Origin of the sequence: Streptomyces coeruleofuscus (assembly GCF_039532725.1) — a bacterium.
In the GTDB taxonomy this organism is placed as follows: Bacteria; Actinomycetota; Actinomycetes; order Streptomycetales; family Streptomycetaceae; genus Streptomyces; species Streptomyces coeruleofuscus.
Map to the genome: position 1 here is coordinate 1 of NZ_BAAASE010000009.1, position 111821 is coordinate 111821.

Sequence of the window (111821 nt, forward strand, 5' to 3'; positions counted from 1 at the left end):
GTGAGCCAAGGAGTTGTGTACACACCTTGTCTTCCTAAGACCGCTTGGCCTCCGACTTCCCGCGGAGCGGGTACCACATCGCTGCGCGATGTGCAAGCGAACCCCCGTGCTGCGCACGGGGGTTGCGTTCGCGCTCCGCGCGAACGCTGACGCGAGGCTGCGCCTCACGCTCAATCTCGGTGCTGCGCACCGAGATTGACAGTCCGTTCGCTGCGCTCCCGGACTGGCGGGACTGCGTCCCGCTACCAGGCTTCCGCTTCGCTCCAGCCTGGCCGGCGGGTCCGCTGCGCTCCCCCGCCTGACGGTCCCTCCGGCTGCGCCTCCAGGACCTTTCGGCCCGCTGCCGCGGGCCAGCTGGCTACAAGCGAGGGTGGATCTTGCCTGGTGTTCTGCGCATCTGGTGACAGTCCGTCACCAGATGCGCAGAACAAGGGTCAACGTCTGCGGGCCCAACCGGTCCCGACCCCGGCCATATGCAGAGCCAGACACATCAGCCCCAGCAACATGACGTTCGTCGAAGAGAACACATCGTTGGTACTGATGTCCGCCGCGTTGATCAAAAACGCAACGAAGAACAACACCGCCGCGACTATGCCAACCATGAAACGAACTCCTCTCAAGGGGGTGAAGCCCGTATGCCCCGGCTTCGCCCCCGCAGACATGAGCGGAGGAGGTCCAAGTCGCGCTTCGCGCGGCCCGGGACTGGCAGCAAGAAGGGGACGGCGGGCACGGTACGCGTACCTCTGGTCTGGTCACCCTTGGTCTCGCGGCCCGGTCCGCCCCTCGAAATCGCGTCGCACTCCCGCACCTTGGTCTTCGACCAGACCTGCCTCGTCAGGAAGGTCCAGAACGGTGCCGCAGTGCTTGCACAGTCTCCCGTCTTCGGCCGGCGTGCCACACGCTTTGCAGAACCGGTTGCCCATCTCGTCCTCAGTCTTCTGTGTCATGGCGCTCCAAGGCAGGGCGGACAATGAGAGAAGGGGAGTACCCATCGGCTCGGTGCTGATTCGTCAGGGCTGATGTTGGTTCGGAAGAAGCATGCTTCGTTTTGAGTGTGCGATAGACTCTGGAATCAGGTGGCTCCGGGTCTGTGGGTATCAGGAGGCGCTCCCAGCGTGATCTTCGGTTCTGGATCAGGAAGGTGAGCCTGGTTTCTCGACGAAGGGGCGGCAGCCCATCTTGCGTTGTCTGGATGCGCGTTCTCGCGCCTCGCCATGTGCAGCCCTTCGCTCAGCTTGCAGGAGAAGACAGACCGAAATGGCGATGAAAAACCTCCGTCCCCACCAGCGGGAAGCCGTGGACGCGGTACTCCGGGCACTCGAATTGCCTGCACGAGCGACTGTGCCTCCGCGGGGGCTCCGCACTCAGGTGATCATGGCGACCGGAACTGGCAAGACTCTCGTGGCCGCCCGGAGCGCCGAGGAGCTCCGGGTGGGCCGAGTGCTGGTGCTCGTGCCCTCCCTCGACCTGCTCGCCCAGACCGAAGTCGCGTGGCGCGAGACAGGCCGCACCGGGCCGATGATCGGGGTGTCGTCCCTGCGAGGTGAGGAGGTGTCCTTCCCCAACACCACGGACGTGGACGAGCTGGTCGACTGGGTACGGCCGTTCGACAAGGTCACGGTGTTCGCCACGTACGCCTCCCTCGGACTGGGCACCCTGGAACGGGCCCACGCCGCCGGCCTTCCCGGCTGGGACCTCATCGTGATCGACGAGGCGCACCGGACCTCCGGGCGGATCGGGAAGCCCTGGGCAGTCGTACACGACAACACGCGCATCCCGTCCCTGCGCCGCCTCTACATGACCGCCACGCCCCGGCTGTGGCAGCTCGACGAAGACCAGGAGCAGCAGGGTGCGCCGGGCGAACTGGTCGCGAGCATGGAGGACGACCCGGCCGGGCCGTTCGGCAGCAGGGCGTTCACGTTGACGCTCTCGGATGCCATCGACAGGGGAATTTGTGCTCCCTACCAGGTGGTGTGTGTGGACATCACCGACACCCAGCTCCAGGCCGCCCAACTGCTGGGCGAAGACGCGCGCTCCGAGCAGGTGCGCGGGGCGCGGCTCGCCGCACTGCAGACCGCCCTGGTGAAGGCATCGGCCGAGGAAGGATTCCGCCGCACGCTCGTCTTCCACCATGTCGTCCGAGAGGCCGAGGCCTTCGCGGCCGGCCTTGTGGACGTCGCCGCACAACTGCACGCCGCCGACCCCGAGCTGTACCCCAGGACGATCTCGGCCAACTGGCTGTGCGGCGATCACAAGCCGGGTCACCGGCGCCGAGTGCTGACGGAGTTCGCCGACGGGATCGCCACGGACGGCAAGGTCGTCGAGAAGGGCTACCTGGGATCCGTGAAAGTCCTGGGCGAAGGCGTAGACACCCGCAACTGTGACTCCGTGTACTTCGCCGACGTACGCGGCTCCATGCCCGATCTCGTCCAGGCCGTCGGCCGGGCGCTACGGATGCAGCCCGGCGAGGGGAAGGTCGCCTCGCTCGTGGTGCCGGTCCTGCTCGGGTCAGGTGAGACGGCGGACAACCTGGTCACCTCACGGGCGTTCGGCGGTTTGGCGAAGCTGCTGGAGGCGCTCAGGGCGCACGACGCCCGGGTCGTGGAACAGCTCGCCGAGCAACAGGCACAAAGCCGTGTCAGGGGCGTACAGAGCCGCAGCGGGCCCCAGGAAGGTGACGAAGCCGCGAGCGACCGAAGTGACCGTGGTCTGTCAGTACCGGCCAGAGAGCTGCTGAAATTCAGCACCCCCCGCGACCCCGCCCAGCTGGCCGCCTTCATCAACCTGCGCGTCCTCAACCCCGAACACCAGCACTGGCGACGCGGCATTGAAGCCGCCACCATCTACCACCGGATCCACGGCAACCTGAAAGTCCCCTTCACCTACCGCGTGCCCGACCGCAGCGACCAGGAAGCGGAAGCCGAGGGATGGCCGGCCTCCCTCGCCTCCTTCCCGCTGGGGCAATGGATCGCCGACGCCAGGCGCTTCTACACCGGCGGGCACATGGACGCCGACCGTGTCGAGCAGCTGGAGAAGCTGGGCATGGTCTGGTCGCACTTCGACGTCGCCTGGGAGGAGGGCCTGGCCGCCGCCCGCGGGTGGGCCGCCGAGACGGGCCACCTCCTGGCGCCGCTGGACGCCACCTACCAGGGGTACCGGGTGGGCATCTGGCTGAAGAACGCGCGGGCCGCCGCCCGGAAGGCCGCCGACATCGAATCGCGGCGTGCCGAAGGGCTGCCCGTGAAGTCGGCGGCCGGGGCGCTGTCGGAGGAACGGCGTGAGCAGCTCGAGGACATCGACCCCTCCTGGTGCCCGGCCTGGCCCGTGGAATGGCAACGCGCCTTCCACCTCACCCGACAGCACCTCGAGGCCGGCGGCGACCTGCCGACGGAGCCCGGCGACGTCGTACACCAGGGCGAAGACCTCGGACGGTGGGTCCGGGCGCAGCGGCTCGGCTGGGTCAAACTCACCACCGTCCAGCAGTGGATGCTGGAGCACATCCTCGGCGTCCAACCCGCCACCGAGAACGAAAAACCCAAACCACGCACCTCGCAGGCCGACAAATGGGCCCTCAACTACACCGCCGCCCGCCAGTTCTACGAGCGTGAGGGGCACCTTCGCGTACCTCGCAAGCACATCGAGACGATCGTCGTCGCTGGCGGGAATGGGGAGGCGGACGGCCGCGAGGACAATGAGGGCCAGGAGGTACGACAGCTTCGGCTTGGGGCATGGATCAGCAACCAACGCTCACGCGCCGAGACCCTCTCCCCCGAGCGCATGGAACAGCTCTCCAACATCGGCATGCGCTGGACATAACCATGGGAGGGACACCACATGGTGTCCCTCACAGCGGGCGAGAAGCAGTAGCGTCGCCAGGAGAGTCTCTGGAGCCCTCGCGACCGCGGCGTCGGCCAGCGCCGACGTGTGCGGGAAACGGTCCAACAGCGCCAGAGCGTCGAACACCGCCCGCTCATGCCTTCCACCGAGGGGCGCACCGGCGCCGGCACTCCCGTCACCCTCTTCCGACTCGCTGGCACTTCGCCAAGCGCCATCCCGCGCCCTGAGCCGCCATCGCCTGCCCGGTGTAAGCCACCGCCTGCACCTACGACGTCCGCACCAGCCGCGTCCCTGCCTGGCAGCACCACGCCCGCCACTCCGCGCGCTCTTCCCCACCGGCAACCCGACGGCCGACGGCAAAGGGGGACGCGGCCGTCGGCACGCAGCAGTACCCGGCACGGCGCCCCCCTTACTGCGGCCAAGGGCGGACGTGTGCGCTGGCCGCACCGATCGCCGCTCTCGCCGCCCGTTCGACCAGCGAGATCCCGCGTTGCATCGACGCGTTGCCGCTGCTGAGGACCGAGACCAGGTACCGGTGTCCATGCACCGTGATCTGACCAACGCTGTTGATGACCCACAGATCGGTTGTGCTGCGTTGGAGCCAGCCGTTCTTGAGGGCCCATCGGGAGCCTCGGGAGCCGGCCGCGGACACTCCCCAGTCCTGGTCCCGCGCAATCTGGCCTATCAGGCCTTGGATGTAGGCACGGGACGCCTGGCTCAGCCCTTCGGGCGAGCGGTCGGAGGCCACCGGCCCCCGGGAGAAGACCGCGCGCAACAGTTTGACCTGGTCCGTCGCTGTGGTCTGGGTGAGCCCCCACCTCATGCCGGGACCGCCCTGTGTCGAGGAAAGCCCCAGCCGTTCGTTCGCCGTGTCGAGGCCTTCCGCCCCACCGATCGCCCGCCACAGCACGTTCGTCGCCTCATTGTCGCTCGTCCGGATCATCGCCTCGGCATTGCAGCGCTCTGCGGCTGTCAGCTCGCGGTCCTCGTCCTGCGCCTGGAGCAGCTGCGCCGCGAGGATGCCCACCTTGATGATGCTCGCCGTGTCGAACATCGCGTCCTGCCCGTACGACGCGATCTCCTGGTCGGCGCTGTCCATGTCGAGCACCGCTACCGCCAGCCGCGTGTCGCCGCCCGGCAGGATTGGCCTGAGCGCCCTCGCGAGACGCGCTCCGCGGTTCACGTGCGGCGGTGCCATCAGCCCGTGTGCCGGCGCCTCCGCGCGTGCCGTGCGCGCCTGCCCCTCGTAGGGTGTGCCGGCGGCGGAACAGGCGGCGAGCGACGCCAAGGCTGCTGTGGCGGCGCAGACCCTCAGCGTGTGCGCTCGGAGGTCGCGCGACCTGTGCGTCCGGGTCTGTCCGTCGGGCATGGCGGTGCAGGCCTCCGTGTTCCTTTGAAGAGAGACGGTGAGCAAACCAAGGGCAGGGCCACGCTCCTCATCCTTCAAGCCGCGCCCAGCCCCGGCCAGCCCAGCCAGCCACACCTTCCCCCATCCGGGGAACACCCCCCCACGCGGACGGGCGTCGATCGCTACCCACGCGGCGGCACACACCCCGCCCGGCTCAGCGAGCGAGAACACCCCGGCCTGACGCGCCGTTACTGACACCACTCCACTGACACCAAACCGGCACGTCGCAGCATGATCTGGTCGCTCGCGGATGAACGGTTCCAGGAGAACCTGGAAGCCGCCAAGGCGTACTACGAGGTGCACCGGACCCTGTGCGCGCCGAGGTCGGCGACGGCCTTGGACCGGCCTGTAGGGCAATGACTGTCCGACCTTCGCCGGCCCGGCGCCCTGGACGGCCACCCCAAGTGGAAAGCCGCACTGGAGGTGGTGGACTCGGTGTGCGACATCATGGAGCTGAACGACGAGGATTTGCGGATGGACCAGCGGATGCAGGGCTGGCCGAGCTTGATCGGGCGGGTGGTGGCCGTCTGGACGACGAAGTCCTCGTCGTCAGGGCTGAGCAGGCGGGGACGGCCTCCCGCCCACCGAGGGTCCAGACAGGCCAAGCCGATCTCATTGAACCGATGGATCACAGCCCGGACGGTGTCCTCATCGGCCTGCACCAGCTGCGCGATCACCGGCACCCGGTTGCCACCGGCCGAGGCAAGCAGCATCATCGCACGCCGGTAGCGCACCGAACTGGTGCTGCCCCGGCACACTGATGGCGCTGCCGGTGCTCTTCCCTCTGCTGTGGTCCGGCGCCCTGGTGACGGACGTGAGTACGCGGCTGCTGGGCTCCGACTCCGTGGTCCACACAGCAGCCAGGGGGCCGCGATGGGACGTCTGACTCGGCCGGAGGGCCTGGCTGTCGGGGAAGAGTCCGGCTGGCGGGCAAGGTCGGGCTGACCGGTATGGTCGACGTCGCTGCCACGGAGATATGGCGCTGCTTCCTCGACGACCACGAGACCTGGGTCCCCCTGACGACCATCACGGCGCTCTGCATCGAGTTCGCCCGAGGCGCACGGTGAGAGTCCGGTCGAGCGCTGGGTGACACCGGTGGTCAGGGGGCCGTGGTCAGAGATCTTTTCGCCTGGTAACTGAGGCGTAGTCATGTGACGCTTCTCAGTGGGCTTGCAGAAGCCGTTGCACTGCGCGTCGGGCGCGTCCAGGTGCTTGCTTGTCGTGATGGAGCTGCAGGGAGTGGTTGAGAGCCAGCATGATCCCGACCAGCTCATACACCAGTTGGTCGGGATCGGTATCCGCCGGTAGGTCGCCCACGGTGATGGCGCGACGGATGTGGATGCTCAGGTCGCGGCGCCAGAGTGAGTCCAGGCCGGCGATGGCATCACGCACCGGTCCGCCGCGGCCATCGAACTCCGCCGCCACGGCGGTGAAGAAGCAGCCGCCGGGCAGCAACTCCCGTTCCAGATACGACACCCATGCCTCACACAACGTGCTCAGGTGCGCCAGTCCCGGCGGCACGCCCCGGGCGCGCTGCGGCACCTCGCGGGCGAACATCTCCGCCGCGGCGTCGACGACGGCGAGTTGCAGGCCTTCCTTCGTGCCGAAGTGGCCGAGCACGCCGGCCTTGCTCATCGCCAGTTCGGTTGCCAGCCGGCCGATGGTCAGCCCCTCCAGGCCATCCACGGATGCGAGAGTCAGACCACGGTCAACGATGCGCTGACGGGTGCGGCTGGCCTCAAGGACGGAGTTGCGAGGACTCATGACAAGGCATGGTAGCCGCTCAACACCCCTTTAGCTTCCGACCGATCGGTTGCTATATTCCGGCGGGCACTGCCCGACCTGCCACGCAGTCCCACCGAGGAGAGCTCGATGCCGGGAACCCGTATCACCGCAATGGGCCACCATCAGCCGTCCCGCATGCTGAGCAATGCGGACCTGGAGCAGCTTGTGGACACCAGCGACGACTGGATCCGCCAGCGCACCGGGATCGCCACCCGCAGGGTCGCGGGCGAGGACGAGTCCGTCACCGACATGGCCGCAGCCGCCGCGGCGAAGGCCCTGGCCACCTCAGGCCTTGCACCGGCAGAGATCGGCTTGGTGACGGTCGCGACCTGCTCCGCCGTTGACCGCTGCCCCTCCATCGCGGCCCAGGTCGCCGCTCGCCTGGAAGTCCCGTCCGCCGTCTGCTTCGACCTGAACAACGGCTGCGCCGGCTTCACCACGGCCCTGGCCTGCGCGGATCACTCACTCAAGGCGGGAGCGGCCCGGCACGCCCTCGTCATCGGCGCCGAAAAGATGTCCGACGTCACCGACTGGAGTGACCGCAGCACCTGCGTTCTCCTGGGCGACGGCGCGGGCGCAGCCCTGATCAGTTCAAAGGAGGCGGGCCACGAGGGCATCGGCCCCGTCGTCTGGGGCTCCGACCCGACCCGCGGGAACGCAGTGCGGCTGCAGGACGCCTGGCAGCCGAAGTTCGCCCAAGAGGGCCAGACGGTCTTCCGCTGGGCCACCAGCGAGCTGCCCGCCATCGCCGAGGACACCTGTCACCGTGCCGGCATCGCCACCACCGACCTCGCCGCAGTCGTCACCCACCAGGCCAACCTGCGGATCATCGAGGCACTGACCCGACGCCTCGCACTGCGCGATGACGTCCTGATCGCCCGGGACGTCGTCGACTCGGGCAACACCTCCGCCGCCTCAGTCCCGCTCGCGCTGTCCAAGCTCGTCGAGCGCGGCGAGGTACCCGCCGGCGCCCCCGTGCTGCTGTTCAGCTTCGGCGGAGGCCTGTCCTGGGCCGGCCAGGTCATCACCTGCCCCTGAGAGGCCAACCGATGCTCTACTCCCTCGCCCGACTCTTACTCGCCCCGCTACTGCGACTGATCTACCGGCCCGTCATCCGCGGCCGCGGGAACGTCCCGCGGCGCGGCCCGGTCATACTCGCCAGCAACCACTTGTCGTTCATCGACAGCATCGTCATCGCGCTCCTGGCCCCGCGCCCGGTCCACTTCCTCGCCAAGGACGAATACTTCACCGGCACCGGAGTCAAAGGCGCTCTCACACGCCTCTTCTTCACCGCCTTCGGATGCATCCGCGTCGACCGCCGAGCACACCGCAGCGCTCAGGCATCGCTGGGCGCAGCCGAACAGGTCCTGACCAGCGGCCGCGCCTTCGGTATCTACCCCGAAGGAACCCGCTCCCTCGACGGCCGCCTCTACCGCGGACGAACCGGTGTCGCCTGGCTCGCCCTGGCGACCGGAGCCCCCGTCGTGCCTGTGGCCCTGACAGGCACCGACCGCCTCCAGCCCGTGGGCCAGCGCCTGCCCCGCTACCACCGCATCACCGTGGAGTTCGGCACGCCACTTCACTGCATCCCGTCCCAGCCCGAAATGCGCCCAGCTCAAGCCCGGCGGGCCGCTACAGACAAGATCGTCCAGGCGATCGGCGACCTGTCCGGACAGGAATACGCCCAGGTCTATGGGAGGACGCCGGAAGCGGGGCCCCGTCACACATGAACCACATCGAGCGGAGCGCCGTGGTCGGAGTCTGAGTGACCCAGGCCACTCACACTTCAATGGCACACACTCATCGGCCAATGACACAGGACAAGGGCACCGTCCACAGCCGCGGCCGACACTCTGCCCAGCGGCACAAAGGGTCGCGGCGGGCGTCGCCTGCATGTGGCTGTTGGGGGCCACCGCCATGGCCCGGCCCTGGCACCAACCCTTCGTGTGGGGTGCCGTCGCCGTAGGGTGCGCGGTGGTGCAGGCTGTGGCGCTGTGGGTGCTGCACGGCGAACCCAAGGACGACGGTGGGACTGTGACGACCTGCGCATCATCGACGCTGTCACCCACCACGGCCCCTACGGCGTCGCCGAATACCATGGCCGCCCGGCAGACCGTGCCTGGAAGGGGTCCGGCTGCGTCGCTCGCAAAGACAGTCTGGCCTCCAGGTTCCATGTGTCGAACTGGAGGAACTCGCATGAGAGCCGCTGTCCGACTTGCACGGCGTCGGAGGCTGCTCCGATGCGCCGCCAGGACAGTTCGGGGACCGTGATGAACCCGACGCCGGGGAAGACCGGATGGTCGGGGCCGTCGTCCAGAGCTACGAATACGCCGAACCGTTCGATCACTGTGACGGTGCCGGAAAGGAACTCACCACAGTGCAGTGATTCCAGGAACGTCCAGAGTTCTGGGTTCTCACACCGTCCGCCCATCATGCTCCCAGCCTTTCACGAGGAGCTGTGCTGGGCGGCAGGTGCGGTCACGCTGCGGCCTTGAAGAGAAGGTCAGTTCTGGGAACGCTGGACGGCCGCTTGCCCGCAGGAGCATCAGCGAGTTTCAGCAACACTCGAAGCCAGCGTCTGCAAGGAGGCTGGGCGGGTGGCCAGTCAATCCAGCAGCGGCGAGACCACGGCCCGCAGTTGCTCGATGTGCTGGTAGTGCACGCCGGTCGCGCCGGCTGCCTGGGCTGCGGTGACATGGCCAGCGGTGTCATCGACGAACAGACAACGCTTGAGATGGGCCCCGACCCGCTGGGCGGCTATGTCGAAGACCCGTCGGTCGGGCTTGGCCACCCCGATCCGGGCTGTGTTGATCACTGCGTCGAACGCCTCGTCCAGCCCGATCGCGGCAAGATATGCCTCCAGCCGGGTGGTTGCGTTGGAAACCAAGACCACCGGCACCCTCGTGCGAAGCGCGGCTAGCAGCTCCACAACGTCAGTGTCGACTCGGCCGGTGAGTCCGCTCCATGCCTTGACGAGCTCCCGGGCCTGCTCAGGTGATCCGCAGACCGGAGCCAGGACCTGGGCGACCTGGCGCCGCCACTGTTCGTCGCTCAGACGCCCCGTAACGGCTGCCTGGAGAAGATCACCATCGAACGCCGCTGCTGCCAGCGTGCCCTCGGTCAGGCCCCAGGCCCGGTCCAGCGAGTTGATCCCGTCGGGATCCCACAGGTGAACGACTCCATCGAAGTCGCACAGCACCGCGTCAAACGGCAGCGTGTCCATGAACGGCGATCATGCCATCTGCCAGATCAACCGCCAACGCCGTTCAGAACGGTGGTTCTGTGCGCAGCGGTAGGGATACGCGCGCGGTGCGCATCTTGCTGGATTCGCCGTATCCCCAGGGCGACACGACGCATCGTCACTGCGCACTGACCGCGCCGGTGGGCATCATTCGGGTGCGCCGGGGCCCTGGCCGGTGCGGGGCTGGTGCGGGCGGTGCGCACTCTGCTCGTCTGGCTGGTGCACGCGCGGCGTGCCACCCCGATCCTGGTGCGCAGGCTCCGGGGCCCGGTGCGCAGGCTTGCGCACCCGTCGGCGCGCCTCGTCTCCGACGGTGGCGAACGCCGCGCCTATCCGGCGGATCTGCTCGGGGGCCCGCTCCACTGCCTCCAGGTCGGTGCGCAGGGCCGCCAGGTCGACCGCCGGGCGGGCCGCCGTGGGCGGCTGCTCCTAGGGGAAAAGGAGCAGCTGCTTGTGCGGCGCGGTCGTCTGACTCACGGTCGGCTCGTGCAGAGGGCGGACGGTGCGGCCCGCGGTGCACAGCCGGGCGGTGAGGACGCGCGCGGCGATGACGGCGCGGTCGTGGCGCAGCGGCACGCGCGGGATGTCCCACTCCCCCGGCTGAAGCGGCAGGAAGGACCCGGCCGGGTCGGCGGCCGGCTTCCTCTCCCGGGCAGGTTCGGGCGGTCGGGATCCGGGCGCGCGGCGGGTCGGTGGGTGCCCAACGTGCTGTGTAGAGGCGGTAGCCGAGTGTCTCGCCGCGCTCGGTGCGGGCCTCGGTGATGTCGGTGCAGTGCGCGGCGAGGCGCAAGTGGGCGCCGCTGTTCGCCGACGCGCCGCTCAGCCTCGCGGCGTTCTTCGTCGGCGATCCATTTGCGGATGCAGGCCAGGTCGCGTTCCTGCACGCGCTCCAGGAAACGGAGCAGCGCGAGTCGCGACGCCACTCCTGAATCGTTCATAGGTTCCATTTTATGATCGTGGAGCCATACAGCCCACTCCCACCCCGCGGAGCAGGCATGAACCACGAGGAGACCGCCCGCAAGCTGGGCGTCGCCCCGGCCTCCCTCTCCCCTGTCCCACCCGCGCCCTGCTTCGCCCAGACCTGGGCGCGAATGCAGCAGGAGCCGCCCTGCTCCGCCTGCGGCCGGCCGTCCCGCACCAGCAGCCTGATCCACGACCGGGACCACGGGCCCCGCTGGTTCGACCGATGCCGCGAGCGCTTCCTCGCCACACCCCGACGCTGCGTGTGCCGCCGGCGCGGTTCCTCGAGGAGCTGCGCGCGTTCGCGGCCGACGCGCGGCTGCCGCTGCGCACCTACACCGACGAGGACGGGTGGGAAGGTGAGTGACGTGGACGACGAACGGTTCCACCTCGTCCTGACGGCGGGCGGTCGGCCCGTGATGCGCGGCTGGCGGGGCAAGCAGCCCACGGCCGAGCACCAGTACCTGTCATGTATCGGCTCGTGGGGCAGCATCGATGACGCCCGGGTCGTTCTGACCGAGCGCACCGACGATGGCGAGCGAGTGCTCGCGAGCTGGCCGGAGGGCTCGTAGGTCAGCCGCCGCAAGGTCCGGGTGGCGTGCGGCCTTCTTCACGTCCGCCTCAACCTGGCGGCGCGGCGTGCCCTGCTCCTCCGCATGATCCGTAATGGCGGCCTGGACGTCGCCGGCGAGGTCGCGCCAGGTCCGCCACGCGGTTTCCCACGAGGTCCGCTGCTCGCCGGTTCACACGGTCTGGGTAGGTGGACCGTGCTGGTCCTAAAGCTGTTCGACGACGGTGTGTGCCTCATCGGCGGCGCGCTGCATCTGCACAAGCTCTTCGAAGGTTTGCGTCCGCGCGCCCGTGGGTCAGCTCGTGCCAGGACAGGGCCCTCCACGACGACATGAGAGCCGTTTTCCAGGGCATAGCGGCCCAGATCGCCGACCAGTCACAACGCGGGCGGCATCGGACTCGGCGGGCGGTGACGATGGCCGCGCGGTTGGTGTTGAGGCAGTCGGCCAGTTCGGGCTGGGCCTCGCGGGCGGCGGCACCGAACGGCGTCAGGGCCCTGCACGAAGGCCAGGGGGTACCCGGCCTTTAGTGCAGGGCGGATCAACGGGGAGGAGCGTATCCAGGCGTAGTCATGTGCGGCCGCCGACGTCAGGCACGACCGTGTGGCCCGCCACCAGTGACAAGGGCCCGTGCGGGCTTTGCGCCGGAAGGCAGGTCCTGTTCTCACCGTCGCGCAGACGCGGACGCTGGGGGGTTGAGGCTGGTCGGTCGGGTCCGGAGCACGACCTCGACCGATGACAGCGCGAAACGCACGGCGCCGGTGAGGACGGCGTCGTCGCCCAGGGCGGAAAGGTGCCAGCGCGGCGGGTCGACGAGCAGGCCGTCGGCGTGGTGTTGGGCCGCGGTCAGCAGGGTTTTCGCCGCGGGAAGCAGGGCGGGGTCGGGGAAGAGCCCGGTGCCGAGGACGACCAGGGCCGGGTCGAGGGCGAGAAGGACCGGGGCCAGGCCCTCGGCCAGCCGTCGCCCGTACGCCTCGACGGTGGCGACCGCGTCGGGGTCGGATGCGGCCGCGTCACGGATGGTGCCGGCGGGCAGTGGATCGAGGCCGGGGCGGTCGGCCGGGCCGCCGCCGGAGAAGCGGATGAAGCCGATTTCGCCGGCCGCGCCGTGGTGGCCGCGCAGCAGGCGGCCGCCGGTGATGACGCCGGAGCCGAGGCGTTCGCCGAGCAGGACGAAGACCATCTCCCCGGTCGGGGGGTCGGGCGCCGTCCTGTGGGCCGTTGCCTCGGCCGTTGCCCCGACCCCGCGCCACTGTTCGCCGAGCGCGGCCAGGTTGGCGTCGTTCTCGACGGCCACCGGACAGCCGAGAAGGTCGCGGAGGACGCCCGCGATGTCCACCTCGGTCCATGTGTGAAGGTTGTCCGCCTGGCGGACGCGGGTGTTGTTCCGGTCGACCAGACCGGGGGTGCCGAGCGTGGCCGCCCACACCCGGGCAACGGGCACGTCCGCCCGGTCCAGGGCGGCCCGGATCGCCGAGGTCGCCACCCGCGCGCGGGCCGGGCCCGGGAGGTCGGCGCGGACCGCGCGGCGCTCGACGGCGACCGGTTCGCCGTCGAGGTCGGCCAGGCAGGCGGTGACGGACCGCGGCCGCACGTCGACGCCTACGACGAACCCCGCATGGGGCTGGAAGCGGAAACGGCGGGCCGGGCGGCCGGGGGAGCGCTGGCCCCGGGCGGACGGAGCGGAGGCGACATCGATCAGGCCGCGGGCGACGAGTTCCTCCACGATCGCCTCGACGGTCGGGCGGGACAGGCTGGTTGCTCCGGCCAGCTCGGACAGCCGGGGGTGCGGGTCGGCGGAGCGGACGACGGCGAGCACGGCCGCCGCGTTCGTGGCACGCAGGTCGGCCACACCCACGACCGAGGGGACCGCCGTCGGCGGGCCCGGCTCCGTGGCACCGCTGAGCGGCCAGAGGGCGTCCGGCTCCGATGTGGTCAAGGGTCGACCTCCTGCTGTCGGCAACAGCCTTCACTCTGCTCTTGACGCGCCGTGGCCTGAACTCGATTATGAAACGCAACTGCTTTATTAAACCACTCGGCGCCCGCACCTGGCCACACCTGCCCGCGCCGCCCGCACCTCCATGGCACTCGCCCGCGCAGCACCCCCTCTCCCGCCGTTCCAGGAGCCCGCCATGAGTCACGTTCCCGCTCCGCCGTCCAGACGCTCGTTCCTCGCTGCCGCCGCAGGCTCCTCCCTGCTCGTCGCGTGCGGCAGCTCCCTCACCCCCGGCGCCAAGTCCACCGACGCGGCCGGCGCGTCTGCCGTCTCCACGGCCGTACCCACCGGCAAGATCACTCTGGTGGTCGCCGACGCGGACGACACCACCATGACCCCCGGCCTGCTCGCGGCGTTCCGGGAGAAGTACCCCAACGTCACCTTCAAGCGCCAGTACACCGGTTGGGACGACTACCTCAAGAGCATCAACACCACGATGTCGGCCGACTCCGCCCCCGACATAGCCCAGTTCGTCTCCGGCATGAACAACCTGGTCAAGGGACGCCTGCTGCTCGACGTCGGCGGCTACGGCAAGGCCTACGGCTGGTCGCGCAGGTTCCCGGGCCTGGACCAGATCACCTTCAGCGCCGACGGCGCGACGGCCGGCACCGGTGCCCTGTACGGCGTGCCCGGCGGGCTGTCGTTCGAGGGCGTCTACTGCAACAAGGCCAAGGTGCGGAAACTGGGCCTGACCGTGCCGCCGGCCACGCTGGCCGAGTTGGAGGCCCTGTTCGCCAGGGCCAAGGCCGCCGGGGAGACCGCGCTCGTCGCGGGCAACCTCGACGGCGGCCTCAACCATCCGTTCAACGTGCTGCTGTCGGTCCATCTGAAGCCGGAGGACCGCGAGGCGTGGGCGTTCGGCCGCAAGGGCGCCAAGATCACCGGGCCCGAGGCGGTGACGGCCGCGACGACCCTCAGACGCTGGGTCGACCAGGGCTACGTCACCCCCAAGGTCAACGGCACCAGCGACAACGACGCCACCGCCGCGTTCGCCAGGGGCGAGGGCGTCTTCCGGATCAGCGGCAACTGGGCCGCCGCCGCGGTCGGCAAGGGCCTCGGTGAGGACGCCGCTCTGTTCAACATGCCGCCGATCACCCAGGGCGGCCCCCTGCGCACCACCGGAGCCGGTGTCTACTACTGCGTCTCCAGCAAGTCGAAGAACCCGGCCGCCGCAGCAGCCTTCCTCGACTTCTGCGCCACCCGACAGGCCTCCGCCGTCACCGCCGAGGCCGGCTTCATGGCACCCGACGCCGGCGCGATGCCGCAGCCAAGCGGCCTGCTCGGGGACGTACGGACCGGCTGGCAGGCCATCGTGAAGGACTCCGGGCTCCAGCCGTTCATCCAGAACGCCTCCACCCCCACGATGCCCGACACCCTCACCACACAGCTCCAGCTGCTCGCCGGCGGCAAGATCGGCGCCGAGCAGTTCCTCGCCGCCCTCCAGGCCGACTTCGACCAGTTCCACTCCTGACCGGCCCGGCCCGCGACATGACGACAACCACCACGCCCCGACGCACAGCGCGCCCCGTCCGCAAGGACACCGGCCCGCCGCCCCGCTCGCCGAGCACGACCCGCAGGCGCCGCCGCGCCGTGGCGCTGGGGTACGTCCTGCCGGCGCTGCTGCCGTACACCCTGTTCGCGGTCCTGCCGGCCCTGCACACCGCCTACCTGTCGCTGTTCGACTGGGACGGGGTGACCCTGCCGTCCTTCACCGGCCTCGACAACTACCGCCGTGTGGCCACCGATCCGCAACTGCGGGCGGCGGCCTGGCACGCCGGGGCGCTCATCGTCTTCTTCTCCGTCCTGCCCATCACCCTCGGCCTGGTGTCGGCGGCCCTGGTCGCCCGCCGGCCGGACCGCCGCGGCACCTTTGTGATCCGTACGCTGCTCTTCCTTCCGCAGGTCGTCCCCCTGGTCGCGGTCGCCGTCATATGGCGCTGGGTGTACGCCGAGAACGGCACCCTCAACCAGGCCCTGCGCGCGGTCGGCCTCGGCCGGCTGACCGACTCGTGGCTGGGCAGCTTCACCTGGGCGCTGCCGGCCGTCGGGCTCGTGGGGACCTGGGTGGTGGCCGGGCTGTGCATGGTGCTGTTCCTGTCCGGGACACAGCGCATCGACCAGGAGATCTACGAGGCCGCACGCATGGACGGGGCCGGCCCGGTCCGCGAGTTCTGGTCGATCACCGTCCCCCTGCTGCGGCCGGAGATGGCGGTCGCCCTGTCGATCACCGTGATCGCCGCCCTGTCCAGCTTCGACCTGATCTACATCACCACCGGTGGCGGCCCCGGAAACAGCACCGTGGTGCCCGGCATCCTCATCTACCGGCTGGCCTTCGGCGGCGGTGCCGTGGGCCTGGCCAGCGCGCTGGCGGTGGTCCTGACACTGGTCATCTCGGTGGCCGTCGTCGTCATCAACCGTCTGGCCAGGGAGCGTTCATGACAGCATCGCCTCCTCCTGGTAGCCGTCCACGGCGTGCACGTCAGCGACGTGACGTCGCCGCGCCCGCCGTACTGACACTCTTCGTGGCCGCCGTACTCGTCCCGTTCCTGTCCCTGCTCCTGGCATCCCTGCAGCCCGCGGGGACGCCGCTGACCGGGCTGGCCTGGCCGCACGGCATCCACCTGGAGAACTTCGTCCACGCCTGGTCCGCCGCGGGGTTCGGCCCGCTGCTGCGCTCCAGCGCCGTGATCGCGCTCGCCGTCGTCCCCGCGGCCGTGGTGTGCGCCACCCTGGCCGGGTACGCGCTGGCCACCATGGACGTCCCCGGCGGCGGCAAACTCTACGGCTACCTCCTGCTGGGGCTGTCCATCCCGACCGAGGTCACCGTCATCCCGCTCTACTACGACCTGCGAGCCCTCGGCCTCACCAACACGGTGCCGGGACTGGCCCTCGCCGAGATCGCCGCCTTCATGCCGTTCGGCGTGTTCTGGATGCGGGCCCACTTCGCCACCGTGCCCCGCAGCCTCATCGAAGCCGCCCGGCTGGACGGGGCCTCCTCCTGGACGACGCTGTGGCGCGTGCTCATGCCCAGCTCCCGCCCGGCCGTGACCACCCTCGGCGTCCTGTACTTCGTGTGGAGCTGGAACCAGTTCCTGCTCCCGCTGATCCTGATCCAGGACCCGGCCAAACGCACCGCCCCGGCCGGACTGGGCTTCTTCACCGGCCAGTACAACGTCGACGTCCCCCTGCTCGCCGCGGCCACGCTGATCGTGATCGCCCCGGTCGTCCTCGTCTACCTGTTCTTCCAGCGGCACTTCATCAACGGCGTGCTCAGCGGCGCCCTCAAGGGCTAGGAGACCCCCACCCGATGGCACAACTCGACGTCGCGCTGATCGGCGCCGGCGGCATAGCGCGGGCCCACCTGCCGGCCTGGACCACGCTCGGCGCCCGCGTACGCGTCTACGCCCCCGACGGGCAGGCCCCCACCCTCGCAAGCGAATTCGGCCAGGCCGCGGTCGCCTCCCGCGAGGAGGCGATCGACGGAGCGGACGTCGTCGACGTCTGCACCCCCACCGACACCCACCACGAGATCACCCTGGCCGCCGTCGCCGCCGGGGCACACGTCCTGTGCGAGAAGCCGCTGGCACTGAGCGCCGCCCACGCCGAGGAGATGGCCGCCGCGGCAGCCGCCGCCGGGGTCCGGCTCTACCCGGGGCACGTCGTGCGCTTCTTCCCCGCCTACGCCCGGCTGCACCCCCTGATCACCGGCGGCGGACTCGGCCGCATCGCGGTGGCCCGGTTCACCCGCACCGGCCGCTACCCGACCTGGAGCGGCTGGTTCGCCGACCCCACGCGCTCCGGCGGGATCCTGGTCGACCAGATGATCCACGACATGGACATCGCCCGCTGGCTGTTCGGTGAGGTCGTACGCGTCCACGCCCACCACAGCGGCCACCTCACCGCCCCGGCGCCCCAGGGCGCGGTCGCCACCGGGACCGCGGTGCTCACCCACGCCACGGGCGTCATCACCCAGATCGTCGGGGTGTGGGCACCGCCGGCCACACCCTTCCGCACGACCTTCCACATCACCGGCACCGGCGGAACGGTACGGCACGACTCGCTCGCCTCCCCCGGCCTCAGAATCGTCGGCACGGTCGGCACGAAAGCAGCGCAGGGCATCCCGGCGGGCGACTTCGGCGAGTCGCCGTACACCACCCAGATACGGGAACTCGCCGACGCATTCACCGGCGGGCCCGAGCCACGGGTCGGCGCCGTCGACGGTGTCGCGGCCGTCCGTATCGCCGCGGCCGCCGCCCAATCGGCCAGGACCGGGCGAGCAGTCGAGCTCCTCCCGCCACTCACACCCCAAGGAACAACCGCATGAAGATCGCCCTACTGTCCTTCGCCCACGTCCACGCCCAGACCTACGTCGAACTGCTGCACGGCCGCGACGACGTGGAACTGCTCACCGCCGACCCCGACGCCCCGCCGGACGACCCGCACCGGGGAGCGGCGCTGGCCCAGCGGCTGGGCGTACCGTATCTCGCCGGCTGGGACGAGGTGTTCGCGCTGCGGCCCGACGCGGTCATCGTGACCAGTGAGAACTCCCGGCACCGGCACCTGGTCGAGCGGTCCGCGGCAGCCGGCGCGCACGTGCTGTGCGAGAAGCCCCTGGCCACCACGGAGACGGACGCCCGGGCGATGATCGACGCGTGCGCCCGCGCCGGAGTCGGCCTCATGACCGCCTACCCCGTCCGGTTCGGCGCGGCCTTCACCGCCCTGCACCGCGCGGTGCAGGACGGCTCCCTCGGCCCACTCGTCAGTGTCCACGGCTCCAACAACGGCCGGAACCCCGCCGCCTCCCGGCCGTGGTTCGGTGACCGGGAGCTGGCGGGCGGCGGCGCGGTCATGGACCACACCGTGCACATCGCCGACCTGATGGACGTACTGCTCGGCGGACAACAGGCCGTGGAAGTCTACGCCCAGGCCAACGACGTCCTGGGCCCGGACATCGGTGCCGGCGTCGAGACGGCAGGGCTCGTCACCGTCCGCTACCCCGGCGGTGCCGTCGCCGCCATCGACTGCAGCTGGAGCCAGCCCAAGAACCACCCGACCTGGGGCGGCCTGACCCTGACCTGCGTGGCCGAGAAAGGGATCGTCGAGTTCGACGCCTTCCCCCGCCTGCTCGGCGGCTTCGACTCCACCACCGCCCGCCCCCGCTGGGAACCAGGCGGCGACGACCTCGACGCAGCCATGCTGGAGGAGTTCCTCGACGCCGCCCGCACCGGCCGCCGCCCCCGGCCGGACGGCGAGGCCGCACTGCGAAGCCTGCGGATCGTCCTGGCCGCCTACACATCACTGCGCACCGGCCAGCCTGTTCCCCTGCCCGACAGCAGGGAAGACAACCCCCGACAGAACCACCCGCCCGAGTGACTCGGCACTCACGGCAAGACGGGGACACAGCCCGGACCAAGGCGTTCCTCACCAGCAGCCCGACCCCAAGGGACCGCAGGACGCTCCCCACGGTACGGGCCGCCCATCGCGGCGAGACCGCTATGCGCGCATCTCCGTGCCGGAAACGAACAGAGCGCGAGGACCCCCGCGGTCTTCCCCCCAATGAGGAACCGCAACTCGCAGCACCGGCTGACCACCGACGAGGCTTACGAGACCGGCGAGCCCGGGCACGGCTTCACCGGCGAGTCCTGGCACCGGTCCACTCCCCTGTGAGCACGCACGCAAGGTCACTGTTCATCCCTCCGGCCTTCGCCGCCGCCGTCCGCGCCCGGGACGCTTCTCCAGGCACATCAGTGCTGGGAGAAGAAGAGCCTGCCGCTGCCGAGGGCCAAGGCGACCGAGATCGAAGCGTTCGTCCCGCTGGAGTGTGGACCCGATCCGCATCTGCGAGGGCTACTACCTCCAGCCGTCCGGGCAGGTCGCGGCCAAGCCGTACGAGCTGCAACGATCCCGACCTCCGCGACACCTACAGGATTGTCAAGTCTTCATAACAGCTCAACATGGATTACTGCTGGCACGTGAGACAAGTAGTCGGCGGCACGTGAGACGCAAGGCTTCCGGGTGGTACTGATGAGCTCGCCTCATTCGAGAGGGCGTCGTCGCACGTCAGCCGAAGCCGCGGAGCGAGGTGGCGACGTACCCCACCAGGACGAGGCAGAAGCTACCGACGACGACGAGCACCTGCGGAAGGCCCGGCTGGTTCCCCAGCATCAGGGGACTCCAGCCCCAGAACACCAGCACGGTCAGCGCCGTGCGCACGGTCTGGAACGGCGCCGACCAGGCCACCTCCTGAAGGTCGCCGGCGTTGGGCACGAAGGCGAACACCGGGGTCAGGATCACGCCGATGAGCGCGACGACGATGAAGGCGATCAGCGAGCCCATGCCCAACTCGTCGTCCTGGAATGCCTTCCAGCGGTTGTCGGCGAGCGTGGACAGGTCCTTGCTCTCATTGACGTAACCGCCGAGACCGGGCTCCGACCGGGCCCACAGGACGTCGACCTCGGTTCCTTTGCCCGGCTTGTCGTGCGTGAAAGCACCGCGCACCGTGAGCCGTTCGGCACCGCCAGGCACCGAGACCACGAGCCCGGACACGTATCCCTTCACGACGCCGTCGCTCAACTCCTGTCGTGTCGACTGCCGTTCCACGACCGCCGCGGCGCTCACCTCCGCGCCCGCCTCTCGCAGGGCGTCGAGCTTGTCGCCCGCGTTGGACGAGGTGAGGAGAGCGGCAGCGAACACGGCGGAGGCGAACGCGACGAGGACCCAGAGGACACCGGTGCGAACCTGGACCCAGAACTCGTCCGTGAACCCGTCGTCCTCGGGCTCCCCGCGCAACACCCACAGCGCCACAACCCGCACCACCGCACACCCCACGGCGACGGCACCCCACAGGAAGGGTTCGTGCCAGGGCCGGGCCATGGCGGTGGCCCCCAACAGCCACATGCAGGCGACGCCCGCCGCGACCCACGCCACGAGCGAGCACAACCGTACGAGCCATACCAGCACCGAACCCACAGACCCTCCCGACGAACATGTGAAACAGCCTCACCCCAGCGCGCCCATCAACCTGCCGACGTACACGGCCGGGACGAGCAGGAAACCACCCCCGGCGAACGCCAACTCCGACGGGGACGGTTCCCTGCCCCAACAGCAACCTCGGGTAACACTCGCTGCACAACCGGCTACAGCAGCGCCGCACCGGGGCGGCCCAGGCGGCTGAAGAGTGGCCGACTCACCTCATCGCGTTCGAACTGCTGCGGTAGTCCGGGACCGACACGACCAGGTAGTCGTATCGACGCCGCAGAGCCGCGCTCAAGTCAGTGCTCGCCGCCCGCCGACTGTCCGCTCCACGAGTGCCGCGCCCGTCGACCACCCATCCGGACACCCAGCATGAGTAGCTGACATGGGCGCCGGCCGGGACGGAAGGCATGCTCTTCAAACAGCTGGACACCCATGACAAGCCGTCCACGCACGGATCGCGGAAATACAAGGTGCGATCTTCGAACGCGGCCAGCGTGACGACGATCGCGGCCGCGACGACCGCCGCCAGGTAGGCCGGGGCCGCCGGCGTGACCGCGCATCCAACGATCAGAGCGGACAGCGCGATCAGCCGCGCCGTGGGCAGGTCGTCGAACAGGGTCCTGCCGTGCCACGTCTGCGCGCCGATGTAGAGGGCCGGCCCGCCGAACAGCAGCAGGGTGGTGGTGATGCCAGCGTGGTGGGCCGGGTGTGCGATGACGCGTTCGTCGCCCGCGGCGGCGGCGATCATTCCGGCGACGGAGGCCATGAGGCTGTAGACGCCGCTGCGCCCCGCCCGTATGGGGCCTCGGTCCGCTCGTAGTGGCGCACGATGTGCTCGGAGCGGCTGAAGAACAGCCAGAACAACGCGACCGTGCCGGTGAGCGCCACGCCGGCGGTCAGCAGGGTCATCGGCTCGTACGGCGCCGCGGTGAGTGCCGCGCCGGTGGTGAGGACCGCCTCACCGAACGCGATGATCATGAAGAGGCGGCCGCGTTCCAGCAGGTGACCGCCGGCGAAGGTGACCTGTCGGGAGTCCAGCCTGCGGCCGGGCAGCGGATGCGCCGACAAGGTGCCCGCCAACTCGACCAGGACCGCCGCGGCCCACCACACCAGCCGCGCGCCGCCGTCGGCCGCCGCGCCGGTCAGCCAGAAGGGGGCGGCCACGAAAAACCAGACCAGGACGCGGCGCCAATGCTCCTGCTCACGCCGGTCGAGGCCCACCCTGAGCAGCCACACCGTCCGGCCGAGGTGAATCAGCAGGAAGGTGACGACGAAGACCCACCCTGCGTCGCCGAAGGCGCGCGGGATCGCGGCGTTCATGAACAGCCCGACGAGCATGACCGCCAGCAGCATCCGCCGGGTCCGCGGATCCTCGGCCGGGACGAGGGTGACCGCCCAGGTGGTGTACGCCCACACCGCGTAGACGGCGAGGTAGAGCACGAGCGTCTGCACGGCGCCGGTCCACGTCGGGTGTGCCAGGAGCTGATGCGACAGCTGGCCGATGGCGAAGACGTAGACCAGGTCGAAGAACAACTCCAGCGGCGTGACCTCCCGGCGCGCCGGGACGCTGGTCGACTGCACGATGCATCTCCTGGTTCGACGGTTTCACGGCGTTGCTCAGTCGGCGAGGAAGGCCGTCACCTGGGCGGCGAAGTCCTTGGCGTGCTGGAAGAGGAAGGCGTGACCGGCGTCGCTGTAGGCGACGAGGGTGGCGTCGGTGAGGTGCTGGACGGCGGTGTACGAGGCCAGGGCGGGGATCATCGCGTCCTGCATGCCGGTCGCGTACAGGACGGGCTGCTTGATGCTCTCCAGGTCCGCTCGCACCTGCTCGAAGGGAATCGCCGCGTCCTTGCCGATCGCGGCGATCTGGCCCAGGGCCGCCGCCTCGGACACGTCGGGGATGCCGGTGGCCAGCCGTGTGGCCACCCTGGCGAGGTGTGCGTACCCGGCGGCGCGTCCCGTCTCGGTCTCTGGGAAGAACAGGAACACCAGGTCGTCCCCGGTGACCTCGGGCTTGGTCATGGTGGCCCGCACCTTCGGGTCCGGGTCGGGCGCGCCGGGCACTGTCCCGCCGGGGTTGGCGGCCGCCACGACCAGCTTGCGGACCAGGTTGGGTCGGGTGCGGGCGATGTGCTGGGCGACGGTGCCGCCCAGCGTCCAGCCCAGCAGATCGACCTGCGTGAGGCCGAGAGCCTCGATGAACTCGACGGTGCCGTCGGCGAGTCCCTCGACGGAGTCGGGCGGGGTGCCGGTGGTGTGGCCGGTGCCGACGTTGTCGAACACGATCACGTCGTGGCCGGCGGCGAGGTGGTCCAGGAACTCCGGGTCCCACCAGTCGAGGGTTCCCCGGACCCGGTTCAGCAGGACCAGCGGGACGCCGCCCCGGGGGCCGATGCGCCGGTAGGTGAACGTCGCGGAGGGGCCTTCCGCGGTGAGGTCCTCGGCCGCGTCTGACAGATAGGTGCTCATGGCGGGCTTCGCTTCCTGTCGCTGTGTCTCGTTGGCGTCTTCCGGAGAGTGGTCAGGCGGGCAGGCGGTTGAGCTTGCGCAGCTGCTGGTCGAACATGCGGGAAGGGACGATGCGGCGCATGGTGCGGACGCGTCCGGTCATCGCGCCGGCGGTGTAGCGCAGCTTCGGCTTGGCGTCGGTCGCCGCGGCGACGATCTCCTTGGCGACGACGGCGGGGTCGTCGCCGTCCTTGACCGCGCCGGCCATGTACTCCTCGAAGACGTGGCGCTGCTTGGCGTAGACGTCCAGGGGCCTGTCCGGCCGCACGCTGGCCGCATCGAACGCGGTGTTGGTCCACGCGGGTTCGACGAGCAGGGACCGCACGCCGTACTCGCGGACCTCGTGGTCGACCGACTCCGAGTAGCCCTCGACGGCGTGCTTGGAGGCGGCGTAGACCGCCATGTAGGGCTGCGGCATGAAGCCGACGATGGACGAGATGTTGACGATCCGTCCGCTGCGCTGCGCGCGCATGTGCGGCAGGACGGCGTTCGTCATGCGGATGACGCCGAAGACGTTGATGTCGAAGAGGCCCTGCGCCTGGGCGGCGGAGCTCTCCTCGGCGGCGCCCGCCGAGCCGATGCCGGCATTGTTGACCAGGACGTCGATCCGTCCGAACCGGTCGATCACCTCGCCGACCGCGGCGGTCACCGACGCGTCGCTGGTCACGTCGAGGTCGAGGAAGGTCACGCCCTTCAACGGGGTGACGTGCGCGGTGTCGCGGCTGGTGCCGACCACCTCGTAGCCCGCCGCGGCCAGCGCGAGCGCGGCCGCCTTGCCGATGCCGGAGGACGCACCCGTTACGAGGGCTACCGGACGTGTTGTCGCCATTGTGGGCTCCTGACTCATGGACTGCTTCGTCTTGCGGGGGGTGTGGGGGTTGCGGTGCCGGACGCGGATGACGGTCGTACCGAGGTCCGTCGCCGTCGCTGCAGCCCCCTCGATCCGATTCATCAATGTATCAGTTTTCGAGTTAGAGGCAACACGAGGGAATCAGTTAGGGAGGCATCCGTATCGTTCACGTATCCTCTACTTGGGACCAGGAACCGAACAGGACAGGAGACAGACATGGGCCGAGCACTGCGGGCAGACGCCGAGCGCAGTGTGCGCGCGATTCTGGAGGCGGCCGAGCGGGTCCTCGCGCAGGACGCCGGCGCCTCCATGGAACAGATCGCCGAGGCGGCGGGCCTGACCCGGATCACGGTGCACCGGCGGTTCGCCAACCGGCAGGCGCTGCTGGAGGCGCTCGCCGTGTCGGCGAAGCAGCAGCTCGTCGACGCGATCGAGGAGGCGCGGCCGGACGCCGCTCCCGCGCTCGTCGCGCTGTACCGGGTGACCGCGAACGTCCTTCGGGTCAAGGAAACTTGGCGCTTCACCCTCAGCCATGCCACGGCCCACACGGAGGCCGCCACCGCGCTCTGGGCGGAGATCGACGCCCACACCGTCGATCTCCTGACGCGAGCGCAGCGCGAGGGTCTGCTCGCTGCCGACGCGGACCTGGACTGGACGCGGCAGGTGTACTACGCGCTCCTGAGCGAAGCCCTCAATAGGCCGGGTGCGGATCAGGATCCAGCCGCACAGGACCCGGAGGTGTTGGCCACACTCGTCATCGACACGCTTCTGCACGGCGCAGGGCCGCACGGCTGATGACACCTTTACGGGGGCCCGGACTCGGCACCCCGTCGAAGAGCAACCGGTCGAGCAACGCCCCGAACCGCGTACAGCGAGCAGATCCTCCGCGCGTCTGAGCGCCGCGTGCCGACGCTCCCACTCCGCTTGGCGGGCTGCCTAGCTGACATCGGCGCCAGCGTGGTCGCGTCGACGGACGTCCTCAGATGCGGTGACGGTCACCGGATCGGCCTCGGGTCGTGCCAAGCGGCATCGTGGCCGGACCAGGCCCAAGGCCCCACTGGAGCGGCAAGGAAGTCCCGGATCCACGGTCTGCGCCTTTTCGGGGCGCCTCCAGCAGTCCCATAACCGACGGCATCCAGAACCGCACCTGAGCCGATCATTCGGTCGTGTTGCGGCCGGATGCGTTCAGACAGTGCCTCGCTGCCGCGACGAGTGTGAGGGCTGCGGCACTCGCTCCGCCGACGGGCGGGCTGACATTGGTCGTGAAGGCCATGCCGACGGAGAACCGAGGATCGGCCAGCGCGAGCGAGCCGGCGTGTCCGTCATGCCCGTACGACGCCGGTCCGAGGAGGGGAAGACGAGCCGTGGGTCTTTGGACTCCGGAACCGAAGTGGGACGGCTCGCCGAGGACCTCGTCGGGCCCGATGGAGCGGGTGCGGGCGAGCGCGGCACTGCTCTCGGTGTCCAGCAGGCGCACGCCGTCCACCGGTCCGACGGTCGCGGCATACAGCCGTGCCAGGTCGCGGGCACCGGCGACCAGGTTGGTCGCGGGCCAAGGCGCTGCGAGAACGTCCGGCTGATTGAAGACCGAGGGGTCTGCGAGCAGTCCGAGGCCGACGGCATCGAAGAGCAGCCCGGGGCGGGCCGACTGCAGCGGGGTGCGCATCGGGGGGCGTGTCCGCAGCGGCAGTACGTCGTGGTTGTCGGAAGGGGGAACGCCGAGAGCGAGGTCGAGACCGAGCGGTTGCCGGATGTGTGCGTGAATGTAGTCGGCGACGCTGGTGCCCAGGGCCCGCTGGAAGACGCCGTCGAGCAGGGCTCCGTAGGTGATGGCGTGGTAGCCGTGCTTCGTCCCCGGTTCCCAGGAGGGTTCCTGCCGCTCCAGGGCGGTTTCTAGCTTGTCGGCCACGTGGTCTTCCACGGTGAGCTCCTGGTCGACCAGGGGCAGCCCCGCTTGATGGCTGAGGACGTGGCGGGTGGTGATGCGGCGGGTCGCTGTCCGCCGCATGGCGGGCCAGACATCGCAGATCGGGGCATCGAGGTCGAGCTGTCCGGCAGCGTATGCGTGCTGGGCGGCGATCGCCGAGACGCCTTTGGAGACGGAGAACAACAGGTACCGGGCGTCGCTGGGACCTCCGTGCGACAGATCTACGACTGGATGCCCGTCCAGGTAGATCGCCAGGGCGGCGGCACCGTCTCCCTGTTCCGCTACGACCCGCGCGAACACATCGGCGAGGGCTTCGAACGGGGCCCGGGCCCAGCCTTCCACCCGCACGGCACCGGCTCCGGCCGTGCCCGTGGCTCTCCCGATCGTCCGGCGCGCCAGCTCTCGGGTGACCGAGGTGGCCGAGTCGTCCGCGTCGGCGGAACCGGTGGGGTCGTGGACCGGCGGTGCGGTCATCACCGGCGCCGACCGCCGGTCCAAGCTCATCAACGGGTGCCCCTCGCGGCGAACTGGGCGATCTGGTCGACGTTGGACTTGTCGACGAAGGCCGGGCCGGTCAGGATCGCCTGTTCACCACCGCCCATGTAGTTGCCGTTGTTCTTGTACAGCCACAGCGAATCGATCGCCAGGTAGCCCTGGAGGTAGGGCTGCTGGTCGACCGCGAACTGGATCGTGCCCTTGCTGATGGCGCCGGTGAGATCCTTGTTCAGGTCAAAGGTGGCGATCTTCGCCTTGCTGCCCGCCTCGGACACGGACTGCACGGCGGTCAGCGCGTACGAGGCACCGAGGCTGACGATGTAGTCGATGGAGCTGTCCTGCTTCAGCTTGGCGGTGATCGTCGACTTCACGGACGGCATGTCGGTGCCGTTGACGTAGAGGTTCTCCGTCTTGCCCTGGAAGGTCTTCTTCACGCCGTCGCAGCGCTGGGTGAGGCCGATGTTGCCCTGCTCGGTGATGACGCAGACGGCCTTCTTGGCGCCGACCTCGTTCAGCTTCTTGCCGAACGCCTCGCCGGCCACGCTCTCGTCCTGGCCGAAGAACTCCGTCAGGCCGAGCTTCTTCCACTCGCTCACACCGGAGTTGAGGCCGACGACGGGTACACCCGCTCCCGTGGCCTTGCGCACGACGTCCTTCATGGCCTCGGGCTTGGCGAGCGTGATCGCGATGCCGTCGACCTTCTGATCGATGGCGTTCTGGACCAGGTTGGCCTGGTTGCCCGCGCTCGGGTCGTTGGAGTAGACGAGCCGGATGTTGTCCTTCGCGGCGGCCGCCTCGGCGCCCTTGCGGACGATGTCCCAGAAGGTGTCGCCGGGCCCTTGGTGGGTGATCATCGCAAGCGTCAGACGGGGAGTGTTCGCCTTGCCCGCGGACACGCCGTCGGCCCCCTCCTCGGTCTTCTTGCCGCCCGAACTGCTGGTGCAGCCGGCGACGGTCAGTGCGGTGGCCGTGGCCACGGCCACGAGGGAGGCGGATCTGCGCGGATGAGAAGAGCGGTGCATCTGTCCTGGACCTTACTGTGCGACAGGGAGAGAAAGAGGGGACCGCGCGAGTTCAGAACCTGAGGCCCTGGGGATCGCGTGGCTCGAGCGGCGTCGCGGCGCCGGACAACGGCATTCTGTTGGAGCGCTCCAATGGCCTACACTTTGGAGCGCTCCAACGAGTACGTCAATAGGTCCGGGAGGCTGCGTGTCGGTAACGCTGGAGGACGTCGCGGCCCGAGCCGGCGTATCGCGGTCCCTCGCCAGCCTGGTGATGCGGAACGATCCCCGCGTCTCCGCACGGCGCCGGGAGGCAGTACTGAAGGCGGCGGCCGAGCTGGGCTACCGCCCCAACGCCCATGCCGCCCAGCTCGCCAGCCGGCGCACCATGACGGTGGGGGTCGTCCTGGCGGAGCTGCGCAATCCCGTCTACACGGAGATCTTCACCGGCGTCCAGGAACAGGCCGAGCAGGCCGGCTACGGAGTGCTCCTCACCGGCGGAGAGCTTCTGACCCCGGACACCGAGCGACGGGCCATCGACGGTCTGCTCGAGCACCGGGTGGACGGCATTGTCCTCGTCGGTCCCCGTCTGGCCTCGAAGGACCTGCGCGAACTGGCCGACCGCGTGGCCCTGGTCGTCGTGGGCCGCCATGTACAGGGCGTCGACTCGGTCGCGGTCGACACCCGGCACGGCACCCGCCTCGCCGTCGAACACCTCGTCGGACTCGGCCATGAGGACATCGCCCACATCGACGGCGGCAAGGGTCCCGGGGCCGAGAGTCACCGCCGGGCTTACCTCGACACCATGGAGCAGCATGGACTGTCCGCATACAGCCGCATCGTCCGTGGCGACTACACCGAGCACGGCGGGAGGCGAGCAGCGGAGATCCTGCTGTCGAGTTCCCGCCCTCCCACCGCTGTTTGCGCGGCCAACGACCTGTCCGCTCTCGGTGTCCTCGCGGCCCTCAAGCATCGAGGGATGAGCGCGCCGGAAGACCTGTCGCTGATCGGCTTCGACAACACGGTTTTCGCCCAGTTCGGCTACATCGACCTGACCACCATCGACACCCCCCGCCAAGACATGGGAGCGACCGCGGTGACCATACTGACCGCCCGGATCAAGGACACCGGCCGCCCGACCCGCCCCGTGCAACTCGCTCCACGGCTCATCGTGCGCTCCACCACCGTCCCGCACCCCGGGGTGTAGCCCGCACGGTACACAGGGCGACCAGGCTGCGGCAGGGACCTGTGCGCCCACACTCCGCTACCACGGCGGCCGCTTCGGGCTGATCGCCACGAACGCGAGCGGTGACGGCAGCCTGCTGTTCACGGCGCCCGTCGTCTGTCGCGTTGAGCGCCCGCGCCGAGCGCGTAGCTCAGTCGCCGTACAGCCAGCTGTCGTACGCGGCGCCGTCCACCAGGTGGTGCAGGCCGAAGGCGCCGGGGCACAGCACCAGGGCCAGCACCCCGGTCCGTAGCAGGACCGGGGCCGCGACGGTCACGGGTCCGGCCTGGCCCCTGACGGTTCGCCAGTCGCGGCAGCGCCGGATGTCTCCCCCGCAGGCCGACCAGAAGAGGAGCCCGATGAGGATCCCGACCACGGCCATGGCGGCGGCGAAAAATCCGACGACGCCGAGGAACGTCGTCCGGTCGTAGTGGTCGCCGAAAAACAGGGAGACCACCCCGAGCAGGGGCACGGCGGCCAACCCGTACAGGGCCCCGCGCGCGGCCACGTTCCGGATCCTGAGCAGGGGTCGGATGATCGCGTCCTCGGTGCGCATACGCGGCACCGTAGCCCAGCCCCGCCGCCGGGATCACACCGCCTCCGGGCCGCCCCCGGCTTGACCTTCGAGTTGGGCGCGACCCGACGATGACGGGCCCGTACTGGCAGGGTCGTTCCGGACCTCGATCTGCGCCGGTACTTAGACATCGTTTCATTTGGCGCTGGCGATCGTTGAACGGTTCATGACGGATCTGGTTGAGCGGCTGGTGCCAGACGAGTTATGGGTGCTGTTCCGTCGGGTGGTGCCTCCGACGGTGGTCAAGCGCCCGCAGGGCGGCGGCCGGCGCCGGGCGGATGACCGCGAGGCCCTGGCGGCGATCATCTTCGTGGCCACCTCGGGCTGCACTTGGCGGCAGCTCCCGCCGGTCTTCCGCCCGTGCTGGCAGACGGTCTACCGGCGATTTGCCCGGTGGAGCCGGGACCGGGTGTGGGCCCGGCTCCACCGTGTCATGCAACCCGCAGCAGTGGCTCGTCACCATCGCCTCTCGCAACGGCGGCTGGTGGCATTACGAGCATGGCGCCGTCCAGTTCCTCGCCGAACTCTGCGACGGCACGTTGGAACCCTGGGCGCTGCCCCCAGTCGACCCTGAAGTCACCCCCTGCTGAGCGATTTGCAGGCCGTCATCAGCCATAAGAAACGACGTCTAAGACGTCGTTTCAGATGGTGCTGTGGCCGAGGCGAGAACGCACGAAGGGGCCGGTACAGAGCACGAGAAGGGTGAAGGCGGTGAGCCGCTGAAGACCCGGCTGGGCGAACAGGTTGCTGTGCTGGATGGAGTAGACCGCATACCAATTGGCAGCCAGGTCGGTTGCCATGATGCCGCAGGTCAGATCCACCCCGGCTCGCTTGCCGCACACCAGAAGCAGGGCTGCCAGCGAGTCGAAGATGGCGAGAGATGACCAGAACAGGTTCAGCCACTCTGGAGCCCAGCGGTAGGGGTGCAGGCCACTGTGGACGAGGTCGGTGATGTGTGAGGCCGCACCGATGAAGACCAGGACGACGACGTATACGACGATCAGTGCGACCGCCGAGCGCGGTGTGCGGCGTATCCATCCGATCATGCCGTCGAGCATGCCAGGACCGCTGGGCGAGGTGCAGGTCATGCGGTGAGTCGGCGGTAGCCGATGAGTGCTGCGGCGAGGCCGACGAAGCCGAGGAAGTGCTCGGCTTTGCGCTCGTAGCGGCGGTGCAGGCGACGGCAGCCGGCCAGCCACGACGCGGTGCGTTCTACCGCCCACCGGTGTCGGCCCAGGCGCTCGGAGGACGCGATGCCTTTGCGGGCGATGCGGGGTGTGATGCCGCGCTGACGAAGCCATCGTCGCAGGTGGTGGTAGTCGTATCCCTTGTCGGCGTGCAGCTTGCCGGGCTTGCGGCGACGCGGGCCGCGTCGGGAGCGGATTGGCGGTATGCCCTGCACCAGAGGGATCAGGGCCTGGCTGTCGTGGGTGTTGGCCGCGGAGATACCGAGGGAGATCGGCAGGCCGTTGCGGTCAGTGATGAGGTGGATTTTCGATCCGTTTTAGACTCGGTCGGTCCGATTCGGTCATCCCGTCAGAAGCCCCCTTTTGCCGCCCGCAGGCTGACGGAGTCGATCGCGCACCGCGACCAGTCCAGGTCACCATGCTGGCCGAGCCGATCGAGGATCACCCCGTGGAGCCTTGCCCAGACTCTCGCCTGGCTCCACTGTGCGAACCGCCTGTAGACGGTGGCCAGCAGGGGCCGAAGGCCGGCGGCAACTGCCGCCAAGTGCACGACGTCTAAGACCCCGACCAGTTCCATGGTTCCAACCATCGACCGAATCATCCGTGGTTGAATCGATTGTCCGATGAGCGCCATGCGGTGGCCTAGCGTGCGGCCGTTGACCTCACCCAGGAGCTGACAACTAGGGAGCAGGGGTGCGTTGGGATGTCTTCGTCAGCCATGCCTCGGAAGACAAGGAGAGCGTGGCCATACCTTTGGCAAAGGCGTTGACCGCACGTGGCCTTCGGGTGTGGCTCGACCGGCACGAGCTCAAGATCGGAGATAGCCTCCGGCAGAGTGTCGACGAGGGCTTGGCAAAGAGCCGATTCGGGGTCGTCGTGCTAAGCGAGGCCTTCCTCAGTAAGCGTTGGCCATTGTGGGAACTCAACGGCCTGGTCGCGGTGGAGAGGCTCGGCGTGAAGGCAATCCTGCCGGTGTGGCACGGCATCGACCACGCAACCCTGGCAAAGCATTCACCGATGCTCGCCGACCGCGTCGCGGGGAATACTGCGAATGGGATCGATCCCCTCGCCACGGCGATCAGCACCCTGGTCCTCGCCGAACCGGGCGGAACGCCGGCCGTGGACACCCCGTCTGTCGGCGGGCGCCTGCTGGACCTGGTGCGTCGTGACGACCGGGCCGCACTGGAAGAGTTCCTCGCCGTACACCCCGCCGTCCTACGTAGCGCGCTCGGCCGGTCCTGGAAGGAAATACGCCGTGGGGTAAGGATCGAGGACACCAGGATCGAGCTGTGCGTAGGCTCCTTCCAGCTAACCCCGAGCACCTGGCGGTGGCGCGGCGTCGTACTCGGCTCTCCCTCCGACCCGCCCGTCGATCAGCACGGTGCCGTCTCCGAGAAGCTGCACGGCCTAGCCGCCCTCGCGGCAAGGATGAGATCAGCGCCGAGCCGGCGCAATCCACTGCGCCTCCGTGATACATCGCCTGACCTCCGACCAAATTTGCCTGACTTCAAGCCAGCCGACTTCGAGCTGATTGCGGTCACCGGTCGGCGCAACACACTCGGCACGGAGCAGTTGGCGGCGTTGGCCGAGTTCAATGACCTTCACCACGGCTTCCGTGTCCGCACCTACGACTGGCTCATTGACGCGGCGACGGACCCGACGTGATCGACGAGGAGTGGCTCGCGGCGCAGCGATTCACCACGTTCGACGGCCACAGGGTCGTCGGTCTGCTCGGCATCGGAAGCGAGCACGTAACATTCGAGGTGCAGACGCTGGATGGCAAGGGCATGGCACGCCAAACACGCCTTGAGCACCTCGGTTACCACATCCGAGAGCTACCGCTGTTCCTGACCGGCAAGCCTGCGTACGATCTTGACCGGCTCGCGCGGAAGCTGGCCGGACTTCGCGGCGCTCCGGAGCTAGACGCGATGACCAAGCAGTACAACCGCCTGCACAGTGCGATCATCAAGATCTTGCATCAGCACGGGCTTACGGGTGTCCTGGCCGCCGCATACAAAATGGTCACCTTGGACTTCGTCGTCTTCCTGCTGAAATCACCCGGCGTGCGGCGAAGACTGGCTGAGTTCGCCGAGCTCGCGGACCGAGTGGAGCACCGCGGGTTCGTGCTGACCGATGTCAAGGTCAACGAACCCTTTCCGATCTCTGCCGAGCGAGTCGATCTGAAGCGGTGGGCAGCCTCAATGTTGGACCACATCGACGAACTCAGCATGGAGAGCGACCACCTGCATCCGGACATGCTTCCTGACAACCCGCTGTATGTGTGGGGCGCGGCCGTCACTGACGGGTTCGTCACCGACGCGGAGATGGAAAGTGCTGCCGCGTTCGTCGACAGGCCCTTTACCGGCCCCAACCAGCCCAATGTGACCCTGCGGTACCAAGAACAGGCGCTCGCAATTGCCCACCTCCTCGACCACTTCCTCACGGATACGCACGTTGAGCGTTTCGTGCAGTTTTGCTGGCTCGCTGGCTACCAGTTCCCACTCAACCGTTAGAGGGAGCTGAGCCGGGGCCGTTCAAAGGTCGTTTCTCCCGATGTTTCATCCTGGAATGAGTGAGTCTTTTCACTTAGCGTTTGGTCCGGTGATCGTGTTTGGTCCCGGGTCAGGTTCCGCGCCAGTTCAGGGTGGCTTCGCCGTGAGTCTGCGGGCCATGGTCGATCATCGCGAGGTGGATCATGGCTTCGGAGCGGTGCGGGTGTCTCTCGTAGTCGCGGGCCAGGCAGGTGATGCGCCCGCCTTCGAGACGGCTATGTCCCGCATCCGTGTGCCCCGACGAGGGCCGGGCAGCCCCCGGACCCGGCCCCGGGCCGTGCTGGCCGTGCTGGCCGTGCTGGCCGTGCTGGCCGACCGCGCATACTCCTCCCGCGCTATCCGCAGCCACCTGCGGCGCCGGGGCATTCATGCGGTCATTCCGCAGACGTCCGACCAAGTCGGCCACCGCCTGCGGCGAGGCCAGCGCGGTGGCCGTCCGCCCGGCTTCAACAGGGAGGCCTACAAGCAGCGGAACACCGTCGAGCGGTGCATCAACCGCCTCAAGCAGTGGCGCGGCCTGGCCACACGAACCGACAAACTCGCCATCGCCTACCAGGCCGCGCTCCACCTCGCCGGGATCCTCATCTGGACCCGACGCTGACCAAGAGACAGAACCTAGCCCGCACGGTACGCACAGGGCGACCAGGCTGCGGCAGTGACCTGTGCGCCCGCGCTCCGCTGCCACCTGTTGCGTTGCCTGACTGCCGAGCTTGCAGAACGTCACCCAGCGGACGTAACGCGACTACGCCGAAGCCTTGGGTCTACGGGCACAGGCCGTGACCGTAACTGAACCACACGACGTCGATGCTGTCGTTCATCCGCGGCCTGCCGGGGATTTTCAGTAGGGCACCTTATCTCCTCCCCAATGGTGATGCCCTTGCGGATATGCGTTCCGTCCAAGGTGTCCGTCAGGGACACGCGAAGACCGCCCGTCTGGCGTGACATGTACGCAGAGCTCGCCTTATCACGCATGTTGGCGGGCACCGACACTTGCCCCTTCGAGCACTTATTCGAGAAGGAAACGCGCGTCCCCTTGTAGTTGGCGTGCTCCAACAGGCCCGCGTAGAACGCCGGGCAGCTATGAAAGTCACTGGTGGGGGCCGCAGACGAGGCGGACGCTGCGGCGGTAGCCAGGAAGGTGATAGCGGCCGCAGCGGCGGCCAGGAGTTGACGCCTCAAGTGAGAGGGCCGGGCTGCCCCCGTAACAATGAGCAATCCGCGTGTTGAGTGCCTACCACCCATATAGGGGACGCAAGCGAAACACCGAGGGGGTGGGTCCGGCTAATGGACTTGGCGGCCCCCGCCCTCGCGCTCCTCAATCCTGCTCAAGGCGATGCCGAGACGGGCATGGACGCGCCTACCCCGCAGCAGGAAGCGGTGGGCTGGTTCCCATGGCAGCGAGATGCGGGGATGCTCACCTCACCGCGAGAGGTCTCTCCGTCGACGGGGTATGGATTGGCTCCAGTGAAGACAGCGAGAGGGAACCTGTGACTGGTGAGGGCCCGATGCCGCAGTGGCACTTTCCGGAGGGTGATGGCTTTCCGGCGCGTCAGCTTGTAGAGGGGACCTTGGCCCCCATCGTCGTTCTCGACGCGCAGCTGCGTCATTTGTACGTCAACCCGGCATGGGTCAAAGCCAGTGGCGTGCCTGCCACCGCGTTCCTGGGGCGAACGCTCGGGGAAGTACTGCCGGACCTCCAGAGTCCGGACGACGTCCTGTTCGAGGTCCTCGCGGACGGGCGACCTCGGGAGGCAACCGTCTCAGGAACGACAGGAGTCTCCTCGCCGCTGGGTCAAAGGCTCTGGCGAGCGGTCTATCACCGCATGGATCTGCCGGAAGAGGATGCGTGTCTGTGCGGGATCGGCGTGGAGATCAGTAGCCTGCGCCGCTATCTGGACGACCTGGAGACCGCGCATCAGCGGCTTGCACTGCTGGATGCCGCGGCCACGCGCGTCGGCACTACCCTCGACATCGAAACCACATGCCAGGAGCTGGTCGACCTCCTGGCGCCCTCGCTGGCCGACATGGCCGCGGTGGGAATCGTCGAGGACGACTTCACCGGCGCTCCCCCGCCTCCGCCCGGCCTCCTGCGGCTGCGCAAGGTGAGAGGTTCAGCGCCCCCTGGGATGGAATGGCTGCTGCACCAGATGGGCGGACCAGGACCGTACGTCGACGTTCCCCGGGGCGTCGCCACCCGGCATTGCCTGGACAGCGGGCGGCCGTGGCTGGGCAACCTGGCCTCGGACGAGCTGTTCCAGAAGGTGACCGTAGACCCCGAACGAACCAAGCTCTTCCGCGCGGCCGGCATCCACTCGCTTCTGATCGCCCCCCTGATCGCGACAGGCCGCCCGGTCGGCGTCATCCTTCTGGGGCGGGCCGGAGCATCGCAGCCCTTCAACGACGACGACCTCATCACCATCCAGGCGCTGGCCGACCGGGCCGCCCTCTCCATCGACAGCGCGTGCCGCTACAGCTACGAACACACCATGGCGCTGGAACTCCAGCGGGCCCTGCTGTCCGAACCCAGCACCCCCCACCCCGCCGTAGAAGTGGCCGCGCGCTACCTCCCAGCCGGCCGCAGCGTCCTGGTCGGTGGGGACTGGTACGACTCGATCCCCCTGACGGAATCGCGCACCTTGCTGGTCATGGGCGATGTGATGGGCCACGGCTTCCAGGCCGCTGTCGCCATGAGCCAGTACCGCTCCCTGCTACGCACCCTTGCCGCGTCCGGCGCGAGCGTCGACAAGATCCTCGGCGAGTTCGACCGCCAGGTCACGCAGCTCGGCCTTGACCGCCTCGCCACCTGTCTTCTCGCGGTCATCGATCCCCGGACGGGCACCTGCACAGCGGCCAGCGCCGGGCACCTGCCACCGGCCGTCCTGCGACCAGACGGAAGCATCGAGGTCCTGTGGCCCCCGGCCGGCCCGCCCATCGGCACCGGCCTCGGCGGCTACGAATCGTTCACCGTACAAATGGACTCCGGCACCACGCTGCTGCTCTACACCGACGGACTGGTGGAACGCCGCGGCACCGACATCGACGTCTCAGTGCAAGCGCTCCAGACGCTGAGCCTGTCAGCGGACGGCCCTCTGGACGACATGCTCGACACACTCCTGACCCGCCTCGCGAACGGTGCCTACGAAGACGACGTCGCGATCCTCGCCGCCCGCCAGCGCGCCGACAATGGGTAGTCGAGGGGCCGGCGTGCTGCATCCGGCTCGTCGGCTCATCGACCGTCCAGGTGAGTAAGGCCCTGCTGGAGACGTCCATACAGCAGAAGTACGACCCCGAGCAGGACGCCCAGGGGACAATCTGGGCACAGGAGCGCTAGGCGAGGCGGCGGGTCGCTGAGGACCGGCACGCCGCATGGGTCAAGGAGCGCCAGGAAGCGAAGGACGAACTGCTTGCACAGGTCTGGCTGCCCGCCGATGTCAGCCGCCGCCTGCGTGCCATCGCCACCCGGGCCAGCCTGTCTGCGGAGCAGGTACTCACCCAACTCGCCCACCACGCCCAGATACACGACGACGCCGCACTGTCGGTCGCACGTTTCACGCCGCTGAGTGGAGTGCGGGTCAGACACCGGCCGTGTGTCGGGCTGCGGCGCGGCGGTATTCGGCGTTGAGGCGCCGGGCTTCCTCGAGCTGGTCTTCGAGGATGATGATGCGGCAGGCGGCCTCGATGGGGGTGCCCTGGTCGACGAGTTCGCGGGCGCGGGCGGCGATGCGTAGCTGGTAGCGGGAGTAGCGGCGGTGTCCCCCTGCGGAGCGCAGCGGCGTGATGAGGCGGGCGTCGCCGATGGCACGGAGGAAGCCCTGGGTGGTACCGAGTATTTCGGCGGCCCGTCCCATGGTGTAGGCGGGGTAGTCGTCGTCGTCGAGACGCCCGAAGGAATCGTCTGCTGCCATCTGACCTCTCTGTGGAACGCGTGGAGGGCCCTGGCGCCGTACGGCGCCAGGGCCCGAAGGAACTGCTACACCATCTGCCGGCCCTACTACTGCGCCGGCCTTCTGTCATCGCACACCCGACCGGAATGCTGCCGGGGATGCTGGGATCGCGGTTGCTCGACCGGAGACCACCTCACTATCGATGTCCTGCGGTACCCGGACTCGAAAAGCCGCCCGGGCGATCCTGATGGCGTTCACTTCCTCCGATCATTCCCTCATTGCTGGTACTGCTCTATTGCGTACTGCTGGTGATGCGAACTACTGATGGCCTGTTACAGCGCCACTCTTCGGCAGCCAGCCCCGTCGCCCGTCCTGCGTCTGCTCTGGCTTGGAACCCCACTGCCGAACCTCCCGGTGCGCGCGCCCGCAGCCGGCGCCTTCACCGAGGTACTGCTCACTGACTCCACTGCTGGGTACTGCTCACGGTGGCCCCTGAACACTGCGGGCCGCCCGGTCCGGTCGTCAGTCCCGTCGCCGTCCTGCAACAGCCCTGGCTTCGGAGCTCCACCACCGCACCGTCCTGCGCACTGCAATTGCGGTACTTCTCCCCGGCAGTTCGTGTCTGCCGGGCCCTGCGGTCTCTCTGGGTTACGAGAGAAACCATAACCACGCCACTAGCCAATGTCTACTCTGCCCAAGATAGATTTTCGTGTGTGGGTGGTGAGGTTTGGTCTCGAGCGGCGATGGAGGGGCCGCGTGAGCGCAGCCTCAACTCGGTTCCCCTGTTGCTCGTCCTGCTTCTGGCTCTGATCCTCTTCTCCGCGGGATTCGCACTGAAGGCACTGTGGTGGATCGCCGTCATCGTGCCGGTCGTCTGGCTGCTGGGCTTCGTGGTGCGCAGTGCGGACACAGGCGGCCGCAAGGGCCGCTGGTATCGCTGGTAACCCACCACACAGCCACCAACCGGTGGGCCCCGGGAACACCCGGGGCCCACCGGCATGTCCCGCCTCAGGACATCGCCCCAGGCAAACGGCGTAACCATCACCATCCCGGACACCAGGCCCCATAGCTGGGGCTCGGTGAAGCAGCGGAAGGCAGCGGTGGATCCGTCGCCATCGCCGACCGGCGCCTTGTCCGGGCGCGAGGTATCACCCCGGTGATCGCTGAACGAGGCCAGGAACACGGCTCTGGCCTGGGCGTCTTCCGTTGGGTGGTCGAGCGCACCATCGCCAAGCCCGAGCCGCGCTCGCGGCCGCCGACGCCCTCATGAACCGGCTCCCCCAGCGCGAACGGTCGGGCACCTGGCTGACCTACTCCGAGCAGAAGCACCACGTGCACCTCAGCCACGCCTACACCACGCTCGAAGATACGGCCCGTACCAACGAGAGCCAGTAGCGCGCCCTGGAGCTGTCCGCGCCGACCAGCACCATGACGCGAACACTCCTGCACATCGACGCATCCGCCAGCTCCCACCACGACGGCGACAGCCAGGAAGCGTGCCGCCGTACCGTCGCCACCCTGACCGCACTGCCCGCGGGCTACCGCACCGGCCTGGTCCGCCGCCGCGCACAGGACCTGTACGAGGCGATCCCCGCACATCACCACCACGAGCGCGCCGTACGCGAACTCCGGGATGTCCTCGCCGCCTGACCCAGCGGTCAGGTGCGCCCTTCAGGGTGACGGGGACCTCCAACGGCACGGTCCACTGCCTCGGGTGTAGGTGAGAAGCAACTCCGCCCCTCACCGGGTCACCAGGCGGGGACCGCGAAGGCCGAGCAGACCGCCGCCGTCATCCCCTCCGACGCCGCGCCGCGGGGATGACGGTAACCGCGCCCGCCAGCGTAGATTCGCCACCCGCTCGGGCTCGATTTCGCCTACGGGGCAGGCCGATCCCTTCACCTCGCATCCGGGTGAACGGCTCCGCAGCTCTCGCATCGATCCGGTCCGGTCTGGTGGTCGGCAGTCGACCACCAGACCGTCGGCGTGGTTGAAGGTGACCTTGGCGTCGGCCTTGTCGGTGAACAGGGCTCCCTTGCGCAGGCCGTACTCGATGCGGGTCAGGTAGCCGCCGCGCGTGTAGGAGGTGTTCGCCGTCTCGGCTTTGTTCTTCTTGTAGTGGTTCGATTCCTTGGTGTACCAGTACGTGGACGCGTTGCCGTGGGTGTCCTCGACGTAGTCGAGGTTCCACCGCCATGCCTGCGTCAGTGCCCGGTCGGCGAAGGAGTCGCCACTGGAGTAGCCGGGCTCGCCGGAGTCGTCACCGAACACCGGCACAGTCCATGTGGAGTTGGTTCGCTCGGTGCCGGCACCGTCCAGCTTGTTCAGTCCGAAGACGTACTTGGTGCCATCTCCTGTGGTGACGGTCCAGTGCTCACCATTGTCGTCGCCGTTGTCCGCGCCGGTGGACCGGATGACCTTGGAGGCGTCGTCAGCCTCCAGTCGCCACTGCCCGTCGGTCTTGTCCTTGATGAGGCGGGTGGATTTGCCGTTCAGCACCAAGCGGGCGTTGTCGTACTTCCAGCACTGGTCGAAGACGTCAGCGTGCCCGTCGCCGTCGCAGGACCCCTAGGAGCGCTCGATGTAGGACTCGGTCAGCGTGAATCCTTCGCCGACCGCCGTGCCCTGGTTGTTCGTCGTTGCGGTCCGGCCGTCGACGCTGCCCGAGTCGTACGACAGCGACAGCGGCGGTTTGGGGCCGGCCGCCGCGGGCGAGAGGGAGAAGTCGTAGGACCAGGTGAAGGAACCCGAGCTGCCGCCCGCCTCCCATGCGGAGGACGCCGACAGCGGCGTCGCGGAGTAGTCTCCCGCGCCTGTCGGTGACTGGCCGCAACCAGCGGAGGTCGCGGTGACCGCGAATACGGTCGCTCCAGATGCCGCAGTGCCCGCGGCCTTCACCATCTGAGTGGACGCCCCGGACGGCTCCGCTGCGCCCAGGCGCACTCTGGCCGAGATGTTCTGCTCGTTGAGATTGTTCTCCGATGCCAGCGGCTTCTGTGTGCGGCATTGCTCTTTCTGCGGAGTCGTCAGCGCACAGGCCGGCAACTGGACCAGGTGCAGCCGCTGGGACCAGTCCCCGCCGACGGCGGAGGCGAAGGAGTGGTAGTCGACGCTCAGCTCGGCGGTGCCTGCCTTGTCCGCCTCGGCGGTCAGCAGGACACCCGTGATACCCGTCTTGCGGGCCGCTTTCTGGTTCAGCACGGTGACCCGTGCCTCGCCTGTGGCGGCTTTGGCGGCTGAGCCCTGTGCAGGCTTGATTGTGACGGGGATGTCGCCGAGGGTGGTCTTCGCGGTCTTTCCTCGGTCAAGCCCGAGGGTGGCCTCCGCAGACTTGGGCCAGCCGGCTCTTCGCTCCTGGGCGGCTCGCTTGGCCTGGGCGGTGTTGGCCTTGCGTTCCTTCGCCACCTCCGCTCGGGCCTTGCGTGCTCCGGGCCCGTCAAACGCCTGAACCTTGCTCACCCGGGGCTTCGGCACATCCGGCCGTCCCAGCCCGCCCGGCTGCGGCGCTGCCTGGGCCACCTGCGCCTAGCCCAGTGGCACCACCAATGCCAGAGCCAACGACTGCACCAGCAATCGACTGCCGCGCCGCCGCGTGATCCCGCCACCCCGCCTGCTTGAGGTGTCTATGCCAAAGGCCATGGTTCCGCCTGCCCAAGTCCCGACGGAATAGTTCGTAAGTCGCCGCAGACTGCGTCTGCCTTGTGTCCGGGGAAGGGGCGGCTGCTGGCTGGCAGCCGTCCCCGCCAGCCGGTGATCAGTCGCCCACGGCCTGCTCGATCTGCTCCCAGCCAGCCATCGCGCCAGCACACACTCGTACCTCGGCGATACGTTGGGGCAGGTAGTGCTGCCACACGCCGCCCGTGAATCCCCTGCCGACGGCGAACTCGCCGGTGCCCAGCTTTGCGGTGAACGAGCGCGGTTCGTCGTTGCGTGCGCCACCGAGGTAGAGGCTGATGGTGCCGTCCTGGGCGTCGAAGACGCCGGTCAGTCGAACCCTGCCGTCCATCAGCGCGCTCTCGTCGGACGACACGGCGCTGAACGTGCCGTCGGCGTTGAGTCGCCCGAACCGCCAGAAGCCGACGGGTACGGTCTTCTCCGTGAAGGTCTCCGGGTCAAGGACGGTCTGCTTGCCCGTCAGCTCGTACCACAGTCCCCAGGCGGATCCGTCCGCCGTGCGCTGCCCGACGACCTGGCCCTTGTAGCCAATGTTCTTGCCGGCGAGCTTGTCCCCGTCGAGGGTGGCCAGCACCGTGACCGTGAACGATCCCGTGTCATCCACCAACGGGCCGGCCGCCGACGCCGAGTCGTCCACTCCGTCCAGAGTGATCTCCTCGCCGTTCAGTGCTGCTCCCCCGTTGAGGGTCATCTTGCGGCCGTATCCGGACAGGGTGTCGGGGATCGAGGTGCCGGTGCCCTGATCGGGGCGCCAGCCGCCCACCAGTTCCACGCCGGCAAAGTGCTCGGACGTCAGCAACCGGGCCTCGTCCCTGACCTCTTGGTCGGTCAGCGTGCGCTGCCACACCGCCACCTCGTCGATGACACCCTTGAAGTGGTCCACGTAGCTGTCGCCGAACAGCACCCGGCCGATCTCCAGGTTTCCCCCGGCCGACCAGGGCGTGCCGGCGTCCGCCGAGGCCTCACGCTTGTGGGGCTATAGCTGGGCCGGGGATCCGGTCAGCTTCGCAGTCGCCTGGATCAGATGACATCGCACTTCTCAAGCGGAGTCGTCCTCGCCTGCGGTACGCCCTCGGCCCCCGTCTGGAGCACGATGGAGTAGCAGCGGTAGGCCCGGGAGTACGACACGCCGAACATGCTGGTGTCCTCGTACTCTCCGAAGAAGCGCACGGTGGTAGTCAGCGAACCTTCCGACCGCGCGTATGAGATGAGCCTGCCGTCGTGCCGCTCAGCGATGCCGCGCACGGCTTCCCGGCCGGGAAAGCCGTCCGGTGCCGCCGCCACGTCACGCGCGTATGACCGGGCCAGGGCGGCTGTCCTGTCCAGGGCTTCTGCCTCGTTCTGGGCGTTCGCACGTTCCTGGCGGTAGTGCATGACCATGAGAACCGACGCCACGACCAGCACCGCGACGATGGGCACCATGATGACGGCGAGACACCCTGGAGACGGCACCGTGACGCGGTCGTGCCGCGCCACGGTGCCGTGATCAGACATACTCGTACTCACCGCTCCTGTCGTGTGGCGGCTGACAGCGGGCCGGCGGTCATGAACGCCTGTGCGTAGGCGCTGGTCCCGGTCTGGTTCGGGTGGTAGCTCTCACGGCTGGGGCAGGTTTCTCCCGTGAACCACCAGCAGAGCTGCGTGTTCTTGTCGCCGTGGTGGAAGTCGCCGTCGCCTTTAGGCCCTGCCACAACCCCGTTGATTCCTCCCGGCGAATCACAGATGCGCTTGCCCTCGAACGCCGACTGCGGAGACCGGTACCGGACGTTGGACGCACTCATGGAGAGCGCCAGCTCGCGCTGCTTACTCTCGAAGTACTCGGCCATGTCGTTCAGAATGACACGCTGGGATGCGCTCACCAAGGTCGAGCACGCCTGAGTACGGCTGAAGAGCAAGGGGTAGCCCATCAGCGAGATCGTCGCGTTCGGCGCATGGGCATGGATCTGTTCCAGCACCGTCCGAGTCCCGGCTACAGCGTTGTCGATGTCCGCCTTCATCGAGGCCTCCGACGGGCACCCCTCACCCCTCCATGACACACTTCTGGATCTTGTTGTCGAAGCGCGCGTCATTTCCACCGATGGTCAGCATGACCAAAGTGGTATCCGCACTGAGGGCCCCTGAGTCGATCTGGGTCTTCTCGTGGAAGTTTCCGTCGATCCCCCAGCCGTTGGGGGGATCTCCCTCGGTCATCTGGCCCGTCTTGGCTCCGGAGCATGCGGTGAACTGGAAGCCCAGCGCCGGGTCGAAGCTGTCCTCGAGCGAACCGACGCTCTTCGTCTGGCCCGGGAGAGTCACCTTGCGGGGCCATGCATTCGGGCTGCGCCGGCAGGCGTTCCAGGTGCTCTTCCCGTGGCCCCGGTCGGACTCGGGTGAATAAGCCCCGGCGCCTTCGCCGGAGGTATAGGAGTCACCCATGGCGACGACCATGTGCTTCGGCTTGCCCGACTGCGGCTGGAAGGCGACGGCGTCCCAGGCGACATCCTCGTCCGCGGTTCCGTCGTCCGTGGTGTTCGTCAGCTCCACACGTGGTGTGCCGGTGAAGCGGTAGACGCCGAGTTCGACCCCGTTACGACAATCTCAAGGCGACGGTCGCCCGGGGGCTGGGATCGCGGGCCCGGGCGGAGAATGAGCGGTGGACCGCGTTCCGCTCGCATTACGGCCCGGGGGAAGCGTCGATCTTGGTCGTATCGGTGGTGTCGCTCCTCCTCCAGTAGCAGGGGCAGTCGGCACGGACCCTCTGGGCAGTGCGGGCACCTGGCCGGATCGGGCCGCAACCGGCAACGGTGCCGGGCTGTCCTGTTGATCGTGAGACTCTCCATCCCCACCGACGCCTGGGCACTCGGCGTCCCTCCTTCCGCCTGAGGAACTTTCCCATGTCTGCGCCTGCTCAAGGGCGGCCCTCGTACGCCGCCGTACTGCGCCTTCCGTACGCCCGACGCACCTTCGGTGCCACCCTGCTCGGGCGGCTCTCGTACGGGATGCTCACCCTCTCCGTGATGCTGGCGGTGACCCGGGCCACCGGCTCGTATGCCGCCGCAGGCACGATCATGGCGCTGTTCGGCGCCACCAGTGTCTTCCTGTCCCCGGTACGGGCTGCCCTCGTCGACCGCCACGGCCCGCGCCTCGCGCTCCTTCCGATGGCCCTGCTCTATGCGAGTCTCCTGGGCGCCCTCGCGGTGACCTCCTGGCGGCCCGGCGCCCCCGCCTTTCTGCTGGGCGCCATCGCCGCAGCCGCGGGCGCCGCGGCGCCTCCGCTCGGCCCCTCGATGCGGGCCATCTGGCGTGAACTCACCGACGAACAGCCGCTGTTGCAGCGCGCGTACAGCCTGGACGGCGTCGCGGAGGAGATGCTCCTCATCTCCGGTCCGCTGCTGGTCGGCGCGCTGGTGCAGATCGCGCCCCCGGCGGCCGGGGTCGTAGTGAGCGCGCTGCTCGTGGGGGTCGGGACATTCGCATTCGTCATGTCGCCAGCCGTGCGGGACGTACGGCCGACTGCCGTTGCCAAGGCGGCGGCACACTCCGAGGCGCGGCTGCAGGGGGCGCGGGCGCTGCTGACGCCGGTCGTGGTGGCGGCCGGGGTCGGGCTGTCCCTGGGCGCCATGGATCTGCTGGTCCTCGCGTTCGCGACGGAGCGGCATCATGGTGACGACGTGGTCGCCTGGGTGCTCGCGGCCCTCTCGGCGGGCAGCGCGGTCGGCGGGCTCTTGAACGGTGCCGTCAACTGGCGCATCGGGGCCCGGGTACGACTGCCGCTGCTGGCTGTCGGCCTCGGTCTCGCCCTGGCCGCAGCGGGGCTCGCGCCGGGCGTGGGGGCGCTGACCGTGGCGGTGGCGTGTGCGGGATTCTTTGTGGCTCCGGCGCTCACCACGGCATACCTGCTGGCCGACGAGGTGGCAGCGCCGGAGCGCCGCACCCAGGCGGGCGCCTGGGTCAACACGGCGGTGAACGCAGGGATTTCGGGCGGCACGGCGGTGGCCGGTCTGCTGGCGGCACGGCTGCCTCTCGAGGTGTGCTTCGCGCTCGCGGGCAGCGTGACTCTGCTCGCAGCCCTGGCCTGCTCCGGGAGGAAGCCGAAGACAGCCGGCCTGCCCCTGGGTGAAGGGTCTCCCACCAGCCGAGAGCCTGCCGTCAGTAAGAATTCTCCGGCACCCTCCGCAGCGCCGCCCGGCTCACCGAGTACCAAACTGAAGTCCCCGGCTGCTCACGCTCCAGAATCCCCGCCTCAGCCATGAACTTCAGATGGTGGTCGGCTGTCGGCTGCCGGAAGCCCGGCCATTCGGCAAGTTCCCCCACGCATGCCTCGCCACCCGGGCCGGCGTGGCGGCGGTTCGCGTGAACCGAGTCATCGAGCAACTGGCTGACGAGGCACTCACCTCCTGCGGGATTCGGCCGTCAGAACTTCGAGGAAGTGTGCCGCACCCCGTTGGCGAACAGCTCAGACACCACCAGCAGCACCGCCTCCGGCCCGCTCCCGCCCTCAGGACATGTGTGGCTGCGGTGGCGCTCGAGGCTGCCCTGCACACGAACCAGGCGGCGTACTCCGACGCGCTGTCGGAGTACGCCGCCTGGGTGCCCGGAGCTGCGGGGGCGGCCCTCGCGCTCATGGCGGCTACTTCTGGGTCGCGGTGGTACTTCGACGTCGACCTGCCGCAGCGTGTGGTCCGGGTGGATCTGGTCGTCCATGCCGACGGGCGTCGGCCAGGGTGAGCGAGTTGACTTGACCCGTGCGGGTCCATGCCGCTCGGCCCTGTCTACCGAGCCGGTTCGGCCGCGTCAGCCGACCCGGCGTGCCCGCCGCCGAACACCTCCTTGACGAGTTTTTGCGTCGCCTTCTGGAACGCCTCTGCCATGGACAGTGCGGCGTCGTCGACATAGTTCAGCGCGGCGGTCAGGGTCTTGCTGCCGTCGGGCGTGCTGTACATCAGCGCCGCGTGGCCCGCCATGCCGCCGTTGTGGGTGATGACGGTGCCGCCGTTCTCGCCCGCGTCCTGCACGAACACCCCCAGGCCGTAACCCGCCTTGGGATGCGGCGTGCACATCTCGGCGAGCAGCGGAGCCGGCAGGAGCTTGCCGCGCATGAGTGCGGAGATGAACGTGTGGAGGTCCTGGGTGGTCGAGATCATGTCTCCGCCGGTCGAGATCCAGGAGGGGTTCTGGCGGGTGACGTCGACCGTCTCCTGCCGGCCGTCCTCATCCTCGTACCGGTAGTAGGCATGGGCATGCGGCTCCGGGACCTCCTGCCGGGTGTACGGCGCCACCGTGCCCGACAGCCCGAGCGGGTCCAGGATCAGCCGCTGCATCTCCTCGGCCAGTGAGCGGCCGGTGACCTTCTCGATCAGCAGCCTGGCCAGCACGTAGTTGGTGTTGGAGTAACTCCAGTCCGTCCCCGGCTCGAACCGCGCCGGCTTGGACAACGCCAGCCGTACCAGCTCTTCCGGCCGGTAGGTCTTGAACCGGTTGTCCACCCACTCCTGGCCCGCGGTCGTGGCGGGGATCCCCGGCGCGAACGTCCCGTCGTCGTAGTACTCACCAGTGAAGTTGAACACCCCGCTGGTGTGCTGCAGCAGCATCCGCACCGTGATCTTCGTGTCCAGCCCGAACTCGGGAAGGTAGTCGGCCACCGGGGCGTCCAGCCCTAACGTGCCCTCGTCCACTAGTTGCAGCACCACGGTCGCGGTGAAGGTCTTGGTGTTGCTGCCGATCCGGACGTGTCCGTTCGTCGGCGGCTTCGCGGTCTCGCCCAGCTTGCGCACTCCGGCGCTGCCGACCCACTCGCCCCGCTCGTCGTGCACGCGCATCGTCACCCCGGTGAACCCGGACTCGACCATCTCCTCGATGGCCTTCTGCAGCTCCGGGCGGTCCTGGTCGGTAAGAGTGTTGGACATGGTGGTGTGCTCCTTGAGAACTGTTGTGGGATTCAACTGCACGGACGGAGTCGCCGCGGGGTGCCGCTGTTAGAGGCTGCGGGCGCTGATGTCGCCGTAGGCGGTGGTCGCGTGGATGTTCAGGACGGCGTCGGCGCCGTCGGTGTTCTTGAGCGCGTTGTGGATCCGGCCGTAGGAGGTGCTGGCGTCCAGGGAGGCGGAGACTCCGCGGGCGGCGCCGACCGAGATCTCGCCGTGCTCGGTGCGCAGTGTGACCGTGCCGCGCACGGCCTCGGTGACGCGGAGGTCGCCCTTTTGGGTGCTGATCTGTGCGGGGCCGCCCAGGCGGCCGACCGAGAGGTCGCCGGACTGCAGGGTCAGGTGGGCGCTTGCGGCCTCGTCGAGCTTGACCGCGCCCTGCGCGCTCTCGAAGGAGACGTCGCCGAGCTGTCCGACGCCCCGGAACTCGGCGAGGGCCGCCTTCACCTCGACGCGGGAGCCGGCGGGCAGTTGGACCGTCACCTCGATGGATTCGGAAGGGCCGAGGATCTGGTTCTTCGCCTCCGGGGCCTTGATCCGCAGGACGCCGTCGCCGTATACGACCTCGGTCTGCTCCGCAGCCTTCACGTCGCGGCTCTTGGAAGCGTTCGAGGGGAGGACCTCGACTGTGGTGTCGGCTCGGTCGGCGGCGATGCAACGGATGCGGCCGACGGGTATGTCGAGGACAGCGGTCATCGGGATGGGGGTGTCGAACTTCTGCATCATGCTCTCCTTCGGCTCGTTGTTTCTGGCGATGGAAAAGCTACGTTGCATTTCTGGATGCGGCAATCGTTTCGTTGCGCACGATCTGCATGATTGCAGGTAGATGGGGCAATTTCGTTGCAATGGCTTTGGAATTCAACGCAACAAGCCTCGCCTCGTTCGTTGCAATGAATCGAGGGTGAACGCTATCCTGCAGACACCACAGACCACGAAGGAGACCTCGATGCCGGGAGGCAGACTCACCCAGCAGGAACGCCAGCAGATCGCGCTGGGACTGGCCGACAGCCTCCCCTACGCGGAGATCGCCAGACGCCTCGACCGCCCGACCTCGACCATCACACGCGAGGTCATGCGCAACGGCGGCCCCACCGCCTACCGCGCCGACCTCGCCCACCGCGCCACCGAACACCGCGCCCACCGCCGCAGAAAGGCCGCCCCCCGCGACCCCAACACGCCCCCACAAGCCCACGGACGCGATGCCGAAGCCGTACGCGAGTACGAGGAGACGTTCACCACCGTCTTCATGCAATCGGGCCTGCCCAAGATGACGGCCCGGGTCCTGGCCAGCCTCTACACCACCGACGCCGGCAGCCTCACCGCCTCCGAACTCGCCGGGCGCCTCCAGATCAGCCCGGCATCCGTCTCGAAAGCAGTCACCTTCCTCGAAAGCCAGGGCCTCATCCGCCGGGAACGCGACGAACGCCGCCGCGAACGCTACGTCGTCGACGACGACGTCATGTACCAATCCACGATGGCCAGCGCCCGATCCACCGCCCACCTCGGCGAAGTCGCCCGGCAGGGCGTCAGCATCCTCGGCCCCAACACCCCGGCCGCCGCACGCCTGGAGAACATCGCCCGCTTCGTCGACTTCATCTCCGAGAACATCGCCCGCGCCGCGGACCAGGCCCGCGAGGTCCTCCACACGAAACCCGAAGGGACCTCGGACAGCGCTACCTGAGCCACAGGCGCGATATTCGAGTGAAGGTCAACACGCTCGGTGGCAGCGGAAGGCCTCACACGCCCTGCGTACCACGTGCGCCTGGTCCCACTCCGCTCCGCACTCCCCCTCTGGCGTGCACCAGTGACGCACGAGCGCCCCGGCCCCATCGGCGACGTCGCCCGGGGTAGCGAAGACGCGGTGGAGCGGGGTGACAGGGGCTTCGGGGAGCACGTCGTAGATGCCGGGGCCGAGCTTGGCGTAGGACCAGCCGGTCCCCTCCTCCCAGCTGAGCCGGACCCCGCCTCTTGCGCCGGTTGGCTATGCAGGCGTCATGACGGGCGCTTGGGGAGCGGCGCTCGACCTCCCCAGGCATTGCGCCGCTCCCGACCAGCTCACGTCAGTTACCCGCGAACTTCCGTTCCACGCTCACCCAGCCGGCGAGCACGCCACTGCGCCTGTCCCAGCTCTCCGCCAGGGGCACCATGTGGTCGATGTCCAGGCCTGAGGCTGTCGTCACCCACACCTGGTCGTAGTACGACCACCGGCTCCCGCCCGTCAGACGGGAGTTGGGGCCGACCGCAGGGGGTTCGACGGCCTCGGAGATCAGGACTTCGGCGCGCGTGTTACAGCCGTCGGACGGGTTGGCGCCGGCGTTCCAGTGGCGTTAGGCGTCCCGGTCACCCTGGTCTCAGCTGGCTCATACCGCTCTTCCCGGGCCGCATGAGCCAGCTGATGGCATCGAGAACGAGGCACTACTCGTCAGCTGACCCGAAGACCGACCGCCAGCGTCAGTTCGAGGACCCGGTGTGGCGATGCGAGATCCGGAAACAGCTCCCGCAGCTGCGACATCCGGTACCGGACTGTCTGGGGATGGACGAACAACGCCGCCGCCACCTCGTCCCGCCTGCCCTGGTGCAGCAGCCACTCCCGCAACGTCTCCTCCAGCCGCCGTGCGGTCGCGACAGGCAAGGTCCGCAACGGTGCGAGGGCTCGGGCACGCAGGTCTGCGAGCGCGTCCGCGTCGGCGCTCAGCACCAGCTCGGGCAGGTGGTTCTCGGTGTCGCGAATATCAGAGGAGAGGGAGCGCGCGCGTACGGCTCGTGCGTACGAGGCGGACGCGCGAGTCCATGGCCGGGCCGGGCCGACCACGGCGGTGCGGTCGGTCAGCTGCCGCAAGAGATGTGATCGGTCCGCATCGGGGACGAGCAGCACACCGGTGGCGTCCGGCAGATCGTCGAGGACGAGGGTGCTCGGGTCGAGCGCGCGGTAGGCAGGCCGGGCCTGGGCGGCGGGCAGCAGGACCGCGGTCAGTGAAACCGGAGGCTGCCACCCGGCCCGTTGAGCAGAGGCCAGCAGCACGTCCGGGCTCGCGCCGGCGAGGAGGTCGCGGGCCAGGTGTTCCAGGTGGCGCTCGTGGGCCCTGCCCTGGGCGGCCAGTTCGTCGGCGTGGCCCGCGGCGCTCGCGGCGGAGAGCTCGTCGATGTAGGCGAAGGTCAGCTCGGCGAACTTGGCGACCTCGGCGGCGGGTAGACCTGCGGGTACGGCACCCGCTGCAAGGCATCGCCAGGCCACGCGGGCGCCGACGCGGTAGGCGCTGAGCAGGGCGTCCATCGAACGGCCGTCGCGCACCTCGCCGCGGCCCAGCTCGTAGGCTGCGTCACCGGCGTCGCCGCCTGTGGCGTTCCCGCTCGCGAGGTCCAGGTAGTGCCCCAGGGCGGTGCGGACGGCTCGGCGGATGGTGCCGCCCATGCTGCCCGAAAGGGCGTTGGCGTAGGAAGGGACCTCGTCGATGATCGCCTGGACGACCTCGTCGGCGGTGGTCTTCAGCGCGGCCCGAAGTGCGGTGACCGTCGTCTCATCCAGGGCCAGTTCGCTGGCCCTCCGGATTGCATGGCTCATGTTTTGTTCCCTGCGAACAATTCAGCCGACCAAATTTACGTCCTGCGGTCAGGACTTTACGCCTTGAGGCGCAGCAAGCTGGACTGATGACGAGTGCAGCCCTCCGCAGCAGGGCGTGGAAACTGCTCGAGATGGTCACGACGCCCCTGCTGCCGTCGGACTACCTCGACCTGGTCAGCCCGCTGCGTGCGGGCGCTGACCTACGTGGGCGCATCGAGGCCGTGCACCCCGAGACGAATGACGCCGCGACCATCGTGATCAGGCCGGGACGGGGCTGGCGCGGCCACACAGCCGGTCAGTACGTGCGGATCGGGGTCGACGTCGACGGGGTGCGCCTGTGGCGTGCCTACTCCATCACCTCGCCGACGAACCGCCAGGACGGCCGCGTCACGATCACCGTGAAGGCGATCCCGGACGGCAAGGTCAGCAACCACCTGGTCCGCAGGGCGAAACCGGGCACGCTGCTCCAGCTCGACCAGCCGACCGGTGACTTCGTGCTGCCGCAGGCCAAGCCCGCCAAGGTGCTCTACCTGACGGCCGGCAGCGGCATCACGCCCGTGATGGGCATGCTGCGCGACATCGAGTTCGACGACGTCGTCATGGTCCACTGCGCGCCACAGCCGCAAGACGTGATCTTCCGCAACGAACTGCACGACCTGGTCGCCAAGAAGCTGCGGCTCACCGAGGTGCACACCGACACAGACGGCATGCTCGACATCACCCGTCTCGACGAACTCGTGCCCGACTGGGCCGAGCGCGAGACCTGGGCCTGCGGGCCCGCGGGCCTGCTCGACGCCGCCGAAGAGCACTGGACCGAGCACGGCCTCCGAGAGCGCCTGCACACCGAACGCTTCCGGCCCAGCATCGTCGTCGCCGGCGAGGGCGGCGAGGTCACGTTCAGCGCCACCGGCAAGACCGTCGACGCGAACGGCGCCACGCCGTTGCTGGACGTCGGCGAGGAGGCCGGCGTGCTCATGCCCTCCGGGTGCCGCATGGGCATCTGCTTCGGCTGCGTCACGCCGCTCAAGGCGGGCGCCGTCCGCGACCTGCGCACCGGCGAGATCACCGAGGCCGAGCCGGGCGTCCTCATCCAGACCTGCGTGTCCGCCGCGGCGGGCCCCTGCGACATCGAACGGTAGGAGCACCTTGACCGCCATCGACCCCACCGCCCACCTGACCGCGGAGCAGATCGAGGAGCTGGGCCGCGAGCTGGACGCGATCCGCGACGAGGTGATCGCCGACCGCGGCGAGAAAGACGCCGCCTACATCCGTAAGGTCATCTCGGCGCAGCGCAAGCTCGAGCTGGTCAGCAGGGGCGTGCTGCTGTTCTCGATCTTCCCGCCCGCGTGGCTGCTCGGCACCGCCGGGCTGTCCGTGGCGAAGATCATGGACAACATGGAGATCGGCCACAACGTCCTGCACGGCCAGTGGGACTGGATGCGAGACCCGAAGATCCACTCCACCACCTGGGAGTGGGATCACGTCTCGCCGTCCGAGCAGTGGAAGCACTCGCACAACGAGCTGCACCACACTTACACCAACGTGATCGGCAAGGACAACGACCTCGGCTACGGCATCATGCGCGTCGACGAGGACCAGAAGTGGCACCCGATCCACCTCGGCCAGCCGCTGTGGAACTTCATCAACGCCTGCTTCTTCGAGTACGGCATCGCAGCGTACGACCTGGAGCTCGGCAAGAACCTGCACAAGCGCCGCCGCAAGAACCCGGAGTTCCGCGCGCGGGCCAAGGCCGTGGGCCGCAAGATCCGCAAGCAGGTGCTCAAGGACTACGTGATCCACCCGCTGCTGTCGGGCCCGTCGTTCCTCCCCACGCTCGCCGCCACGTTCACCGCGAACCTGGTCCGCAACATCTGGTCACACTCGGTGATCATGTGCGGGCACTTCCCCGAGGGCGTGCAGGTCTTCGAGCGCCGGTCGATCAAGGGCGAGACGCGCGGCCAGTGGTACCTGCGCCAGATGATGGGCTCGGCGAACATCAGCGGCAGCAAGGCCATGCACTTCATGACCGGCAACCTCTCGCACCAGATCGAGCACCACCTGTTCCCGGACCTGCCGAGCAACCGGTACGCCGAGGTCGCGGTGAAGGTGCGCGCGCTGTTCGAGAAATACGAGCTGGAGTACGTCACCGGGCCGCTGCCCAAGCAGGTGTTCTCCGCGTGGCGCAAGGTCTTCCGGCTCTCGCTGCCGAACAAGAAGCCCAAGGTCAACACGCCGGACCGCGAGCAGGAGCTCGTCGCCGCCTGATTCCCGGTATTGGTTCAGATCTATCGGCCGTACCGCGGCACCGCCGGGTTCGTGAGATCCGTTGCGGACGGTGGGCGACCGCGACGTCGGACCGTACGACACGGGATCCGGGGCAGCTCAGTGTCCGGCTGAGCTGCCTGGACGTGCGCCTGGAGCTCAGCACACAGCCCTCGGCGAGGTGTTGTAGTGCGCTGACCTGGCATGGTCGGGCCGGTAGTCGGGGCGTACAGGCACTCGGTTTGCCGACGGGCGGGCTGAGTGGAAGGCATGGGCTGTGACGCGGACACTGCCGGAGCCGATGCTCGCCGCCCCTGTGCCCGCCCCTGCGCTGCTGCCGGGGTGGGCGGGTGAGCCGAAATCGAAATGGGATGGCTACCGTGCTCAGCTCGCCGTGTACGCGGACGGGCGGGTGTTGCTGCGCTCACGGCGCGGCACGGACATGACAGCGGCGTTCCCCGAGATCCGGGCGGCGGCTCTGGCGCAGCTGCCGGCGGACACCGGGATCGATGGCGAGTTGGTGGTGTGGGAGCGGGACAGGCTGGCCTTCGAGCGGCTGCAGGAGCGGCGCGCCCGGCGCGGGGCAGCTGCCGCAACGCGGCGCGGGAATGGCCGGCGCACTTCGTGGCCTTTGACCTGGTCCAGCGAGGCGGCGACCTGATTGTCTGGCCGTACGCGCGACGCCGTGCGGCGTTGGAGACGCTGTTCGCCGAACGCGGCCTGTCGGCGCCGTGGGTGCTGTGCCCGTCGACGACCGACCCGGCCGTGGCGCGGGAGTGGCTGGAGTGGAGGCGGCCGGGGTGGAGGGACTGTGCTTCAAGCGGCTGGAGGAGTCCTATCGCGGGGGTGTGCGGTCGTGGCGGAAGTACAAGGTGCGGGTCACCAATGAGGCCGTGATCGGCGCGCTCACCGGATCGTTTGCCGCGCCCCGTACGCCACAAATACGGCCGCGGGGGCTGCCCGCTGTGTCAGTGTGCATGGCGCCGGCCATGGAGAAGTGAGGCCCGGGCGTGCGGTACATCAACACACGCTCCTGACAAGCCCCAAGGCCTCCCCCGACGAGGCCTTCTCTTTCGGATCTCTCTCGCGGGCTTGCGATAAGTTGCCCGCCATGACCGGATTAGGACCCGTCGCCTGGCCACCTGCCCCGATAAGAACCGAACGGCTCGTGCTCCGCGAGTCCGAGGCCCGGGACCGTGCGGCGTTCATCGAGCTGTTCGCCTCGCCGGAGGTGCGCACCTACCTCGGTGGCCCTCGACCGCGTGATGAGCTCGAACGCGCGGTGCCCGAGGTGCCCGGGCGGCGCCCTGGCCTGTTCGTGATCGATCTCAATGGAGCGATGATCGGCCGGCTTGCCCAGCCACCGTCCGATCTCCCGGAGGAAGCCGCAGAACACATCAAGTCGTGCCTGGCCCTGCAACTGCCGCAGGTCGACGTCGAAGTCGACTTCATCGTCGGCATCGGTGACCGCGTGAACCTCCAGCACCTGCTCGACGCCCTCGGTATCCAGGAGGACGCCGCCCGCGCCCTAACCGACGGTCTCCGCGGACAGATCACCGAACTGCAGGCTCGGCTGCGGGAGGCCGAGACCCACCTCGAACACCTCGCGATCACCCGGAAGACTGTCACCGGCCTCGCTGACCGACTCCTGGCCGCCCCGCCGGACCTGCCCGAGCACCCGGACTACCCCGCATCGTCGCTGTCTTCAACGAGGTCACCGTCCCGCTGAGGGCCCGTGATGTCTGCGAAGCCCTCGACCACGAACTGGTGCCGAAGAACATCGAAGGCACCCGCGCCAAGCTGGAACGCCTCGTCAAACTCGGAATCCTCACCGAGGTCGACGTCGGCAGCTTCACCAGGAAGCAGTAGCCTCCCGAAGCCCCGCGACCAGCAGACCTGCCCAACCCTCACCCAGAAGCGGACATCAGTTCGCGGGTCCCTCTGAGGGGGATATTCACCCTCTGGTCAGGCACCTAAAGTCGGTTGAAGCCGGCGAGGCGGGGCGAGATGACGAAGGGGAAGGATTCACCGTCGGGGGTCTTGAGGGCCGCCACGATGTCGTGGTCCGGTTCACCGAATATCTCGAAGTGCTGCACGGTGCAGTGCTCCATCACCTCGCGGATGTACGGGTCCGACAGCCGCCAGTGGGCGCGGATTGCGTCGGAGTCGCGGTAGAGCTGAAAGCTATGCGCCAGCATCCGCTCCTCATCGATGAAGACCTCCACCATGATCTGGGGGCCGTACTCTTGAGTGAATGCCACCGCCCGCGCGATGGCATGTCGGAAGCCGTCGAGGTGGCCGTCGGTGATGCGCATGGTGTTGCGAAAGAGAATGGTGCTGCTGTTCGCGATCTTCATGCGTCAAGTGTCGTATCTAAACCTAAGTTGAGGTCAAGGGCGCAGCTCGGCCGAGAGTGTCGGCGACGGTGTTGGCGCCACGTTGACGCGGCAACATCCTCACCCGCGAAGCCTTCGCCCCACTGTGGTCCGGCAGCCTCTCCCCTGCATCCGTCCAGATCCTGCTCCCCGACCCGGACACACCGCAGGACTCCTGGCTGGACCGCCGCTCCCACGACGTCGCCCGCTTCGACCCTTGCTTCACTCCTGACCTGCTCAGAGACCAAGTCCGAGCCAACATCAACTACCTCACCCAGGCCGCTCGCGCGCAACGCAACATTCAGCTGCACAGCTACAATCTGCCCCACACATGCCGTGTCATAGCCACCGACAAAGTCGCCTACCTGACCTTCTACAGCGACAACGCGCACGGCAGGAACTCGCCCTGCCTGTACGCACGAGCCCCCGGTCTCCTCTACACCATAGCCCTCCAACAATTCGACACAGCGTGGGCGAACAGCGCTCAGACCCTCACCACACCGCATAACTGACTGCCCCACCCTCGAGACGGTCCCGTGCCTGCATGGTCTATCGAGGAACGTCAAGGGTCATGTCACGCGGTGCAGCCATCGCTGCCTTGAACCGTGCAAAGGTTCGCAATGATCTCGCCGCCGAAGATCGACGATGATGAAGCCTCCATCGCACGAGACGACAACAAGGGGTGGATTGCGTGGCCAGCCTGATCAGGCGCCAGGAGTATCCGGTGAATGTGGACTACAACGGGTGGGCGCTGCAGGACTTCGACGACTCGCAGGTTCCTGTGCTGTTCCCTGAGGGTTTCGAGAGCGGCACATTCCTTACCTCTCACCCTGGCCGTCTTGATTTCTACAGCGCCGGGCACACCCACACCGCGTCCCTAACGGTGGAGATCTGGGGCGGAGAGCCTGCTGTACCGGCCGGAGAGTGGGAGGAGGCCGCCCTGGCCAGTATCGTTTGTACTTCGGGCAAGTTGCGTGCCAGAGGGATGGCGGCAGGACCGATGCCAGAAGCGATCGAGTTGTCGGACGGACCGGGCGTCTGGACGGTGCGAGTGGTGTGCACCGGCCGTGAGGCGGCAGCTACGCAGACGACCCAGTACGGTGTGGTGCACGGAGTCGAGCGCTACATCGCACAGTTCTGGCCGAACGCCTGAGATCCGTCTGGGGTTCGTAAGAGGACTGATGTGCAGCAGCTCTTGCTCCCCCACACGAGTGGGAATCTGTCCCCCACCCACGCCGGTCGCCAGCTCATCCGGCAGTCCCCCACGCGCATGGGGTCAGTCCTCGCAGAAGATCGCTTCCAAGTCTCGGACCGCGTGCGCTCCTCAGCCTCCACGGAGGCGGCCATTGACGATTTCGCGGCTCCACCTGCCGCCTGGGCGTGCGCCTGCGGCCAGGCGGGCGGTGGCGCGTTGATGCTCCTCCAGGCCTCTCCGACGTGTGCGACCTCGTGGTACGCCCCAACCCGGTGTTGCCCCGCGCGAGGTGTACGAGGCCAGGGCGGCCCATTCCCCGCAACAGCTGGCGAGGACGCTTTTGAGGAGGCGGTCGAACTCGCTGCGGCGGCGGGGTGCTTCGCCAGGCAGGTCGAGCGCGGCGAACAGTTCGTAGCGCCGCCCGTGGCCGTCGACGCCGCAGTTGGTGGAGACGGCCTTCAGGCCGGTGGCGCCCTGGGCGTGCAGGGTGTCGATGAGGGGGGGCCGGTATGCCGGAGAGGCCGAAGCCGCCGACTGCCAGCGACGCCCCGGGGATGTCGGCGACCGCCGCGACGGCGCTCGCGCTGACCTTGTTCACGTCTGGGTTTACGTATGGGTCCTTTCAGTCGGAGATCAGTCGGAAGCCGACCGGAGGGCGTCGGAGATGGACTTGGCGCCGCCGTGTGCGGTGAAGCCGCCGTCGACGGGGATCTCGGCGCCGGTGATGAAGGAGGCGGCGTCGGAGAGGAGGAAGACCACCAGCGGGGTGATCTCGTCCACGGTGCCGGTGCGGGCCAGCGGCGTCTCGCGGATGTTCGCCTCGCGGAAGGCGGGCGCGGCCGAGGCGGTCATCTCGGTCTCGATGAAGCCCGGGTGGACGGTGTTCACGCGGATGCCCCGCGGGCCCAGCTCCACGCAGGCCGCCTTCGACAGGCCGCGCAGCGCCCACTTGCTGGCCGTGTACGCGACTGGGTAGTGCCCGGTGAGCCCGGCGGAGGAGCCGACGTTGACGATCGACGAACCCGGCGGCATCAACGGCGTCAGGTGCTGGATGGCAAGGAGCGGGCCGGTGACGTTGACCGCTTGGACGCGGGCGAAGTCCTCGGGAGTGACCTCGTGGAGGCGCGCGCGCCAGGTGATGCCGGCGTTGTTGACCAGGCCGTGGACCTCTCCGTACTGGCAGCGCAGCTCTTCGGCGAGCGCCGCCCACTCCTTCGCGTCGGTGACGTCCAGGCGCAGACAGCCCGGAGCCTGAGTCACATCGGTGGCGACGACCACCGCCCCCGCGCGGGTCAGCGCCTCGGCCTCGGCCGCGCCCTGTCCGCGCGCGGCTCCGGTGACGATCACGACCTTGCCGTCCAGCCTGTTCACGGCCACGCCGTTCACGGGCGCAGCCGCGGGCGCTTGCGGGCCCGGGGAACCGGTACCCCGGTCCAGCGCCGGGCACGACGGTGTTGGAGACGGTGCCGATTCCCTCGACGGTGAGGGTGACGGTGTCGCCGGGCTTCAGCGGTGGCGGATCCTGGCGGCCGCGTACGCCCCACAGCTCGGCCAGGCAGCCGCCGTTGCCGCAGGTGCCGGAGCCGAGCACATCGCCGGGACGGACGTATGTGCCGCGCGAGGCGTAGGCGGCCATCTCCTCGAAGGTCCAGCTCATGTTGGACAGCAGGTCCTCGCCGACCACCTCGCCGTTCACCGAGGCGGTCAGCGCCAGTTGCAGGAAACCGTCCGTGTCCCGGTACGGCTCCAGCTCGTCGGCGGTGACCAGGTACGGGCCGAGGGTGGCGGCGGTGTCCTTGCCCTTGCAGGGGCCCAACCCCACCTTCATCTCCGCGGATTGCAGGTCGCGGGCGGACCAGTCGTTGAAGATCGTGTAGCCGATGATGTGGTCGCGGGCCCGCTCGGGTGTCAGGTCGCGGCCCTCGCGGCCGATGACGGCGGCGACTTCGAGTTCGAAGTCCAGGACCGAGGAGCCGGGCGGCACGGGCACGTCGTCGTGCGCGCCGATGACGGCGTACGGATTGGTGAAGTAGAAGGTCGGCGCGTCGTACCAGGCATCGGGGACCCCGGCCGTGTTGTCGATGCTGCGTCGTACGCCCTCGACGTGTTCCTCGAAGGTGACGAAGTCCCGTACGGACGGCGGCTGGAGAGGCGGCAGCAGCCGCACCTGAGAGACATGCGGGCCGCCCGGCGCGTCCGGTGTGGCGTTGCCCGCCTCGCGCAGGGCTGCGGGGCCCGCCCGGAGCAGGTCTAGCAGCGAGGCGCTGCCGGCGAAGGGGTGGAGGGTGCCGTCGTTTTCGACGGTGGCGACGCTGCGGCGGCCGTGGTGTTCGTACGTGGCGAAGCGCATGGCATTCCTGAGGTGCGGGGGCCTGGTGTGGGAGTGGACGGGGGCGCGGTTGGAGTCAGGGCAGGGATCGTTCCGCGCCCCCGGAGCCGAAGGGGATCAGACCGGCGGGGCGACGAAGACACCGCGGTCGACGTCGTTGAAGGACTCCTTGGCGACCAGTTCGTTCATCGGGTTCGCCGTGCCCCACTGGTCGGTGACCTCCGGCCGGGAGAAGTCGTAGACGTGCGGATGCCAGGTGTCCTCGTCGAGCTCCTCCAACTCCGTTGTGTACTCGACGGTGTTGCCGTGCGGGTCGAGGAAGTACGTGAAGGTGTTGTCGCCCGCCATGTGCCGGCCCGGGCCCCAGATCTTGCGGGCACCGGAGCGCATCACGCGCCCCGAGCCGCGCATGTACTCGTCCAGGCCGCGCATCTCGAACGAGACGTGGTGCAGGGAGGTGTGCGGGCCCTTGGCGAGGGCCATCGAGTGGTGCTGGTTGCTGATCCGCATGAAGTGCATGACCTCGCCCATGTGCGGGGAGCTGAGCGTGTCGGACAGCCGGAAGCCGAGGTGGCGCTCGTACCAGGCGCGGGTGGCGTCCAGATCGGGGGAATTGAGGACGACGTGCGAGAGGCGGACCGGGATGGCCTCCTTCTCCTCGATACGCCGGTGCCGCCGGGCCTCGACCTCCGCCGAGACCTCGATGGTGCGGCCGTCGACGTCGAAGAAGCGGAAGCCGTAGCCCCCGCCGGGGGTGTCGACCTTGCCCGGCTGCGAGATCAACCGCACGCCGTCCGCGAGGAGTTGCTCGGCGAGCGTGTCCACGTCGGTGGCCGACGCGGCGCCGTAGGACACGAGGTCGAGCCGCTTCTCCTCGGCCTTGCGGAGCCGTACGACGTACTGCTCGGGGCTGCCCTCGGCGGCCAGGAAGGAGATGCCCGAGTCCTCGGCGACCTTGGTCAGGCCCCAGACTCCGGCGTAGAAGTCGAGCTGCTTGTCGTAGTCGGGCACGGCGAGGTCGACGTGCCGCAGGTGGGTGAGCAGGCGGTTGGGCAGGTCGTTGGTCATGTCGGGGCTCCTCAGGAGAGGCGCAGCAGCGCTGCCGCGTTGCCGCCGCGTACGGCGTGGAAGTGGGGGTCGGGCAGGTCCGTGGCGGCGCGCAGCGCGCCGACCGGGTCCTCGGTGCCCATGTCGAAGGGGAAGTCCGAGCCGAGCAGGACCCGGTCGGGGCCGGCCACCCGGATCAGTTCGCGCAGGACGTGCGGGTCGTGGACGAGCGAGTCGAAGTACAGCCGCTTGAGGTAGCTGCTCGGCTCGCACGCGCAGCCCCGCGTGTCCGGTCTGGTCCGCCAGGCGTGGTCGGAGCGGCCGATGTGGGTGGGCAGGTAGCCGCCGCCGTGCGCGGCGATCACCTTCAGGCCGGGGTGGCGGTCCAGCACGCCGGAGAAGATGAGGTGGGAGAGCGCGACGGCGTTCTCGGTGGGCTGGCCGACCGTGTTGGACAGGTACCAGCGGTCCAGGCGCTCGTCGAGCGTGCAGCCGAAGGGGTGCAGGAAGAGCACCGCCCCGGTTTCCTCGGCGCGCGTCCAGAAGGGTGCGTACGCCGGGTCCGACAACTCCAGGCCGGGCGCGTGCGAGGAGATCTCCACGCCCCGCAGCCCCTGCGCGAGGGCGTGATCCAGCGCCTCCACGGCCAGCGCCGGATGCTGGAGCGGCACCAGACCGAAGCCGAGAAGCCGTTCGGGGGCCTGGGCGACGTGCGCGGCGGTGCCGGAGTTGGCCAGCTCCCATACCGTGCGGGCCAGGTCCTCGTCGGCCCAGTAGTGGTAGTGCGACGGGGACGGCGAGACCAGTTGGACGTCGACGCCGGAGGCGTCCATCGCGGTGAGCCGGGCCTTGACGTCGGTCAGTCGAGGGATGCGGTCGCGGACCATCGGGCCGCTGACGGCGAGCGCCTCGGGGCCGTTGCGGCGGGCGTCGAGACTGCGGGCGGCGGCCAGCCCGGGGTGTCCGGCGACGGCCTCCTCGACCTGCGGAAGCAGGACGTGCGCGTGGACGTCGATGGTGGGGGTTGCCGGGGCGCCCAGGGTGGCCAGGTCGTCCTGGATATCTGGGGTGTCCGGGGTGTCCGGGGTCGTCACGGGGTCTCCTTCAGGGCGGACATCGTGCGGCCGATCAGGCCGGGCACGTCGGCGTCACGGGCGCCGTCCAGCTGCCACTGGCCGAGCTGCACCGAGGCCTCGACGACCATGCGGACACGGTCGATGCGGCGCTCGTGGTAGCGGGTCAGCAGGTCGTCGAGGGAGTCGGGGGAATCCCACGACTCCTCCGCGCTCAGCAGTTCGGCCAGTACGGAGGCGTCCTCCAGCGACATGGCCGCGCCCTGCGCGAGGGTGGGCGGGCAGGCATGGGCGGCGTCGCCGACCAGCACGACCCGGCCACGGTGCCAGGAACCCTCGACGAGCAGCCGGTCGAACCAGGTGTAGTTGACCTTGGCCGGGTCGGTGATGCTCGCGGCGATCTCGGGCCAGGCGCCGCCGTACGGGGCTGCCAGCCTCCGCATCTCGTCCGCGTACGAGGCCGGGTCGATGGAGGCGCGGTCGCGGTTGGCCTCGACGAGATAGGCGTAGAGGGTGTTCGCGCTGGTGGGGCAGTAGCCGGCGATGTAGCAGGGCCCGCCGAAGGCCAGGTCCGTGCGCTCCACGTCCGCCGGGCGGGGTGCCGCGACGCGCCAGATGGCCATGCCGGTCGGCTCGGGCTTCTCACTGATGCCGATCATCGCGCGGGTCAGGGAGTTGAGGCCGTCGGCGGCGATGACGAGGTCGTAGCGGCCCTCGGTGCCGTCGCTGAAGCGGGCGGTGACGCCGGCCCCGTCCTGGATCAGCTCGTCGGCGGTGGTGCTGAGGCGGACCGTCGCACCGCTCGCCCTTACCGCCTCGCATAGGATCTCCTGGAGCCGTGGCCGTTGCATGCCGATGGTCGCGGGCAGGTCCTCGCCGCCGGTACGGATGTCCTGCTGGACGTGGAACACGTGGCCGTCGGGCGTGGCCAGGCCCACGGAGTCGAAGGCATAGCCGCTCTCCTGGACCTTGTCCCACACGCCCAGCTCGCGCAGCACGCGCAGCGCGTTGCCCTGGAGGGTGATGCCGGAGCCGAGGACGTTCCAGTCGGGCTTGGCCTCGATCAGGTCCACGGTGATGCCCGCTCGCCGCAGCAGCACGGTCACGGCGTTGCCGGAGGCGCCGCCGCCGATGACGAGGACGGTGCGGGGTCGGGGGTCGGTCATCGGGTCTCCCTGCGGTGGGGCCGCGCGACTTCGAGCGGCAGGAGTGGTGGTGCGAGCCGGATGGGTGTGGCTTCGGGGCGGCCCACTCGGCCGGTCCGGGGCGTTACTTGACGGCGATCGGGTTCACGGGGGAGCCGACGGCTCCGGTGATGGGCAGCGGAGCGGCGGTGAGCCAGAACTCGTACCGCCCGTCGGCCGCGCAGTGCTCGGCCAAGGCGTCGAGGTCCCACATCTCGCCTATGAGCAGGCCCATGTTGGGGATGGCGACCTGGTGCAGCGGCTGGAAGGCGTAGTCGAACTCGTTGGGCCGGACCTCGAAACCCCAGGTGTCGGTGGCGATCCCGGCGATCTCGCTGCCGTGCAGCCAGCCGACGGTGGTGAAACTCAGCCCGGGCGAGGGACCGCCCGCGTAGTCGCCCCAGCCGTCGCGCTTGGCGCGGGCCAGCCGTCCGGTGCGGACTAGGACGAGGTCGCCGCGGCCGACGGTGACGCCGTGGGCCTCGGCGCTGGCGGTCAGGTGCTCCTCGGTGATGGCGAAGCCGTCGGGCAGTTCGCCGTTGTGGCCGACGACCAGGCCGACATCGAGGAGGACGCCCCGCCCGGCCACGTACGGCGCCATGTGCTCGATGCCGGTGACGAGGTCACCGTCGGAGGTGACGACCTTCTCGGCGGCCCGCCCGTTCCATGCCTTGCCATGGTCGAAGATGTGGCCGAGGCCGTCCCACTGGGTGGAGCACTGCAGCGGCATCGCGATCACGTCGTCGGCACCGCCGAGGCCGTGCGGGAAGCCCTGGTTGCCCAGGGCGGCGTCGGTGCCGGTGTCGAGCATGGTGTGCACCGGATTCGTACGCCGCCGCCAGCCCTTCTGCGGGCCGTTCATGTCGAAACGCTGGGAGAGCGAGAAGCTGACGCCGTCGCGGACGAGGGCCGCGCCCTCGCGGCGCTTCTCGGCGTCCAGGAAGTTGAGCGTGCCGAGGACGTCGTCCTCGCCCCAACGGCCCCAGTTCGAGTACCTCTTGGCGGCCTCGGCGATCGCGCCCTCGGCGTCTTTCGCGTCAGGCACCGTGGTGCGGTCGATCACGACGCCTCCTGAGCGACGCAGCGGGTGCGCTGGGCACCGAGCCCCGTGACGGATCCGTCCATCACGTCGCCGTCGCGCAGCAGCCGACCCCAGTGCATGCCGTTCCCGGCCGGGCTGCCGGTCAACACCAGGTCGCCGGGGAGGAGTTGGGCGGTCTGGGAAATGTACGAGACCATCCGGGCCACACCGAAGATCATGTCCTTGGTGGACTCGTCCTGCATCGTCTCTCCGTTGAGCTTCAGGGTGACCCGCAGGTCGGACGGGTCGGCGACGGACCCGGCCGGGACGATCCAGGGGCCGAGCGGGGTGAAGCCGGGAGCGTTCTTGCAGCGCAGCCAGTCGGTGCCGATGGCGGGCATGTCCCGGCGGAAGACGGTGGCCCGGTCGGTGAGGTCGTTGGCGATGGTGTAGCCCGCGACGTACTCCAGGGCCTCTTCCACCGCGACCCGGTGGGCGGGGCGGGAGATCACCGCGGCCAGCTCCAGCTCCCAGTCGGGCTTCTTGGCCCAGGAGGGCAGTACGACGTCGTCGTAGGGGCCGGTGATCGTGGTCGGCAGGCCGATGAAGACGTACGGGAGGTCCTCGGCGGCCCGCCTGTCCATGATCGCCGCGATCTCGGCACGGGCCTCCTCGACGGTGCGCGGGTCGTCGGGGGCGCGGTGCGCGACCTCCAGGTCGATCACGTGCTGCCGGTAGTTGGCGCCGGACTGGAAGATCTGGCGGGGCTCGACGGGCGCGTGCACGAACAGGTCGTCCAGCGGCAGCCAGTCACCGGCCGGCTCATCCGCGAGGCCGCGCAGGCGAGGCAGTTCCTCGTCCCAGCGCTCCAGGAGAGCGAGGGCGGTCAGCGCGGGTTCGTCCAGTGCCGTACGCAGGTTGAGCACGCGGCCGTCCGGCACCACGAGGCCGGGGAACGCGGCCCCGCCCGGAGCGGAGAGAGTGCCGATGGCCAAGGGGCCTGCGAAGAGGGGCGTCGACGTGGCTGCGGATTTCACGGAGATGTCCTCCCGATTGCGGTGCCACCAATCTGGCCCGTACTCTGCGATCAGGGAAATCGATTCTCTGGATGCCAGGCATCCACGCAGCGAATAGTCAGGACTGTCTTCTACTCCGTACAGGGATTTCGCGTGAACCTGGCCAGCCTGGATCTCAACCTCGTCGTCGCCCTGCGTGCCCTCCTGGAGGAGCGCAACGTCACCAAGGCCGGCCGGCGCATCGGGCTCAGCCAGCCCGCCATGAGCGCCGCCCTGGCCCGGCTGCGCCGCCACTTCGACGACGACCTGCTCTCCAGGGTCGGCGGACGCTACGAACTGACCGCCCTCGGCCTGGCCCTCCTCGACCGCACCGTCACCGCCTGCGACCTGCTGGAACGCGTCTTCACCAGCCAGGCGGTGTTCGACCCCGCCCATGAGGAGCACGAGTTCACCCTGCTCGCCTCCGACTACGCGGTGGCCGTCTTCGGTGCCGAACTCGCCCGTATCGTCCACACCGAGGCGCCGGGGATCAGACTGCGCTTCAAGCAGCCCCCCACGGACATCACCGAGAACACCGGGGCGCTGCTCAGCACCGCCGACGGGCTGCTGCTGCCGCACGGCATCATCGGCGACTTTCCCGCCGTGGAGCTCTACCGGGACCGCTGGGTCTATCTCGTCGCCGACGACAACACAGAGGTCGGCGAGCAGCTCACCCTCGACGACCTGGCCCGGCTGCCGTGGGTGACGTACCAGCGCACATACGATGCACCCGCCGCCCGTCAGATCGCCATGCTCGGCATCGAGCCGCGCGTCGAAGTCTCCGTCGACAGCTTCCAGTTGATGCCCCTCCTGGTCGCGGGCACCCGCCGGGTCGCCCTGATCCAGGGGCGTCTCGCCGACCGGCTGGACGGACTCGTCCCCGTACGGGTCGTGGACCCGCCCTACGACGCCGTGCCGCTCCGGGAAGCCCTGTGGTGGCACCCGGTGCACACGCACGATGCGGCACACATCTGGCTGCGGGAGACAGCGGCCCGTGTCGCCGAGACCATCCACGGCAAGGATGATCGCAATCCGGGAGATCGATCGGACAGAGGCTAGGCAGGGCTGGGCCGCTCACTCATAGTGAGCGCCAGATCCTCCGCACGCTCCTCTCCTCGGGGTCTCTGTCTCCCGATGGCGTGTCGTCCCTCCCCCTCGCCACATGGAGTTCCCGCATGCCCGCTTCCGTGCCTCCGCCCCCGCCCGCTTACGCGGAACCAGTGCCGCCGTCCGGTGCGATCCTTCCGACGTCCGGTGCCGCGCACCGGCTGCGCGTCGCTCTCCTCATGGCAGGCAGCTGTCTGCCGATCCTCGGGGCCGTCCTGATCGCCCCCGTGCTGCCCAAGATGCAGGACCACTTCGCCGACGTGCCCGGCGCAGCCGCCCTGGTCCCGATGACCCTCACCGTCCCGGCACTGGCGCTGGGCCTGCTGGCACCCTTCGCGGGCGTCATCGTCGACCGGCTCGGCCGCAAGCGCCTGCTGATCGCCGCGACCGTGCTGTACGCGATCTTCGGCACCGCCCCGCTGTGGCTGGAGTCGCTGGGCGCCATCGTGGCCAGCCGTGCCCTGGTCGGTGTCGCCGAGGCCGCCATCATGACCTGCTGCACCACGCTGATCGGCGACTACTACAGCGGTCGGGTACGGGACCGCTACCTCGCCCTCCAGACCATGTGCGCCTCCGCCTCCGCGACCGCGTTCTTCGTCATCGGCGGTGCCGCGGGCTCGGCCGGCTGGCGGACCCCGTTCTGGATCTACGCCGTCAGCCTGCTCATCGCCCCGCTCATGGCCATCGGGCTGCCGAAGCCGACAGCGGCCACCGGTGCCGCCGCCGAGGACGGGGAGAGCACGGACACCGCGGGCGCCCCGAAGCGCTCGTTCCCCTTCCGGCAGTTGGCCGGGATCTGCGGACTCACCGTGTTCGGGGCCCTCGTGTTCTACACCGTCCCGGTGGAGATGTCCTACCTGCTGGACGACCTCGGCGTGACGGCGACCAGCGTGATCGGGCCGGCCACAGCCATCGCCAGCGCTGCCACCGTGGCCGGCGCGATCGCCTTCGCCAAGCTGCGCGGGGCACCGGGTCCCCGGCTGCCACTCGTCTTCGCCCTGTGCGCGGCCGGGTTCGCGGTGATGTGGCTCGCGGACAGCGCGCCGCTGCTGATCGTCGGCGCCGTACTCAACTGCCTCGGCACCGGTCTCCTGCTGCCTTCCCTGCTCACCATCGCCATGTCCAGGCTGGACTTCGCCGACCGCGGCCGTGGCACCGGCCTGTGGACCGCGTCCTTCTTCATCGGCCAGTTCATCTGCCCCCTGGTGCTGATCGCGGCCGAGTCCGCCCTCGGCACCCTGGCCGCCGCCGTCGGCCTGCTCGGCCTGGCCTCGGCCGTCGTCGCGGCAGGCCTCTTCCTGACCGCCCGGCGCAGGGTCGCGGCAGTCGCACCGTTGCCCCAGTAGCAGGAAGCCGCCGCGACCCAGCCGGCGCGGTGCCCGGCATCGAGAAATCGGCCGTCATGAGGGCGGCCGGCTCCGGCTTGGCCGCGAAGACGGTGTCCTCGTCCAGAAGACGGTGTCCTCGTCCAGGCCCGCGGCTCGGCAGCGTTCGGGTCGCACGTCCAGGAGTGCGGTATGTACAGCTCCCGGTCCACCGCCGCGTGCCCGCGCAGTCCCGCGTAGACGAGGTAGACAGCGGCTTGCGCGTTTTCGATCCTCCCGGCGGTGCCCGGTGTACTGACGCTGGGCGCCGACGGTGTGCGTGCCCTGCTTGATGTCCCCGGTCTCGTCGTCCACCAGCAGTGCACCGTCGTCATGCAGATGCTCCAGGACGTGCTCGCGCACGTCGTCGCGCACGGCGTCGGCATCCCATCGGGCCCGGCCGAGCAGTTGCTGCACGCCGCAGATCAGATCCCGTACCCAACACCGGGAGGTCGTGCGGCGTACGCCAATGGCGCACGGGGGGGCGTACGGGGTTGTGATCAATGGCCACCGCGGCTTCCGGGGCGGGTGCCCCGTCGGGGTACGGGGCCCGGCGGTCTGCGGCTGTGCCGTGTGGGCGCGAGTGACCGGAAGCAATGCCGGAGGCAGGCAGCGCGGGTCCGGGGACCCCGGCTGCGTCCCGCTGGGGCAGGGTCAGACCATGGCAAGCCGGTCCACCAGCAGCTCTACCCTGCGCTCGGTGTGCTCCGGCGGGAGCCGTCGCGCCCGGGTCAGGGTGGCCAGCCCGTGCAGGGCCGCCCAGAACACCTCGGTGAACAGTCCCGGGTGGACACCGTCCCCGGCGACCTTGCCGAGAGTCTCCAGCAGGGCGGCGAAGGCGTCCTTCAGCGGCTCGGGGGTGTCCTCGTGTGCGAACGCCAGGCCGCCGTCGAGCTGGAACATGGCGTCGTAGACGGCGGGGTTGCGTTCGGCGAAGTCGAGGTAGGCGCGGGCCAGGGCGGTGACACGGGTGCGGGGGCCGTCTGCGGCGGAGGTCGCGGCCCGCAGCGCCGCGGCCATCTCGGCGGCACCCTCCAGGGCGACGGCGCCGATGATCTCGCGCTTGCCGCGGAAGTGGCTGTAGAGGACGGGCTGGCTGTATTCGATGCGCTCGGCGAGCCGGCGGGTGGTGACGGCGTCCCAGCCCTGCTGCTCGGCGAGCTCACGGGCCGTCGCCACGATGAGGCGCTCGCGGCCCGCCCGTTCGCGCTGCTTGCGTTCATGTACCGACATGATTCGATCCTAGCACTGCTAGACAATCGAGCGGCAGTAGTACTAGCGTTGCCTCATCAGCTAGCAGCGCTAGATCCTGGAGGGTTCAGCATGCTCAACGCACTCGAGGTGTCCACCACCGTGGTCGTCGGCCTGATGGTGGGGGTGGAGTTCTCCGTCGCCTTCGTCATCAACCCGATCCTCAACGCCCTCCCCGAGGACAGTGGCCAACTCGGCCGCGCCCACGGGGGCCGGATGCTCGGCGCCGTGATGCCGGTCTGGTACATCGGCTCGCTCGTCCTCGTCGCGGTCTGGGCCATCGCCGGATGGCACCACGACGGCGCCGGCCTCGTCGTCACCGCCGGTGCGCTGCTGATCCTCAGCGTGATCATGTCGCTTCTGCTGCTCGTCCCGATCAACAACCGGGGCAAGACATGGACCCCCGAGAACCGGCCCGCCGACTGGAAGCAGCAGATGAACCGCTGGGACCGCTTCCACTACGTCCGCGTCGCCGTCATCATCGCCGCCTTCACCCTGCTCGTCGCCGCCCTCGCCTGAGCCCGCAGGCCGACACGCGATCAGCGCAAGGGGAGAACCCGCTCATTGACCACAACCCGATACGCGCTCCAGGGGCCTGTCGCGAAAGCCGGGAACACCTGGACTCGACTGCCCAGGCAACACCGTCTGGGAGAAGCTGACGATCGGGGTCGGCGCGCTGTCACTCCCAGCTCGCGGGCGGCCGGGGTGTTCGAGAGCCATCCACACCCCCGCCCGGGACGCGGCACCAGTCGGCCGCGCCAAAGTCCGCGCGTCGATGGCCGGCAACGACGTCGAGTTGACTTTCCTGCCCGCCTACGGCTCCTGACTGGACTGGATCGAATCGGAGCTCGCAGGCCTGCGCCACTTCGCCCTCAACGGCACCGATCACCGCAGCCACGACGAGCAGAACGCTGCCATCGCCTCGTACGTCCGCTGGCGCAACGCCCGAGCCAAGCCGAAGACGAACGAAGGCGTCGAACACAGCCAGGCTCCGAGTTCTTGGTACTCGCTCAGCGTCTCACTGCACAAGGAACTCCACCGGGACGGACTCGGGCAGGGCGCGGAGGACGACGGGGCGCGGGTCGACGCCGCGGCCCGGTCGGCGGCCAGGCGGCCCGCGCGGCCGCCCAGCAGGCGGTGGCGGCCGGGACGACGGCGAGCAGGGCGACGCTGTGGATGCCGGACTCCCGCAAGGTGTCGGCCTGGCGGGGCCCGATACCGCGCAGGACGTCGACCGGCAGCGGAGCGAGCCATGCGTCGACCTGGCCGGGGTCGACGGCGAGGACGCCGCCGGGTGGATCGATCTGGGCGGAGGCGGTGGCCGCGACCGGGATGGTGGGGCCGATGCGGACGTCGACGCCGAGGCGGGAGAGTGTCCGCACGAGCAGGGCCTCCCCCAGGTGGCGGGCGTCGCTGCCGTGGTAGCGCAGCGCGCCCTTCGGCTCCACCAGAGCCGTGGACGGAGGCAGCGCCTGCACCAGCGGCGAGAGCTCCGCGAGTTGATCCAGGACCAGCCGGTAGACCTCCTCTGGCAGCCGGTCCGGGCAGCGCACATGCATCCACGGCGCACCCACCTCCTCCCCGACCACGGTATCGAACTAGAATTCGATTATGCGAGAGGGCGGCCCTCGCGGTGAAAGACCCGGGACGGAACGTGTTCGACGACCTGCCACCTGACCTGGAGCGACTGCTCACCCTGAGGGTGTGGCACGCGATGTGGCTGGCGCGCATCGACAACAAGATCGCCGATCTCCAGCGGCGGGAAGCCGAGCGGGAACACGGCCTGCGCGTCCGTCCCGCCAGGCCGGAGTGGATCGTCCAGCTCGGCATCGGAACCGGACGCCCGCCCGTCCAAGTCCACGCCGGCAACTGCTACGCCGCAGGCAACCGCCGTCGTGCCGTGGACCGGGACGAAGCCCGCCGGCTCCTGGCCTCCGGACTACCCGCCTGCCCTCACTGCCAGCCCGACATCGAACTGCGCATCCTCGACTGACCGCCCGGCCGGGGACGTATGAAGGAAGGCCCCTCACCGGACACGCGCCAAGACATACGTGCGCAGCACACCCCCCGGGCCCCGCAGCGAGGGCACCGCGAGATCGAACAGCTTTTCATTCGGGTCATATCCTGCGGTTGAGGCGACCGGTGCTGGTCGCCCAGAACTCGACACTCCACGCAAGACCCACGCATACGGCCGCGGCCGCTGCTCTCCGTGCCAGCGGCGCATGGGACCGGCCATGGCGAAGTGGGGCTCGGGCGTGCGGTACGTCGACACACGCTCCTGACCAGCCCCCGAGGCTCGGTCCTGTTCAGCCCTGACGCATGACGCCCGTAGGGCACGGCACGATGGCTGTCACTGTCTTGCCCGCCGGGTGGACCTGGACCCGCACGTCCGCCGACAGGTCCTGCACAAGATGCCAGCCGAACCCGCCCGGCTTTGCCGCGTCCATCGGCAGAGACTGCGGCCGGAGGGAGCTGGCATCATCCACCGCCACCGTCACTGTTCCCGGCCCGGCTTCCAGCCGGAACCCGGTCACCCCGCCGGCATGCAGCAGCGCATTGGTGAACAGCTCCGACACCACCAGCAGCACCGCGTCCCCGGCGCTGCCGCCCTCCGGCGCGGCCAGCAGCAAGAACCCGCGGGTCACATCCCTGGCCTGCTCAGCCGTCCGCATGCCGCCGTCATCGACGGGCTCGTTGTCTTCCCCAGGCGGCTGCACCATCGCGATCTCCAGCAGTTCGGTACTCAGACCTCCTAGCGACTGCCCCGGATCAACCGCATCATCCGGAACCAATCCCTCCGCCAGCTCCCATCGGCCTCGCCTGCCAGTGGGAGGCATCCATGCCACCCCTTGAGACCAATGCAGACATATCACCTGAATACTGGCAGGCTCGGAGACTCACTCACCACGCTGAGGACACCACCGCATGGCTCACAAAACTCCGGCCATCCCGCCGGCCCCATCACCCCGCCCCGACCTCACCCTGGCCCAGGACTGCAAGCTCTGCCATGAATGGGGCACCGTCGTCACCCTCGACCGCCACCATGAGCTGTGCCCGGCCTGCCAGCACCCCACCAGCGAAGACATCGACCCACAGTCGCCAGAGGATTCGGTCGACCCGCGCGTTCAGCTGACCGTGACGCTCAAGAATCCCTGACCTGCTCAGGAACAGCTACTCAGCGCTCCGTTCGGATGCCTCCAAGCCCGGACCGAGCCCACGACGCCCTGGGCGGCCTTCGTCCCGGGCCGCGCGCTACGGGCGCCGACGCCGCGTTGTCCCGCCCGGGCGCCTGGCCGTCCACCGCAATGCCCAGGCGCCGGCGCACCGCGATGGTGGCGGCCGCTCGATGGTGCGGCCGCGCCACCGCCACGAGGGCCTGTGCGAGTTCCGCCTCAGCGCGGCCAAAAGCCTTGGTGAGGGGGTCGATCGCATCGAGGACGTCTTCGGAGGTCACCGTGCTCCAGCCGTCCGGGTTCACTAGGTCCGCGAGGTGACACGCGCTCTCGACGGCCTCTTCGGCTGCCTTCTCCACTCCCGGCCCGGCCTGCGCCGACAACTCCATACCCCCTCGACGACCGCCCGATCAGAAGGGACCGACGAGCAGGGTCACACGGAAAGATCGGTGATCCGTCTCTTCATGGCCGGGGGCGCAGGTCAGGGCTGGTGGGGGGTTGCCCGGTGAGATTGGTGATCAGTTCCGTGCACAGGTCGCGGAGTTTGATGTTGCGGTGCTGGGAGGCGGAGCGCAGGATGCCGAAGGCCTCGTCGGCGGTGCAGCGGCGTTGGCCCATGACCACCCCGAGGGCCTGGTCGATGACGCCACGGGACTGCATCGCCGTCTGCATCTGTTCGGCGAACTCCTGCGCGTCGGCGATGCGCTGGGCCAGAGCGATGGCGCCGGTGGCCTGCGCGGCCAGTGAGCGCAGCGCGCTGAGATCGGCGTCCTTGAACGCGTGCGGCGGGCCCGCGTAGAGGTTCAGGGCGCCGGTGGTGTGGGTCCGGGCGGAGATCGGCAGGGAGAGCGAGGAGCGGATCCCGCAGGCCGCGGCGTAGGCCGGGTAATCGCCCCAGCGGGTCTCCCTGAGCATGTCCTCGACGGCGACCTCTTCGCCGGTGCGGGCGGAATGAAGGCACGGGCCGTCGTCCTGGCCGTACTGTTTCTCATCCAGCTTCAGCGCCGGCGGGCCCGCGCTGGCCACGGTCAGAGGCCGGTGATCGCGTTCGATCGTCACCCCCGCGCCCTCAGTACGGGTCAGTTCCAGGGCCGCGTCGGCCAGAGACTGCAGGAAGTCCTCCAGCGACTCCGTGTCCAGCAGCCACTGCATGACGGAAGCACTGTCGTAGGTGTTGTCGGAACTCACCGGTAATCCTTCGTGAGGCCGTCGGCCCCGTTATTAGGCGTCGTGTCATGCCACCGGGGCGACGGAGCCCAGTCTCCGAAGGAACATCTCCAGCGCGGCCACCGTCTCACCACCGGCACATCAGCCGGCGCGGCAGGGCCTCCTCCCAACCCACCCTACAGACCAGCGGACTGTTCGATCCGGACATGCGGCATCCCCTTGGTGTACGAGGTGCGGGTCTTTGACCTGCGGTGTCTCATGAAGGGACAGCGGTGGGTCGTCGGCCGTGAGGTCAGCACGCGGCTCGTGAGCCCATCGGTGCGCCGGCAGAGCAGGTATGGGAGTGGGTGGTCATGGCACGGGCGATCTGGACCGGTGTGGTGTCGTTCGGGCTGGTCACCGTGCCCGTCGGCCTCTACGCGGCGACCGAGGACCACACGGTCCACTTCCACCAGCTACAGCGGGGCACCTCCGACCGGATCCGGAACCGGCGGGTGAACGAGCGCACCGGCAAGGCAGTCGACGGCGAGGACATCGTCAAGGGATTCGCGGTGGGCGAGGGCGAGTACGTCATCGTGGAGCCCGACGAGCTGGACCAGATCGCGCCCGGCCGCTCCCAGACCATCGAGATCTCCGACTTCGTCGCCCTGGAGGAGATCGAGCCGGTCTACTTTGACCGCACCTACTACCTCGCCCCGCGCGGCGCGGAGTACACCAGGGTCTACGAGCTGCTGCGGGCGGCACTGGCCCAGGCGAACATGGTCGGCATCGCCACCTTCGTGATGCGCGGCAAGCAGTACCTGACCGCACTGCGCGCGGAGGACAACGTCCTGGTACTCCAGACCCTCCACTGGGCTGACGAGGTCCGTGACCCGGGCCAGGAACTGCCCGAGCTTCCTGCGGGCCGGGCGGGCAAGGGCAAGGAGCTGGACATGGCGCTCCAGCTGATCGACTCCCTCAGTGGCCCATGGGAGCCGTCCCGCTACCACGACACCTATCAGGAGAACGTGCGCGAGCTGGTGAAGGCGAAGGCCGAGGGCCAGGAGATCGCGGCGGCCGAAGAGCCCCCTGAGGCGACCAACGTGGTCGACCTGATGCAGGTGTTGCAGGGCAGCATCGACGCCGCCCGCGGCCGCCACGCGGGCGGCCAGCCACGGCAGCAGAAGACGGCCCCGGCCCGCAAGGCCGCCCGGAAACCGGCCGCGAAGGGTGCGAAGAAGACCGCCGCCCAGAAGGCGCCGCCGAAGACGGCCCGCGCCTCGTCCGCTTCCGGCAGCCGGCGCGGCCCGGGCAAGACCGAGCTGCGGCAGCTGAGCAAGGCCGAGCTGTACGAACGTGCCACCGAGCAGGACCTCCCCGGCCGGTCGAAGATGAGCCGGGAAGAACTGATCGACGCCCTCGCCCGAGCCGGGCGCCGCCGGAAGAAGAGCGCCGCCTGATCTGCACGTGGGTCGCACGCCATGTCGTGGACGCTGCCGGAGCCGATGCTCAGCTCCCCCGTGCCGGATCCCGATCTGCGGCCGGGCTGGGCCGCGGAACCGAAATGGGACGGGTTCCGGGCACTCGTCTCCGTCGATGCGAGGCAGGTGGTGCTGCGCTCCAGGCGCGGCGCCGAGCTGGCCACCGCGTTCCCGGAGGTTGTGGCCGTCGCAGCGCAACTGCCGGACGCGACCGCGCTGGACGGCGAGCTGGTCGTATGGGACGCCGCGGGCCGCCTGGCGTTCGAGCGGTTGCAGGACCGGTTGCAGCGGCGTGGGGCGGGGGCGGCCCGTGCGGCTGCCGAGTGGCCGGCCCACTTCGTCGCCTTCGATCTGCTCCGCTTGTCCGGGACGGACACGACCCTCTGGCCGTACCGGCGGCGCCGGGCCGCACTGGAGTCGCTGTTCGCCGGGCGGCGGCTGTCGGCGCCGTGGACGCTGTGCCCGTCGACCACCGACCCGGACACCGTGCGCGAGTGGCTGACATGGGCGGCGGTCGGCATGGAAGGCGTGGTCCACAAGCGGCTGGACAGTACGTATCAGCCGTCAGTGAGGGGCTGGCGTAAGTACAAGGTTCGGGAGACGACCGAGGCGATCGTCGGCGCGGTCACGGGCGCCCTGGCCTCTCCGCGCAGTCTGCTCCTCGGCAGGTACGACGCCCGAGGGCGCCTTCAGTACACCGGCCACACCACCACCCTCGCCGAGAAGACCAGCGGCACACTCGCCGGCCTTCTCGCTCCGGCCCGGCCCGGACACCCGTGGACGGGCTGGTCGTTCGCCGCCGGATGGGGCACCAGACAGACGTTGGACGTCACGCTCGTACGTCCCGAGCTCGTGGTGGAGGTCGACGTCGACGTCGCCCGCGACACCGCCGGCCGGTGGCGCCACCCCGCACGCCTGCACCGCCCCCGAACCGACCTCTCCCCCACCGACGTCCCCCCGACGTCGCCGCCGTGACAGGTCGTCGCAGGCCATGGCACCCGGGCACCACTCCATGATCAAACAGGCGTGTCATTCGCGTCGTGTCGTGCGTGCGCACGTGCCAGTGCAAGACGCAGAGGTACGGCCGCGGCGGCTCCCCCTGTTGCCAGCGGCCATGAAACCGGTCACTAAATAAGTGGGGCCCTGGCGCGTGCGGTATGTCAGCACACGTGCCCAGCCGCGTCCGGTCGGGTGAAGACGCCGGGGGGCACCTCTGTGGGCACGCCAGCCTAGACCCGCGGCGTCAGCCAAACCTTCCGCTCCCCGCGCTGAACATCCCCCTAGACGACGTTGCGCTGCTGTCGGCCTGCCAGCGCGCGCAGTTCGGGTGTGTTCGAGGGCACCCCCATGGCCCGAGTGCGGGAAGTCTTCGAAACCAACACGTTCGGCGTGAGGTCAACGTGACCTCCAGCGTGGTGCTGGGCCACATGCCGCTCTCGGCCGTCTACATGGCGAGCAAGATGGCCATCGAGGGGTTCACCGCATCCCTCGCGCTCGAGCTCGCGCCCTTCGGTGTGCAGGCCAAGACGGTCCCGCCGGGCGCCTGCCTGACGACGAACTTCGCGGCCGACGCGACGAACGGCGCCTCGCTGGACGAGCCGGTCCCGGCGCCTTGCGCACCATGGGCGAAGAAGGCCATGGGCGACTTCACGGGCCAGGACCTGTTCACCACGGAGAGCGACGTCGCCGAGGCGGTGTGGCGAGCCGTGCACGACACGACTGGCCAGCTGCGATTCCCGGCCGGTCCCGACGCGGTCTGGCTCGCCCAGGCGAGGTGATCAGCTCGCAGGCAAGGTGACGCCTCACTGATGCCCGCGGCGACGCGGCATCCGCCCAGTCGTCGCCGAACGAGGCGCTGAACATGGCTCCGGCCTGGGCGTAGGCCGTCAGCTCACCACACCGCTTCTCACCCCCACCTGGTCATCCGGTTCGCGCTCGAAGACGTGGCAACCAGCATGCTGCGCGGCGACGTTCCGGAGAGCGATCAGCTGCACTGGCTTGATCGAATCACTCGCCCGCTATCGGCGTCTCCTCACAGACAACCCACAGACACTCCTCCCCCGTCCTAGGTGACGCGAGAGGCGCCCGGGACAGACGGGACGTCTGCGCACGGGGTTTGAGGAGAGGATCATTGATCCGTGCCCGGCGAATATGTGTGACCGCCGTGGCGGTGCTGGCGGCCCTGGCGGGCTCGCCCGGACTGGCACAAGCTGAACAGTCCCGAGAACCGGGGCTGTTGAGCACGACGGACGACAACCCCCTCCCGCCGGGGTGGCGGATCGGCGGGGAGGGCGGGGCGCGCGAGCTGGTCTGGCGTGCGCCGAAGGCCGTGCCCATGGGGGATGCGCGAGTTGAGTTCCGTACCGGGGACCGGCTGCTCGGGATGCCGAAACCGGCGAGGGACGGGCGGACCTTCCGGCTCGCCCTCGGCGAGACGCGGCCCGAGCAGCTGACGGACCTTCAAGTGACGGCCGCGGGGCGCCGACTGGACGCGTCGGCCGATGACAGGCACAGGTCCGGCTCGCGCGTGGCACGAATGCCCGCGCAGGCGCCCGCGAACGGCGTCGATCCGGGCAGACCCGGCTCGTACCGCACGGTCACCGGGAAGTACGACCTCGCCCCGGTGCGCCTGCCCGGGTTCGACACCCCGGTGGAGATGACCGCCAAGGTGGTGGCGCCGAAGGGTGCCACCGGCAGCCGGCCGCTCGCGCTGTTCCTGCACGGCCGCCACGGCACCTGCTACAAGCCGGGCTCCGAGGACGACGTGACCGGCGACTGGCCCTGTGCGGACGGCTACAAGCCGATCCCGAGCTACCTGGGTTATCTGCGCGACCAGCAACTGCTCGCTTCCCAGGGCTATGTGACGGTGTCGATCTCGGCGAACGGCATCAATGCCCAGGACAACGAGGCCGAGGACGCCGGCGCGCAGGCGCGTTCCTCGCTGGTACGGCAGCACCTCGCCCGCTGGGCCGACTGGACCGCCCATCGCTCCTCCGCCCCGGCCGTCATACGCCAGGCGGCGAAGGCGGACCTCTCCCGCGTCCTGCTCGTCGGCCACTCGCGCGGTGGCGAGGGCGTCAACCGGGCCGCTATGGACAGCCTCTACCGGCCGCCGGCCGCCGAGGACGGCTATCGAGGCCCGGTGCGCTGGAAGGTGCGCGGGACTGTGCTCATCGGACCGACGATCTTCGGCCAGAATCCAGTCGCCGACGTGCCGTCCGTGACCCTGCTGCCGGGCTGCGACGGCGACGTGTCGGACCTGCAGGGCCAGGACTTCGTCGACGGGACGCGCGGGATCAGCCGGGGCACGGCACTGCACAGCGCGGTCTACATGGTCGGCGCCAACCACAACTACTTCAACAGCGAGTGGACCCCGGGCGAGGCCGTCGCACCGGCCATGGACGACTTCGGGACCGACCCGGAGCAGCCGGACCCGGTGTGCACACCGGGTGCCGCGACCCGGCTGACCGCCGCCCAGCAGCACAAGGCGGGCGCCACGTACATCGCCGCGGCGGCCCGGCTCTTCCTCGCCGGGGACGATCGGGTGCGTCCGCTGCTCGACGGTTCCGGAAAGCGGGCCCCGTCCGCGGGCCCGGCCCGGGTGCTGACCCACGCGGTCGGCGGCCGCCGCAGCGGTGGTTTCCTGCCGGACGGCGGGGCGAAGGTGACCGGCGCCCGGCTGTGTTCGGCGATCGACCCCGACCCGGCCGTGGCCTGTCTGGACCCGGAGACCGTCGGATCGTCACCGCACTTCGCGTCGTGGGAGACGGAACAGGAGACCGGGCGCAGTGCGGTGGACCTGAAGTGGTCCGCGCCGGGCCGGGCCGCGCGTATCACTCCGGCCAAGCCGCTCTCCCTCCGCGGCTCCCAGAAGCTGGCACTGCGGGTCTTCGTACCGCCGAACACGACCGGCACGAAGTTCGACGTGTCCGTCACCGACTCCTCCAACCGTCGGGTGACGCTGGGCTCGGTCCGGGTGGACGGGCTCCCGGGCTCCGCGAACACCGCCTCCCACTGGGCTCAGGAGCTGCGCGTCCCGTTGTCGGCCGCGACCCGGGCCGGGCTCGATCTCAGGCATGTCAAGTCCCTTGAGCTGACGCCCCGTTCGCGGTCCGGGCGGGCCTGGCTGATGGACGCCTGGGGCTGGACGCCCGGCACTTCGGCGGTGAAGGCGGCCGCACTGGCGCGTGTCGACGTGGGCCGCACGATCGTCAAAGAGGGCGACTCGGGGACCCGCACGTACCGGATCCCGGTCGAGATCTCCGGGCACGGCAGCGGGCAGGTCCGCGTGTACGTCCTCGACCCGGACAGCGGCCGGTCCGAGAACCGCCTCGTGACCGTACGGCCCGGCAGTGACGCGATCGACGTGCCGGTCGAGGTGAAGGGCGACACGGTCTACGGCGACGACGTGGAGCACGACATCGCCGTCAAGGCCGTCCGCAACGCCGTCGTCGGCAAGTACCGGGGCGGGATCATCGTCGAGAACGACGACCCGGAGCCTGTGATCACCCTGTCGCCGGTCGCGGACCGGGTGACCGAGGGAGAGACGCTGACCTGGCGGCTGTCCGTGGACGCGCCTGCTGCGGTGGACCTCTGGGAGCCGGTGCGGGTGCTTCCGGTCACCGAGGGCGCCGAGCTGTCCACCAAGGACGTGGACCCGCAGTGGCTCGAGGACTCGTCCGGTGACGTGCCCGACCCCGAGCGTCCGCTGTCCGACGCGAGCCTGTGGGTGTGGGTGAACATCCCGCCCGGGAGCAGCAGCGTGGACTTCGCCGTGCCGATCGTGCGGGATCAGGTGGCCGAGCCGACCGAGTCGATGCGACTCGCACTGACCGACAGGAACGCCGAGCCGCTGCCCGACAGGCCGGTGCTGACGGGGACGGTGCTCGACAAGCCGTAAGCACGATGTACGAGGGATCGTGAGCACCCTCTTGCGCGGGGTTCGGTCTGTCCGGGCCCCGCGCTTCACCAGGTCACGCGGATCCCGACCGTCCCGTCCAGCCCCCGGCGCAGCCTGCTGCCGAAGAGCGTGAGCCGGACGAGGGCGCCGTGCCTGCGGGCCAGGAGCTGCCGGTAGCGGGCGGTGGCCGACGGCGCCATCGTGATCGGGAGGTACTGGCTGCGAAGACCTGCATGACAGCAAGGCACTGATCCCCCTGGTCATGGGCATACCACCGATCCGTTCCCGTGGGCGACGGCGACTGCGACCGGGAAAACTCCACGCCGACAAGGGCTACGGCTACTCCCACCCGCGGCGATGGTTACGCGAGCGTGGCATCACCCGCCGCATCGCCCGCAAGGAACATCGAGACCTCCGCGCGACTGGGCCGGCACCGCTGGACCGTCGAACGCACCATGGCCTGGCTCGCTGGCTGCCGACGTCTCCACCGGCGCTACGAGCGCAAAGCGGAACGCTTTCTCGCCTTCATGAGCATCGCCTGCACCCTGATCACTACCGCAGGCTCCTAGTCAACCGGCGCAGCAAGACTCAGGCGTTGCTTCCCATAACGCACCCAACGTCTCCGGATCTTTCTCAGGTCTTTCTCGGATCGCCGGGCGTGACCACTTGCCATCGACCCGACGACCACCTTATGGTCGTACGAACGTAAGACTTACGGTCGTAATTCAAACAAGGGAGCTCGTGATGGCGGCTACTCGGCCGGTGGCACTCGTGACAGGTGCCTCATCGGGGATCGGCAAGGAGACGGCTCGCGCCTTCGCCGCGGCGGGCTTCGAGGTGATCGGAACCGCTCGCAACACCGCGCGAGTCACCGCGCCAGCCGGGGTGACCTACCTCGACCTCGACGTGACCAGCGACGAATCGGTCGCCTCCGTGGTCAAGCAGGTGATCGACCGGTTCGGGCGCATCGACGTCCTGGTCAACAATGCCGGCGTCGGCGCCAACGGCGCCGCCGAGGAGTTCTCCGTCGCCCGGACGCGGGAGGTCTTCGACGTCAACGTCTACGGCATCATGCGGATGACCAAGGCGGTTCTGCCGCACATGCGCACTCAACGGCGCGGACGCGTCATCAACGTCTCCTCCCTCAGCGGGTTCGTCCCCAGCCCGTTCATGGCCATCTACACCTCGACCAAGCACGCGGCCGAGGGCTACTCCGGGTCGCTGGACCACGAGGTCCGCGAGCACGGCGTCCGGATCCTGCTCGTCGAGCCCGGCCCGATCAACACCCCGTTCGGGGACCACAGCGTGCAGGGCGACACCCCATTGCCGCTCTACGCGTCGGGACGGCGCACCTTCGACGAGGTGCTGGCGAAAAACACCAGCGGGGGCGACGATCCCGCCGTCGTGGCCAAGGTGATCGTCGCGGCGGCCACCGACCGGAACCCGAAACTGCGGCGCACCGCCGGCTCGACGGCCGCAAGCATCAGCGTGCTCCACCGCGTCCTTCCGGCCCGGATCTTCGACCGCATCGTCCGCAGATTCAACCGGATGCCGAAGTGACGCTCTCCTTTCGCGTGCCCGAACCCGTCCGGGTCCCACATACACCCGGCATCGCTGATGCCGCCGAAGGTCCATTGATCAGTCACTCGTTGGTTTACCGAGGAGAGTCATGCACCAGCAACCCCAGCAAACGGCCCGGCGCAGTGCATCGAGCGCACGGCGTTTCCTGAAGACGAACGCCGGAATCGCCGTGGCGATCACCGCGACGGCGACCGTCCTGGGGTCGGCGCCGTCCGCGTCGGCAGGGACGGAAGACTCGTACAGCAGATCCGTTGTCACCGACGTAACGACCGCGGCGACGTTCGACTACGCGGCGGGCGAGATCCCCGAGAACATCACCGTCAACCCCGACGGCTCAGTGATCCTGTCGATGCTCGGCAGTTGCGCGGTGTGCGAGCGCACCCATGGACCGCAGCTGATGCGCATCTCCCCGTCCGGAGAACGCACGGTGCTGGTCACCGGGCAGGTGGGTGAGGCGATCAGCGGCAACACCCGGGCCAGTGACGGCACCGTCTTCTACAGCGTGTGGGCCCCGGGCAACGCGGCCAGGAACGGCGTGTACACGCTGCTCCCGGACGGTACTCCGCAGCGCATCGCCGCTCTGCCCGCCGACGCGGGCCCCAACGGGCTGGCCATCGACCCGGCCGGACGCACCCTCTACATCGCGGACAGCCTGAAGGGCACCATCTGGTCCGTGCCGGTCTCGGGCGGATCGGCGACCCCGTGGCTGACCGACGCCGCTCTCGCCCCGGTGCCGACCGAAGCCCTGCCGATCGGCGCCAACGGCCTCAGGTTCCACAACGGCGCCCTGTGGATCAGCAACTTCAACAAGGGAACGCTGCTGCGGGCACCGGTCACCACCACCGGCTCGGCCGGCCCCATCCGCCTGGTCGCGGGCGGCCTGCCCAACATCGACGACCTCAGCTTCCTGACCCCCCGCTCCGATGTGGTGTTCGCGGCGCAGAACGGCTCCTCCTCGCAGAACGGTCCGGACAGGGTTGTGGTGATCTACCAGAACGGCACCTACAAGACCGTCCTGACCAGCGCGGACGGCCTCGCCTCACCCTCCGCCACCGCGGTCCGCGGCGACCGGCTGTACATCACCGACGGCGGGGTCCCCGAGCCCCACGACCCCAAACTGCAGACCGCCAGGATCAACTTCCCCGCTCTCCTTGCAGGCGCGGCACGCTGACCTGACCAGGGCGGCAGCCGGGGCACATGCCTCGGCTCCCATGAAGGAACACATCGTGCGATACACGAAAGAACACAAACAGGAGACACGGCAGCGGATCATCACGACGGCCGGCCGCCGGCTCAAGCTCAACGGCATCGACGGCTCCGGAGTCGCCACGGTCATGAAGGACGCGGGCCTGACCAACGGCACCTTCTACGCCTACTTCGCCTCCAAGGACCAACTCGTCGCCACCGCGGTCGCCGACCAGATGCGCGCACAGCACGCGAACATCGTCGCGCAGGCGGCGCCCGGCCGTGCCGGACTCGAGCAGGTCGTGCGCTGGTACTTCTCCACCGAGCAGCGCGACAACATCGAGGACGGCTGCCCCAACGCCGCCCTGCTCGACGAGATCGCACGCTCCACGGATCCCACCCGGCAGGCATACACCGACGGCGCGCTGGTCCTCATCGACGACTTCGCCGCCCGCCTGGCACCTCACGATCCTCCGTCGGCGCGTGTGCAGGCACTTGGCCTCCTCGGCATGCTGGCCGGGACACTGCAACTCTCTCGTGCCCTGACCGACCGGCAGCTCGCCGACCAACTCCTCGAACAGGGCATCCGCAACGCCCTCACACTGCTGGATGCCGAGCAGCACAACTGAGACGCCATCCGCGTACCGATCAGAAGCTGGTCCGGTGACCAAAGTCGGCGGCTCGCTCGACAACCGCATCCGCTTCGCCGTCGAGGCCGCCACCGCCGTGGCAGACGAGAACGGCCACACCGACCACCCCACCCACACCGCCTGACAAACCCCGGCGATACCGGTCCTGGCGGGCCGGTATGCCAAATGGCCCCATGGAGGTACCACATGTCTGAGCACGCCGCTGTTGAACTGAGCCCGGAAGCGATCCAATTCGCGGAATGGCTGGCCACAGGGCAGAATCCCCCGTCCGAGCTGGATGCGGCGCGCATCCAGGCGGAGCAAGTCCATCTCGCGGCCCGGGAGCCGGAAGGCGTCACCTACCGGGAGGTCGACGCGGGTGGTGTGTTGGGAATCTGGTGCGAACCCGTCGACGCCAACACCGACTACGTGCTCCTGCATGGTCACGCCGGAGGCTCCGTCCTGTCGTCGGCGTTCGTCGACCGAAAGCTCGCCGGCCATATCGCCAAGGCAGCCGGGGCGCCCGTACTGGTCCTGGACTTCCGGCGAGCACCGGAACACAAGTACCCGGCCCAGGTGGACGACGCGGAGGCGGCCTTCAACTGGCTGCTGTCCGAGGGGTACGAGCCGGGGAACATCATCACGATCGGCCACTCGATCGGCGGGTTCATCGCCGTCGCCCTGGCGCTTCGCCTCCGCGACAAGAAGCAGCCGCTGCCGGGCGCCATCGTGTCGATCTCCCCCTGGTGCGACCTGGAGATCGCCAACGAGACCATGGTGACCAAGGCCGAGACGGACAAGATACTCAGCAAGGATCTGCTGGAGTTCTTCCGGGATGCCTGGATCGGCGGCACAGGCATCGAGTTCACGGACACCCGGATCAACCTGAACAGGGCGGACCTGAGCGGTCTCCCCCCGACCCTCGTTTCCTGGGGAACCTACGAGGTCCTGGCCGGCGAGGACGAGGAGTTCGCCGCCCGCGTCAAGGACGCCGGAATCGACACGGCGACCGTGGTGGTCCCCGGCGGCCAGCACTCGTACGTCTACGGCGCCGGCCGGATTCCGGAGACCGACGCCGCCATCGCCCAGATCGGCGCCTGGGTCCGGGAGAAGACCAAGATCTGAGCGAGCGGTACGGGCGCGGCAGTCGCAAGATCCGCGCGCCTGCCGGATCGGGACGATGGACGGACGCCGACATGGCCTGCGGTGGCGCGCAGGTCCGCGACGCCCGCGATCTCGTCCCGGTCCGGCAGGCGACGGCGACGGCGACGCCAGAGTTCGGCGCGTGACGCGGCAGCTCACCGAGCTCGTCGCCGAGCGCACCGACGCCGAACGCGACACGGCTCCGCGTCTGATGGCCGACGTGGTATCCGCCGCGCTACGGACGCCCGTCGAGAAGTGGCCAACGGGTGATACCGACGTCTCACTGCCCGATCTGGTTCGCGAGAGTCTCACGCAGATGCGCGCCGGCCTTCCCATCGTCGGTGTCGCACCGGCTTCACAACCGTCCCCACGCTTGACGCCGACCACCCGCTGGGTGGCCAGACGAATCCATACACCCTCGATGAGGGGAAACGAGGACCCGATGAATACCTTCCACCCCGATCTCAAACGAGGTCGCTTCATCCCCAATGTGTCCTACGGACGTCTGTCGTCGCGCATCGTGCGGAGCGTGAAGTGGCGCTCGACCGATCCAGGGCCGGACGTCACGGTTCAGGAGATAGTCGTGCCCGGGCCGAAGGACGCACCGCCCGTCTCGCTCCGCGTCTTCCAGCCGACCGGCTTGAAGACAGCGGCTCCGGCGCTGCTCTGGATACACGGAGGCGGGCTGATCTTCGGCGCACCCGAGCAGGACGACCGTACGAACATCGCCTTCGCCCGCGAGCTCGGCATCACCGTCGCCGCTGTTCGCTATCGACTGGGGCCGGACCATCCCGCGCCCGCCGCGGTCGAGGACGCCTACGCCGCGCTGCGCGGACTGGCCGAGCGCGCGAGCGACCTGCACATCGACATCGATCGCATCGCGATCGGCGGTGCCAGCGCAGGCGGCGGAATCGCCGCCGCCCTCGCACTGCTCGCCCATGACCGGGCCGCGATCCGCCCTGTGTTCCAACTGCTCCTCTACCCCATGCTGGACGACCGCACGACGACGAGAACCGACCTGGACACCCTCAAGGTGCGCGTCTGGACGCCCAAGAGCAACCGGTACGGCTGGTCGTCCTACCTCGGCGACGCCGTCGCGGGCCCCAACGTCTCCCCGTACACGGCCGCCGCCCGCCGCGAGGATCTCACCGGTCTTCCCCCGGCCTGGATCGGCGTCGGCACCCTCGATCTCTTCCACGACGAAGACGTCGCGTACGCGCGCCGGCTCAGTGACAGCGGCGTCCCCTGCGACCTCGACGTCGTCCCCGGCGCTTTCCACGGCTTCGACCTCGTGTTTCCCAAGGCCGAGGTCTCGCGGGAGTTCTGGCGGAGGCAGGCACGGGCGCTGAAGGGCGCGCTGTGAGACCGACCGAGAATGAAGGCAGACCGACTCAGGACTCCGTGCGAAACGGGATCGGGCGGCCAGTGGTGCCCGGACGACATCTGCGGAGTCGTCGAGGCCGTCGGCACCGGAGTCACCCCGTTCAAGCCGGGTGACAAAGCCTTCGGCATGCTGCCACGGGCCTGACAGAGACGAGCACCCTGCCGGGGCAGCGGGCCGCAGGGCCTCGGGTGCCTTGAACCGGATGGTCCAGCGGTCAATCCCGTCTCGATCCGTCAGGGCCCGAGCGCCACATGGCCTTCGTGGACCCTGGCGTGTGTCTCCATCCGGATGCGCACCGGCTGAGCGGCTCATGGTGTTCGCGTACGCGGGGGGCAGCGGCACGAACTGGACCGAGGCGGCCGCGGCGGGCGCCTCAGCCAGAGGAGCAGCCCGCTGTCCGGTGCACCGCGCAGGCCGGTCGACCATCCCGCCTCATTCGTCTTGCGCTTGCCCGCCGAGATCCCGCCCTCCCGTGCGTCGCGAACGGCCACCGGCCGGGCGCCGGCCCACGACCGCAGAGGGCACGCGGCATGGTGCCGAGGCGGGTCCTGGCGCGGCCGGTCGGCACTACTTGAGGGCTTGGCAGACCGTCCGTCGAGTACGGCGGCTTGCCAAGCCCTGTCGACGAACTCGGCCGAAGCCGACAGCGGTTCGGGTCAGAGGCCGATGTCGGTCAGCCACTGACCAGTGGTGCGGGGGGTGATGCCGAGCAGTTTCTGGGCGGAGTTCTCGGGTGTGATCGAGCGGTCCGGAAGTGTGCTCATGGCCGCGTAGGCTCCGGCCACGTCGGCGGCGGGGCCCTCGCCGATCAGGGGTGTGACGGAGCGGCGGAACTGCTCGGGGGTGATCTGCTCGAAGACCACGTCCTGGACGAAGTGGGCACCGAACGCCTCGGCCAGGTCCGGTCCGGTGATCGCCGGGAACTGGCCGACGGAGACCACGCCGGTGATGTCGTGGCGGTCGAAGAGAGCGAGGACGGCGTCGGCGACGTCCAGGTGTGACGCCCAGGAGGCGGGGAAGTCGGCGCGGATCGGGTAGGGCAGCACGCCTCGCTCGCGGACCGTGTCGATGACGTAGGGCATGAGCAGGTTCTCCAGGTAGAACGTGGGCGCGATCACCGCATGGGACACCCCGATGTCCGCCAGGCCGCTGACCAGTGCTGCGGTCGCGCCGCCGGTTTCGGGGTCGGTCGGGGCACCGCTGGTGGAGAACACCACTCGGGCTGGGCGGGCTGCGCGGACGGCGGCGACGATGTTGCGCGCGTAGGTCTGGCGGTCCTCCTCGGAGACCACCGGCAGGTGGACGAACACCCCGTCAGCGCCGCGGTATGCCTCCGTCAGTTCCGCTGTGGAGCCGTAGCCGACGGCTGCGACGCGCTGCGCGCCGTCCACGACGGCGTCGGCGTTTCGGGTCAGGGCGGTAACGGCCTTGCCCGCGGCGGCGAGAGCAGCGACGACGGGGGCACCCTGGGCGCCGGTGGCGCCATGAATCACGTAGGTCATGGCGCCCATTAGTGCATGCGACGCACCAGTTACATCAACTGCACTAATGGGGGTACGGTCAAAAACGTGACTGATCCTTGTCTCCCCGAGTGCGGTGTCGCCCGGTTCCTCACCCTGCTCAACGGGCCGTGGGCCACCCTGATCGTGCGCGAACTGCTGCACGGCCCCCACCGCTTCACCCAACTGCGCGAGGCCCTGCCCGGCATCAGCCCGCACACGCTGACCAGTCGGCTGCGCCAGTTCGAGCGGCACGGCATCGTGACCCGCACGACCTACGCGGAGATCCCGCCGCGCGTCGAGTACGCGCTGACCCCTCTCGGCGAGGGGCTGCGCGAAGTCCTGGAGGCCATGGGAACCTGGGCCATGGCGGTGCCGGATCCCGAGGCCGACGTCACCGCCTGATGAAGGTCCGCCCGCCCGGCGGCGCGGACGCGGTCACTGCGAGGATCTGAGCCTCTGCCGCAGGGAGTCGTTGTCGTCGTGGTGAACGACCTCCTCGAAGCGCAGCCGCAGACCATGTTTGTCCAGCAACTCCGCCACGATCGCGTCGAGTTGATCGCGATGCTCCTTCGTCCGCGCCTGGAGATACGCCTCACGAACGCCTTCGGGCTCGCCGGCGAGGACCTGGTCCATGCGCTCGCGGATGTACCGCTTGAGGTTGATGTGCTCCATGAACACCTCACCCACCCCCGCGTCGACGAGCCGGCCGAAGAGGTCGTCCAAGAGCTCGGGCTGGGTGGCGAAGTGAGGCAGGAGCGGACCTACGAAGGCGTAGGTGGGGATGCATGCCTTTTTGAGTTCGGCCAGGGTGCGCAGGCGGCGGGAGGCGAGTGGGGCGCGCACCTCCAGCCAGCGGCTGACCTTGTCGTCGGTGGTGGTCACGCTCATGCCGACCTCGGCGCGCGGCAGGCTGGTGAGCAGGTCGATGTCACGCGTGACGACCGGTGACTTGGTGAGGATGCGGACCAGGCCCGGATACTCGACCCTCTCCAGTTCGCGCAGGATGCCACGGGTGAGCCGGTACTTCGTCTCGTGGCCCTGGTAGGGGTCGGTGACCGAGCTGAGCAGCATCGTGCCCCGGCGCTTGTCCTCCGGCATCTTCGCCAGCTCCTTACGGGCGAGCTCGACCGCGTTCTTCTTCACGTACAGGTAGTCGCCCCACTCCTGCGCCGATCGGCCGAACTGCCGCCCGGCGAAGCTGGCGAAGCAGTAGGCACAGCCCAGCACGCAGCCGGTGTAGGGGTTGATGACGTAGTCGTTCGACGGTGTCTTCGACTTCTGGATCAGGGTCTTCGCCTCGATCTCGACCGGCTCCATGGCCACTTCCTTCCCGCTGACCCGACCGTCCGTGTGCGAGACGCCGGGTTCCTCCGCTGTCCGAGGGCCGGCCGGCCGAAGAGCACCGAACCCACACCCATGGAACAATAATCTATGGAAGTTGCTTCCGTGGAATGTAAATGGTTTGCTGGACGACGTCGGACCGGTTCAGGGCCCCTCACCCTCGCCGGTTCCTGCGGGCACCCACAGGGCGCGGCGGTAACCGACTGGATTCCATCTGCCTCAGAGAGTCACGTTCAGCTCCCCAGGGAGCGTAAGGAGTGAGTGTCATGACCGTTCCGGCCTTCAACTCGGTCGCCTGGTTCGAGTTCGGCACCGACCAGCCGGAGAAGGTCAAGGAGTTCTACGGCGAGCTCTTCGACTGGAAGTACGTCCTCAACACCAACACCCCTGGCGTGACCTACCACTCGGTGATGCCGCCGGGCGCCCAGCAGCCGACCGGCGGCGTGTGGGACTCGGAGGGCGCCTTTCCCGACTACGCGGTCTTCTACGTCCTCGTCCAGGACGTCGCCGAGACCGTCGAGCGCGGCCGGGGGCTCGGCGCCGAGGTCCTCATGGGGCCGGTCTCCGACTCTGCGGGCTTCGCCTTCGCCCGGCTGCGGGACACCGCCGGCAACCACTTCGGCGTGTTCTCCGTACCCGCCGCCTGACCGTTCCCGCAGGGCCGCGTCCTACTGTTCACCGCCTGGAGGTTCCCGATGTCCGGCGCCAGCGCCGCCAGCGAAAAGATCCCCGTCCGTGTCTACGGCGGTCCGACGACCGTGATCGAGTACGGCGGGCTGAGGTTCGTCACCGACCCGACCTTCGACCCGCCGGGCGAGTACCTCATGCCCCTCCCCGGCGGCCACAAGCTCGTCAAGACCGAGCCGTCACCTGTCACCGCCGCCGACCTGGGCCGCGTCGACGCCGTTCTGCTCTCCCATGACGAGCACGACGACAACCTCGACAACGCCGGCCGCGCCTTCCTGCCGGAGGTGCCGGTCGTCTTCACCACGGTCAGCGGTGCCGGTCGTCTGGGCGGCAACGCGCAGGGGCTGGCCTTCTGGCAGAGGGCTGAGCTCAAGCGGCCCGACGGCGGCACCGTCACCGTCACCGGCCTGCCCGCCCGGCACGGCCCCGTCGGCTGCGAGCCGATCTCCGGCGACGTCGTCGGCTTCATGCTCACCTCCGACGACCTGCCCTCGGTCTACGTCAGCGGCGACAACGCCGCCCTGGAGCACGTCGAGGAGATCGCCGAGAAGTTCGCTCCGGTGGACACCGCGGTCCTGTTCCTCGGCGGTGCCCGTATGGCCTTCGCGTTCGACGGCGCCCTGCTCACCCTCGACAGCGCGCAGGGTGCCGGGGCCGCGAAGCTGCTCGGCGCCCGCCGGATCGTCCCCGCCCACTTCGACAGCTGGGCCCACTTCAAGGAAGGCCGCCACGAGATCGAGGCCGCGTTCACCGACGCCGGCCTGGCCGACCGCCTCGACTTCGCCCGATAGCCACCACCCGCACCAACACCCGTGGAGGAAGCACCATGAGCAGCCCGAACATCGACATCGCCCGCACCTACTTCCAGGCCGTACAGACGGGAGACATGGCCGCCCTCGGCGAACTCCTCGACGAGGCGATCGTCTGGCACCAGCCCGGGGCCAACCAGTTCTCCGGCGAGCACAAGGGCCGCGACGCCGTCTTCCAGATGCTCGGCGGCATGATGGAGACCAGCCGGGGCACCTTCGCCATCGACAAGATCCACACGCTCATGGCCAACGACGATCTGGTCGCCGCCTCCATCCACTTCAGCGGCCGCCGCGACGACGCGTCGATGAACATGGACGGCATCGACCTCCTGCGCATCACAGGCGGCAAGATCACCGAGATGTGGCTCTTCTCCGGCGACCTGGCGGCCGAAGACGCCTTCTGGGGCTGAGCCTCCGGGTGTCCGAGGCCCAGTCGGGCCCCGGACACCCACGAGCCGATCCGTACGAACGCGAGGCACCCACATGCGGAAGATGACGGAGCAGCAGTGGCGGGCGTTCGTCACGCACGGCACGCGCACCGGCAAGCTGTCGACCGTCCGCGCCGACGGCAGCCCCCACGTGACACCGGTCTGGTTCCTCCTCGACGGCGATGACATCGTGCTCACCACCGAGAAGGACGGGGTCAAGGGCCGCAACCTCGCCCGTGACGGACGGTTCGCCCTCTGCGTCGACGAAGACCGGCCACCGTACGCGTTCGTCCTGCTCCAAGGCCGCGCCGAGATCTCCGAGGACCCCGACGACATGCTGCGCTGGAGTGGTCTCCTCGGTGCCCGTTACATGGGCGACGACCGTGCCGAGGAGTACGCCGCACGCAACGGCGGCCCCGGCAACGTCCTCGTCCACGGCCACATCGACAAAGTCATCGCCTTCGACGGGATCGCCGACTGACCCGTGGGCGGAGGGGGCGGGGCCGGGTGAAGACAGTCTCCCGGCAGCGGCCTGTCAGCCCACGGGCACTGCGCAGCCGTCGTGGCTCACGACGCCGGCCGGCCGGGCTGCTTCGGCGCCCGCCCGCCCGGCACCGGCGTCTGTCCGGCGGCCTTCCGCTCCGCGTCCAGGGCCCGCCCGGCTGCCCGCAGCGTGGTGAGGACCGCCGTCACCTCGCGCACGGACCGCTCGGGAATCACCGACCCGATCCGCAGGTCCAGCTCCTCCTCGAACACCTTCAGCGCCCCGTCCACCAGCTTGCGCCCCTCAGGCGTCAGCTCGACGACCGAGGAACGGCGGTCGTTCGGATTGGCCCGCCGCTCACACAAGCCCGCAGCCTCCAGACGGTCGACCGCCTTGCTCGTGCCGCCCACCGTGATCGAGAACTCCTCCGCGATGTCCTGGATCCGCGGCCCGGGCCGACGCAACAGCAGGTGCAACACCTCGAACGAGGTCAACGGCAGGTCGTACTCGGCCCGCAACCGCCCCTCGATGCCGCTCCACAGCTCGATCTCCAGCGAGACCAGCTCCCGGTACAGCAGCTTCAGGTCAGCCATCACTCATCTTCCGAAGAACTATCTTCCGTAGATGATTAAGTGTAGGTCATCGGCGTCGGCCGGCCGGACCTTGCAGGGCGAGCTGAGGCACGGCTCCTTGTTGGTCGTGGTGACTGCTGGTCACAGTCGGGTCGCTATCCGGTCCCGGACGATGCCGAACACGCCATTCCGTGGTGCAGTCTGGTCATGGCCTCACCGCCCGCGGACGACCAGGACACCCCGACGCCTCCTCAAACCCGCGAACGCCCCTCCCGGCTGATCGACATCGCGGTAGCCCTGCTGTTCCTGATCGCGGACGCGGTCATCGTCGTAGTCGCCGCGCTGCTGTTCGTCATGGTCGGCATGGGCAGCGCGAAGTCGTCGAACCCCTCCGCAACCGTGCACTCCCGCGACGTCCCCGTCCTGATGTGGCTCGTCGTCTGGGGCGTTCCGGCCCTGGCGGTGACCGGCGCCGTGGTGCACGCCCGCCTGAGAATGCCGGTCAGCGCCGTCGTACAGAGCCTGTTCGCGCTCGCCTGCACCTTCCTGGCCGTCATATGGACGCGGATGCTGCTGTCGTGAGGCCTGTCGTTCCGGCGCCGGAACTCCCGGTCCGTACGCGGCAAGAGCCCGACTCCAGATGCCGATCTGGATGCGACGGCCATCCCTGGTGATCGCGCCATTGGCGAGTCCGTCCGCCGCCGCGAGGACGATCCGGGCCCGCACCTCGGACTTCACCGAGGCCACCGTCCGTACGAATCGATCGCCACCGCCACTGCTGGCCCTGCCCGTCGCCCACCCTCCACGGCCAACGATCATGGCGGGCCGCCGCCGCACCCGGCAGGATGGGCCCGTGCGGAGGAACCCACCGGAATCGATACAGCACCACCTGCGCCGGCGTCTGAACCGCCACGCCCGCGAATGCTGGCCCCACGTGGAAGCCATCACCGTCCGCTTCCGCACAGGATTCGCCTACGTGACAGCCGACTTGCCCGGCGGGGAGAACCTGCCGCTGTGCCGGCTGCGCTTCACCGGCGTGCCGCACACGTGGGGCTTCGCCCTCTACATGGCCAGCAACGACAGCTACCGGGACAGCATCCTGCCCAGCGGACTGCCCGCCGGCTCCCCGGAGGAAGCCCTCGACCGCGCGGGTGACCTCTACCTCAGTGCTCGCGCGCCCGTCATCCGAGTGCCGGCAGGACTCGTCGTCCTCGTCGGCGCACCGGCCTCGGGCAAGACCAGCTTCGTTCGGGCGTTGGTCGCGCGCCGGCAGATCGACCCGGAAGCCGTGGTGTCCAGCGACGAGATCCGCGCGGAGCTTTTCGGCACCTCAACCGCGGAAGCGGGATCCGACGCGGCGGACGCACGGATCTTCGAGGAACGTGACCAGAGGATCGTCGCCAGGCTCGCCACCGGGCACAGCGCAGTCGCCGAGTCAACGAACGTCACGCCGCAGGCGCGCGCACGGCTCATCGCCATCGCCAGGCGCTTCAACGCCCCCGTGACCATGCTGCGGTTCGACCCGGACGTCACCGACCTCCTCCAGCAGTACACCCAGCGAGGCCGCACGGACCTCACCGCCGCGGACGTCCGTGCCTACGCCGCCGTCATGACCCGGGACGCCGGTGCCGATCAGCTCCGCTCCGAGGGCGCAACCGCCGTCCACGATGTCCCGGGACGCCGCCAAGCAATCACGCCCGCCGAAGCCGCTGCGCACTTCACCTTCGTCTGACAGGACCGACTCCTGGCCGCCGGCGTCCTCGCCGCCACGGCACCGGGCGACTCCGTGCCACTGCTCGCCCTCGCCCTCGTCCTGCTCGGCTGGGTTGGAACTTCGGCCTGCGCAGTGGCACCGCCATCGTCACCGACGGCGTCCCCTGGCCACCCGCGCCGAAACCCAGGGACTGGTCGACGACACCACCGCCAGCGCCGGCGCCACCTGCGGCACGGCCTCCGGGCTCGTCGTGGCCGCAGCCGGCTTCGCCCTGTTGGCAACCGGGCTCAACGGAGCGACTGGTCGCCCTCGGCCGGCGAGCGGGTCACGTCACGGCCCGCGGCTCCTGGCCGATCGGGCGGTTCAGAGCCTCGATGATCTCGTTCGGCTGCACGGTTCGGTTCTTCCCTCTCAGCGCAGTTGCTCCGCCAGTCCGACGATGATGCCCTCCGGGCCGCGGAGGTAGCAGAGCAGATAGCTGTCCTCGAACCGGGCGATCTCGCCGACGAGTTCGGCGCCGTGGGGACGTAGGCGGGCAACCGTGTCCTCGAGGTCATCAACGGCGAACATGACGCGGTGCGTGCCCAGGATGTTGTGCGGCCGGTTGCGCGGCCCGGCGCTGATCGCCGCGGGGCTGCGGTACTTCGCCAGCTCGAGCCGGCTGTGGCCGTCCGGGGTCCTGACCATCGCGATGTCACAGCGGACGCCGTCGAGTCCGGTGCACTGGTCGGCGACGAGGCCCTTGGCCTCCGCCCTGCCCTCCAGCTCCATGCCGAGTTCCACGAAGAACGCGATGGCGGCATCCATGTCCTCGACGACGATGCCGACGTTGTCCATCCGCTGAATCGCCATGCTGGCTTCTCCTTCTTCCTTGTGCGGCCGGTGGTGGTCGCTGATGTCCCTGGGACGGAGCCGGTGGCACGTTCTCGACATCCTCAGACCGCCGAACTCCGAAAAATCTGGAGCGCGCCTCTCTCATGAAGACGATCAGCCGCAGCGTGTGCTTACCTCCGGGGTGGAGCGATCAGCCCGCGGCTCGCAGAGGTCGGGGATGGCTGTAGTGCGGCCAGGGCCGGACCGAGGAACTTGGCGATCGAGGTGGCGAATGCTCGGGGTTGGGCAGCAGGTCGCGTGCGACGCGGAGGATGTCGTCGTTGACGACGGTGGGACGGCCGACGACCCGTCCGCGGGCGCGGGCGGCGTCCAGACCATCGCGAATGCCGGAGATGATCAGCTCCCGGATCAATTCCGCCAAGCGCGGCGAAGACGTGGAACACCCGCGTGCGCAGTTCACCGACCATGGTGATCAGGTCGTGCAAGGAGCGGCTACTCGGTCTCCATCGCCCGCAATCGGGCCTCGGCGTCCGCGATGACCCGCCCCGATTCCTCGGTCATCCGTCCCTCCGCGTCGATGATCGGGCATTCCATGACCATGACGGCGAGGCCGTCGAGATCCACCATCGCCGCCACCTCTGCGCGCCGACGGGAGTCGTATCGGGCAGGGTCGTCGCACGCTTCGACCAGCGCGGTGAATGACGGGAGCCGTCCCACCAGCGTGAACCGAAGGTCGTGCAGAACGCGCCGCATGTCCTTGCTGCGCTCATGCAGCGCGGACGCCGCGTCCTGCGCCTCGCCCATCTCCGTCTCGCGCCGATCCAGGTCCCGGGCCTTCTTCTGCTGGCTGTCTTCGAGCCCCTGGATCTGCCACTTCGCGATGACTTCCCGCGTGAGGTTGACCGAAGTTGTTTCGATCTTGTCCAGCATCATTTTCCCAGCCGCCCTCCCGCCTCCGCCCGCCGCAATAGATCCGCGGCCAAACCATGCTTCCGCGGCGTTGCGAGCCGCCGCCCCGCCCAGCGTCTTGATCGGCCTGCCGGTCGAGGCGGAGCCGAAGCACTGCACCGCACGATAGGGGCCTGCCTTGGCAGCGTGACCAACGACGAGCGGGACGGCTATCACGAGCGCGCCACCTGCCAGCCCGCGGACGGCGGGCAGCACGGCAATCTTGCGCGACCGCCGAGGCTCGATGCCGACCTTGCCGCCGACGGTTGGCCTCTCGATCGCGGCCAGCTCAACCAGATCGACGCGCTTGAGACGCTGAAAAACGTCACGGAAGGGGACGATGGCCTCGTCGTAGAGCATCTGTCGTGCCTTCTGCAGGGCAGCGTCCTCCTCGGCGGCCCGCTGATCGAGCTCCTCCTGGCACTCGAGCAGACGCCTGTCCCTCCGCCGGTGCGCCTTCGCGAGCCTGACGGCGTCGACTACGTCGATGACCACATTGCCCCCTGGTACTCGGTTCGGAGATCTTAGTGCCGCCTCAGGCCGTTTCGCTGCGTTATGACGTTTCGGTGGCTGAGGGTGTGCGGAGCAGTACATTGGTGAAGGCCGCCCCCGTCACCGCCGCTCAGGCCTGTGCCCGCTGGTGTGCAGCCTTGCGGCCGCCGACAGCCCGAGTCCCGGAGCCGCCCTGGGGTACCCCGCGCTCCCTGGCCGGAGCTGTCCGGGTCAGGTGCGGAAGCGCGAGAGCCAGGGGCCGCCGGTCTTCTGCCTGGGCACGGCCTAATCCTGCTCCTGGTGCCCGTGCTCGGTGTGCTCGGCTTGGCGTTCGGCGGTGATGGCTCCCTGCTTGCAGTCGTCACACCGGTGCGGGTGAGTCATCCCCCGAAGCCGGAGGCCCCCGGGAAGAAGTCGGCACCCTGGACGTATGCCATCGCCTCGGCCCACTTCGGGTCGCCCAGACGGCGTTCCATCTCCTCCGGACTGACATCCTCCACCCGCGTCTGGAGCCACCACAGATTGCCCAGCGGATCGCGTACCCGTCCGATCCGGTCACCGAAGAAGAGGTGTGTCACTTCCGTCACGGACGTACCGCCGGCCGCGACGGCCCTGCGGTACGCGGCGTCGGCGTCCTCGACGTACAGGCGCAGGAAGGCGGGCGTCGGCGGCCAGTGCGGCGGCGCGTCGAACGGCATGACGATCGAGTCGCCGATCCGTACCTCCGCGTGTCCGATCCGGCCGTCGTCCCCGACGACCCGGGCGATCTCCTCTGCGTCGAACGCCTCTTTCAGGTAGTCGATGAGCCCAGATGTGTCGCGCGAGATGATCCACGGCGTGACGGTGTGGTAGCCGCTCGGGATCGGTTTTACGGTCATTCGCTGTCCTCCTGAGTGCGTGCTGCTCGTTCTGAAGCTAGGTGGCTTCTAAGGGCCGTCCGGTAAATGATCTTTAGCTGGTGTGGCTGTGGTCCGTCCGACAGCGAGTTGTCCGTCTATCCGGTGCGGATGAGGTTGTGCGGGCGGGTGATGTTGAGCACGGCAGCTGGAAGTAGGCTGCCTCAGGCTCGACCTGGTCACGGGGACCAGCGCGCCTGGGGGTGATTGACCTGATAGTGAGTCATGGGTCCGCGGCTGCAGCATCGGTGGCTCGCCGAGCAGGCAGAGTTCTGGGGCTGGTTGGCGTCGTTGCGGTTGCGCTGACGGTGGTGCTGTTGTCGCCTTTCGTGCTGGAGGCACTATCCGGCTCCAAGGGCGTGGACTGGAACAGGCTGAGTCAGATCGGCGCGGCGTACGGCTTCACGTCGGCGATCGTCTCGGCGCTGGCGTTGGCCGGCGTCGCTGTTTCCCTGGTCGTGCAGAACCGGCAGGCGAGGGCGGAGCAGGTCCAGGGGATTCGCAGCTACTACCTGGAGCTCGTCCGCCTAGAACTCGACGACATGCCGCTCTTCCAGCCCGTGTGGGGCGACACTGACATCGTCGATCCGCATGAGCAGAAGCGGCATGTCTACGCCGACCTCATGATGAACTACGCGTGGATGGGCTTCGAGATCGGGACCATTCGCGAAGGTCTGCTGCGGGACATGCTCGCCGGGATGTTCGCCGGAGAGGCTGGCCGACATTACTGGAGCAGGGCTCACACCTCGTGGATCCCCAGCACGTCCGCAAGCCGGGTCGGTCGTCGCTTCCTGGCCATCGTGGGCGAGGAGCACGCTCGGGCTGTCGCTTCCGGACCGCCGACTCGCTCGACCATTGCGTCCCGTCCGCCTGCCGTGCCGCCTGCGGGGGCGTCGCCCGCGCTGCGGACATCGGTCGGTGCCCTGATCGGTCTGGGCGCCGGCCTGGCGCTCGGGTCGCTGCTGCGCAGCCGACGTTAGGTGTTGCCTGCCCACAGGCTAGATGAACACGGTGTGGCTGGTGCGATTACGGCGTCGGAGCCGTCCTGGATAACGCCGTTCTCCGGACTGGGCCCGCGCCAGTTCGGTAAGTTGGTGGCCGCCCTGCGGCGTGAGGTGGCAGCCGCGGCCCAAGCTCCCGCAGCGTCGCGTGATTCTGGCCATGTCGGGGGTATTTCTGCTGTGCGTCGGAATGACTCTTGGCCTCTGGCTCCCTTCGCATTCCCTGGTACAGGACCTGCGTTCCCGCGGAGTCAATTCCGCAGCCACAGTCGTGGGTGTCGACTCGAAACCGAAGTACGTGAAGGTTCGCCTCGTGAGCGGGCCAAGGGCCGGTAGCGAGGTCAAGCTTTCGGACTACGCCGGGATGTATCCCGACATGCATACCGATGCCGCACTGGTCGTCACGTACGACCGTGATGACCCGTCTCGAATCCTGGCCGTGCTTGGGTGGAAGACCCGCCAGCGAATCTGCCGGTTTACGGCACCTCGGCTCTGGCCTTGCTGTGCCTGGGCCTTGCCACGGCGGTGATCTGGCGGCGTCTTTGGATGCTTCGCACGTTCGGTTCGGACGAACCGTCCGGCTCGTCGACAGGCGGCAACAAGCCGCGCGACGAGGGCGTTCGCAACATGTCGTAGTCGCAGTGTCAGGCCATCAGTTACAGGGGGCTCTCGATCAGGGCCCCTGCCGAGAGTTCAGCAGGGGCCCACGGTGTGGAGTGCTGCGGAGGGCCGGGACCTGTCCTCGATGTGCGGCATGCCGACCGACATCAACTAGCGTCTGCTGCCGGTCTGGCGGCCCGGCCTCACTTCAGGTGTCGGGTGAAGAACTGGGCCGCGGCGTCTCCCGCGAACTGCGGGACGCCGGTGTGCCCGCCCATGTTGGCGTACAGGGACTTCTCCTTGGAGCCGAAGGCGTCGAACAGGTCCAGGGCCGCCTGCCGGTCGTTCCCTTCGTCGTCCCACTGCAGCAGGACGTGCAGTGGAATAGTGACCTGGCGGGCCTCCTCGAACATGGCGCGCGGCACGAAACTTCCGGCGAAGAAACCGGCGGCCACGACGCGCGGCTCGACCACCGCAAGCCGGATGCCGATGGAGATCACTCCCCCCGAGTACCCGACCGGGCCGCCGATCTCGGGCAGCGGAAGGAGGGCGTCCAGGGTGGCCTGCCATTCCGGGACCGCCTTTTCGACCAGCGGGAGGATGAGGGCGTCGACGATCTCGTCGCTGACCGGCTCGCCGGCCTCCATCGCCCGGCGCAGGTCGGCGCGGGCCTGCTCGGCGGCGGGCCAACGGGGCCGGTCGCCGCTTCCGGGGAGCTCGATCGTGGCCGATGCGAAACCCTGCGCCGCGGAGTGCTGGGCCCGTGCCACCAATCGGGGGTACATCTTGCGCAGCCCGAGGGGAGGGTGGCCTAGCAGGATCAGCGGCACTGATGCGGATGCGGGTGTCCACAGGATGCCGGGGATCTCACCGAGGGTAAATTCGCGTTCGAGGACGCCGTCGTCGAGGTGTTGCTCGGAAGTGAAATGCATGGTCGTGCCTTTCGGGAGTGCACTGGAACGGCGCTCCCGGACGACCTGTCTATCGCCCGACCGTGACCCCGGAGGGGAGCACCCATGTCGATACTGTGTTCACGGGTACCACCTCCTCGGTCTCTCGCACGGCCTCCGGAAAGGTAGCAGTGGTCCCCCCTCGTCCGGCAAACGAGTTTTTGCGGAGCCTCCGTGGCCGGATATCACCGAGACACTACGTACTTGGTGTGTCGTCGCGACTTCCTGCGCTGGTCCTCTTCACAGCCGTCGGCGTCGGTCTTGCACACCGACATGCACGCCCACCGGTCGCTCCCCAAGACAGTGTGGTTCTGTAAGTGGGAGCGGGGAACGTTTGTCGACGGCTTTGGACAGCACTTAGCGATCACCGGGCCCGAAAATCTCGATGAGAAGTAGCAACGCTGCGGGGCAGTGCGGTGTTGAGGCTCCTTGAGGGCAGGCCCCGTCTGACAACAGCCAGGTTTGGGGCGTCACGGCCGTCAGGAGTGGCCGCAGCCCATCGCGAAGCGACGCTCGAAGAAGCGCCTCTTGACCGGCCGTGGAGCGGGTCCGGTGCCGTCAGCCCAGGCCCGGCGGTGTCCAGCCGGCATGCCGCAGGATGGTGTGGACGGTCGCGCGGGAGGGGGCCAGCCGGAGAGCAGTGTTGCGCACGGCGACGGCCAGGGGGTGCGTCAGTTGTTGGCCCATCCGGCCGGCCTGGCGGGCGGCGCGGGCGACGGACTGGCTGCGCGGGCGGCGCTCGGTGTCGTAACGGGCCAGCGCCGATTCGACGGTGGGCTCGGTGGCGAGTGCGGCGGCCAGCACGGCTGCGTCCTCCAGTGCCTGGCAGGCGCCCTGGCCCAGGTTCGGGGTCATGGCGTGGGCCGCGTCACCGAGCAGGACGATCCGGCCTGCGGTGAAGGAGGGCAAGGGCGTCACCAGTTCGTGGATGTCGTGGTGCAGAACGGCGTCGGACCGGGTCGCACCCAGCAACTCGGGAATCGGATCGTGCCAATCGCCGAAGCGGCGGCGCATCGCGGCGAGGGAGTCCGCGTGCCGCACCCCGGGCGGCGAGTTGAGCACTGCATGCCACTCGGCCCGGCCGTCGGCGAACGCGATGTGGCCGAACTCGGCGCCCCTCCCCCAGGTCAGCTCGAAGTCGTTGTCCACCTCGACCGGACGCTCGGTGATGGCGCGCAACACCGTCGACCCGCTGTAGGCCGGGCCGGGGTGCTGAGGGAACAGCTGGGCGCGCAGCCGGCTGCCCACTCCGTCGGCGGCCACGAGCAGATCCGCCTCCAGGGCGGCGTCCCCGAGCAGTAGCCGGACCCGGTTGGGGTCGGAGCGGTCGACGGACGTCACCTCGGCCCCGACCACCAGGCACTCGGACGGCAGCGCCGCGCGCAGCAGGTGGTGCAGCACAGCCCGGGGGATACCGACGATCGGCGTGCCCAGCTCGCGCTCAAGAGTGGTCCCGTCCATCCGTGCCAGCCAGCCGCCACCAGGGACACGGGTGCCTCCGGTGTACTGCGGCCGCGCAGCCGCGCGCACCGCCTCGCCGACGCCTAGGACGTCCAGGGCACGGATGCCGTTGGCGTGCAGGGAGATGCCCGCACCCACGTCAGCGAGGACGGGGACGCGTTCGGTAACCGTCACCTCCCAGCCGATCAGGCGCAGACCGATCGCGGCTGCCAGCCCGCCGATGCCTCCGCCCACCACCACCGCGCTGCCACCCATACCGGCCCTCCCTCTTCCGCCCTGCCGTGATCCTTCTACAGCTGTAGAAGGAGAGTACCTCGCTCCTCTACAGGTGTAGAAAAGGGGGATGCCCACAGATCGACGTACCGTCCTTGCCGATGCGGCCATTGGCGTACTCGCCGAGGCCGGAATCCGGGGACTGACCCACCGCGCGGTGGACCGGGCAGCAGACCTGCCACCCGGCACCACCTCCGCCTACTACCGCACCCGCCAGGCACTGCTCACCGCACTGGTCCGGCGTCTGGTCGCCCTTGACCAGGCAGAACTCCAGGCGATCGGGGAACAGGCGCCGGTGCCGCGGAATGCCGAGGAAATGGTGGCCGGGATCGCTGCCTTCGTCGAGCAACGGCTCACGGGGGAGGGACGACGACGCTCCCTCGCGCGATACGCGTGCGCCATCGAGAGTGTGCACCACCCCGAGCTGCAGGAGATCCTCGTGCCGCGCCAGAACGCAGCACGACAAGCCGCGCGCGACTTCCTGGCCGCGCAAGGCGTCGCAGACGCCGAGGACCGTACTGTCACGCTGCTGACCTGTGTGGACGGATTGGTTTTCGACCGCCTGGTGAGGGGCGGAACCGTGTCGGACCAGGAGATCCGCGGGCTGGTGGCGGCGGCGCTTCGATAGCCCATACCTGCTGGCACCGGGCGAGAGCCCAGTTGCTGGCACCGGGCGAGAGCCCGAACGACCAGATGCTCCTTGGGGCCCTCGGACGGCCGGTGCCGATGCTCCACCCGGCTGAACGGCCGGCGGTGCCAGGTGTCGTGCATCCGCCGGGGCGGCCGAGGGGGAAGTGTTCATGCCGAGGCTGGCCCTGATCCGGCGGCACGACGACGGCGGAGGACGACGGGAGGCACGATCATGGCGGCGGACGGACAGCCGGCCGGGCAGCGGCTGCACTGCCTGGTCACCGGGGCGTCCGGGTACATCGGCGGGCGCTTGGTGCCGGAGCTGCTGGAGGCCGGTCATCGCGTCCGGTGCCTCGCCCGCTCCCCCGGCAAACTCCGCGACCACCCCTGGGCGGCGGAGGCCGAGACCGTCCGGGGGGACGTCACGGATCAGGAGTCGGTCGCCGCCGCGATGCGCGGGGTCGATGTCGCCTACTACCTGGTGCACGCCCTCGGAACCGGCTCCCGGTTCGAGGACACCGACCGCGCCGCCGCCCGGATCTTCGCCGAACAGGCGCGTGCCGCCGGCGTACGGCGGATCGTCTACCTCGGCGGGCTCACACCACGCGGCGTCCCGGAGGAGTCGCTCTCCCCGCATCTGCGTTCCCGGGCCGAGGTGGGAGAGATTTTCCTCGCCTCCCCCGTGCCCGCCACGGTGCTGCGGGCCGCCGTCGTGATCGGCTCGGGGTCGGCGTCCTTCGAGATGCTGCGCTACCTCACCGAACGCCTGCCCGTCATGGTCACGCCCAGCTGGGTGCACACTCGCACCCAGCCGATCGGGGTCCGGGACGTGCTGCGCTACCTCGTCGGGTCGGCCACCATGCCGGACGACGTCGACCGGGCCTTCGACATCGGCGGGCCGGACGTCCTCACCTACCGGGACATGATGACCCGGTACGCCTCCGTCGCCGGGCTGCCCCGGCGGTTCATCGTGCCGGTCCCGGTCCTCACCCCCCGGCTGTCCAGCCACTGGGTGGGCCTCGTCACCCCGGTCCCCGCTTCCCTCGCCCGGCCGCTCACCGAGTCGCTGCGGCACGAGGTCGTCTGCCACGAGCACGACATCGCCCAGTACGTGCCGGACGCTCCGGGCCGGCCGCTGCCGTTCGACGAGGCCCTGTCCCTGGCGCTGCGCAGGGTGCGGGAGGCGCAGGTCTCCACGCGCTGGTCCTCCGCCTCGGTGCCCGGAGCCCCCAGTGACCCGCTGCCCACGGACCCGGACTGGGCCGGCGGCAGCCTCTACGAGGACGAGCGGCACAGGCCGGTCGACGCGTCGCGGGAGGCGCTGTGGAAGGTGGTCGAGGGCATCGGGGGCGAGAACGGCTGGTACTCCTCTCCACTGGCCTGGGCGGTCCGGGGCTGGCTGGACCGGTTCGCCGGCGGGGTCGGGCTGCGCCGGGGACGGCGTGACACCGAGCGCCTGAGGGTTGGCGACTCGCTGGACTTCTGGCGGGTCGAGGAGATCGAGCCGGGTCATCTGCTGCGGCTGCGCGCAGAGATGCGGCTGCCCGGCCTCGCCTGGCTGGAGATGTACGCCGAGACCGACGACGAGGGCCGCACCCGGTACCGGCAGCGCGCCCTGTTCCATCCGCGCGGCCTGCTGGGCCACGCCTACTGGTGGAGCGTCGCCCCGTTCCACGCCGTCGTGTTCGGCGGCATGGCGCGCAACATCGCCCGGGCGGCGGGCGGCACGAGCGGACGCGGGAGCGCCTCGCGCGCCGCCCGCATCCGACGGGCCCGCGCCGGGCGAAGGAAGAGGCAGCATCCCCCGTCCCGGTCCCCGTCCCCGGCCTCACCGCGCCAGGAGTGACGCCATCACCGTCGCGGTCGTCCTGTTCGCAACCAGCCGCGGAAGTGCTGCGGCAGGTCCGTCCGGGCCGGCGGCAGGGCGCGCGGGGGATGCGAGTGGACCACGTACCGGGAGCGCGGCGTCAGGTTCGGGCCCCCAGTGCCGTGCAGAACCTCAGCGCCTGCGGGCACGTCGCACACCGTATGCGCCGTCGCGCGCAGCACACGCCCCGCCGGAAGAGCACGCCAGCCGGGCGTGCACCCAGAGGTTCGTACGCGGCGGATCGCACCATGCGGTAACGCGACGGCCGCATCGACGGTGAGCGCGCCACCGTCGGGGGCCGTGCACCCGCAGCAGGAGCCAGGTGGCGGCGACCGCTTCGTCGAAGTCGCCGCCGTCCTCGTCCCAGCAGCATCGGGTCCGTTCCGCCGGACGCGCGGGACCGTCCGGCGGCTCCACCACGGTCACGGTCGCGGCGCCGGTCTCGATCAGCCCGTGCGCGAGACTCGAGACTGAGGCCGATTGCGCCGCCTCCGAAGCCCACCACGCCCGAAGCGGCGGCAGGCCCTGGGATCACCGGGTCCCACCCCGCTCGCCGGTGGCACCGGTCCCCAGGACGCACACCCCGGCCATCTCCACAATCCGTTCCCGGCCGCCGGGCCGGCGGCACCGGTTCGTTCCCCGCACCGCTTAGGGGCCGTCGGCCGCGTTCGGATGCAGCCGATCAGCGCTTGCGCGACACGACCGACTCCAGAAGCGTGACGGCCTCGGCCAGCCCGGCCGGGCGCGGCAGGCCGGCCGACGTCCGGCCGGCCCAGCCGGGACCGATCGTCAGGACGACCGGTTTGCGGCGGGCCCCGCGCACCCCCCACTCCATAGCGGCGACGTGCTGAGCCAGCGGCCGGCTGGCGGTGGTACGGGACTGTGCCCACAGCCCGACCGCGGCCGGACCGGTCCGGCGTACGGCCGTGACGAGCGACTCCACGGGCAGGGCACCGCCGAACATCCGTACCGGCAGGCCGCGTTCGGCCAGCGCGGCGGCCAGCACCTCCAGCGGCAGCGTGTGGTTCTCTCCCGGCACGCAGGCGAGCACCGTGGTGGCGCCCGGGCGGTCAGCGACCGCGGAGGGGGTGCTGCGCCGCAGCGCGCCGGAGACGTGCCAGGACAGGAAGTGCTCGACCTCGACGTACTTCTCGCCCGAGCTCTCCCACTTGCGGCCGACCGCCTGGAGCGTCGGCATGATCACCTCGGTCCAGGCGGTGACCAGCCCGTGCTCGTCGATCGTGGCTTCGAGCAGCTCGTCCAGCGCGGCGGCATCGAGGCGCAGGGCAGCACGGGCGATGCCCTTGCATTCCTGACGCACGTCCCCCAGGCGCAGCCCGCTGCCCGCCCGGCTGCGAGCCCGCACGGCGGGGCGCGGTGCCGCGTCGGCGGCCGGCCGGGCGGGGACCGCTTCGAGCGGGGCATCGCCCCGCACCATGCGCGCCGCCTCGGCGGGCGCTATGCCGGTCGCCGTCAGGGCGCACATCCGCTCCAGCCGTGCCATGTCCCCGGCCGTCCAGCGCCGGTGCCGGCCGCCGGTGTGTGCGGCGGGACCGAGGCCGTAGCGGCGGTCCCAGGTGCGGACCGTGGTGGGTGCCACTCCCAGCCGCCGGGCCACCTCGCCGGTGGTCAGCCCGGCGCCCGTCGGCACGCCCTCGTCATCCCGTTCGTGTACGGCCATGCCTCCACTGTACGACGCACAATCGATGCATGTTGTACTGCGTCGTTTGTGCGCCGAAGACTGGTTCTCGAGCGCATGGTCGCCGCTCCGCACAACGCGGCCGGTGCGGTTCGGCAGACGGTCTTCCGTCCCGCACGGCGCTCGGCAGGAGGAACCAGGCCATGATCACGAACACGCCATCCACGACCCTCGCCCCGCCCGTGGAGGAGACGCGCTACGAGGAGGAGCTGGCCCGTGGCCTTGCAGCGGCCGATGAGGAGGCGTTCGCCGCGATCTACCGGCGCTGGGGCTCGCTCGTCCACACCATGGCCACCCGGCTGCTCGGTGACGCCCACGAGGCGGAGGACGTGACCCAGCAGGTCTTTCTCGGCGCCTGGCACGGGCGGTCCGGCTTCCGCCCGGAACGGGGCCCGCTCGGCGCCTGGCTGGTCGGCATCACCCGCCGCAAGACCGTCGACGCGCTGGCGGCCAGGACGAGACGTCTGGCGCTCGTCGACTCGGCCGCCCACACCACCGACGCCGGCGCGGAGCAGGGCGAGACGGCCCCGGACCGGGTCCTGGACCGGGTGCTGCTCGTCGACGCCCTGTCCCGGCTGCCGCAGCAGCAGCGCGAAGTGCTCTGCATGGCCTTCTACGAGGACCTGACCCAGGCGCAGATCGCGGAACGCACCGGCCTGCCCCTGGGCACCGTCAAGAGCCACGCCCGCCGCGGCCTGCACCGGTTGCGCCTGGTGATCGAACAGTCCGCCGCTCCCGGCACGGGCATGTGACCGCGTCGAAGAAGCACCGCCGGCCGCGCATCCGCGGCGGCCCCCACACCTGAAACGGGACTGAGACTCCGCACCGTACGGAGACTCCTTCTGAAGGGAAGATCCCATGAGCTCCCGAATCCACCTCGCCGTCGCAGCCTCGGCCGGCGCCTGCGCCCTGGCCCTCGGCATGGCCGCACCCGCCATGGCCGAGAAGCAGGACAAGGCCATGGTGTCCGTCTTCCACGGCATCCCGGGGATGACCGTGGACGTGTACGCCAACGGCGACGAACTGCTCAGCGACTTCAAGCCCGGCACGGTGACGGACCCGCAGTCCCTCGACGCCGGGACCTACGACATCCAGATCTTCGAACCGGGCAAGGGACCCGAGGGCACTCCCGCCCTGGAGAAGAAGGTCGAGGTGCCCGAGGGCGCCAACGCCACGGTCGCCGCCCATCTCTCCGCCGACGGCAAGCCCCAGCTGACGGCCTTCGTCAACGACGTCTCGCAGGTCGGCGCCGGCAATGCGCGTCTGACGGTCCGCCATGTCGCGGCCGCGCCCGCCGTCGATGTCCGAGCCGGCGGACAGCCCGTCTTCAGCAACCTCACCAACCCGAAGGAGGACACCGCCGAGGTCGACGCGGGCACGGTCAACGCCGACGTGGTGCTCGCCGGTACGGACACCGTGGCCATAGGCCCGGCCGATCTGAGCCTGGAGGAAGGCACCAGCAACGTCGTCTACGCATGGGGCAGCGCCGGCGACAAGAACCTGGCCCTGAAGACCCAGTCCTTCAGCGGCATGGCATCGGCGCCCAAGGGCGTCGACGCGGGCGGCAGCGGTGCCGCCGTCACCACGAACTCCTCCGACACGTGGCCGGCCTGGGCCGCCGCGGCCGGAGTGGTCACGGTGACGGGCGTCCTGGCGGCCCGCAGGGTCGCCGGCCGGCGTGGCTGACAGCGCGCGACGGCTGACCGGACTGACCGTGGCGGCTGCCGCTCTGGCAGCCGTCCTCGGTTTTCCGGACGGGCCGTCACACCCGGCCGCGCCCCCGCCCGCCGTCGTGGCCGCGACCTCCGGACGTACGGACGGGGCGGCCGCGAAGGCGGACCCCGGCACGGCGCAGGATCCGCCGCCCCGGCGCGTCCTGGTGCGCGGCGTGGGCCTCGACGCCCGGGTCGGCCCGGTGGGCGTGACGAACCGCGGAGACATGACCGTGCCCGACGAGCCCTCCGTGGCCGGCTGGTACCGCTACGGCCCGGCACCTGGCAGTGAGCGGGGATCGGCCGTGCTCGTCGGGCACGTCGACAGCGAGACCGGTGAGATCGGTGAATTCGCCGCGCTGTACGACGTGCGGCGCGGGGATCGTGTCGAGGTGCGGCGGGCGGGGGCGGAACCGGTGCACTACCGCGTCGTCTCGCGCGTCACCGTGCCGAAGGACGAGCTGCCCTCCTCGGTGTTCCGCCGGTCCGGTGCCCCCGTCCTGACGCTCATCACCTGCGCACCGCCGTTCGTCCCCGAGCGGGGCGGCTATCTGTCCAACCTCGTCGTCACGGCGGAGCCCGCCGAGACGCGGGGTCCGGGGAACGGGAGGGCGTAGTGGTCCACGTAGAACCCGCGCACCTGGTGGAACTGGCGCTGCGGAACACCCCGCCGACCGACGACGACGCCGAGGCCCTGCGGCACGTCGAGCGGTGCGACCGCTGCCGCGACGAACTACGGATGATGACCCGCGTGGTGACCGCCGCCCGCAGCGCGGAGCTGGTGGACCTGTCGGCCGCACCCCCGGAGCGGGTCTGGCAGCGCATCACACAGGACCTGTCACGCGAGTCCGCCCCAGCCCGACCGCCCCCGAGTCCCCTCGGCCGCAGCGCAAAGCGGAAGCTCCTCGTCGCACTCGCCCTCGCCGTGGTCGCCGGCGCTGTGGTCGCCGGCGGCGTCGCCCGCCACGTGTTGAAGCGGAATGTTTGATGCAGAGCCGGCCAGCTGCAAAAAGGCCTTCGCGGCGTGCGTGCCGTCACCCAGGCCTGCCCCCTGCGGGGCAGGGCCATGCATCCGGCAGATGATCCCGTCCAGGGGGCGCTGCCGGCGACAGCGGGAATCGTGAGGGGCGGCCAGGTGCTGTTGGGCAGCGTTCTCGGACGGACCGGCGGCGGGGACCGGGAAGATGAGGACCCCGAAGCGGGTCGCGATGTGGTCCGTCTGTGCGGCGGGCTCCCACTGGCCCTGCGCGTCGCGGGAGCGCGGCTGGCCACGTTTCCCGCGCGTACCGCGGGCTCGTTCGCGCGGACCTGTTGCTTCCAGGGCTGCGCCCGGCCGGACCGTCGGACGGGCGCAGCCCTGCCCAAGATCACCCGCGGGTATCCTCCATCGCCGCGGCGGGCAGGGAGATCCGCCAGGCGACGAACCCGGCCGCCGCGAGCCCGGCGATGGCCAGGAGGCTACTGGCGAGGAACGGATCGGTACCGTCCAGGGCGGGAGCGAACCCGATGCCGACGTAGATCGTGATGCCGGTGGAACCTCCCAGCTGGTCGGCGGCTCGCTGGACGCCGGAGGCGATGCCGGCGTCATCTTCGGTCACCCCGGTCACCGCGACGTACTGCAGTCCCACGATCCCGAACCCCATCCCGGCGGCGATGAGCATCATGGCCGGAACCATCGCCGGACCGGTGGCCCCGAGGGAGGAGACCAGGGCGATGGCTGCCATCGCCAGCATGGTGAAGCCGATGCCGGCCAGGACACAGGCCCGGGCGCCCCACCGTCCGAGTAGCCGGGGAACCAGCACCGAGGCCCCAATCAGGGACACCGCCAGGGGCAGCATCGTCAAACCGGCCTGGAGCGGGCCGGCGCCCAACCGGTCCTGCAGGTAGTAGGTGAACAGCAGGAACGAGGTGGACAGCGCCGCGCTCAGCAGCGCGGTGGCGAGGTTGGCCAGGACGCGCGGCCGATTGCGGAAGAACCTCAGCGGTACGAGCGGCTTGCGCGAACGGCGCTCGGCCCCGACGAACAGGGCCCCGGCCGCTACCGCGCCGACCAGCGCCACTGGCGGCAGCCAGGGCAGCGTGCTGTCCGCCTCTCCTGCCTCGACGACGCCGAGGGTGAACAGCAGTGGAGCCGCGATCAGCAAGAGCGAACCGGGAAGGTCCAGCGGTGTGGGCTCGGCAGGCCGTTCGCTCGGCACAAGGAAGATCACTGCGGCGAGCACGACCAGGATGAACGGCACGGACACCAGGAAGATCCACCGCCAGCCGAGCAGTTCGGTGATGATCCCGGACCCCACGAACCCCAGGACGAGGCCACAGCTCGCGACGGCCGCCCACACGCTCAGCGCCCGCGACCTGCGCGGGCCCTCGGGAAACATGAGCACGATCACCGCCATCGCCGCCGGAAGGGCGATCGCCTCCCCGGCACCCTGCAACAGCCGGGCTGCCACCAGCACGGCGAAGGATGGCGCGAGCCCGGCCAGCAAAGACGCGGCACCGAAGAGCATTGCGCCGAACAGGAGGATGCGGCGCCTGCCGAGCACGTCGGCCAGCCTGCCGCCGAGCATCAGCAGCCCGCCGCCGGTGATCGTGTACCCGACCACGACCCAGGTCAGGGCGTGACCGTCGACTCCGAAGTCGGCGCCGATCGTAGGCAGGGCGACATTGACCACGGTCACGTCGACCGCGATGAAGAACTGCAGCATGGCCATGCAGCACAGCACCAGCCACGCACGCACCGGGGACGATCCGTCCCGGAGCGAAAAGGAAATGCCTGAGAACACCGAGTACTCCGTTGCCCAGAAGAAGTTCCGAGCAGCACGAACGTGCCGCTCCGGTCCCACCACGGAGCGACAGAACGTTCAACAGAAGTGAGAGGAACGCCCCGCCGCTAGCGGAGCGTCCTCGTCACCGCGGCGCAAGCCGCGCACGAAGCACCAGACATGGCACCGATGCTACCGGAGCCGAAGGCACATGATCCCTAGGGATCAGTCCGCGACTACCCGACCCTTTAATGAGGTTGAGGGTGCAACGCCTCCAAGTGAAGTGAGTGCCAGTGCGATCAGCCTGCCTTGTCGTCCTGGGCGACGGCCCGGGCTCGGGTGATGGCGGGGCGGCAGGATTCGGTGCCGGTCTGGATGAGGTTGCCGTGAAGGGGTGAGCCGGTCGGAGATGGCCACGTAGAGCCGGGAGTCGGTGAAGGTCGTGGTCAACGCCTTCTCATCCGCCGCCTCGATCGGCTGGCCCACTCGCGGGTCGCTCAGTCAGCCCTCGGCGGCGCTTGAACGTCGTCATGCCCTGTATCCCTCGACGGCGGATCGGTCCGGCCGCTGCCGGGGCGCAGCAGTCGACCGTAGGTCGCGACCACGGCAGCGGCCGGGTGTCGGGCGGCAGATGGGCCGGCCGCCGTTCGGTCAGGAACGTCACACCCGCCGGGTCCCGCTACGGTTCAGTCGTGACGGCCAGTGCCTCGTCGGCTTCAGCGGCCTCGCGAGGCCCCAGGGTGACCGCGTCCGGTTCGGCTGGCGGGCGATGTTCCTCCTCGGTCTCCTCCCGCTAGGGCTCGTCCGGCGGATCATGGCCCGAGCCAGGGCCGGACCGAGGCGAGGGCCGGCCAGTGCCCTAATCGTGTTGACCGCCCCCGGCAGGCAGTGCTGGAGTCGGCACGTGGACAGCATCCCCGCCAACCGGCGGCTCTGGAACCGGATCAGCAGCGCCTACCAGCACGAGCACGACCCGCGAATCGGCGCCACACCTCGGCTGTGGGGCATGTACTCCATCCCTGACGCGCACCTGCACGCCCTGGGCGACGTCACCGGCAAGCGCGTCCTCGAACTCGGCTGCGGCGCCGGCCAGTGGTCCAGGGCGCTCGCCGCCGAGGGCGCCACCGTGGTCGGGCTCGACCTTTCCGAAGCCCAACTCGCGGCAGCGGCCCGCGCGATGGGAGCGGCCCGCTACCCGCTAGTACAAGGCGCCGCCGAACAACTCCCCTTCGCCGCCGACAGTTTCGACCTGGTGTTCTGCGACTTCGGTGGGCTCAGCTGGGCGCCCCCGCACCTGGCCGTCCCGCAGGCCGCACGCGTCTTGGGCCGAGGCGGGCGCCTGGTGTTCAACGTCGCCAGCCCATGGTTCGAAGCTTGCTACGACGAAGCCGCCAGCCGCGTGACCACGACGCTGCAGCAGGACTACTTCGGGCTGAACACCATCGCCGAAGACGACGGCGCGACCAGCTATCAGCTCACCTACGGCGACTGGGTCAAGGTCCTGCGCGGCGCGGGTCTCATCATCGACGACCTCATCGAGCCGCGGCCCGAACTCGGAACACCCAACGGCTACAACAAAACCGACCCACCCGACTGGGCACACCGCTGGCCGGCGGAACTTCTCTGGGTAACCCACAAACCGTAAGTTCCGCCGCGCCGAGACGTGAAGGCATCCCCTCGCCGGGCAGGCCTAGGGGGGTGCCTTGCCGATCATCCGATCGTTGGATCGGTCGTGGATGGGGAAATCTCTGAGGCCGCGTGGGCAGTGATTGAGCCGTTGCTGCCGCCGGTGGGCCGTGCCCCGGGCAGGTGGCGGGATCACCGCCAAGTCATGGATGGCATCGTGTTCAAGTTCCGTACGGCCAGGAAGTCCCGGTAGGACACGCGAGCGCGGACGGGCCCGTGCGCACCCTGCCTGAGCCGACCTGATCCGCACGCCGACGTCAGCCCCGGTGTCGCGGCCCGAGCCGGCCTATCGCGGTCCCTGGCCAGGTGCCTGGTGATGCCGAACGACCCCCGTGTCTCCGCAGGGCGCCGGGAGGCAGCACGGACGGCGGCGGCCGGGCTGGGCTACCGCCCCAACGCCCACGCCGCCCAGCTCGCCGGCCGACGCACCATGACCGTGGGGGGGTGGCCGGTGGTCACCGTGTCGCGCGGCGGCCTGCTCGCGGGCGCGCGTTTGGGGGCGGGGCGGGCAGGCGACGGGGGAACGCCTGCCCGCCCCGGAAGCAACGACCCGCACAACGGGGGACGCGGGCCTTGCGGAGCCGCATGCACGGCTCACCGGTGACAGCGCACCGGTGACCGGGAGTGTGTCACACCCCCAGCGGCGATGGGTCCGTGCGCGGCACTGTGGTCACGCCGGCCGGATGTTCTCCGCCTGCGGTCCCTTCTGTCCCTGCGTGACGTCGAACTCGACCTTCTGCCCCTCCTGCAGCTCACGGAAGCCCTGAGCGGCAATGTTGGAGTAGTGGGCGAAGACGTCAGGTCCGCCGCCCTCCTGCTCGATGAAGCCGAATCCCTTTTCGCTGTTGAACCACTTCACGGTGCCCTTGGCCATGACCTGCTCCTTCGAGGAAACCCAGGCTCGCACCCTGCGGGCCCGGGAGGTGATCGCCCTGGTCCGGAGAGGCGCTGAACAGCAAGAACGCCCATGATCGTGATCACGGGCGAACGGGACTTCGGAACCACGACTGCTGAATATCGACGCTACACCGCCCGGACGCCAGCCGCTAACGACGCGGCCGGGCCGCCTCGCAGACCGCCAGCCATCTCTCGTGCCTGGGCCCCAGGTGCTGGACGCCGAACGCGTCGTCAGTGAACTGGTGACTCATGCGATCCGCCACGCCGCAGGGGCCAGCACCACGGGCGTGGTCGGGGCGGTCCGCACATCCGGTGCCCCACCCATGTCACGGTTCCGCGCCCGGCTGCGTCGGTCCTGTGGAAGCGCCCCCACGACCACGAACGAAAGGCGACGGGATGGGCACGGACGCACCGGAAGCGCGGCAGCGAAACCCCTGGCTGGTGCTGGCGGTACTCTGCGCGGGCTTCTTCATGACGCTTCTGGACACGACGATCGTCACGATCGCCATCCCCCAGATGGCCGCGGCGCTCGGCGCGTCGCTGGACGACATCCTCTGGTTCGCCAACGCGTACATGCTGGTCTTCGCGGCGCTGCTACTGCTCTCCGGACGGCTCGGCGACCGGTTCGGCGCACGGCGCACCTTCACCGCCGGGCTCGCGGTCTTCACGATGGCCTCGGCGGTGTGCGGGTTCGTGGACACCCCGGGGCAGATGATCGCGGCCCGGGCGGTCCAGGGACTCGGCGCCGCGGTGATGATGCCGCAGACCCTGGTTCTGATCAGCGCCGTCTTCCCGGCGGAGCGCCGCGGGGCGGCCTTCGGGGTGTGGTCCGCGGTCGCGGGCCTCGCCACCGTCGCGGGACCCACCGTCGGCGGCGCGCTGGTCTCCGGCCTGGACTGGCGCTGGATCTTCTTCACCAACGTCCCGATCGGCGTGGCGGCGCTGGTGGGCGCGCTCGTCGTAGTGCCCGATGTCCGGACGGGACGGCAGACCTCGCTGGACCTGCCGGGCGCCGTACTGTCCACGGCCGGCCTCAGCCTGATCGTGTACGGGCTGATCGAGGGCGAGCGCTACGACTGGGGCACCATCGAGTCCTTCGTCAGCATCCCGTTGGTCCTGGCGCTCGGCGTGGCGCTCCTCGGGCTCTTCGCGCTGCACCAGCGGGCCCGCCAGGACCGCCGTCCGCTGGTCCCGTTCGATCTGTTCCGCAGCCGCGGCTTCACCGTCTCCGCGACGCTCGGAGCGATGCTGCTCTTCGGCTCCATCGGCGTGCTGCTGCCGCTCACCCTCTACCTCCAGTCCGTCCTCGGCCTCTCCGCGGGCGAGGCCGGCCTCGCCCTCGTACCGGGACCGCTGGTCTCGCTGTGCGTGGCGCCCGTGGCGGGCAACGCGGTCGGCAAGCTGGGCGGCCGGAAGATCCTCGTCCCCGGGCTGCTGGTCTTCGGCTCCGGAATCGCCCTCACGGCGGTCATGGCGCAGGCGGACTCCGGTGTGTGGGCGATCATCCCCGGCCAGATCGTGTTCGGCATCGGCATGGGCCTGGTCTTCGCGCCCACCAGCACCCTCGCGGTGCAGGAGAT

The 111821-nt window shown here is 69.4% G+C and carries 103 protein-coding genes and 17 pseudogenes (1 of these 120 running past the window's edge); 65 read left to right on the forward strand and 55 right to left on the reverse strand.

The window, feature by feature from the left end; all coding sequences use genetic code 11:
• Window positions 1-434: 434 nt before the first annotated feature.
• Window positions 435-602, reverse strand: coding sequence for a hypothetical protein (locus ABFX81_RS30795; protein WP_086605152.1), 168 nt, complete (start codon window positions 600-602; stop codon window positions 435-437).
• A gap of 655 nt (window positions 603-1257) precedes the next feature.
• Between ABFX81_RS30795 and ABFX81_RS30800 the strand changes: the two genes are divergently transcribed.
• Window positions 1258-3816 carry a DEAD/DEAH box helicase gene (locus tag ABFX81_RS30800; RefSeq protein WP_346138957.1) on the forward strand — a complete coding sequence of 853 codons (2559 nt, stop codon included), beginning with the start codon at window positions 1258-1260 and terminating at the stop codon, window positions 3814-3816.
• Between the two features lie 430 nt (window positions 3817-4246).
• Here the strand turns inward: ABFX81_RS30800 and ABFX81_RS30805 are convergent, their stop codons facing one another.
• From ABFX81_RS30805 to ABFX81_RS30820, 3 genes and pseudogenes are all read right to left on the reverse strand, one after another.
• A complete protein-coding gene (locus ABFX81_RS30805) occupies window positions 4247-5125 on the reverse strand; it encodes a serine hydrolase (RefSeq protein WP_346138958.1) in 879 nt (292 codons plus the stop codon).
• A gap of 587 nt (window positions 5126-5712) precedes the next feature.
• Window positions 5713-6003, reverse strand: a pseudogene (locus tag ABFX81_RS30815) (helix-turn-helix domain-containing protein); the annotation flags it as partial.
• Between the two features lie 403 nt (window positions 6004-6406).
• Window positions 6407-7009, reverse strand: a complete 603-nt coding sequence (locus tag ABFX81_RS30820; RefSeq protein WP_086847092.1) for a TetR family transcriptional regulator C-terminal domain-containing protein — start codon at window positions 7007-7009, stop codon at window positions 6407-6409.
• Between the two features lie 108 nt (window positions 7010-7117).
• On the opposite strand from ABFX81_RS30820, the gene ABFX81_RS30825 reads away from it, so the two are divergent.
• Together ABFX81_RS30825 and ABFX81_RS30830 are read left to right on the forward strand one after the other, a co-directional pair.
• Window positions 7118-8068 (forward strand): beta-ketoacyl-ACP synthase 3, encoded by a 951-nt coding sequence (locus ABFX81_RS30825; RefSeq protein ID WP_086847094.1) that lies wholly within the window; start codon window positions 7118-7120, stop codon window positions 8066-8068.
• 11 nt (window positions 8069-8079) lie between these two features.
• A complete protein-coding gene (locus tag ABFX81_RS30830; protein ID WP_086847096.1) occupies window positions 8080-8760 on the forward strand; it encodes a 1-acyl-sn-glycerol-3-phosphate acyltransferase in 681 nt (226 codons plus the stop codon).
• A gap of 347 nt (window positions 8761-9107) precedes the next feature.
• Here ABFX81_RS30830 and ABFX81_RS30835 read toward each other — a convergent pair whose 3' ends face one another.
• From ABFX81_RS30835 to ABFX81_RS30845, 3 genes are all read right to left on the reverse strand, one after another.
• The gene (locus ABFX81_RS30835; RefSeq protein ID WP_346138959.1) at window positions 9108-9464 is read right to left on the reverse strand and encodes a S1 RNA-binding domain-containing protein; all 357 of its coding nucleotides are present in this window, start codon (window positions 9462-9464) and stop codon (window positions 9108-9110) included.
• A 171-nt stretch (window positions 9465-9635) separates the two neighbouring features.
• Window positions 9636-10253, reverse strand: coding sequence for an HAD-IA family hydrolase (locus tag ABFX81_RS30840; RefSeq protein WP_086847098.1), 618 nt, complete (start codon window positions 10251-10253; stop codon window positions 9636-9638).
• A 447-nt stretch (window positions 10254-10700) separates the two neighbouring features.
• Complete coding sequence (locus ABFX81_RS30845) at window positions 10701-10847, reverse strand: hypothetical protein (RefSeq protein WP_346138960.1); 147 nt, start codon at window positions 10845-10847, stop codon at window positions 10701-10703.
• A gap of 185 nt (window positions 10848-11032) precedes the next feature.
• Between ABFX81_RS30845 and ABFX81_RS30850 the strand changes: the two genes are divergently transcribed.
• The 3 genes from ABFX81_RS30850 (at window position 11033) to ABFX81_RS30860 (ending at window position 11803) form a co-directional block, all read left to right on the forward strand.
• Window positions 11033-11200 (forward strand): hypothetical protein, encoded by a 168-nt coding sequence (locus ABFX81_RS30850; protein ID WP_346138961.1) that lies wholly within the window; start codon window positions 11033-11035, stop codon window positions 11198-11200.
• A gap of 257 nt (window positions 11201-11457) precedes the next feature.
• Window positions 11458-11598, forward strand: a complete 141-nt coding sequence (locus ABFX81_RS30855; RefSeq protein ID WP_346138962.1) for a hypothetical protein — start codon at window positions 11458-11460, stop codon at window positions 11596-11598.
• A gap of 1 nt (window position 11599) precedes the next feature.
• Window positions 11600-11803: a hypothetical protein gene (locus ABFX81_RS30860; RefSeq protein WP_346138963.1), complete on the forward strand. Its 204-nt coding sequence runs from the start codon at window positions 11600-11602 to the stop codon at window positions 11801-11803.
• 661 nt (window positions 11804-12464) lie between these two features.
• Here ABFX81_RS30860 and ABFX81_RS30865 read toward each other — a convergent pair.
• Window positions 12465-13739: an ROK family transcriptional regulator gene (locus tag ABFX81_RS30865; RefSeq protein WP_346138964.1), complete on the reverse strand. Its 1275-nt coding sequence runs from the start codon at window positions 13737-13739 to the stop codon at window positions 12465-12467.
• Window positions 13740-13932: 193 nt separating this feature from the next.
• Here ABFX81_RS30865 and ABFX81_RS30870 point away from each other — a divergent pair, with 193 nt between their 5' ends.
• The 5 genes from ABFX81_RS30870 to ABFX81_RS30890 all read left to right on the forward strand — a co-directional run bounded on the left by ABFX81_RS30870 (window position 13933) and on the right by ABFX81_RS30890 (window position 19169).
• Complete coding sequence (locus ABFX81_RS30870; protein WP_346138965.1) at window positions 13933-15267, forward strand: ABC transporter substrate-binding protein; 1335 nt, start codon at window positions 13933-13935, stop codon at window positions 15265-15267.
• 17 nt (window positions 15268-15284) lie between these two features.
• A complete protein-coding gene (locus ABFX81_RS30875; RefSeq protein ID WP_086847107.1) occupies window positions 15285-16235 on the forward strand; it encodes an ABC transporter permease subunit in 951 nt (316 codons plus the stop codon).
• An 83-nt stretch (window positions 16236-16318) separates the two neighbouring features.
• Entirely contained in the window at window positions 16319-17089 is a 771-nt protein-coding gene (locus ABFX81_RS30880) for a carbohydrate ABC transporter permease (RefSeq protein ID WP_346138966.1), read from the forward strand.
• Window positions 17090-17103: 14 nt separating this feature from the next.
• Entirely contained in the window at window positions 17104-18120 is a 1017-nt protein-coding gene (locus ABFX81_RS30885) for a Gfo/Idh/MocA family oxidoreductase (RefSeq protein ID WP_086847109.1), read from the forward strand.
• Complete coding sequence (locus tag ABFX81_RS30890; protein ID WP_086847111.1) at window positions 18117-19169, forward strand: Gfo/Idh/MocA family protein; 1053 nt, start codon at window positions 18117-18119, stop codon at window positions 19167-19169. Before ABFX81_RS30885 ends, ABFX81_RS30890 begins: the two co-directional genes overlap by 4 nt.
• A gap of 687 nt (window positions 19170-19856) precedes the next feature.
• On the opposite strand, the gene ABFX81_RS30900 is transcribed toward ABFX81_RS30890, so the two are convergent.
• The 4 genes and pseudogenes from ABFX81_RS30900 to ABFX81_RS30920 all read right to left on the reverse strand — a co-directional run bounded on the left by ABFX81_RS30900 (window position 19857) and on the right by ABFX81_RS30920 (window position 24108).
• On the reverse strand, window positions 19857-20765 hold the full coding sequence (locus ABFX81_RS30900; RefSeq protein ID WP_086847113.1) for a hypothetical protein: 909 nt from the start codon (window positions 20763-20765) through the stop codon (window positions 19857-19859).
• A 217-nt stretch (window positions 20766-20982) separates the two neighbouring features.
• Window positions 20983-22352, reverse strand: a pseudogene (locus tag ABFX81_RS42365) (low temperature requirement protein A).
• Between the two features lie 36 nt (window positions 22353-22388).
• Window positions 22389-23240, reverse strand: coding sequence for an alpha/beta fold hydrolase (locus tag ABFX81_RS30915; protein WP_086847115.1), 852 nt, complete (start codon window positions 23238-23240; stop codon window positions 22389-22391).
• 52 nt (window positions 23241-23292) lie between these two features.
• Window positions 23293-24108 carry an oxidoreductase gene (locus tag ABFX81_RS30920; protein ID WP_086847118.1) on the reverse strand — a complete coding sequence of 272 codons (816 nt, stop codon included), beginning with the start codon at window positions 24106-24108 and terminating at the stop codon, window positions 23293-23295.
• Window positions 24109-24345: 237 nt separating this feature from the next.
• Here ABFX81_RS30920 and ABFX81_RS30925 point away from each other — a divergent pair, with 237 nt between their 5' ends.
• Complete coding sequence (locus tag ABFX81_RS30925; protein WP_086847120.1) at window positions 24346-24924, forward strand: TetR family transcriptional regulator; 579 nt, start codon at window positions 24346-24348, stop codon at window positions 24922-24924.
• Between the two features lie 361 nt (window positions 24925-25285).
• On the opposite strand, the gene ABFX81_RS30930 is transcribed toward ABFX81_RS30925, so the two are convergent.
• Together ABFX81_RS30930 and ABFX81_RS30935 are read right to left on the reverse strand one after the other, a co-directional pair.
• Window positions 25286-26560 carry a serine hydrolase gene (locus ABFX81_RS30930; RefSeq protein ID WP_086847122.1) on the reverse strand — a complete coding sequence of 425 codons (1275 nt, stop codon included), beginning with the start codon at window positions 26558-26560 and terminating at the stop codon, window positions 25286-25288.
• Window positions 26560-27573: a substrate-binding domain-containing protein gene (locus tag ABFX81_RS30935; protein ID WP_086847123.1), complete on the reverse strand. Its 1014-nt coding sequence runs from the start codon at window positions 27571-27573 to the stop codon at window positions 26560-26562. Before ABFX81_RS30935 ends, ABFX81_RS30930 begins: the two co-directional genes overlap by 1 nt.
• 187 nt (window positions 27574-27760) lie before the next feature.
• On the opposite strand from ABFX81_RS30935, the gene ABFX81_RS30940 reads away from it, so the two are divergent.
• Window positions 27761-28759, forward strand: a complete 999-nt coding sequence (locus tag ABFX81_RS30940) for a substrate-binding domain-containing protein (protein ID WP_086847125.1) — start codon at window positions 27761-27763, stop codon at window positions 28757-28759.
• 169 nt (window positions 28760-28928) lie between these two features.
• Here the strand turns inward: ABFX81_RS30940 and ABFX81_RS30945 are convergent, their stop codons facing one another.
• Window positions 28929-29333, reverse strand: coding sequence for a DUF6336 family protein (locus ABFX81_RS30945; RefSeq protein WP_346138969.1), 405 nt, complete (start codon window positions 29331-29333; stop codon window positions 28929-28931).
• A gap of 184 nt (window positions 29334-29517) precedes the next feature.
• Here ABFX81_RS30945 and ABFX81_RS30950 point away from each other — a divergent pair.
• Window positions 29518-29808: pseudogene (locus ABFX81_RS30950) on the forward strand (transposase); the annotation flags it as partial.
• 184 nt (window positions 29809-29992) lie between these two features.
• Here ABFX81_RS30950 and ABFX81_RS30955 read toward each other — a convergent pair.
• Both ABFX81_RS30955 and ABFX81_RS30960 read right to left on the reverse strand, forming a co-directional pair.
• Entirely contained in the window at window positions 29993-30409 is a 417-nt protein-coding gene (locus tag ABFX81_RS30955; protein ID WP_346138970.1) for a hypothetical protein, read from the reverse strand.
• Window positions 30410-30435: 26 nt separating this feature from the next.
• Window positions 30436-31093, reverse strand: a pseudogene (locus ABFX81_RS30960) (IS5 family transposase); the annotation flags it as partial.
• Between the two features lie 138 nt (window positions 31094-31231).
• Here ABFX81_RS30960 and ABFX81_RS30965 point away from each other — a divergent pair.
• Both ABFX81_RS30965 and ABFX81_RS30970 read left to right on the forward strand, forming a co-directional pair.
• Entirely contained in the window at window positions 31232-32203 is a 972-nt protein-coding gene (locus ABFX81_RS30965) for a TIR domain-containing protein (protein ID WP_086847135.1), read from the forward strand.
• On the forward strand, window positions 32200-33051 hold the full coding sequence (locus ABFX81_RS30970) for a hypothetical protein (protein WP_086847137.1): 852 nt from the start codon (window positions 32200-32202) through the stop codon (window positions 33049-33051). Before ABFX81_RS30965 ends, ABFX81_RS30970 begins: the two co-directional genes overlap by 4 nt.
• A 109-nt stretch (window positions 33052-33160) precedes the next feature.
• On the opposite strand, the pseudogene ABFX81_RS30975 reads toward ABFX81_RS30970, so the two are convergent.
• Window positions 33161-33277: pseudogene (locus tag ABFX81_RS30975) on the reverse strand (IS5 family transposase); the annotation flags it as partial.
• Here ABFX81_RS30975 and ABFX81_RS30980 point away from each other — a divergent pair.
• Both ABFX81_RS30980 and ABFX81_RS30985 read left to right on the forward strand, forming a co-directional pair.
• Window positions 33263-33691, forward strand: a pseudogene (locus ABFX81_RS30980) (transposase); the annotation flags it as partial. The pseudogenes ABFX81_RS30975 and ABFX81_RS30980 overlap by 15 nt on opposite strands.
• Window positions 33692-34595: 904 nt before the next feature.
• Window positions 34596-36281, forward strand: a complete 1686-nt coding sequence (locus ABFX81_RS30985; protein ID WP_346138971.1) for a SpoIIE family protein phosphatase — start codon at window positions 34596-34598, stop codon at window positions 36279-36281.
• 381 nt (window positions 36282-36662) lie between these two features.
• Here ABFX81_RS30985 and ABFX81_RS30990 read toward each other — a convergent pair whose 3' ends face one another.
• Complete coding sequence (locus tag ABFX81_RS30990) at window positions 36663-36995, reverse strand: MerR family transcriptional regulator (RefSeq protein WP_086847143.1); 333 nt, start codon at window positions 36993-36995, stop codon at window positions 36663-36665.
• 722 nt (window positions 36996-37717) lie between these two features.
• Here ABFX81_RS30990 and ABFX81_RS30995 point away from each other — a divergent pair.
• The 4 genes and pseudogenes from ABFX81_RS30995 to ABFX81_RS31010 all read left to right on the forward strand — a co-directional run bounded on the left by ABFX81_RS30995 (window position 37718) and on the right by ABFX81_RS31010 (window position 38624).
• Window positions 37718-37918 carry a hydrophobic protein gene (locus ABFX81_RS30995; protein WP_086847146.1) on the forward strand — a complete coding sequence of 67 codons (201 nt, stop codon included), beginning with the start codon at window positions 37718-37720 and terminating at the stop codon, window positions 37916-37918.
• Between the two features lie 179 nt (window positions 37919-38097).
• Window positions 38098-38205 (forward strand): annotated as a pseudogene (locus ABFX81_RS31000) (IS5/IS1182 family transposase); the annotation flags it as partial.
• Window positions 38206-38240: 35 nt separating this feature from the next.
• Complete coding sequence (locus ABFX81_RS31005) at window positions 38241-38369, forward strand: hypothetical protein (RefSeq protein ID WP_346138972.1); 129 nt, start codon at window positions 38241-38243, stop codon at window positions 38367-38369.
• A gap of 33 nt (window positions 38370-38402) precedes the next feature.
• Window positions 38403-38624 carry a hypothetical protein gene (locus ABFX81_RS31010; RefSeq protein ID WP_346138973.1) on the forward strand — a complete coding sequence of 74 codons (222 nt, stop codon included), beginning with the start codon at window positions 38403-38405 and terminating at the stop codon, window positions 38622-38624.
• 327 nt (window positions 38625-38951) lie between these two features.
• Here ABFX81_RS31010 and ABFX81_RS31015 read toward each other — a convergent pair.
• The 5 genes and pseudogenes from ABFX81_RS31015 to ABFX81_RS31035 all read right to left on the reverse strand — a co-directional run.
• Window positions 38952-40490 (reverse strand): annotated as a pseudogene (locus ABFX81_RS31015) (RHS repeat-associated core domain-containing protein); the annotation flags it as partial.
• Window positions 40491-40725: 235 nt separating this feature from the next.
• Complete coding sequence (locus ABFX81_RS31020) at window positions 40726-41550, reverse strand: LamG domain-containing protein (RefSeq protein WP_086847147.1); 825 nt, start codon at window positions 41548-41550, stop codon at window positions 40726-40728.
• 116 nt (window positions 41551-41666) lie between these two features.
• On the reverse strand, window positions 41667-42140 hold the full coding sequence (locus ABFX81_RS31025) for a hypothetical protein (protein ID WP_346138974.1): 474 nt from the start codon (window positions 42138-42140) through the stop codon (window positions 41667-41669).
• 8 nt (window positions 42141-42148) lie between these two features.
• Complete coding sequence (locus tag ABFX81_RS31030; protein WP_086847149.1) at window positions 42149-42643, reverse strand: SGNH/GDSL hydrolase family protein; 495 nt, start codon at window positions 42641-42643, stop codon at window positions 42149-42151.
• Window positions 42644-42665: 22 nt separating this feature from the next.
• Complete coding sequence (locus ABFX81_RS31035; RefSeq protein WP_086847151.1) at window positions 42666-43169, reverse strand: SGNH/GDSL hydrolase family protein; 504 nt, start codon at window positions 43167-43169, stop codon at window positions 42666-42668.
• Window positions 43170-43519: 350 nt separating this feature from the next.
• On the opposite strand from ABFX81_RS31035, the gene ABFX81_RS31040 reads away from it, so the two are divergent.
• Window positions 43520-44878, forward strand: a complete 1359-nt coding sequence (locus ABFX81_RS31040) for an MFS transporter (protein ID WP_086847153.1) — start codon at window positions 43520-43522, stop codon at window positions 44876-44878.
• 265 nt (window positions 44879-45143) lie between these two features.
• The gene (locus ABFX81_RS31045) at window positions 45144-45353 is read left to right on the forward strand and encodes a hypothetical protein (RefSeq protein ID WP_086847156.1); all 210 of its coding nucleotides are present in this window, start codon (window positions 45144-45146) and stop codon (window positions 45351-45353) included.
• A 44-nt stretch (window positions 45354-45397) separates the two neighbouring features.
• On the opposite strand, the gene ABFX81_RS31050 is transcribed toward ABFX81_RS31045, so the two are convergent.
• Window positions 45398-46531, reverse strand: a complete 1134-nt coding sequence (locus ABFX81_RS31050) for a serine hydrolase (RefSeq protein WP_086847158.1) — start codon at window positions 46529-46531, stop codon at window positions 45398-45400.
• Between the two features lie 69 nt (window positions 46532-46600).
• Entirely contained in the window at window positions 46601-47272 is a 672-nt protein-coding gene (locus ABFX81_RS31055) for a DUF4097 family beta strand repeat-containing protein (protein WP_086847166.1), read from the reverse strand.
• Between the two features lie 223 nt (window positions 47273-47495).
• Between ABFX81_RS31055 and ABFX81_RS42260 the strand changes: the two genes are divergently transcribed.
• Entirely contained in the window at window positions 47496-48230 is a 735-nt protein-coding gene (locus ABFX81_RS42260) for a GbsR/MarR family transcriptional regulator (protein ID WP_428837224.1), read from the forward strand.
• Window positions 48231-48612: 382 nt separating this feature from the next.
• Here the strand turns inward: ABFX81_RS42260 and ABFX81_RS31070 are convergent.
• Both ABFX81_RS31070 and ABFX81_RS31075 read right to left on the reverse strand, forming a co-directional pair.
• A pseudogene (locus ABFX81_RS31070) lies at window positions 48613-48876 on the reverse strand (HNH endonuclease); the annotation flags it as partial.
• Between the two features lie 95 nt (window positions 48877-48971).
• Window positions 48972-50111, reverse strand: coding sequence for a PucR-like N-terminal domain-containing protein (locus ABFX81_RS31075; protein WP_086850292.1), 1140 nt, complete (start codon window positions 50109-50111; stop codon window positions 48972-48974).
• Window positions 50112-50197: 86 nt separating this feature from the next.
• Between ABFX81_RS31075 and ABFX81_RS31080 the strand changes: the two genes are divergently transcribed.
• The 5 genes from ABFX81_RS31080 (at window position 50198) to ABFX81_RS31095 (ending at window position 54102) form a co-directional block, all read left to right on the forward strand.
• A complete protein-coding gene (locus ABFX81_RS31080) occupies window positions 50198-51250 on the forward strand; it encodes an FAD-binding oxidoreductase (protein ID WP_086850293.1) in 1053 nt (350 codons plus the stop codon).
• A 7-nt stretch (window positions 51251-51257) separates the two neighbouring features.
• Complete coding sequence (locus tag ABFX81_RS31085) at window positions 51258-52376, forward strand: fatty acid desaturase (protein ID WP_086850294.1); 1119 nt, start codon at window positions 51258-51260, stop codon at window positions 52374-52376.
• A complete protein-coding gene (locus ABFX81_RS42265; protein ID WP_428837225.1) occupies window positions 52289-52654 on the forward strand; it encodes a DUF6207 family protein in 366 nt (121 codons plus the stop codon). Before ABFX81_RS31085 ends, ABFX81_RS42265 begins: the two co-directional genes overlap by 88 nt.
• A complete protein-coding gene (locus ABFX81_RS31090) occupies window positions 52651-53034 on the forward strand; it encodes an ATP-dependent DNA ligase (protein WP_346138976.1) in 384 nt (127 codons plus the stop codon). The genes ABFX81_RS42265 and ABFX81_RS31090 overlap by 4 nt, the downstream gene beginning before the upstream one ends.
• 450 nt (window positions 53035-53484) lie before the next feature.
• On the forward strand, window positions 53485-54102 hold the full coding sequence (locus ABFX81_RS31095) for a GNAT family N-acetyltransferase (RefSeq protein ID WP_346138977.1): 618 nt from the start codon (window positions 53485-53487) through the stop codon (window positions 54100-54102).
• A 244-nt stretch (window positions 54103-54346) separates the two neighbouring features.
• Here the strand turns inward: ABFX81_RS31095 and ABFX81_RS31100 are convergent, their stop codons facing one another.
• Window positions 54347-54730 carry a hypothetical protein gene (locus ABFX81_RS31100; RefSeq protein ID WP_086850295.1) on the reverse strand — a complete coding sequence of 128 codons (384 nt, stop codon included), beginning with the start codon at window positions 54728-54730 and terminating at the stop codon, window positions 54347-54349.
• A 709-nt stretch (window positions 54731-55439) separates the two neighbouring features.
• Here ABFX81_RS31100 and ABFX81_RS31105 point away from each other — a divergent pair.
• Together ABFX81_RS31105 and ABFX81_RS42270 are read left to right on the forward strand one after the other, a co-directional pair.
• Window positions 55440-55901: a hypothetical protein gene (locus ABFX81_RS31105; RefSeq protein WP_346138978.1), complete on the forward strand. Its 462-nt coding sequence runs from the start codon at window positions 55440-55442 to the stop codon at window positions 55899-55901.
• A gap of 227 nt (window positions 55902-56128) precedes the next feature.
• Complete coding sequence (locus ABFX81_RS42270) at window positions 56129-56287, forward strand: hypothetical protein (protein WP_428837234.1); 159 nt, start codon at window positions 56129-56131, stop codon at window positions 56285-56287.
• Between the two features lie 76 nt (window positions 56288-56363).
• On the opposite strand, the pseudogene ABFX81_RS31115 reads toward ABFX81_RS42270, so the two are convergent.
• The 8 genes and pseudogenes from ABFX81_RS31115 to ABFX81_RS31150 form a co-directional block, all read right to left on the reverse strand.
• Window positions 56364-56541, reverse strand: a pseudogene (locus ABFX81_RS31115) (CoA-transferase); the annotation flags it as partial.
• 35 nt (window positions 56542-56576) lie between these two features.
• Window positions 56577-57314: an SDR family NAD(P)-dependent oxidoreductase gene (locus tag ABFX81_RS31120; RefSeq protein ID WP_428837235.1), complete on the reverse strand. Its 738-nt coding sequence runs from the start codon at window positions 57312-57314 to the stop codon at window positions 56577-56579.
• 11 nt (window positions 57315-57325) lie between these two features.
• Window positions 57326-58293: pseudogene (locus ABFX81_RS31125) on the reverse strand (fumarylacetoacetate hydrolase family protein).
• 96 nt (window positions 58294-58389) lie between these two features.
• Entirely contained in the window at window positions 58390-59340 is a 951-nt protein-coding gene (locus ABFX81_RS31130) for a VOC family protein (protein WP_086850298.1), read from the reverse strand.
• An 11-nt stretch (window positions 59341-59351) separates the two neighbouring features.
• A complete protein-coding gene (locus ABFX81_RS31135) occupies window positions 59352-60359 on the reverse strand; it encodes an amidohydrolase family protein (protein WP_346139052.1) in 1008 nt (335 codons plus the stop codon).
• 50 nt (window positions 60360-60409) lie between these two features.
• On the reverse strand, window positions 60410-61558 hold the full coding sequence (locus tag ABFX81_RS31140; protein ID WP_086850299.1) for an FAD-dependent monooxygenase: 1149 nt from the start codon (window positions 61556-61558) through the stop codon (window positions 60410-60412).
• A gap of 103 nt (window positions 61559-61661) precedes the next feature.
• Complete coding sequence (locus ABFX81_RS31145; protein ID WP_086850300.1) at window positions 61662-62639, reverse strand: cyclase family protein; 978 nt, start codon at window positions 62637-62639, stop codon at window positions 61662-61664.
• Window positions 62636-63634, reverse strand: coding sequence for a fumarylacetoacetate hydrolase family protein (locus ABFX81_RS31150; RefSeq protein WP_428837226.1), 999 nt, complete (start codon window positions 63632-63634; stop codon window positions 62636-62638). Before ABFX81_RS31150 ends, ABFX81_RS31145 begins: the two co-directional genes overlap by 4 nt.
• A gap of 132 nt (window positions 63635-63766) precedes the next feature.
• Between ABFX81_RS31150 and ABFX81_RS31155 the strand changes: the two genes are divergently transcribed.
• On the forward strand, window positions 63767-64711 hold the full coding sequence (locus tag ABFX81_RS31155) for a LysR family transcriptional regulator (protein ID WP_086850301.1): 945 nt from the start codon (window positions 63767-63769) through the stop codon (window positions 64709-64711).
• A gap of 116 nt (window positions 64712-64827) precedes the next feature.
• Complete coding sequence (locus ABFX81_RS31160; protein WP_086850302.1) at window positions 64828-66105, forward strand: MFS transporter; 1278 nt, start codon at window positions 64828-64830, stop codon at window positions 66103-66105.
• A gap of 96 nt (window positions 66106-66201) precedes the next feature.
• Here ABFX81_RS31160 and ABFX81_RS31165 read toward each other — a convergent pair.
• Together ABFX81_RS31165 and ABFX81_RS31170 are read right to left on the reverse strand one after the other, a co-directional pair.
• A pseudogene (locus ABFX81_RS31165) lies at window positions 66202-66543 on the reverse strand (transposase); the annotation flags it as partial.
• A gap of 234 nt (window positions 66544-66777) precedes the next feature.
• The gene (locus ABFX81_RS31170; protein WP_086850303.1) at window positions 66778-67356 is read right to left on the reverse strand and encodes a WHG domain-containing protein; all 579 of its coding nucleotides are present in this window, start codon (window positions 67354-67356) and stop codon (window positions 66778-66780) included.
• A 90-nt stretch (window positions 67357-67446) separates the two neighbouring features.
• Here ABFX81_RS31170 and ABFX81_RS31175 point away from each other — a divergent pair, with 90 nt between their 5' ends.
• Window positions 67447-67893: an anthrone oxygenase family protein gene (locus ABFX81_RS31175; RefSeq protein ID WP_086850304.1), complete on the forward strand. Its 447-nt coding sequence runs from the start codon at window positions 67447-67449 to the stop codon at window positions 67891-67893.
• 491 nt (window positions 67894-68384) lie between these two features.
• Here ABFX81_RS31175 and ABFX81_RS31180 read toward each other — a convergent pair whose 3' ends face one another.
• The gene (locus ABFX81_RS31180) at window positions 68385-68933 is read right to left on the reverse strand and encodes a hypothetical protein (RefSeq protein WP_346138979.1); all 549 of its coding nucleotides are present in this window, start codon (window positions 68931-68933) and stop codon (window positions 68385-68387) included.
• Between the two features lie 95 nt (window positions 68934-69028).
• Here ABFX81_RS31180 and ABFX81_RS31185 point away from each other — a divergent pair, with 95 nt between their 5' ends.
• Entirely contained in the window at window positions 69029-69367 is a 339-nt protein-coding gene (locus tag ABFX81_RS31185) for a DUF6233 domain-containing protein (RefSeq protein ID WP_346138980.1), read from the forward strand.
• Between the two features lie 313 nt (window positions 69368-69680).
• On the opposite strand, the gene ABFX81_RS31190 is transcribed toward ABFX81_RS31185, so the two are convergent.
• Complete coding sequence (locus ABFX81_RS31190) at window positions 69681-70094, reverse strand: ATP-binding protein (protein ID WP_086850305.1); 414 nt, start codon at window positions 70092-70094, stop codon at window positions 69681-69683.
• Between the two features lie 205 nt (window positions 70095-70299).
• On the opposite strand from ABFX81_RS31190, the gene ABFX81_RS31195 reads away from it, so the two are divergent.
• The gene (locus ABFX81_RS31195) at window positions 70300-70530 is read left to right on the forward strand and encodes a hypothetical protein (protein ID WP_086850306.1); all 231 of its coding nucleotides are present in this window, start codon (window positions 70300-70302) and stop codon (window positions 70528-70530) included.
• 479 nt (window positions 70531-71009) lie between these two features.
• Here ABFX81_RS31195 and ABFX81_RS31200 read toward each other — a convergent pair whose 3' ends face one another.
• Window positions 71010-71735: a GAF domain-containing protein gene (locus ABFX81_RS31200; protein ID WP_086850308.1), complete on the reverse strand. Its 726-nt coding sequence runs from the start codon at window positions 71733-71735 to the stop codon at window positions 71010-71012.
• Between the two features lie 332 nt (window positions 71736-72067).
• On the opposite strand from ABFX81_RS31200, the gene ku reads away from it, so the two are divergent.
• The 4 genes and pseudogenes from ku (at window position 72068) to ABFX81_RS31220 (ending at window position 78074) form a co-directional block, all read left to right on the forward strand.
• Window positions 72068-73153 carry a non-homologous end joining protein Ku gene (ku, locus tag ABFX81_RS31205; protein ID WP_086850309.1) on the forward strand — a complete coding sequence of 362 codons (1086 nt, stop codon included), beginning with the start codon at window positions 72068-72070 and terminating at the stop codon, window positions 73151-73153.
• A 21-nt stretch (window positions 73154-73174) separates the two neighbouring features.
• Entirely contained in the window at window positions 73175-74149 is a 975-nt protein-coding gene (locus ABFX81_RS31210; protein ID WP_346138981.1) for an ATP-dependent DNA ligase, read from the forward strand.
• Between the two features lie 333 nt (window positions 74150-74482).
• A pseudogene (locus tag ABFX81_RS31215) lies at window positions 74483-74952 on the forward strand (SDR family NAD(P)-dependent oxidoreductase); the annotation flags it as partial.
• A gap of 353 nt (window positions 74953-75305) precedes the next feature.
• Window positions 75306-78074: an alpha/beta hydrolase gene (locus ABFX81_RS31220; RefSeq protein WP_086847449.1), complete on the forward strand. Its 2769-nt coding sequence runs from the start codon at window positions 75306-75308 to the stop codon at window positions 78072-78074.
• 65 nt (window positions 78075-78139) lie between these two features.
• On the opposite strand, the pseudogene ABFX81_RS31225 reads toward ABFX81_RS31220, so the two are convergent.
• Window positions 78140-78265, reverse strand: a pseudogene (locus ABFX81_RS31225) (PPOX class F420-dependent oxidoreductase); the annotation flags it as partial.
• Window positions 78266-78306: 41 nt separating this feature from the next.
• Here ABFX81_RS31225 and ABFX81_RS31230 point away from each other — a divergent pair.
• From ABFX81_RS31230 to ABFX81_RS31255, 6 genes and pseudogenes are all read left to right on the forward strand, one after another.
• Window positions 78307-78643, forward strand: a pseudogene (locus tag ABFX81_RS31230) (transposase); the annotation flags it as partial.
• Window positions 78644-78818: 175 nt separating this feature from the next.
• Window positions 78819-79634 (forward strand): oxidoreductase, encoded by an 816-nt coding sequence (locus ABFX81_RS31235; RefSeq protein ID WP_086847447.1) that lies wholly within the window; start codon window positions 78819-78821, stop codon window positions 79632-79634.
• A gap of 109 nt (window positions 79635-79743) precedes the next feature.
• Window positions 79744-80826, forward strand: coding sequence for a hypothetical protein (locus ABFX81_RS31240; protein WP_346138982.1), 1083 nt, complete (start codon window positions 79744-79746; stop codon window positions 80824-80826).
• A 52-nt stretch (window positions 80827-80878) separates the two neighbouring features.
• On the forward strand, window positions 80879-81469 hold the full coding sequence (locus ABFX81_RS31245) for a TetR family transcriptional regulator (protein ID WP_086847453.1): 591 nt from the start codon (window positions 80879-80881) through the stop codon (window positions 81467-81469).
• Window positions 81470-81676: 207 nt separating this feature from the next.
• Window positions 81677-82594, forward strand: coding sequence for an alpha/beta fold hydrolase (locus ABFX81_RS31250; RefSeq protein ID WP_086847445.1), 918 nt, complete (start codon window positions 81677-81679; stop codon window positions 82592-82594).
• Between the two features lie 160 nt (window positions 82595-82754).
• A complete protein-coding gene (locus ABFX81_RS31255) occupies window positions 82755-83975 on the forward strand; it encodes an alpha/beta hydrolase fold domain-containing protein (RefSeq protein WP_346138983.1) in 1221 nt (406 codons plus the stop codon).
• 677 nt (window positions 83976-84652) lie between these two features.
• Here the strand turns inward: ABFX81_RS31255 and ABFX81_RS31260 are convergent.
• A complete protein-coding gene (locus tag ABFX81_RS31260) occupies window positions 84653-85498 on the reverse strand; it encodes an NmrA family NAD(P)-binding protein (protein WP_086847451.1) in 846 nt (281 codons plus the stop codon).
• Between the two features lie 66 nt (window positions 85499-85564).
• Between ABFX81_RS31260 and ABFX81_RS31265 the strand changes: the two genes are divergently transcribed.
• On the forward strand, window positions 85565-85900 hold the full coding sequence (locus tag ABFX81_RS31265) for a winged helix-turn-helix transcriptional regulator (RefSeq protein WP_086847441.1): 336 nt from the start codon (window positions 85565-85567) through the stop codon (window positions 85898-85900).
• Between the two features lie 33 nt (window positions 85901-85933).
• Here ABFX81_RS31265 and ABFX81_RS31270 read toward each other — a convergent pair whose 3' ends face one another.
• Complete coding sequence (locus ABFX81_RS31270; RefSeq protein WP_086847439.1) at window positions 85934-86815, reverse strand: radical SAM protein; 882 nt, start codon at window positions 86813-86815, stop codon at window positions 85934-85936.
• A 290-nt stretch (window positions 86816-87105) separates the two neighbouring features.
• Here ABFX81_RS31270 and ABFX81_RS31275 point away from each other — a divergent pair, with 290 nt between their 5' ends.
• The 4 genes from ABFX81_RS31275 (at window position 87106) to ABFX81_RS31290 (ending at window position 89244) form a co-directional block, all read left to right on the forward strand.
• The gene (locus tag ABFX81_RS31275) at window positions 87106-87486 is read left to right on the forward strand and encodes a VOC family protein (RefSeq protein ID WP_086847437.1); all 381 of its coding nucleotides are present in this window, start codon (window positions 87106-87108) and stop codon (window positions 87484-87486) included.
• Window positions 87487-87534: 48 nt separating this feature from the next.
• Window positions 87535-88317 (forward strand): MBL fold metallo-hydrolase, encoded by a 783-nt coding sequence (locus ABFX81_RS31280; protein WP_086847435.1) that lies wholly within the window; start codon window positions 87535-87537, stop codon window positions 88315-88317.
• Between the two features lie 35 nt (window positions 88318-88352).
• Window positions 88353-88745 (forward strand): nuclear transport factor 2 family protein, encoded by a 393-nt coding sequence (locus tag ABFX81_RS31285; protein WP_086847433.1) that lies wholly within the window; start codon window positions 88353-88355, stop codon window positions 88743-88745.
• A gap of 73 nt (window positions 88746-88818) precedes the next feature.
• Window positions 88819-89244, forward strand: coding sequence for a TIGR03618 family F420-dependent PPOX class oxidoreductase (locus ABFX81_RS31290; protein WP_086847431.1), 426 nt, complete (start codon window positions 88819-88821; stop codon window positions 89242-89244).
• 86 nt (window positions 89245-89330) lie between these two features.
• Here the strand turns inward: ABFX81_RS31290 and ABFX81_RS31295 are convergent, their stop codons facing one another.
• Window positions 89331-89840 carry a MarR family winged helix-turn-helix transcriptional regulator gene (locus ABFX81_RS31295; protein ID WP_346138984.1) on the reverse strand — a complete coding sequence of 170 codons (510 nt, stop codon included), beginning with the start codon at window positions 89838-89840 and terminating at the stop codon, window positions 89331-89333.
• A gap of 186 nt (window positions 89841-90026) precedes the next feature.
• Between ABFX81_RS31295 and ABFX81_RS31300 the strand changes: the two genes are divergently transcribed.
• From ABFX81_RS31300 to ABFX81_RS31310, 3 genes and pseudogenes are all read left to right on the forward strand, one after another.
• Window positions 90027-90401 (forward strand): hypothetical protein, encoded by a 375-nt coding sequence (locus ABFX81_RS31300; RefSeq protein ID WP_086848859.1) that lies wholly within the window; start codon window positions 90027-90029, stop codon window positions 90399-90401.
• Window positions 90402-90795: 394 nt separating this feature from the next.
• Complete coding sequence (locus ABFX81_RS31305; protein ID WP_346138985.1) at window positions 90796-91551, forward strand: AAA family ATPase; 756 nt, start codon at window positions 90796-90798, stop codon at window positions 91549-91551.
• 9 nt (window positions 91552-91560) lie between these two features.
• Window positions 91561-91999, forward strand: a pseudogene (locus ABFX81_RS31310) (hypothetical protein); the annotation flags it as partial.
• Here the strand turns inward: ABFX81_RS31310 and ABFX81_RS31315 are convergent.
• The 3 genes from ABFX81_RS31315 to ABFX81_RS31325 all read right to left on the reverse strand — a co-directional run bounded on the left by ABFX81_RS31315 (window position 91945) and on the right by ABFX81_RS31325 (window position 94685).
• Window positions 91945-92385, reverse strand: coding sequence for a VOC family protein (locus ABFX81_RS31315; RefSeq protein WP_086848854.1), 441 nt, complete (start codon window positions 92383-92385; stop codon window positions 91945-91947). The pseudogene ABFX81_RS31310 and the gene ABFX81_RS31315 sit on opposite strands and share 55 nt — an antisense overlap.
• 474 nt (window positions 92386-92859) lie before the next feature.
• Window positions 92860-93810, reverse strand: coding sequence for a hypothetical protein (locus ABFX81_RS31320; protein ID WP_346138986.1), 951 nt, complete (start codon window positions 93808-93810; stop codon window positions 92860-92862).
• Window positions 93811-94187: 377 nt separating this feature from the next.
• Window positions 94188-94685: a VOC family protein gene (locus tag ABFX81_RS31325; RefSeq protein WP_086848851.1), complete on the reverse strand. Its 498-nt coding sequence runs from the start codon at window positions 94683-94685 to the stop codon at window positions 94188-94190.
• Between the two features lie 266 nt (window positions 94686-94951).
• Here ABFX81_RS31325 and ABFX81_RS31330 point away from each other — a divergent pair, with 266 nt between their 5' ends.
• Window positions 94952-95683 (forward strand): DUF6082 family protein, encoded by a 732-nt coding sequence (locus tag ABFX81_RS31330; protein WP_346138987.1) that lies wholly within the window; start codon window positions 94952-94954, stop codon window positions 95681-95683.
• 33 nt (window positions 95684-95716) lie between these two features.
• Window positions 95717-95836, forward strand: a pseudogene (locus tag ABFX81_RS31335) (IS5/IS1182 family transposase); the annotation flags it as partial.
• A 671-nt stretch (window positions 95837-96507) separates the two neighbouring features.
• On the opposite strand, the gene ABFX81_RS31340 reads toward ABFX81_RS31335, so the two are convergent.
• Together ABFX81_RS31340 and ABFX81_RS31345 are read right to left on the reverse strand one after the other, a co-directional pair.
• A complete protein-coding gene (locus ABFX81_RS31340; protein ID WP_086848846.1) occupies window positions 96508-97236 on the reverse strand; it encodes an alpha/beta fold hydrolase in 729 nt (242 codons plus the stop codon).
• 576 nt (window positions 97237-97812) lie between these two features.
• Window positions 97813-98970 (reverse strand): FAD-dependent monooxygenase, encoded by a 1158-nt coding sequence (locus ABFX81_RS31345; protein ID WP_086848844.1) that lies wholly within the window; start codon window positions 98968-98970, stop codon window positions 97813-97815.
• Window positions 98971-99058: 88 nt separating this feature from the next.
• Between ABFX81_RS31345 and ABFX81_RS31350 the strand changes: the two genes are divergently transcribed.
• Together ABFX81_RS31350 and ABFX81_RS31355 are read left to right on the forward strand one after the other, a co-directional pair.
• Window positions 99059-99616: a TetR family transcriptional regulator C-terminal domain-containing protein gene (locus tag ABFX81_RS31350; RefSeq protein WP_086848842.1), complete on the forward strand. Its 558-nt coding sequence runs from the start codon at window positions 99059-99061 to the stop codon at window positions 99614-99616.
• Between the two features lie 234 nt (window positions 99617-99850).
• Window positions 99851-101464, forward strand: coding sequence for a DUF2867 domain-containing protein (locus tag ABFX81_RS31355; RefSeq protein ID WP_086848840.1), 1614 nt, complete (start codon window positions 99851-99853; stop codon window positions 101462-101464).
• Window positions 101465-101617: 153 nt separating this feature from the next.
• Here ABFX81_RS31355 and ABFX81_RS31360 read toward each other — a convergent pair whose 3' ends face one another.
• Both ABFX81_RS31360 and ABFX81_RS31365 read right to left on the reverse strand, forming a co-directional pair.
• Complete coding sequence (locus ABFX81_RS31360; protein ID WP_428837236.1) at window positions 101618-102007, reverse strand: lycopene cyclase family protein; 390 nt, start codon at window positions 102005-102007, stop codon at window positions 101618-101620.
• A gap of 160 nt (window positions 102008-102167) precedes the next feature.
• The gene (locus tag ABFX81_RS31365; protein WP_346138989.1) at window positions 102168-103166 is read right to left on the reverse strand and encodes a MerR family transcriptional regulator; all 999 of its coding nucleotides are present in this window, start codon (window positions 103164-103166) and stop codon (window positions 102168-102170) included.
• Window positions 103167-103327: 161 nt separating this feature from the next.
• Here ABFX81_RS31365 and ABFX81_RS31370 point away from each other — a divergent pair, with 161 nt between their 5' ends.
• The 4 genes from ABFX81_RS31370 (at window position 103328) to ABFX81_RS31385 (ending at window position 105884) form a co-directional block, all read left to right on the forward strand.
• Window positions 103328-103936: a sigma-70 family RNA polymerase sigma factor gene (locus ABFX81_RS31370; RefSeq protein ID WP_086855331.1), complete on the forward strand. Its 609-nt coding sequence runs from the start codon at window positions 103328-103330 to the stop codon at window positions 103934-103936.
• Window positions 103937-104042: 106 nt separating this feature from the next.
• On the forward strand, window positions 104043-104870 hold the full coding sequence (locus ABFX81_RS31375; protein WP_086855332.1) for a DUF4397 domain-containing protein: 828 nt from the start codon (window positions 104043-104045) through the stop codon (window positions 104868-104870).
• A complete protein-coding gene (locus ABFX81_RS31380) occupies window positions 104863-105513 on the forward strand; it encodes a class F sortase (RefSeq protein ID WP_346138990.1) in 651 nt (216 codons plus the stop codon). The genes ABFX81_RS31375 and ABFX81_RS31380 overlap by 8 nt, the downstream gene beginning before the upstream one ends.
• The gene (locus ABFX81_RS31385; protein WP_086855333.1) at window positions 105513-105884 is read left to right on the forward strand and encodes a hypothetical protein; all 372 of its coding nucleotides are present in this window, start codon (window positions 105513-105515) and stop codon (window positions 105882-105884) included. The genes ABFX81_RS31380 and ABFX81_RS31385 overlap by 1 nt, the downstream gene beginning before the upstream one ends.
• A 379-nt stretch (window positions 105885-106263) precedes the next feature.
• Here ABFX81_RS31385 and ABFX81_RS31390 read toward each other — a convergent pair whose 3' ends face one another.
• Window positions 106264-107607 (reverse strand): MFS transporter, encoded by a 1344-nt coding sequence (locus tag ABFX81_RS31390; protein ID WP_086855335.1) that lies wholly within the window; start codon window positions 107605-107607, stop codon window positions 106264-106266.
• A gap of 955 nt (window positions 107608-108562) precedes the next feature.
• On the opposite strand from ABFX81_RS31390, the gene ABFX81_RS31395 reads away from it, so the two are divergent.
• Entirely contained in the window at window positions 108563-109303 is a 741-nt protein-coding gene (locus ABFX81_RS31395) for a methyltransferase domain-containing protein (RefSeq protein WP_086855717.1), read from the forward strand.
• 711 nt (window positions 109304-110014) lie between these two features.
• Here ABFX81_RS31395 and ABFX81_RS31400 read toward each other — a convergent pair.
• Entirely contained in the window at window positions 110015-110218 is a 204-nt protein-coding gene (locus ABFX81_RS31400) for a cold-shock protein (RefSeq protein WP_007379522.1), read from the reverse strand.
• Window positions 110219-110637: 419 nt separating this feature from the next.
• Here ABFX81_RS31400 and ABFX81_RS31405 point away from each other — a divergent pair, with 419 nt between their 5' ends.
• A protein-coding gene (locus ABFX81_RS31405; protein WP_346138991.1) for a DHA2 family efflux MFS transporter permease subunit crosses the window boundary here: on the forward strand, window positions 110638-111821 show its 5' portion. Its footprint extends 217 nt past the window's final position; 1184 of the gene's 1401 nt are visible here — the first part of the coding sequence; its start codon is at window positions 110638-110640; its stop codon lies beyond the right edge, outside the window.

Coding starts and splice junctions, on each gene's coding strand:
- ABFX81_RS30795 (WP_086605152.1), bottom strand. CDS start 602: ATGGTTGGCATAGTCGCGGCGGTGTTGTTCTTCGTTGCGTTTTTGATC.
- ABFX81_RS30800 (WP_346138957.1), top strand. CDS start 1,258: ATGGCGATGAAAAACCTCCGTCCCCACCAGCGGGAAGCCGTGGACGCG.
- ABFX81_RS30820 (WP_086847092.1), bottom strand. CDS start 7,009: ATGAGTCCTCGCAACTCCGTCCTTGAGGCCAGCCGCACCCGTCAGCGC.
- ABFX81_RS30825 (WP_086847094.1), top strand. CDS start 7,118: ATGCCGGGAACCCGTATCACCGCAATGGGCCACCATCAGCCGTCCCGC.
- ABFX81_RS30830 (WP_086847096.1), top strand. CDS start 8,080: ATGCTCTACTCCCTCGCCCGACTCTTACTCGCCCCGCTACTGCGACTG.
- ABFX81_RS30835 (WP_346138959.1), bottom strand. CDS start 9,464: ATGATGGGCGGACGGTGTGAGAACCCAGAACTCTGGACGTTCCTGGAA.
- ABFX81_RS30840 (WP_086847098.1), bottom strand. CDS start 10,253: ATGGACACGCTGCCGTTTGACGCGGTGCTGTGCGACTTCGATGGAGTC.
- ABFX81_RS30850 (WP_346138961.1), top strand. CDS start 11,033: ATGTCGGTGCAGTGCGCGGCGAGGCGCAAGTGGGCGCCGCTGTTCGCC.
- ABFX81_RS30855 (WP_346138962.1), top strand. CDS start 11,458: ATGCCGCGAGCGCTTCCTCGCCACACCCCGACGCTGCGTGTGCCGCCG.
- ABFX81_RS30870 (WP_346138965.1), top strand. CDS start 13,933: ATGAGTCACGTTCCCGCTCCGCCGTCCAGACGCTCGTTCCTCGCTGCC.
- ABFX81_RS30875 (WP_086847107.1), top strand. CDS start 15,285: ATGACGACAACCACCACGCCCCGACGCACAGCGCGCCCCGTCCGCAAG.
- ABFX81_RS30885 (WP_086847109.1), top strand. CDS start 17,104: ATGGCACAACTCGACGTCGCGCTGATCGGCGCCGGCGGCATAGCGCGG.
- ABFX81_RS30890 (WP_086847111.1), top strand. CDS start 18,117: ATGAAGATCGCCCTACTGTCCTTCGCCCACGTCCACGCCCAGACCTAC.
- ABFX81_RS30915 (WP_086847115.1), bottom strand. CDS start 23,240: ATGAGCACCTATCTGTCAGACGCGGCCGAGGACCTCACCGCGGAAGGC.
- ABFX81_RS30920 (WP_086847118.1), bottom strand. CDS start 24,108: ATGGCGACAACACGTCCGGTAGCCCTCGTAACGGGTGCGTCCTCCGGC.
- ABFX81_RS30925 (WP_086847120.1), top strand. CDS start 24,346: ATGGGCCGAGCACTGCGGGCAGACGCCGAGCGCAGTGTGCGCGCGATT.
- ABFX81_RS30930 (WP_086847122.1), bottom strand. CDS start 26,560: ATGAGCTTGGACCGGCGGTCGGCGCCGGTGATGACCGCACCGCCGGTC.
- ABFX81_RS30935 (WP_086847123.1), bottom strand. CDS start 27,573: ATGCACCGCTCTTCTCATCCGCGCAGATCCGCCTCCCTCGTGGCCGTG.
- ABFX81_RS30945 (WP_346138969.1), bottom strand. CDS start 29,333: ATGCGCACCGAGGACGCGATCATCCGACCCCTGCTCAGGATCCGGAAC.
- ABFX81_RS30955 (WP_346138970.1), bottom strand. CDS start 30,409: ATGCTCGACGGCATGATCGGATGGATACGCCGCACACCGCGCTCGGCG.
- ABFX81_RS30985 (WP_346138971.1), top strand. CDS start 34,596: ATGCCGCAGTGGCACTTTCCGGAGGGTGATGGCTTTCCGGCGCGTCAG.
- ABFX81_RS30990 (WP_086847143.1), bottom strand. CDS start 36,995: ATGGCAGCAGACGATTCCTTCGGGCGTCTCGACGACGACGACTACCCC.
- ABFX81_RS30995 (WP_086847146.1), top strand. CDS start 37,718: ATGGAGGGGCCGCGTGAGCGCAGCCTCAACTCGGTTCCCCTGTTGCTC.
- ABFX81_RS31005 (WP_346138972.1), top strand. CDS start 38,241: ATGAACCGGCTCCCCCAGCGCGAACGGTCGGGCACCTGGCTGACCTAC.
- ABFX81_RS31010 (WP_346138973.1), top strand. CDS start 38,403: ATGACGCGAACACTCCTGCACATCGACGCATCCGCCAGCTCCCACCAC.
- ABFX81_RS31025 (WP_346138974.1), bottom strand. CDS start 42,140: ATGTCTGATCACGGCACCGTGGCGCGGCACGACCGCGTCACGGTGCCG.
- ABFX81_RS31030 (WP_086847149.1), bottom strand. CDS start 42,643: ATGAAGGCGGACATCGACAACGCTGTAGCCGGGACTCGGACGGTGCTG.
- ABFX81_RS31040 (WP_086847153.1), top strand. CDS start 43,520: ATGTCTGCGCCTGCTCAAGGGCGGCCCTCGTACGCCGCCGTACTGCGC.
- ABFX81_RS31050 (WP_086847158.1), bottom strand. CDS start 46,531: ATGTCCAACACTCTTACCGACCAGGACCGCCCGGAGCTGCAGAAGGCC.
- ABFX81_RS31055 (WP_086847166.1), bottom strand. CDS start 47,272: ATGCAGAAGTTCGACACCCCCATCCCGATGACCGCTGTCCTCGACATA.
- ABFX81_RS42260 (WP_428837224.1), top strand. CDS start 47,496: ATGCCGGGAGGCAGACTCACCCAGCAGGAACGCCAGCAGATCGCGCTG.
- ABFX81_RS31075 (WP_086850292.1), bottom strand. CDS start 50,111: ATGAGCCATGCAATCCGGAGGGCCAGCGAACTGGCCCTGGATGAGACG.
- ABFX81_RS31080 (WP_086850293.1), top strand. CDS start 50,198: ATGACGAGTGCAGCCCTCCGCAGCAGGGCGTGGAAACTGCTCGAGATG.
- ABFX81_RS31095 (WP_346138977.1), top strand. CDS start 53,485: ATGACCGGATTAGGACCCGTCGCCTGGCCACCTGCCCCGATAAGAACC.
- ABFX81_RS31100 (WP_086850295.1), bottom strand. CDS start 54,730: ATGAAGATCGCGAACAGCAGCACCATTCTCTTTCGCAACACCATGCGC.
- ABFX81_RS31130 (WP_086850298.1), bottom strand. CDS start 59,340: ATGACCAACGACCTGCCCAACCGCCTGCTCACCCACCTGCGGCACGTC.
- ABFX81_RS31140 (WP_086850299.1), bottom strand. CDS start 61,558: ATGACCGACCCCCGACCCCGCACCGTCCTCGTCATCGGCGGCGGCGCC.
- ABFX81_RS31160 (WP_086850302.1), top strand. CDS start 64,828: ATGCCCGCTTCCGTGCCTCCGCCCCCGCCCGCTTACGCGGAACCAGTG.
- ABFX81_RS31170 (WP_086850303.1), bottom strand. CDS start 67,356: ATGTCGGTACATGAACGCAAGCAGCGCGAACGGGCGGGCCGCGAGCGC.
- ABFX81_RS31175 (WP_086850304.1), top strand. CDS start 67,447: ATGCTCAACGCACTCGAGGTGTCCACCACCGTGGTCGTCGGCCTGATG.
- ABFX81_RS31180 (WP_346138979.1), bottom strand. CDS start 68,933: ATGCATGTGCGCTGCCCGGACCGGCTGCCAGAGGAGGTCTACCGGCTG.
- ABFX81_RS31190 (WP_086850305.1), bottom strand. CDS start 70,094: ATGGTGCAGCCGCCTGGGGAAGACAACGAGCCCGTCGATGACGGCGGC.
- ABFX81_RS31195 (WP_086850306.1), top strand. CDS start 70,300: ATGGCTCACAAAACTCCGGCCATCCCGCCGGCCCCATCACCCCGCCCC.
- ku (WP_086850309.1), top strand. CDS start 72,068: ATGGCACGGGCGATCTGGACCGGTGTGGTGTCGTTCGGGCTGGTCACC.
- ABFX81_RS31210 (WP_346138981.1), top strand. CDS start 73,175: ATGTCGTGGACGCTGCCGGAGCCGATGCTCAGCTCCCCCGTGCCGGAT.
- ABFX81_RS31235 (WP_086847447.1), top strand. CDS start 78,819: ATGGCGGCTACTCGGCCGGTGGCACTCGTGACAGGTGCCTCATCGGGG.
- ABFX81_RS31240 (WP_346138982.1), top strand. CDS start 79,744: ATGCACCAGCAACCCCAGCAAACGGCCCGGCGCAGTGCATCGAGCGCA.
- ABFX81_RS31250 (WP_086847445.1), top strand. CDS start 81,677: ATGTCTGAGCACGCCGCTGTTGAACTGAGCCCGGAAGCGATCCAATTC.
- ABFX81_RS31260 (WP_086847451.1), bottom strand. CDS start 85,498: ATGACCTACGTGATTCATGGCGCCACCGGCGCCCAGGGTGCCCCCGTC.
- ABFX81_RS31270 (WP_086847439.1), bottom strand. CDS start 86,815: ATGGAGCCGGTCGAGATCGAGGCGAAGACCCTGATCCAGAAGTCGAAG.
- ABFX81_RS31275 (WP_086847437.1), top strand. CDS start 87,106: ATGACCGTTCCGGCCTTCAACTCGGTCGCCTGGTTCGAGTTCGGCACC.
- ABFX81_RS31280 (WP_086847435.1), top strand. CDS start 87,535: ATGTCCGGCGCCAGCGCCGCCAGCGAAAAGATCCCCGTCCGTGTCTAC.
- ABFX81_RS31285 (WP_086847433.1), top strand. CDS start 88,353: ATGAGCAGCCCGAACATCGACATCGCCCGCACCTACTTCCAGGCCGTA.
- ABFX81_RS31290 (WP_086847431.1), top strand. CDS start 88,819: ATGCGGAAGATGACGGAGCAGCAGTGGCGGGCGTTCGTCACGCACGGC.
- ABFX81_RS31295 (WP_346138984.1), bottom strand. CDS start 89,840: ATGGCTGACCTGAAGCTGCTGTACCGGGAGCTGGTCTCGCTGGAGATC.
- ABFX81_RS31300 (WP_086848859.1), top strand. CDS start 90,027: ATGGCCTCACCGCCCGCGGACGACCAGGACACCCCGACGCCTCCTCAA.
- ABFX81_RS31315 (WP_086848854.1), bottom strand. CDS start 92,385: ATGGCGATTCAGCGGATGGACAACGTCGGCATCGTCGTCGAGGACATG.
- ABFX81_RS31325 (WP_086848851.1), bottom strand. CDS start 94,685: ATGACCGTAAAACCGATCCCGAGCGGCTACCACACCGTCACGCCGTGG.
- ABFX81_RS31340 (WP_086848846.1), bottom strand. CDS start 97,236: ATGCATTTCACTTCCGAGCAACACCTCGACGACGGCGTCCTCGAACGC.
- ABFX81_RS31345 (WP_086848844.1), bottom strand. CDS start 98,970: ATGGGTGGCAGCGCGGTGGTGGTGGGCGGAGGCATCGGCGGGCTGGCA.
- ABFX81_RS31350 (WP_086848842.1), top strand. CDS start 99,059: ATGCCCACAGATCGACGTACCGTCCTTGCCGATGCGGCCATTGGCGTA.
- ABFX81_RS31355 (WP_086848840.1), top strand. CDS start 99,851: ATGGCGGCGGACGGACAGCCGGCCGGGCAGCGGCTGCACTGCCTGGTC.
- ABFX81_RS31365 (WP_346138989.1), bottom strand. CDS start 103,166: ATGGCCGTACACGAACGGGATGACGAGGGCGTGCCGACGGGCGCCGGG.
- ABFX81_RS31370 (WP_086855331.1), top strand. CDS start 103,328: ATGATCACGAACACGCCATCCACGACCCTCGCCCCGCCCGTGGAGGAG.
- ABFX81_RS31375 (WP_086855332.1), top strand. CDS start 104,043: ATGAGCTCCCGAATCCACCTCGCCGTCGCAGCCTCGGCCGGCGCCTGC.
- ABFX81_RS31390 (WP_086855335.1), bottom strand. CDS start 107,607: ATGGCCATGCTGCAGTTCTTCATCGCGGTCGACGTGACCGTGGTCAAT.
- ABFX81_RS31400 (WP_007379522.1), bottom strand. CDS start 110,218: ATGGCCAAGGGCACCGTGAAGTGGTTCAACAGCGAAAAGGGATTCGGC.